The sequence below is a fragment of the Nonomuraea sp. NPDC047897 genome (genome assembly GCF_043204415.1).
In the GTDB taxonomy this organism is placed as follows: Bacteria; Actinomycetota; Actinomycetes; order Streptosporangiales; family Streptosporangiaceae; genus Nonomuraea.
Map to the genome: position 1 here is coordinate 113401 of NZ_JBIDCC010000010.1, position 113776 is coordinate 227176.

Below are 113776 nucleotides of genomic sequence, written 5' to 3' on the forward strand. Positions count from 1 at the left end.
GCTCGGCACCGAAGGCGTCGTCCACCTGGTCGACGACGCCGACATCGACGTGGACGCCCGGCCCGCCATCGAGTCGATGAGCGCCCACGAACTGCTGGCCCTCAGCGCGGAGCTGCCGGAGGAGGAGGCGGACGCCGAGTTCGCCGCCTGGATGCGGCTGCGCCAGCCGGGCCGGGCCGCCGAGGAGCTGCTGGAGGCGGCGGCCGAGGACGAGAGCGACGCCCTCATCCGGGTGCAGGCCGCCAGCGTGGTGGGCACCCTCGGCGAGGCGGCCGTGCCGGCCTGGCAGGAGGCGCTCAAACAGTCGTCGCTCCGGCCGTACGCGGCCACCCACCTGAGCCAGCTCGGCGTGGAGGGCGCCCCCGAGCCGACGCAGGACGACACGCACTGGCTCATCCTCGACATGTGGACCATCTCGGCCGGCCTGGGGCGTTCGGAGTTCGTGAGCAGCCTGCGCGACATCGGGCCGGAGCTGCTCAACGACCTTCTTGAGGTGATCTGGAAGATCCCGCACGCGCACGTGGAGGAGCTGCTGGACCTGATCTCACAGGTCCACCCGGACAAGCAGGTCGCCAAGGCCGCTCGCCGCGCCCTCTTCAAGGCCCGCTCCCAGTCCTGAGCCTCCCGCGCTCCGCCGGCTGTCGCCCGATGCGGGCCACGCCCCACCCTCACGAGGACCGTCCGGCCCTCACGGACGGGCGTGGCACGCACGGCGCGCTACACCCGGGGCTCAGACGAACAGGTCGTCGAGGGACGTGGCGGTGACCGCCCGGCGGATCCACTCCTCAACCTGGGCCAGATCGGTGCATGAGGTGATGCGAGCCCTGGCCTCCCCGCTCACGGTCAGCCCACGCGCGTCCAGCACGGTGAGCAGCGCCTCGATCTCCCCTTCGGCCAGGCCCTCCGCCTTGCCCTCCGCCTTGCCCTCCGCCTTGCCTTCGGCTATGCCTTCCGCCCTGCCCTTGCCGTAGTGCTCATGGGCGAAGGGGCTGTAGACCGGCCACGCTGTGGACGACATGATCTCCTCCAGGAACCGTTTGGCGGCTGTCGAGGCCAAGTGATACGTGACGTTAGCACTCGTGTGCGTATAGTGACGAAGGTATCGCAGAAGTTCTGGCGAGGTCCGCGCATGCGAAACGCCCCGGCGCGGGCGCTCGGGGCGTTGGTGTGAGGCTGGGTAGTCCCGACCGGATTCGAACCGGCGCTACCGCCTTGAGAGGGCGGCGTCCTGGGCCACTAGACGACGGGACCTTCGCGATGACTTGTGGTGACTGTGGTAGTCCCGACCGGATTCGAACCGGCGCTACCGCCTTGAGAGGGCGGCGTCCTGGGCCACTAGACGACGGGACCATGTCCCACAAGTGATCGTCGCCGGGCCTCCCCGGCGACGCGTGTAACTCTACCGCACCCCGTGGAGCACAACCAAACCGTCGCCGGCCGAGCGGATCGAACCGGTGGCGGAGGAGCTGCGCCGGGCGGCGAACGAGAACGTGAGGCGGCAGGGGAAGCTTCGCCGAATGCGGCATTCGGCCGTAAAAGCAAAAAACGGATGTCTCTGCGAGACATCCGTTACGTGCTGGGGTACCAGGACTCGAACCTAGACTAACTGAACCAGAATCAGTCGTGCTGCCAATTACACCATACCCCACCGGCCCGAGCCCCGGGGGGGCGCGTTCGGCGACGTCCGAAAGAATAGCTCAGCTTGGGCTCCATAGCCAAAACGATAGGACGGCAGCGCCCGGCACGGGTCCGATCGTGCCAAGCTGTGGGGGACAAAACACCACGTGGAGGAGCCCGAGCGTTGGCCGAGAACCCGTTGTTCGCCCCCAGCAGCCTGCCCTACCAACTGCCGCCCTTCGCGGAGATCCGTGAGGAGCACTACCTGCCCGCCTTCGAGAGGGGCATGGCCGAGCAGCTGGCCGAGGTCGAGGCGATCACGGGGAGCGCCGAGCCGCCCACCTTCGACAACACGATCGCCGCGTTGGAGCGGTCCGGGCGCATCCTGCAGCGCACGGCCACGGCGTTCTTCAGCGTCGTGGCGTCCGACTCGACGGACGGCGTCATGGAGATCGAGAAGCGGATCTCTCCCGAGCTGACCCGCCACAGCGACGCGATCCGGCTCGACCGGGCGCTGTGGGCGCGCATCAAGCAGGTGACCACGGAGGACCCTGAGGAGGCGTGGCTGCTGGAGAAGTACCGCGACGACTTCGTCCGGGCGGGCGCCGACCTGTCGGAGGAGGAGCAGGCCCGTCTGCGGGAGCTGAACGAGGAGCTGTCGCGGCTGTCCACCGAGTTCGCCCAGAACCTGCTCAAGGCGGCGAACGACTCCGCCCTGGTGGTGACCGACGCCAAGGAGCTCGACGGGTTCGACGAGGCCCGGATCGCCTCGCTGGAGCGCGACGGCCGCTACGTCCTGCCGCTGCTGAACTTCACCAACCAGCCCGGCCTGGCCCAGCTCACCGACCGTGACGTGCGCCGCAGGCTCTACACGCTGAGCGTGGAGCGCGCGCCGCGCAACTTCGGGCTGGCGATGCGGATGGCCAAGCTGCGCGCGGAGCGGGCGAGCCTGCTGGGCTTCCCCGACCACGCCGCCTACCGGGTCGCCGACCAGACCGCCAAGACCGTCGAGGCGGTCGAGGAGATGCTGGACCAGCTCGTCGGCCCGGCGGTGCGCAACGCCCGCAAGGAGGCCGAGGCGCTGGCCGAACAGGCCGGGTTCGCGATCGAGCCGTGGGACTGGTCGTTCTACGCCGAGAAGGTCCGGCAGGCCCGCTACGACTTCGACGCCTCGGCCATGCGCCCCTACTTCGAACTGGACCGGGTCTTCCGCGACGGCATCTTCCACGCCGCGACCCGGCTGTACGGCATCACGTTCACCGAGCGGCCGGACCTGCGCGGCTACCACGAGGACGTGCGGGTCTTCGAGGTGTTCAACGAGGACGGCGGCGCGCTCGGCCTGTTCGCGCTCGACCCGTACGCCCGGCCGGGCAAGCGCGGCGGCGCGTGGATGAACAACCTGGTGGACCAGTCGTTCCTGTTCGGCGAGAAGCCGGTGGTGCTGAACAACCTCAACATCACCAAACCGGCCACCGGCCCGACGCTGCTCACCTACGACGAGGTCACCACCGCCTTCCACGAGTTCGGGCACGCGCTGCACGGCCTGTTCTCCGAGGTGCGCTTCCCGCGTGTCTCGGGCACCAGCGTGCCGCGCGACTTCGTCGAGTACCCGTCGCAGGTCAACGAGATGTGGGCGACCTGGCCCGAGGTGCTGGCCAACTACGCCAGGCACCACGAGACGGGCGAGCCGATGCCGGCCGAGCTGGTCGAGAAGATGCAGGCGGCGGAGAAGTTCAACCAGGGCTTCATGACCGTCGAGTATCTGGCCGCCACCCTGCTCGACTGGGCCTGGCACCGGCTGGCTCCGGGCGAGGACGTGGCGGACGCCGAGGCGTTCGAGCAGAAGGCCCTGGAGGCGGCCGGGATCGCCTTCCCGCTCGTCCGGCCGCGCTACCGGACCAACTATTTCGCCCACATCTTCTCGGGCGGCTACAGCGCCGGCTACTACTCCTACATCTGGAGCGAGGTGCTCGACGCCGAGAGCGTGGAGTGGTTCAAGGAGAACGGCGGTCTGAAGCGGGAGAACGGCGACCACTTCCGGCGGACGCTGCTGTCGCGGGGCGGCAGCCTCGACCCGCTGGCCGCCTTCCGCGACTTCCGCGGGCGTGAGCCGTCGATCCAGCCGCTGCTGGAGCGCCGCGGCCTGGTCTAGCGGGGTTCGTCCGCGGCGGGGACGGGGCGGACGCGCCCCGCTCCGCCGCGGACGCCCGTCCCGCTGCGGGCACCGGCCCCTCCGCGGACATCCGCCCCGCCGCTGACGCCTGTCACAGGAACGCCCCGGCGTGCTCCTGCGCCCACTGCCGGAAGGTGCGCGGCGGGCAGCCGGTGACCTGCTCGATGGTCGGCGTCACCTGGTAGGCGTCCTCGGGCACCTCGCCGAACGCCGCCACGTGGAAATCGATCATCTCCTGGGGCACGCCCTGTGCCCGGTGTCGTTCGCGCAGTTGCTCGACGGTGAGCTCCACGTACGTGATCTCCCGGCCGATCGCCTGGGCGAGAATGCGCACCTTGGCGGGCATGTCGAGCAGTTCGGGCCCGGTCAGCCCGTAGGAGTTGCCGGCGTGGCCGTCCTCGGTGAGCGCGGCGGCGATGACGGCGCCGATGTCGGCCTCGTGCACCATCGCCGTCCGGGTCGCGCCGAACGCCTCCTCGACCACTCCCCCGGTCCGCACCGACTCCGCCCACGCCAGGGCGTTCGCCATGAACTCGGTGGGCTGGACGTACGTCCACTCCAGGTCGGAGCCCGTGACGGCGGGCTCCAGCGTGCCCGGCGCCCAGCTGCTGAGCAGCGTCACCCGGCGCACGCCGGCCCGGGCGAGCAGGTCGACGATCTCCTGGCCGTTGGGCAGCGGCGTGTAGTTCGGGCCGCCCACGTCGATGAGGTGGACGCCGGTGACGCCGTCGAGGGCGGGTGCGAGCGTCGTGGTCCGGGTGAGGTCGCCCCGCACCACCTGGACGCCTTCGGGCAGGGCCGCTCGGGCGGGGTCGCGGGTGAGCGCGCGCACCGGGTGGCCGGCTCGTAGCAGCTCGTCCACCACGTGCCTGCCGACGGAACCGGTCGCGCCTGTCACGAGATAGGTCATGGGGTGACGGTAGGGACTATCGCGGAAGACTGAGTTCCGCGATCTGCTCCTTGAGCCATTCCCGCTCGGCCCGGCTGGCAGCCCGGGCGATCACGAGCATGCCGCGCCGGTACGGGTCGGGCTCGTCGCGCGCCCTGACCGGTTCGCCGTCCTCGTAGAAGAAGCCGGCGGGGGCCTCCAGGAAGGCGAGGCGGCGGCGCAGGACCCGCGCCCGGTCCGCCGGGTCGGGCAGCGCCGACAGGAACGCGAGCAGCGCGAAGAACCTGCTCTGGTCGCTGATCTGCAGGTCGGCGGGCTCGCGCAGCCGCAGCAGCAGCTCCTCGCGGCCCTCGGGGGTGAGGGTCAGCACCTGTCTGCGTGCCGCCGCCGTGCCTGCCTCCTCGTGCCGCTGGACCAGCCCGGCGGCTTGGAGCCGGGAGATGGCGGGGTAGAGGGCGCCGTCGCTGACGGGGCGCAGGTGGCCGGACAGCCCTGCCAGGCGGGCCTTGAGCTCGTAGCCGTGCATCGGCCGTTCGTTGAGGAACCCCAGGATCGTGAGGGCGAGGTCACCGCCGCTTGCCATGGACGCATCGTAGCGCTATACCTCTATTCGATATACAACGAAACGAGGTTAACGATGATCCGGCTGGCCCTTCCCGTCTACGTGGAGCTGGTCACGGCGGTGGTCGCGGTCGGCCTGATCGACCTGCTGTGGGTGTCCGGCCTGGGCGAGGCCGCCATCGCGACGGTGACCGTGGCCACCACCGCCGAATACCTGGCCTACGGACTGTTCCTGGCCGTGCCGACCGGGATCACGGTGCTGGTGGGCCGCAGGGACGGCCGCGAGCCGCTGGGCCCCGTGGTGCGGGCCGGCTGGCTGCTGTGGGCCGTCCTGTCGGTGGCGATCACCGTGCCGGCGGTGCTGCTGCGCGAGCCGCTGGCCGCGCTGTTCACCGCGGAGTGGCGGCCGACGGCGGACTTCTTCCTGATCTCGCTGGGCGGCCTGCCGGTCTACTTCGCGCAGACCGTGGTGGACGGCGTGCTGAAGGGGCTGGGCGACACGAGGCGGCCCATGCGGCACGCGCTCGTCTGCAACGCCCTCGTGGTGGCCCTCGACCCGCTGTTCGTCTACGGGCTCGGCCTGGGTGTCCAGGGGGCGGCGGTGGCCACCGTGGCGGCGCGCACGGTCACGCTGGGGCTGTCGCTGGTCGCGCTGGCACGTGCCCTGCGGCGGGACGAGCCGCGGCAGCCGGGCGGCGCGAGCGCGGCCCGGCAGGTGGTGCGGACCGGGCTGCCCATGTCGGGGGACTTCCTGGCCCGCTCCGCCGTCGGCCTGGCGCTGGTGGACGTCGTGGCCGGGTTCGGCACGGCGGAGCTGGCCGGCTACGGCATCGGGCAGAAGGTCATGCTGGCCGGGGTCATGGTCTTCTACGCCCTGCGGCAGGCCGCGCTGATCCGCACCGCGCGCGGCGAGGCCACCGGCTCGCCCCTGTGGCTGGGCCTGGGCGCCGGGGCGGTGGTGGCGGCCGTGCTGAACGCCGTGGCCTGGCCCGTCACGGCGCTCTTCACCGCCGACCCGGCGGCCGCCGTCGGCTTCCTGCGCTGGATGGCGCTCTATCTGGTGCCGTTCGGCGGGCTGATCGCCGTGGGCGGGGTGCTGCAGGCGAGCGGGCGTGGCGGCCGGTTGCTCGCCGCCACGCTGGCCGGCTTCGCCGTGCAGCTTCCCCTGGCGTACGCGCTGAGCGGGTGGCTCGGTGTGACGGGGGTGTGGCTGTCGATGGCGGCCGGCGCGTGCGTCAGCCTCGCAGGCGCGCTAGCGCCGAGCGGATCCGGTCCTGGGTCCGCTCGCGGCCGAGCACCTCGATCGACTCGAACAGCGGCAGGCCCACCGTCCGGCCGGTGACCGCGACCCGCACCGGGGCCTGCGCCTTGCCCAGCTTGAGCCCGTGGGCGGCGCCGACCTCCTCCAGCGCCGTCTTCAGCGACTCAGGGTCCCAGCTCACGGTGTCGAGCCGCTCCAGGAAGCCGGTGAGGATCTCCACCGGGGAGTTCTTCATCGCCTTGTCCCAGGACGGCTGGTCGAACACCGGCTCGTCGAGGAACAGGAAGTCGACGTTCTGCCGGATCTCCGACAGCAGCCCGATGCGCGTCTGCGCCAGCCCGGCGACCTTGCTGAACGTCTCACGGTCCCAGTCGGGCTCCAGGTAGGGCGCGCAGCGCTCCTCGAAGGTGTCGACGGGCAGGGCGCGGATGTACTCGCCGTTGAACGCGCGCAGCTTCTTCTCGTCGAAGTACGCGCTGGAGCTGTTGACGTCCGCCAGCCGGAACAGCGGCATCATCTCCGACCACGGCATGATCTCGCGGTCGTCGCCGGGCCCCCAGCCCAGCAACATCAGGTAGTTGACCATGGCCTCGGCGAGGTAGCCCTCGGCGCGGTAGTCCTCCAGCGCCACCTTGTCGCGCCGCTTGGACAGCTTCTTGCGCTGCTCGTTGACGATGACCGGCAGGTGTGCCCACACCGGCGGGGTCGCGCCGAGCGCCGGCCACAGCAACTGCTGCTTGGCGGCGTTGCCCAGGTGCTCCTCGCCGCGCACCACGTGGGTGATGCCCTGGGTGATGTCGTCGACCGCGTTGGCCAGCACGTAGAGCGGCGAGCCGTCGGTGCGGGCGATGACGAAGTCCTCCTGGGCGTCGTTGGGGAACTCGACCCGGCCCCGGATCACGTCGTCGACCACGGTCACGCCCTCGTCGGGGGTGCGGAAGCGCACCGCCCCCCCGGTCAGGCCACGGCCGCGGCAGTGGCCGTCGTAGCCCTTGTGCTCGGAGCCGGTGCGGGCCTGCAGGGCCTCGCGCGTGCAGTCGCAGTGGTAGGCCATGCCGTCGGCGAGCAGCTTGGCGACCGCCTCGCGGTGCTGCGACTCGTACGCCGACTGGAAGTAGGGGCCCTCGAACGCCGGGTTGGACCCGTTGATGCCGATCCAGTCGAGCGCCGAGATGATGCCCTCGGTCCACTCCGGCCGGTTGCGGGTCGCGTCGGTGTCCTCGATGCGCAGCACGAACCTGCCGCCCGCCTGCTCGGCCAGCGCCCAGTTGAACAGCGCCGTGCGGGCGCCGCCGACGTGGAACATGCCGGTGGGGGACGGGGCGAAACGCACCCGTAGATCAGTCACGAGCGACCACCTTGTTCGTGAGAGTGCCGATGCCTTCGATGCCGACGCTGACCTCGTCACCGATCTCGATCGGGCCGACGCCGGCCGGGGTGCCGGTCAGGATAACGTCACCGGGGATCAGCGTCATGACCGCGCTGACGTAGGCCACGAGGGCCGGGATGTCGTGGACGAGCTGGCTGGTGCGGCCGCTCTGGCGCACCTCGCCGTTGACCGTCGTGGTGAGGGCCAGGTCGCCCGCGTCGAGGTCGGTCCGGATCCACGGGCCGAGCGGGCAGAAGGTGTCGAAACCCTTGGCCCGCGTGAACTGCACGTCACGCTTCTGCAGGTCACGCGCCGTCACGTCGTTGGCGCACGTGTAGCCGAAGACGACGTCCTTGACCCGCTCGACCGGCACCTCGCGGCACAGCCGGCCGATCACCACGGCCAGCTCGCCCTCGAAGTCGACCCGGTGCGACAGGGTGGTGGGGTAGGCGATGGCCTCGCCGTGGCCGATCACGCTGGTGGACGGCTTCATGAAGATGAGCGGCTCGCCGGGCACCTCGTTGCCCATCTCACGGGCGTGCTCGGCGTAGTTGCGCCCGATGGCCACGACCTTGCTGGGCAGCATGGGGGCGAGCAGCTTCACCTGGCTCAGCGGGTGGCGCTCACCGGTGAACTGCACCTGCCCGAACGGGTGACCGGAGATCGCGGAGACGAACTCCTCGCCCGGACCGCCCTCGACCACGCCGAACGACACGCCTTCGCCTGTGGAGAACCTCGCTATACGCACCCGACAAGGCTATCGCCGCCGCCGGGTCGCGAGTTCCGGCGACGCCCCCCGGCGATAGCCTGGAGCTCGCACCGGTTCGCGCAGGGGGGTGCGGTGAGACTGTCGCGAGAGGGGTCGCGTTGTCCGTCGTCAAGATCAATGTGCTGACGGTGCCCGCCGAGATGCGGGAGGAGCTGGAGCGCCGGTTCGCGGGCCGGGCCGGGATGGTGGAGTCGTCCGACGGGTTCGAGTGGTTCGAGCTGCTCAAGCCGGTGGAGGGCACCGACCGCTATCTCGTCTACACGCGCTGGCGCAGCGAGGACGACTTCCAGGCGTGGCAGCAGGGGCAGTCGTTCGCGCGCGGCCACGCCCAGGCCGCCGGTGAGGCCGGGCGCGGCGGGGCTCAGGGCGAGGGGCAGGGGCACGGCCACGGGCGCGGCCCGGCCGCCACGGGCTCGGAGGTGTGGTCGTTCGAGGTCGTCCAGAGCGCCGGTCCCAAGCAGCAGTGAGGCGCCGCGGCCCGGCGGGGCGGCAGTGAGGCGCGGCGGCCCGGCGGGCTAGGAGCGGTCGAGCGGGTTGGCGGCGATGCGGTCGGCGACGCCCGACCGGACGAAGTCGCCGGCCAGGCTCGACGGCTTGCGCTCGCCCTGGTCGGCGATGCACGCGGCGAACTCCTTGGCGAGGTCCAGCCGCGGATACCGGGCCAGCACCTCCTGGCGGAGGTCGGCGGGGATCTCGTCGGTGCGCCGGCCGGAGATGTCCATGCCGGTCGACAGCTCCAGCAGGTGCCCTTCGGGGTCCTCCTCGACCGGCACCTCGGCCCACATGTGGCGGACGATCACCTCGTAGGCGCGCTGCCTGCGCTCGGGCGACCAGCCGGCGCCGGCGCAGAAGGCCCAGGCCACGTGCCCGCCGGCCTCCTCGAAGGGCACGGTGCTGCTGTCGAACTCGGCGACCAGCCCGAGGTCGTGCAGCATGGCCGACACGTACAGCAGCTCCGCGTCGAAGCCGATGTCGTGCAGCCGGGCGTGGGCCGCTGCCCACACGTAGGCCCTGATCGAGTGGTTGAGCAGGGACGGCGACTGGTAGCGGGTTGCCACCTCGTGGGCGGCGCGGCAGGCGGCGGTGTCGGGGAGCACGAGGTCGTTCAGCTTCATGGCGCCATCATGTCGTCAGGCGTCCGCGCGCGGGAGCGGCCGTGCGGTCACCTATCGAAAAGATCCGGCCAACTAGCCGACAGCCAGGGTCGCCGGCTCGGGCTCCGGCCTCGGCGGCGCGGTCGTGCGGCGGGCGACGGCCAGCCCGGCGGCCAGGCACGCGAGCGGCACGGCCGGCAGCACGTAGCGGTGGTCGAAGGCGGCGATGAGCACCGGCAGCACGAGCAGCGTCATCGCCGACGCCCACGGCAGCAGCACCTCGCCGCCGAGCTGCCGCCATCGCAGGGCCACCCCGGCCAGCCCGAGCAGCAGCAGCGCGGCGAGGAACGGGCCGCGCAGGAAGCCGAACTCCTGGTAGCCGCGGATCAGGTCGGCGTACGGCCGCACCGTCACCGTCTCGCCGGAGTGTCCCTGGTAAGCGGTGGTGATCTCTTCGGCGGTCCGGTCGCGGGAGGCGATCGAGTCCTTGAACGGCGCCGGCCGCTCCGGGAAGACGTAGGCGCTCTGCGGCCCCTCGACCGGGTAGACCCGGCGTTCCCAGGAGAAGACGTGCGCGAGGTCGGTCAGCCCGGCGGCCAGGAAGTCGACGGGCTGGGCGAGGATCGCCTGGCGGGCGAAGGCGCCGGCCAGCTCGTCGCGCCGGGCGGAGCCGCCCTTGACGGAGGTGATGGGCGAGTCGGCCGACCAGATGTACTCCGGCGGGGCCTTGCGCTGTCCGAGCGGCTCGGCCGGGCACAGCTCGTGCGTGTCCGGGTCGATCCGCGCGCAGTCGGCGAACGTCATCGTCCGCGCCCACAGGAACGTGCCGCCGCGGCTCAGCGCGTACGTGCCGTGCTCGGAGTGGAACCACACCGCGTAACCGCCGAGCGGGATCGCGGCCGCCACGGCCAGCGCGACGAGGGGCCGCAGGCCGGCGCGGCGCAGCAGCAGCACGATCAGGACCACGGCGATGAGCGGCAGCCCGACGGTCCGCGTGACGGTCGCGGCGGCCAGCAGCAGGCCGGCCGCCGCGGCCGTCCGGGGCGTGGGGGGCCGCCGCGCGAGCAGCGCGACCGCCGCCATGACGAGGAACACGAACAGCAGGTCCGCCATGATCAGGTGTTCGAGCTGGATCTGGAAGGCGTCCAGCAGCACGGGCAGTGCGAACAGCGTGGCCGCCCAGCCGGGCAGGCGGCGGCGCAGCAGCGCGTAGACCAGCACGCCGACGGCCAGGCCGAGCAGGTGCTGGGCGATCACGACGAGGTCGATGCCGGACAGCGGCCGCAGCGCCCAGAGGAACAGCGAGTAGCCCGACGTGCGCGTCTCCAGCGGGCGCGGGTCCAGCGCGGCGTTGAGGTAGGCGAAGGAGTCGGCCCAGAACCAGATCGCCGGCTGGTAGCCGAGCACGGCGAGGGCGCGCAGGGCCACCCCGGCCAGCAGGGCGACGAGGAAGGCGCCGTGTGCGCGCACTCTGGACACCGTCCGCCTCCTCGGCCACTCAGGCTCAGCGTCGATACGGGCAAACCAGGATACAAAGGCCCGCAAGTCCCCTCCGGCCGCTAACGATCCGGCAGCCAACTTGACCGGTTGATCCAGATTCAGACAGCATGTTCGGCCCCTGCTCTTTTGCTCCGGAAGGACCCGGCGTGCGCCGCCTCGCGATCCCCCTTGCCCTCATGCTCACCACCGGCATGCTGGGGAGCCCCGCACAGGCCGCCGCACAGGCCACCGCGCACGCCACCGCGCACGCCGCCGCGCAGACCATGGGGGCGCCCAAGCGGACCAGCCAGTGCCAGGGTGACTGGATCCCCGCCACGCCGACCGTGGACGACGTCATGAAGGGCGAGATCTCGCTCGTCGGCCTGCCACCGGTCAAGCTGGGCAAGAAGATCGACTGGCACGCGAGCCCGTACCGCAACCGCTCGTGGGAGTTCGTCTTCCACTCGCTGCGCTGGATGGGCACGCTCGTGGTCGCCTACGAGAACACCGGCGAGGAGCGCTACCTCGACCGGGCCGAGGAGATCACCAAGGACTGGGTGAGCAGCAACCGGCGCACCGCCCCCGGCACCCCCGCGTACGTGTGGAAGGACCACCCCGTCTCCCTGCGCTCGCAGGCGCTCGTCTGCCTGAGCATGCACGTCAAGGACGGCTGGCTGAAGGACAGCCTGGCCGAGCACGCGCGGCTGCTCGCCGACCCGAGGCTCTACAAGAAGGGCCACAACCACGGCATCGACCAGGACATCGCGCTGATGAGCATCGGCTGCCGCCACAACCGCAAGGACTGGACGGGCCTGGCCGTCAAGCGGCTCACCGGCACCGTCAAGCTCGACGTCGACTCCCAGGGCGCGCTCATGGAGCAGGCGCCGCGCTACGCCGTCTACGTGTACGGCCGGCTCCAGGTCGCGATGACCAACATGAAGGACTGCGGGCGCAAGGTGCCCGGCGAGATCTCCCGGCGGGCCGAGGCGCTGAAGGAGTTCGTCGCCCACTCCACCCAGCCCAACGGCTACATGGTGCCCATCGGCGACGGCAGCGCCGAGACCGAGCCGAGGATGGACACCGGCACGCCCAAGCGGGAGGTCAAGGTCTACCGGGCCGGCTACGTCTACGGCCGCACCGCCTGGGGGAAGCCCGAGTCGGCGTACTACTCGATCAGGTTCGGCCCCGGCGCCAAGTTCCACGGCCACGAGGACCACCTGGGCGTCACCTACTACGCGCACGGCCGCGACATCCTCGTGGACACCGGCTTCCACTCCTACGAGAAGAGCGCCTACCGCTACTGGACGATGTCGCCCGAGGCGCACAACGTGCCGACCGTCGTCGGCCGGCGGTTCCGGCCGCGCACCGCGAGCGCGCTCACCGGCACCGCGTACGGCGACGACCGGCAGGCCTTCCGACTCACCGACAAGGCGTACGGGGTCAGCCGCACCCGGTCGGTGCTGGTCAACCACGGAGAGGACCTGATGGCCGTGCACGACACCGCCTCGGGCGGCGGCAAGGTGCGCAGCGTGTGGCGGTTCGCGCCGTCCTACCAGGTGGTCTCGAACGGCGGCGGCCGCGTCGTGCTGAGCGACGGCAAGCTCAAGGTGACGCTGCTCCAAATCTCCCCCGACTGCGAGCCGGTGGGCGGGCAGCGGGTGGAGCGGGGCGGCAGGCTCGGCTGGGTGTCACCGACCTACCTGTCGAAGACGCCCGCCGTCGTCGTCGTGTCGCCGGCGGCCGCGTCACTGCTGACCGTGATCGTGCCGGACACCGACGAGCCGAAGGTGTCGTGCTCGGGCGGGAAGGTCAAGGTGCAGGGCGTGACCTTCCCGGCCCGGCTGCTCTAGCGCGTGGTCGCGGACGGCCATGCCGTCAGGCGGCGTCGAGCGCTTCGGTGATCTTGCGGGCCATGTCGGCCGTGGTGGGGCTGGGCTGGTCCTGGGCGGCTGTCTCGACGGCGACGAGCACGGTGCCGCGGAAGTCGCCGGCCTCGGCCGGGGCCTGCTCCTTCAGCAGGCTCATGGCCGCCGTCAGGGCCGGCAGCACGTGGTCGGCCAGTTCGGCCACCGACTTGCCGTACAGGTTGATGTCCTTGCTCTTCGCGGCGAGCACGTGCCCGATCGGGCCGGTCGCCGAGGCCAGGGCGATGGAGCCGGCGGTGGCGGCCTTGTGCGGCGAGCCGGCGGCGGCGGCCATCAGCGAGACGGCGCCGTAGGCGGCGGTACGCAGGGTGGCCTTGTCCTGGTCGGTGAGGGCGAGGGTCATGGTGGTGCGCTCCTTCGGAGGTGTGACGGGTGGCTCGGGGGTTCGGCTCGGAGTCAGTCGTCGATCGCCTGGTAGAGGGTGGTCCAGAAGTCGTGGATGAGCTGTGCCGCATTCGGGACGGACATCCCGACCTGGGTGAGCAGGATGCCGGTGAGCCGGTTGGCCGGGTCGGCGTAGGTCGAGGTGCCGGCCCCGCCGTCCCAGCCGAACTGGCCGACGGGCGCGTAGTCGCCGCGGTAGGTGCGCACCGCCATCCCGAAGCCCCAGCCGCCGTGCTGGCCCTGACCGAACGACAGATGGACGTTGTCGGTGGCCAGGGCGGTGCGGGCGGCTGTCTGCTCGGGCGTGAGGCGGTTGGTGGTCATCAGCTCGACGGCGGGCCGTGACAGGATCCGCTCGTTGCCGTGCGTTCCGCCGTTGAGCAGCATCCGGAAGTAGGCGTGGTAGTCGTCGGCGGTGGAGACCAGCCCGCCGCCACTGCCCTGGAACGCCGGAGGGCTGCTCCAGCGTCCACCCTCGGCCTCGTCCCACACGTTGAACTGTCCGGTCTGCGGGTCGGGGGCGTACAGGACCGGCAGCCGGTCGATCTTGTCGGCGGGCACGTGGAAGCCGGTGTCCTTCATGCCCAGGGGGTCGAGGACGCGTTCGCGCAGGAACTCCTCGAACGACTGGCCGGCGACCCTGGCCACCAGCACGCTGAGCACGTCGTGGCTGATCTGGTACTGCCAGCGCTCTCCGGGCTGGTGCATCAGCGGTAGCGTGCCCAGGCGGCGCATCCACTCGTCCGGCCCGGGCATCGGCTCCGGCAGATCGGGCGTGAGCCCCTGCTCGAAGATCGCACCCATGATCGGGCTGCCCAGGGCCGTCAGGTCCATGCCGAGCCCGAACGTGGAGGACAGCAGGTCGCGCACGGTGATCGGCCGCCGGGCCGGCACGGTGTCGTCCAGCGGCCCGTCGATCCGCTTCAGCACCCGGCGGTCGGCCAGCTCCGGCAGCCACGGGTCCACCGGGTCGTCCAGCCGCAGCCGGCACTCGTCCAGCAACACCATCGCCGCCGCCATCGCGACCGGCTTGGACGTGGACGCCATCCGGAAGATCGTGTCCCGGCGCATCGGCGCGCCGCCGTCATGGCGCATCGTCCCGATCGCCTCGACATGGGTCTCCTCGCCCCGGCCGACCAGGGCGACGAGCCCGGGGATCTTCCCGGACTCGACATGCCGCGCCAGCACGTCACGCAGTCGGCGCAGCCCCGGTGCGGACAAGCCGTTCCTGCCGTTTTCCATGGAGAAGCTCCTTGCACAGTGGGGGTTGTTGTTCAGCAATCTCTGAACGTCTGAGACAGTACATTGCATTCAGATATGAGTCAACAAGCAAAGGAGCCGTATCTTGGCTGATAGATTCGATTTATAGTCCTTCTTTGCAATGAGCATGAGGGTGAACGCAATGGGTGTTCCGATCAAGCATTGCAATGGACTGCCGGTGAATGCATACTGTGCGGGGGCGCCGAACCTCGCGCATGTCGACAGATGGGAGCCGAGCACCGATGCCCGGACACAGGCTGACCGGCCAGGACCGAGAGCACATCGCCGCATGGCTGGCCGAGGGTCTCGGATACGCGGAGATCGGCCGGCGCCTGGGGCGGCCGGCCTCGACCATCATGCGCGAGGTCACCCGCAACGGCGGGCCCGACGGCTACGGGGCCGACCGGGCGCACGAGGCCACCCGACACCGCGCGCGCCGGCAGAAGCAGGCACAGCCTCCCGCGCCGCCGCCCCCCGACAGCGGCCATGGGCGCGACCCGCAGGCGGTCCAGGACTTCACGCAGTCCTACACCGATCTCCTCGTGCAGCAGGGGCTGCCCCGCATGGCGGCCAGGGTGATGGCCAGCCTGTACGTGACCGACTCCGGCAGCCTCACCGCCGCCGACCTGGTCCAGCGGCTCCGCGTCAGCCCGGCGTCCGTCTCACACGCCGTCACCTTCCTGGAGCAGCAGGGCATGCTCACGCGCGAACGGCCCCCGGGCGGGCGCCGCGAACTCTACGTCGTCGACGACGACATGTGGCTGCGGTCCATCCTCGCCTCCGTGCGGATGAACGAGGACCTGGTGGCAGCCTCGCAACGCGGCAGCGAGGTCCTCGGGGCCGCGACCCCGGCGGGCGCCCGTTTCGAGGCCACCGCCGAACTTCTCGTCCTCGTCAGCGAGTCGCTCCGGCAGGCCACGGAGCAGTACAAGCAGAGCCTGGCCGCCCGCGGCCCCGGGCGGCGACAATGATCCTTCCGCTGCGGCGGAACACGTGCGAGGACCGCAGGTGGTCCAAGGGCTGTCCCCGCCCGCCACGACCTGCGGTCCGCTGCCGACCTGCCGGCGGCGGCCGCTCGTCGGCGCGGCCGCCGCCGGCGCCTCAGGACGTCTCGCGGCCCGCTCGCAGCAGGCCGTACGTGACCGCCTGCTCCAGCGCCTGCCACGACGCGTCGATGATGTTCTCCGCGACGCCGACCGTGGCCCACTCGGCCGTGTCGTCGCTGGAGGTGATGAGGACCCGGGTGATGGCGCCCGTGCCGTGGGTGCCCTCCAGGATGCGCACCTTGTAGTCGACCAGCTCCAGCCGGGCCAGCTCCGGGTAGAGCTTCTCCAGCGCCAGCCGCACCGCGCGGTCCAGTGCGTTGACCGGGCCGTTGCCCTCGCCCGTGGCGACGATCCGCTCCCCCTTGGCGTGCAGCTTGACCGTCGCCTCGCTGACCAGCTCGCCGCCCTTCGTCCGCTCGACGATCACCCGCCACGACTCCACCTCGAAGTGGCGACGCCGCTCACCGTGCACGGTGTCGCGCAGCAACAGCTCGAACGAGGCGTCGGCGGCCTCGAAGGTGAACCCCTGGGCCTCCAGGTCCTTGACCCGCTCGACCAGCGTCTTCGTGCTCTCCGGGGTCAGCTCGTAGCCCAGCTCGCGCCCCTTCAGCTCCACCGAGGCCCGGCCCGCCATGTCGGAGACCAGCATGCGCATGTCGTTGCCGACCTGCGCCGGGTCGATGTGCTGGTAGAGGTTGGGGTCCACCTTGATGGCGCTGGCGTGCAGGCCGGCCTTGTGCGCGAAGGCGGAGGTGCCCACGTAGGGGGCGTGGGAGTTGGGCGTGACGTTGGTGACCTCGGTGATCGCGTGGGCGATGCGCGTCATGTCGGCCAGCGCCTCGCGGGGCACCAGGTCGAAGCCCCGCTTGAGCTGGAGGTTGGCGACCACGGTGAAGAGGTTGGCGTTGCCGGAGCGCTCGCCGTAGCCGTTGGCGCAGCCCTGCACGTGCGTCGCGCCCGCCTTGACGGCGGCCAGGGTGTTGGCGACCGCGCAGCCGGTGTCGTCGTGGCAGTGGATGCCGAGCCGGGTGCCGGTCTGGGCGGCGGCGTGCACGACGTCGGCCAGCTCGTCCGGCAGCATGCCGCCGTTGGTGTCGCACAGGGCGACGACGTCGGCGCCCACCTCGGCCGCCGTCCGCAGCACCTCCAGCGCGTACGCTGGGTTGGACCGGTAGCCGTCGAAGAAGTGCTCGGCGTCGAGGAAGACTCGCTGTCCCTCCGCACGAAGGTGGGAAACCGTGTCGCGGATCATCGCCAGGTTTTCCTGGAGACTCGTGCGGAGGGCCAGCTCCACGTGCCGGTCGTGGCTCTTGGCGACAAGAGTCACGACCGGCGCGCCGGATTCGCGCAGTGCGGCCACCAAAGGGTCGTCGGCGGCCTTCACACCTGCCCGGCGGGTCGCGCCGAACGCGGCAAGCTGCGCGTGCTTCAGGTCGAGCTCTGTTCGAGCGCGCCTGAAGAACTCCGTGTCCTTGGGGTTGGCGCCGGGCCAGCCCCCTTCGATGAAGCCGACGCCCAGCCCGTCCAGGTGGCGCGCGACGGCGAGCTTGTCAGCGACGGTGAGGTTGAGCCCCTCCTGCTGTGCGCCGTCACGCAGCGTCGTGTCATAGACGTGGAAGCGGTCGTCGGCCATGGTGTCGTCTCTCCCTGAAGGCCCTGGAAAACAAAAAGACCCCTCACGGACGTGAGAGGTCTGCGCGCTGGCGGTGTCCCTGCGTCAGCCAGCGCGCCTGCCGATAATGAGCAGACCGTAGAACATGGTGCCTGGCAGTCTGCCACACGCACTCACGATCCGGCACATCGGTCTCATCCTCTGGGACGAACGATCGACCCGGGGCCCGCTCACACCGTGACGCCCGGCTCCCCGACGATGGCCGCTTCCAGGGCTCTCGGGTCGAACGCCTCGCCGCCCAGCACCCGCCCGTCGAGCATCAGCGTGGGCGTGCCGTCGATGCGCGCCCTGGCGCTCTCCAGCAGGTGGGCCTCGGCGTACGCCTGCGAGGCCACGCACTCGTCCACGGCCGCACCCGCCTTCCTGGCCGCCGCGACCAGCTCCTCCACCGTGAAACCCGACGCCACGCCGTGCGGGGCGGGCTGCATGCCGTACAGCTCGTCGCGGAAGGCCAGCCAGTTGGCCTCCGGCACGCACCGGGCGGCGGCGGCCGCCCGGACGGAGTTGGAGCGCATCGGCTCGTCGCGGAAGATCGTGACCGGGTGGAAGACGACCTTGACCTTGCCCTCCCTGGCCAGCCGCTGGATCGTCGCGTCCACCAGGGTGTGCGACTCCTTGCAGACGGGGCAGTCGTAGTCCTCGTAGACGTCCAGCACGGGAGCGGTGCCGCCGGTGTCGGCCAGCACCATGCTGCCGTCGCTCTGCCGCACCAGCCGGACGCCCTGTGCCGACCCCGCGGGCCCGGTGAGCCCCAGTGCGGCGATCACGGCCAGCACCGCGCAGGCGGCCACCGCGGCCACCGCCAACCTCGTCTTCATTCCCCGACCTCACCTCGTTGATCGGCCGTGACACTACCCGAAACCGGTCGCAAAGGGTCGTCCGGCCGGTCCAGCGGCCGCGAGTGTCGCGGCGGCCCGGCACAATGGCCTGATGAAGGCCTCCGTGCTCCAGCCCGACGTCGCCCGCTACCTCCTCGACCACTCCACCCCGCCCGACGGGCTGCTGGAGGAGCTCACCGCCGAGACGCTCGCCGCGACCGGCGACCGCGCGGGCATGCAGATCTCCCCCGACCAGGGACGCTTCCTCACCATGATCACACAGCTCGTGGCGCCCGACGTGGCGGTGGAGGTGGGCACGTTCACCGGCTACTCGTCCGTCTGCATCGCCCGCGGGCTGTCCGGCGGGCGGCTGCACTGCTTCGACGTGAGCGAGGAATGGACGTCGATCGCCCGGCGCTACTGGGAACGCGCCGGGCTCACCGACCGGATCACGCTCACCCTCGGGCCTGCCGCCGACACGCTCGCCGCCTTCGACCGGCCGGTCGACCTCGCCTTCCTGGACGCCGACAAGCCCGGCTACCCGGCCTACTACGAGCTGCTCGTCGAACGGCTGCGGCCCGGCGGGCTGCTCATGGTGGACAACACCCTGTGGTCGGGCCGGGTCGCCGACCCGGCGGACGAGGCGGCGACGACGGTGCTGATGCGGGAGTTCAACGACCTGGTGGCGAACGACCCCCGGGTCACGACGGTGCTGCTGCCGCTGGCCGACGGCCTCACCATGATCCGAAAGAACTAGCGAACGGCTTTGCGAAAACTTGGGCGAACGTTGACACGCATCGTTACGGTGAGTACCCCACGAAACACGTTGCGCTTATCGCCCAGGAGGGGATGATGGAAGCATGGCCAAGGTTCTGGAACGCCCCAAGACCGAGCACACCCCGACGCTGCCACTCGACCGGCACTATCAGGCCGTCTGCGATCTGCTGCCCAGGCACCGGGTGGAGTTCATCCGCGACCGGATCGTGGTGAACGAAGTGCCTACGTGGAACCACAACAAGGCCGTCTCCAGGCTGCTCAAGCAGATCATCCACCGGGCCACCGAGCACGACTGGGACATCGGGACCCACATCACGCTCTTCCTCGGGGCCCAGGCTGACCGCTACATCCCCGACCTGACCGTCGCCTCGCCGGAGCCGCGCACGTGGGGCGACGACCAGCTCTACGCCGCCGACACCCTGCTGGTGGTGGAGGTGGTGTCGCCCAGCAGCGTCCACGACGACTACGACATCAAGCCCGACGGCTACGCGACGGCCGGGGTGCCCCTCTTCCTCCGGATCGACCCCCTCAAGGGCACCTGCAGCCTGATGAGCCATCCTTCCGACAGAGGCGTCTATGTGCACCACACCGACGTGGCCATCGGTGAGCCGCTCGATCTGCCCGGGCCGTGGAAGCTCACCCTCGACACCGGCAAGTTCGTCGACGAGTGAGCCCCCACGGCCGGGGGTGACGGTCAGCAGATCTTGTGGACCCAGCCGTGCGGGTCGGGGCGCGAGCCGTACTGGATGCCGACCAGTTCCTCGCGCACGCGCATGGTCACCGGGCCGGGCGTGCCGTCGCCGATCGTCCAGGCGCGGTCGGCGCCCTTGACGGAGCCCACCGGCGTGACCACCGCGGCCGTGCCGCAGGCGAAGACCTCGGTCAGTTCGCCCGACTCGCAGCCGGCCTGCCACTCCTCCACCGAGACCAGGCGCTCCTCCGTCTCCAGGCCCAGGTCGGCCGCCAGGGTGAGGATCGACTCGCGGGTGATGCCGGGCAGCAGCGTCCCGGTGAGCGACGGGGTGACGAGCTTGTCGCGGAAGACGAAGAACAGGTTCATCCCGCCCATCTCCTCGACGTACTCGTGCGCCCCGGCGTCCAGCCACACGACCTGGTCGCAGCCGTTCTCGACGGCCTGACGCTGGGCGACGAAGGCGGCGGCGTAGTTGCCGCCGCACTTGGCGAAGCCGGTGCCGCCGGGGGCGGCGCGGGTGTACTCGGTCGACAGCCACACCGAGACCGGCTTGATGCCGCCGCTGAAGTAGGAGGCGGCCGGGGAGGCGATGACGATGTAGGAGTAGGTGCGCGAGGGGTAGTTGACGCCGAGGCCCACCTGGGTGGCGATGAGGAAGGGCCGCAGGTAGAGGCTGTGCCCCTCGGTGGTCGGCACCCAGTCGCGGTCGGTCTGGACGAGCAGTTCCAGCGACTCGACGAACGTCTCCTCCGGCAGTTCGGGCATCGCCATGCGGACGGCCGAGCGGTTGAGACGGGCGGCGTTGGCGTACGGGCGGAAGGCCACGATGGAGCCGTTGACCTGCCGGTAGGCCTTGAGCCCCTCGAACAGCTCCTGCGCGTAGTGCAGGACCGACGTCGCCGGGTCGAGGCTGAGCGGCCCGTACGGCACGAGCCGGGCGTCGTGCCAGCCGCGGCCGTCGGTGTAGTCGATGACGACCATGTGGTCGGTGAAGGTCTGCCCGAAGCCGGGGTTCGTCAGTACCTGCTCCCGCTCGGCCGCGGTGCGAGCGTGGTCGGATAGCTGCACGTCGAAGCTGAGCTTCTGAGCGATGGTCATGACGGACGTCCTTCTCTCTGCTGTGGCGCGATGCCGGCCTGGACTGCTCGGCAGCGGTCAGTACTTCCTATTGTCTCGCCATTTGGGATGGCAAGGGGTGACGGGGCTGTTTTGCGCCCTTGGCATGCGAAAAGCGCCTGGCGGGTCCGGTGCGGACCGCCAGGCGCTTGGTCGAGCTGAGGCGGCCCTAGCTCGATACTCGCGCGGTGATGTCGTCGCCGATCTCATGGGTGGTGCGGCTCGCCCGTCCCGCCGACCGCGCGTCGATGTCGTCGGCGACGGCCTGCTCGACGCGGGCGGCCTCGGCCCGCAGGCCGAGGTGGTCGAGGAGCATGGCGGCCGACAGGATCGTGGCGGTCGGGTCGGCCTTGCCCTGCCCGGCGATGTCGGGGGCGCTGCCGTGCACCGGCTCGAACATGCTGGGCGCGGCACCCTCGGGGTTGATGTTGCCGCTGGCCGCCAGGCCGATGCCGCCGGCGATGGCGGCGCCGAGGTCGGTGATGATGTCGCCGAAGAGGTTGTCGGTGACGACCACGTCGAAACGCTCGGGCTGGGTGACGAAGTACATCGAGGCCGCGTCGATGTGGCAGTAGTCGGTGGCCACCTCGGGGAACTCCTCGGCGACCCGGTCGACCGTGCGCTGCCAGAGGTCGCCGGCGAAGGTGAGCACGTTGGTCTTGTGGACCAGCGTCAGCTTCTTGCGCGGCCGCGAGCGGGCCTTCTCGAACGCGTAGCGGACCACGCGCTCGACGCCGTGGGCGGTGTTGAGCGACTCCTGGGTGGCGATCTCGTGCGGCGTGCCGCGCCGCATCGTGCCGCCGGTGCCCGCGTAGAGGCCCTCGGTGCCCTCACGCACCACGATCATGTCGATGTCCTCGGGCGAGGTGTCGGCCAGCGGGGTCCGCACGCCAGGGAACAGCTTGACCGGGCGCAGGTTCACGTAGTGGTCGAAGGCGAAGCGCAGGCGGAGCAGGAGGTCGCGCTCCAGGATGCCCGGCGGCACGCTGGGGTCGCCGACGGCGCCGAGCAGGATCGCGTCGTAGCCGCGCAGCTCCTCAAGGACGGCGTCGGGCAGCGTCTCGCCGGTGCGGTGGTAGCGGGCGGCGCCGAGGTCGTAGTGGGTGGCCTCGAACTTGACGCCCACGGCCTCCAGCACCTTGAGCCCTTCGGCCACGACCTCGGTGCCGATGCCGTCTCCGGGGATCACTGCCAGGCGTGTGTTGCGCGACTCCATGGCCGGTACCTTACCGGGTCGTCTCGGCTGACGAACACCCGATCTCAACGCTCGGACATCCGTTTTACCCGTATTGCGGTGCTTTGACCGTTTCGTTAGAGTCCCTCAAGCCTAATCCGCGCAGCCGTTGCGCGGAGCCGGGGACCCACTCCCCCTTCGGGGCGAATCGGCACGTCCGCGTGCCGTAGGGCCACTTCCAGGCCCGAGCCCGTCAGCTAACCCGGCCGGCCGTGTGGAAGGACTCCTCGTGCCGCGCATCGCCATGCTCACGCCCGCCCTCGCCCTCGCCACGACCGCCGCCGGACTGGCGGTCGCCTCCCCCGCCGCCGCGGCGGCACCCACCCCCGTGACCGCCTCCCCCGTGACCGCCTCCCCCGTGGCCGCGGCGACACCGGACCCCGGTGGCGTCACCCTCACCGGAGCCGACATCAAGCGCGCCAGGACCCGCGACATCCAGCTCCCCGCCTGGAAGCTCGCCGTCAGGTACGCCCTGGACAAGCAGGGCACCCCCTACGTCTGGGGCGGGGCGAGCCGGAGCGGCTACGACTGCTCCGGCCTCATGCTCCGGGCCTACCAGTCCGCGGGCATCGAACTCCCCCGCGTCGCCGCCTCCCAGTACGGCGCCTACTCCAGGAAGATCGCCTGGAAGGACCTCAAGCCCGGAGACCTCGTCTTCTTCAACGGCCTCGGCCACGTGGGCATGATCTCCCGCCCCGGTCACATGGTCCACGCGCCACGCACCGGCGACGTGGTCAAGGAGGAACGCCTGGACGCCGGACGCCGCGCCTCCTTCGTGGGCGCCGTCCGGCCCGACCCGAAGGGGGTCAAGCGCTGGGCGCACATCCGTGAGCTGCGCCAGGCCCCGCCACCGGCCATGCCGGTCGCCACTGCCCTGTGAGGACGGGACGGGTGCGGTCGCGCGTACTACCGTGATGACGTGACAACCGAGAAGGTGCGGCTGACCGCCGAGAAGGCCACGCTCCTCGCCACGCTCCACGGCAGGGCGCTCGACGCCCGCGCGCCGTACCCGATCCTCGCCGACGCCCTCTCCCTGCAGATCGCCCGGCGGATCGACCACGACTTCCGCCGCACCGGGATGACGCGGGGCACCGCCGCCGCCGTGGCGCTGCGGGCCCGGCACCTCGACGGCTGGGCCCGGCAGTTCCTGGCCGGGCACCCGGAGGCGAGCGTGCTCCACCTGGGCTGCGGCCTCGACACGCGCGCCCACCGGCTCGATCCGCCGCCGGGCGTCGACTGGTACGACGTCGACTACCCCGACGTCATCGAGCTGCGCCGGCGGCTGTTCCCCGAGCGCCCCCGGTACACGATGATCGGCGCGTCGGTCACCGACGCCGGCTGGCTCGACCGCGTCCCCCGGGACAAGCCGGTGCTGGTCGTCGCCGAGGGCCTGCTCTACTACCTCGACCGGGACGGCGGCCGGGCGCTGCTGCGGCGGATCGCCGAGGGGTTCGCGAGCGGCCGGCTCATCTTCGACGCGCTCGCCCCCCGCGGCCTGCGGCTGCAGTGGCTTAACCCGCCGGTCCGCAAGGCTGGCGCCACGATGCGCTGGGGCATCGACGGGCCGGCCGACCTGCTGTCGATCAGCCCGAGGCTGCGCTGCGTGGACGCGCTGAGCGTCTTCGACCTCGACGGCTACGACCGGCTGCCGGGGCCGTACCGGATCCTGGTGCGGATGGCGGGAACGGTGCCGGCCGTGCGGCGGCTGGCCGCCTTCTACCGGCTGGAGTTCGGGGCCTAACGACCCAGGCTTTCGGGCGCTCCGCCGTTGTCACGGCGGTCCAGTGCGGTCTGCAGGGCCTCGGCGGCCTCGTCGTCGCGCTCGTCGGCACGGTTGTAGGGATACATCTCGTACATGTGGCTGCTCATCTCGTCTCGCGGAGCGTCGGGTGAGGAGAGTCGGACCCCGGTCACGGATCCGACCGGGCCTGAACTCGCGGTCCGGGTCACGGACCGGACGACAAGGGACTGACGGCCGACGCGACGCCGCTCACCGCGGCGGGTGGTCGACCTGCCCTAACAGGCCCCGCCGCGGCAGGTAATGAGTACGAGAACCTGGCGCATCACCCACGACAGTACCCGGCGGTCGAGGTGCTGTCTCGTTGGATGTCCTAATATCTCGCATCTTGAGACAGAAAAGCGGCTGCCGCCGGACCATGCCGGCGGCAGCCGCACCCACTCGTACGGGCTCAGTCCTCCAGGTCGACCGTGCGGCCGCTCTCGGCGCCGATCTCCGAGACGATCTGCTCGACGACCTCGGCGGGGATGGCCGAGTCGACGGTCAGCGCGATGAGCGCCCTGCCGCCCTTGACGTCACGCGCCACCTGCATCGAGGCGATGTTGACGCCGTGCTCGCCGAGGAGACGGCCGACGACGCCCACGATGCCGGGGCGGTCGGTGTAGGTCAGGAAGCACAGGTGCTCGGTCGGCTCGATCTCCATCTCGAAGCCGTTCACCTCGACGATCTTGGTGATCTGCCGGGGGCCGGAGAGCGTGCCGGACACCGAGACGTGGCGGCCGTCGGCGAGCACGCCGCGCACGGTCACCACGTTGCGCCAGAGGGGGCTGTCGGAGCTGGTCACCAGCTCGACGCTGACGCCGCGCTCCTTGGCCAGCAACGGGGCGTTGACGTAGGTGACGGAATCCTCGACCACGTCGTTGAAGACGCCCTTGAGCGCCGCCAGCTCGATCACCCGCACGTCGTGGGCGGCGATCTCGCCGCGCACCTCGACGTCGAGCTTGGTGGCGACCTCGCCGGCGAGCGCGGTGAACACCCGGCCCAGCTTCTCGGCGAGCGGCAGGCCCGGCTTGACCTCCTCGGCCACCGCGCCGCCCTGGACGTTGACCGCGTCCGGCACGAACTCGCCCGCCAGGGCCAGCTTCACGCTCCGCGCAACCTGGGTGCCGGCCTTCTCCTGGGCCTCGTGGGTGGAGGCGCCGAGGTGCGGCGTGGCCACGACCTGGTCCAGCTCGAACAGGGGGCTGTCGGTGCACGGCTCCTTGGCGAAGACGTCGAGGCCCGCGCCCGCCACGCGGCCCTCCTTGATCGCGGTGTAGAGGGCGGCCTCGTCCACGATGCCGCCGCGGGCCACGTTGATGATCCGGACCGACGGCTTGACCTCGTGCAGCTCCTTGTCGCCGATGAGGCCGACGGTCTCCTTGGACTTGGGCAGGTGCACGGTGATGAAGTCGCTCTGCTTGATGACCTCGTCGAGGGAGAGCAGCTTCACGCCCATCTGCGCGGCCCGGGCGGGCGGCAGGTAGGGGTCGTAGGCGATCAGCTCGACGCCGAACGGCTGCAGGCGCTGCGCCACGAGCTGGCCGATCTTTCCCAGGCCGAGGATGCCGACGACCTTGCCGTCGAGCTCGACGCCGGTGTACTTGGACCGCTTCCACTCGCCGTTCTTCAGCGCGGCGTGGGCCTGGGCCGTGTTGCGGGCGCTGGCCAGGATGAGCGCGAGGGTCTGCTCGGCGGCGCTGGTGATGTTGGACGTGGGCGCGTTGACGACCATCACGCCGGCCTTGGTGGCCGCCTCGACGTCGACGTTGTCGAGCCCGACACCGGCACGGGCGACCACGCGCAGCTTCGGCGCGGCGGCGATGGCCTCCGCGTCGACCTGCGTGGCGGAGCGGACGATCAGCGCGTCCACGTCGGCGAGCGCGGGCAGCAGCTGGGAACGGTCGGCGCCGTCGGTGTGGCGGACCTCGAAATCGGCGCCGAGGACGGCGAGGCCAGCCTCGGAGAGCTCCTCTGCGACCAGAACGACGGGCTTTGTCACGGGATGGATCCTTAAGGCGTGCGGCGGGCTGGGGGACGCGTCGGCGAGTCCCCCGGGATCCCTCGCAGTCTATCCGCGCTTGTGAACGCGTTCACGAGGGACCCGGAATGTGAGACAGGCCGACGTACCCTGGAGCCGGCAAAGTCATCCACCCAGCGTCCAACTTTGTCTTGATCGAGGGATTTATTGGCCATTAGCCTGATAAGCCGTGGCCGACTACCTAGGGTTCGTCCTATGAGCATCGGGAATCCTGCGCTTGCCGACGTGCTCGCACAGCATGGCGCCCCGCACCGCCTGCTTGCGGCCCTGGCCGAGGGTGGAGTCCTGGTGGCCGTGCGACCCGACCGCTCCGTCGTCCTGGGCACGACCCAGGCCGGTGACCGGGTCCTGCTCGGATACACCGGACCGGTGACCTACGCCAGGCACCGGGGCAGCCATTCGCTGTCGGCCTGCGACGCCGACACCATCCTCGACATCCGGCGCGTCACCGGGGTGCGCGAGATCGTGATCGACGCGGCCGGGCCCGCCGCGGCGGCCGTGCCCATCGACGACCTGCAACGCTTCCTCACCTCCACCCGCACCGGACCCACCCCGGTGCTGTCGGGGGCCACCCCCGCCGCGTACGCCACCGGCGCGATGGCCACGGTGTCACGCGGGGCCGCGCTCGCCCAGGTGGCGCCGCCCACCCCGGACGCGCCCGCGATGCCGTGGATCCCGGCGCCGCGGCCGCACCTGTCGGGCCCCATGCAGCAGGTCGATCCGGGCTACCGGCGCTGCACCCATCCGATCCTGCCGGCGCTGCGTCTCGCCATCGGGCACCTGCTGGCGGACTTCCCCCTGGTGCACCACGTGTGGATCTCCGAGGCCAGCACCGCCTCGGGCGTGCCGGGGATCATGCTGCACGTCAAGGTGCACATGTCGGCCGCCGAGGACGTGGTCCGCGACCTGCACCGCCTGGTGCGCGCCCGGCTGCCGCAGTTCGCGGCCAGCGAGGCGCCGATCCTCATGGCCCGGGTGGCGGACGCGCGCAGCGAGCGCCGGATGATCGAGATCGGCGCTCACGTGGTGTGCGCCGCGGTCTCCGACTAGCTGCTCAGGAGACGGCAGGAGGCCCGGGGTCGCAAACCGGGCCTACCGGACGAAGGCTCGCTGGGTTTAGATGAGGCATGATCACACCGGCCCTCGGCGTGCCCACGGTCTCACGCGGTGTGCGGCTCGGCTACGGCGTCGGGTCCTTCTGCACCGCGACCTTCGGCGCGGTGCCCGGCCTGCTGCTGCTCTACTACATGACGAACTTCCTGGCCGTGCCCGCCTGGCTGGCCGGGCTGGTGGTCGCCGCGCCCAAGGTCTGGGACCTGCTGATCAACCCGCTGGTCGGCCGCTGGTCGGACCGCACGAGGTCGCGGCTCGGCCCCCGCCGGCCGTGGCTGCTCGCGGGCGCGTGCACCCTGCCGGTCGCGTTCTTCCTCGTCTTCGCCGGACCGCCGCTCACGGGGGTGCCGGCCGCGCTGTACGTGGGGGCCTGCTTCATGGCCGCGGCCACCGCGTACGCGCTGTTCGAGGTGCCGTACAAGGCGATGCCCGCCGAGATGACCTCCGACTACCACGAGCGCACCTCGCTGCTGCAGTGGCGAATGATCTTCATCGGGGCGGCCACCGTGATCAGCGGCATCCTCGCGCCGGCCATCGTCAACAGCGAGGGCGACGGCGGCACCCTGGGCAGCTACCGGCTGATGGCCGTGACGATCGCCGGGGTGCTGCTCGCCTCGATGCTCGGCTCCTTCTTCGGCACGGCCCGCGCCCCCATGACCGGCGCCCCCGAGCCCGACGGAGGCCGGCTGCGCGACCAGATCGCGGCCGCCCGGGGCAACCCCGCGTTCATGTGGCTGCTGGCGCTGAGCTGTGCCCAAATGACGGCCGTCAGCATGATGCTCGCCGCCGCCCCCTACTTCGCCGCCTACACCCTGGGCGACCCCAAGGCCACGAGCACCCTCTTCGCCGCGCTGGTCGGGCCGATGCTGCTGACGATGCCGATCTGGGTCCGGCTGGCCAAGCGCCTCGACAAGCGCGGCGCGATGATCCTGGCCGCGACGATGTTCGGCGTGGGCACGCTGGCGGCGCTGGCCACCCCGGCGATCGGCGCCTGGTACGCCCACGTCATGCTGCTGCTGGTGGGCATGGGTTACGCCGGGGTCCAGCTCCTGCAGTTCTCGATGCTGGCGGACGTGATCGCGGTGGACGCCGAGGCGACGGGCAGGCGGCGCGCCGGGGTGTTCACCGGGTTGTGGACGGCGATCGAGAGCGGGGTCGCCTCGTTCGGCGCCCTCCTGTTCGGCGGCATCCTGTCGCTGGGCGGTTTCCTTGAGTCGGAGCCCAGCCGGCCGGTCGAGCAGCCGGGCAGCGCCCTGACCGCGGTCCTGGTCGGCCAGGCCGCGGTCCCGGCGCTCATCATCTTCCTGTCGGTGCTGATGACGCTGAAGTACCGGCTCAGGCCAGCCGCCGCGCCACCACCAGCCGCGTCCGCGTGACCAGACCCGCCACGAGGGCGGCCAGGATCGGCAGGCCCACGACGCCCACGGCGACGGGCAGCCACGGGACGGCGACCACGGTGGGACCCGGATCCAGGACGGAGCCACCGCCGGCGGCGCCGTGACGCGTCATGGGCCAGGTCAGGGCGATCCCGGTGACGAGGCCCGCGACCAGCCCCACCAGGGTGCCGGTGGCGGCGATGAACCCGGCCTGGGTGGCCACCACGAGCCTGCGCGTCCGCGGCGCGGCGCCGACGGCTGAGAGCGTGTCGAGGTCGCGCCGCATGTCCGCCGCCGCGAGCCCGGTGGCGGCGAAGGTGCCGCCGAGTGCCAGGACCGCCGCCAGCGCGAACGCCGCCATGTGCAGGGAGCGCGCGTCGTTGTGGTAGCCCTGCTCCAGCTCGGCCCAGACTCCGCGGTTCACCCCGCGGAGCTCGCTCCGGAACTGCATCAGGTCAGCCGGCCGGTGCATGACGTGCAGGCGCCGCTCCGCCGTCCTGACCCCCAGCCGGGTCAGGGCCGACAGCGGGACCACGGCGCCGCGCTGCCGGGGTTCGGCTCCCTGGGCCGGCACGGCCGGGATCCTGAGCTCCTGGTGCTGCTCCTTCTCGCCCTTGCCGTAGGTCACCAGGTCCAGCACGAGCGTCCCGCCGCAGAGCATGGCGGGGTCGAAGACCACCGCCTTGCCGGCCGACAGGGCGGCGGCCGCCGCGGGGTCCGTTCGTCCCTGCTGGAACGCGAGCAGATCGGCGCCGCCGATCAGCACGTTGGGCTCGCTTCCCCGGCCGCACACGGTGTCCCATACCCCGTGTGCGCCTTCGTCCTGCGCCGGGACGTGCGAGGCCACGACCGGCGCCCCGGGCAGGCGTTCCCGCACCGCCGCCCGGGCGGCGGCCCACTCCCGGTCGTCCAGTTCGGAGCCGGTGATCGTCGCGCTGCCGATGGGCCCCCTCGCCGAGTAGCGGGCCTCCTCCTCGGCGGCGTTGCTGGTGACGCCGACGCTCACCGCGACCGCCGCCATGGTGGCCGCCATGACGGCCGCGGCGGCCGACGCCGTGCGGCCGCGGTGGCGGCCGGCGTCCCGTACGGACAGGCGCATCGGGAGCGGCAGCGAGGGGGCGGCGCGCCCCAGGAACCGCACCAGCCAGGGCATCAGCGCCACCAGGCCGAACACCACGAGCACCGACGCCGCGACGATGGCCAGCTCGGTCCCGCGCAGGGCGTGGACCGTGGCGGCGAGGCCCGCCACCACCAGCACGAGTCCCAGCAGCGGGCGGCCGGCCCGGTCGCGCACCTGTCCGCCGCGCCCCGCCAGGATCTCGGCGGCGCTCTGCCGCGCGGCCTGCACGGCCGGCACGACGGCGGCGACCAGACCGCTGATCAGGCCCAGCGTCGCGATCGCCAGCGTCTGCCACCAGGCCACCTCCAGCGGGCCGAGCGAGCCGTACCACTGGTCGAGGACGGCGGCTCCGGCCCAGCCGGCGGCGACCCCCAGCGCGGCGCCGAGCAGCGCCGCGGCGCCGCCCAGGACCAGGCCGTCGGCGAGCACGATCGTTCTCAGGTGCCCGGCCGAGGCGCCGTGGGCGGCGATCACCGCGAGCTCCCGCCGTCGCCGGCGCAGGCCCACGGCGAACGCCGGCCCGGCCAGCAGGACCGTCTCCATGACGATGAGGACCACGGCGATGGCGATCCAGAGCGGGGCTTCCCTGTCGAGCGGGCGTTCCTCCGCCCAGAAGCGCTGCGGCGGGTCCTCGATCACGGCCCGGGAGACGACCAGGATGCCCGCCTCGTTGAGCCGCCGCACGTCGTTCCACAGCACCGGTGACGGGGTGTCGGCGAGCCAGCCCGGGGCGAGCTGGTCGCGCGCGTTCGCCAGGCCACCGGGGAAGGACACCACCTCCCTGGACGCGGGTTGCTGCGGGTGCTCGACCACGCCGACCACGCGGAAGGGCGCGTCCCGCTCGGTGAGCTTGATCGTGGTGCCCACTTTCGCACCGCGGTCGGCCATCGCCGGAGAGACGGCGACCTCTCCCGGGGCGGTGGGCAGGCGTCCCTCGCTCAGGGCCCGGACGCCTCGCGTCATGGGGTCCCGCAGGTCGAGCTCGATGGCCGGGACGTCGGAGTAGCCGTCGGGGAGCCGCACCTCCAGATATCCGGTGTGGTACGGGATCAGCCGGCCCCCGAGCAGGGCGCCGGCCTTCTCGGCCGTCCAGGTGACGTGCGGCTTCTCCTGCGCGCCCTCGGTCTGGTAGCCACGGCCGGAGGGGTCCTGCCGCACGACTCTTCCCGGCACGGTGACGAGGTGGGCGTCCGCCTGCCCCAGCGCGGCCGTGATCCCTTCCCGAGGGCTCACCTGCATGGTGGCGTAGCCGGTGAAGGCGGCCGTGAAGACCAGCACCGGCAGGCCGATCATCACCATGATGAGGGCGGTGCGGCCCCGGAAGCGGAGCGCGTCCCGGCGGGCGATGCGCAGGGCGGCGCGGAAGGCGCTCATCGCGCGGTCTCCAGGCGGACCGCCGCCGCGTCGACGATCTGCCCGTCGCGCAGGTAGACGACCCGGTCGGCCCAGCCGGCGTAGCGGGGCTCGTGGGTGACGAGCAGGACCGCGGCGCCCCTGTCGCAGCGGTCGCGCAGCAGTTCCAGGATCTCGTCGCCCGTCGCCGTGTCGAGCGCGCCCGTCGGCTCGTCGGCCAGCAGCAGCCGCCGCTCGCCCACCAGGGCGCGGGCGATCGCCACGCGCTGGCGCTGGCCGCCCGACAGTTCCTCGGGGAAGCGGTCGGCCATGTCGGCGGCGCCCACCTCGGCGAGGACCGACAGCGCCTCGGCGCGCGCCCGCGCGGCGCGGACGCCGTCGAGCTCGCGGGGCAGCATCACGTTCTCGGCGGCCGTGAGCGACGGGATGAGGTTGAGGTCCTGGAAGACGTAACCGACCTCGCGGCGGCGCAGCGCGGCCAGGTCCTTCACCGTGGCCAGGTCGGTGCCGCCGATCGTCACACTGCCCGAGGTCGGCCGGTCGAGCCCGCCGGCCACGTTGAGCAGCGTGGACTTGCCCGACCCCGACGGGCCCATCACCGCGACCAGCTCACCGGGCGAGACGTCGAGGCTCACCCCGTCGAGCGCGGACACGTCTCCGTGCGTACGGGTCACGCCCCGTAACGTCACCACAGTCATCAGTGTTTCTCCTTGAGAACGGCCTCGCAGTGGTCCAGCCAGCGCTGTTCCGCCTCGGCCTTGAAGATCATCGAATCGAGGACGAGGCGCTCGGCGACCCCGTCGGTCGCGGCCCTCTTCGCCCTGGTCAGCTCCTGCAGCGACCGCATCGTGGCGGTGCGCTGGGCGTGGATGACCGCGCGGACGTCCACGTCACCGGCGGCCACGGCCATGGCGAGCTTGATGGCCAGCTCGTCCCGAGGCCGGTCGGCGGGGGCGACGGGGGTGCCGAACCATCGCTCCACCTCCCGCCGGCCGGCCTCGGTGATCGTGTAGAGGGCGCGCCCCTGCTCGTCCTCACCGCCGGGGGCGACCAGGCCGTCGCGTTCCATCCGCGAGAGCGTCGTGTAGACCTGGCCGATGTTGAGCGGCCAGGTCGCCCCCGTCGACGCCTCGAACTCCACCCGGAGTTGGTAGCCGTACCGCGGTCCCTTGCTGAGAAGCGCGAGTAGCCCGTGCCTGATCGACATGGTTACTGAGTATGCATACTGAGTATGCTCGACGCAACAGCTTCGACTGAACCGCCGGTAGATTCGGGGTTTCTGGACAGAGAACGCGGAAAAGGCCGATACTCGGGGCATGAGCTCGACGCATCCACCGTTCCGCGCGTCCGACGGTGAGCGTGACCGCGCGATCGACGAGCTCCGCGACCGGGCCGCCGAAGGACGGATCTCCCACGACACGTTCGTCGGCCGCGTCGACCAGGCACTACGCGCCCGCAACCGTGACGAGCTCGATCGGCTGGTCGCCGACCTGCCGCGCCGCAAGTCGCTGCGGCAACGGCTGACCGACGTGGTGGCCTCCGCCTCCGACTTCACCACGGGCCTGCGCGCCGCCTGGCGCCGGCCGCGCCTGCCCCGCCTCGCCCTGCCCGACGACGACCGGGCCCGCTACGTGGTGGGGCGCGGGTCCGCGTGCGACCTCGTGCTGTCCGACCTGACGGTCTCGCGGGTGCACGCCGAGCTGCGGCGCGAGGACGACGGCGGCTGGATGCTCGTCGATCTGGGCTCGCTCAACGGCACGCGGATCAACGGGTGGCGGCTGGTCGGCCCGGCCCGGATCAAGTCGGGCGACGAGATCTCGTTCGGCGACTGCGGGTTCCTGGTCAGCTCGCCCCAGCCGTCCGGCTGACGGCTCGGCCCCTCGGCGCGCGGGCCGGCACACGCCGCGCCTTCCGCCCGCGCCACCCGGCCGCCAGGCCGCTCGCCCGGCCACCTGGCGCGAAAAATACGGATATTTGCGTATTACAGGCTGGCCGTGCTGCCCTCATGATCCAGGCGAGACCCCCAGTCCCTTGGAGAACCCATGCGGCGCACCTCAGCCTCCCTCCTCGCGGGCACGCTCGTCGCGGCCCTCGCGTGGGCGTCCGGCCCCTCCTCCCCCGCCATCGCCCTCGACCCCTCGCCCGGCGTGGCGGACCTGACCCAGGACATCAACCAGATCCTCAGCGACTCCCGGCTCACGATCGCCCGAGCCGGCGTGGTCGTCAGGAGCGCCACGGGCGGTGACGAGCTCTACAACACCGACGGCGGCAAGCTCATGATCCCCGCCTCCAACACCAAGCTGTTCACCGCCGCGGCCGCCGCCGAGACGCTCGGCCTCGACTACCGCTTCACCACCAGCGTGCTGTCGGCCGGGCGCAGGGCCGGGTCGGTGCTCGCCGGCGATCTGGTGCTGCGCGGCACCGGCGACCCGACCATGCTGGCCGAGGACTACGACGCGCTGGCCGCCGAGGTGGCCGGCGCCGGCGTCAAGACGGTCGCGGGCAGGCTGGTCGCCGACGACACCTGGTTCGACTCGGTACGGCTCGGCAACGACTGGGCCTGGGACGACGAGACCGCCTACTACGCGGCGCCCGTCTCCGCCCTGACCGCCTCCCCCGACCGCGACTACGACGCCGGCTCGGTGATCGTCTCCGTGGCCGCCGACGGCGGCAAGGTGAAGGTCTCCACCACCCCCGAGACCGACTACCTGAAGATCGTCAACAAGGCCACGGCCGGCACGTCCACCGACGTGCTCATCGAGCGGCAGCACGGCACCCGCACGGTCGTGATCACCGGCACGGTGGCGACGCCGTACCAGGAGTGGGTCGCCGTGGACGACGCCACCGCCTACGCCTCCGCGCTGTTCCGTCAGGCGCTGAAGAAGCGCGGCGTGCGGGTGCTCGGCCCGACCGTCACGGGCGCGGCCCCTGCCGGGGCGGCCAAACTGGCCGAGCGCGCGTCGATGCCGCTGAGCGAGCTGCTGGTGCCGTTCATGAAGCTGAGCAACAACATCCACGCCGAGATCCTCACCAAGGCGATGGGCCGCAAGGTCTCCGGCCAGGGCACCTGGGCCGCCGGGCTCAAGGTGAGCACCGACTTCGCCAGGGCGAACGGCGTCCAGGTGCTCAACATGCGCGACGGCTCGGGCCTGTCTCGCCGCGACGGGTTCTCGCCCGCCTCGATCGCCCAGTTGCTGACCGCCGTGCGTGGCAAGCCGTGGTTCCAGGCCTTCTACGACTCGCTGCCCGTCGCGGGCAACGCCGACCGCTTCGTCGGCGGCACGCTGCGCAGCCGGATGCGGGGCACGCCCGCCGCCGACAACGTGCGTGCCAAGACCGGCTCGCTGACCGGCGTCACGGCGCTGTCGGGGTACGTCACCAGCGCCGACGGCGAGCCGCTGGTCTTCTCCGTCATGCTCAACCAGTACCTGTCGGGCTCGCCCAAGGACATCGAGGACAAGATCGCCATCCGGCTCGCCCAGTTCAGGCGCGCCGGCACGGTAGACGCGCTGCCGCAGCTCCGCCAGGCGGCGCCCGACGCCCCCGAGCTGGAATGCTCCTGGCTCAAGCCCGCGCACTGCTGAGCGCCCTCTGGTGAACGGGCCCGGTCACCCCATGTGGCCGGGCCCGGCCCGTCCGAAGCCCTGGCCCGTCAGCTGGCTTCCAGAACGAAGAACAGGAAACACAGGAACCTCGTGCCGGTGATCTCGCGGAGCTCCTCGGGGAACAGTTCGCGGGCTTCCGGCACGAACGGCGGTTCGCTGATGACGCTGATGCGAAAGCCGGCCTCGGTGAAGGCCTCGGTCATCGCGTGCAGCGGCCGGCTCCAGAAGCTCATCTGGGCGCTCTGCCCACCCATGGTCCATTCTTCGGTCCGGTTACGGGTCTCGAAGTACTTGGGCTTCTTCCCGGCCATGTGCCGAAAGAGAGCGACGGAGAAAGGATGGTCGACCGAGACGAGGAGTCTGCCACCAGGCCTCAGCACGCGGCGCAGCTCGGCCAGTGTCGGTCCCCAGTCTTCCAGGTAGTGCAGCACCAGAGACGCGATGACGTCGTCGAAGGTGTCGTCGGGGAAGGGCAGCGGGCCGGCCAGGTCGGCGACCCGCAGGTCCGCTTCGATGCCCAGCCGCCGTCGGGCCATCTCCAGCATCCCGGCGCTCGCGTCGATGCCGGTGACGACGGCGCCTCGATCGCGCAGCTCGGCGAACAGGGGGCCTGAGCCGCAGCCGGCGTCGAGGATGCGCCGGCCGGTCACGTCGCCGGCGAGCTCCAGCATCGCGGGACGCTCGTAGTACGCGTTCAGGAGGCTGGTCTCGTTCTCGGTCGTGTACCCCTCGGCGAGGCTGTCGTAGTCGTTGAATCGGGACGGATGCGCAGTCTCAACGCGATCTTCGGGCATGGCAGGCATGCGGATCATTGTGACCCAGAAAGCCGACGGAGCTCCCGGATCGGCCCGGGTTCGGTCACGATTCGGCTACCTGGAGCTCCAGATATAGTCCGGATTCGCGTGACATGTCCGTTGTGTACCCGACAGAATGCGGATTCGACACGATGTCTTAAACCTCATGGAGCACATCTTGCGCAGGCGACTGCAGGTCCTGGCCTGTCTCGGCGGTCTGACGGCAGCGGGTCTGGTCAGCACCCCGGCATGGGTGCCCGCCGCCCTCGAAGCACCCGCCGACGAGGCCACCACCGGAGCCGCCGCGAAAGGAGCCCCCGTCCCCGCGCGGACCAGCGCCACCGGCCCCACGGACGTCCGCGCGGGCGCCGCCGGGGCCTCGGACGCCCGCGAGGACGCCCCGGCGAGCACCCGCCGGCCGTGCCGGGTCGCCGCGGCGCAGCCGGTCATCGACAAGGGCACGATCAGGGCGGCGGCCTCCAGGGCGGGCTGCGACGACCGCACCCGGCTCAGGGTGCGGCTCACCAAGGTCCTGCCCGGCGCCGACCGCACGCTGAAGAGCGGCTCCCGCCTCGTCACCAACGGCAGGGTCGTGGCCGGCGTGCGGTGCATCAGGACCCCGGCCCACTACTACGTCACCGCCATCGACGTCGACGGCGCCGTCACCGCCAAATCCCGCCCGGTGAAGCTCTTCTGCGAGCCCCCCGCCACGCCGAAGAGCACCGCCACCCGCTCCACCCCCACCCCCGCCACCGCGTCCACCGGCGCGTCGAGCGTCGAGGACGCGGTCGTCAAGCTGACCAACCAGGCGCGGGCCTCGAAGGGCTGCCGCCCCCTCGTCCACGACCCCAAGCTTCACACGGCGGCCGAACGGCACTCCGCCGACATGGCGGCACGCGGCTTCTTCGACCACTCCTCCCCCGACGGCCGCGACCCCGGTGACCGCGTCAAGGCGTCGGGCTTCGCGCCGATCAGCACGTGGGGCGAGAACATCGCCATGGGGCAGCGCACCGCCGCCCAGGTCGTCCAGGGCTGGCTCGACAGCCCCGGCCACCGGGCCAACATCATGAACTGCGCCTTCACCCACATCGGCGTCGGCCACGTCACCAAGGGCCCGTACTGGACCCAGGTCTTCGCCGCGCACTGACGACCGCCCCCGGCGCATCGCCGCCCTCCCGGGACAACGCCGGCCGATGGGGGAATGACCCCCTGTGCAGCCGTCCGTCTCAGGGGGTGGCCCGTGCACTGGCATGCCTACACCTGGATCGGCAGCGGTGAGGAGCTCGACCGGGAGGAGGAGCGCCGCCCCGGCTCACCGGAGTTCGCGACCTCGCCGCTGCCGCCCATGCTGACCGGCGACTGGCTGGCCAGGCCCGCCTCCCGGATCACCGCCACGTTCGACGAGGCCGCCCAGGCCGTGGAGTGGCTGGCGACCCGGTACGGCACGGTGCGCAAGGCGTTCCCGCACCCGGACCGGGTGGGCCTGCCCGCCCGGCTCGACGCCGCGGGGGACGCGTTGCCGCGCGGGGTGGACGTGCAGTGGGGCGAGTGGCTGACCGGCGGCCGGTTCGTCACGATAAGCGTCATCTGCGGCCCGAACCGGCACACCGCCCACCCGTGCCCCATCCGCCGCCCGGCCGGCACACGGTGATTCGTCGACCGACGCCGGTAATGCTGCGGTCCTTCCTTACATAGACGGGGATGTCCGTACCTCATCGGCAAAGGAAGACTGTCATGGGAAGCGCCCGTGGATGACGAGAGACCGGCCCGGTTCGAGGCCGTCTACAGACAGACCTACGGCCAGATCACCGCGTACGCCGCGCGCCGCTGCGCGTCGCCGCAGGACGCGGCGGACGTCGTCGCGGAGACGTTCGCCATCGCCTGGCGGCGGGCGGACGAGCTGCCGGAGGGCGAGCAGGTGACGCTGTGGCTGTACGGGGTGGCCCGCAAGGTGCTGGCCAACCACTTCCGGACGGACGGCCGCCGGCAGGCGCGCAACGCGGAGCTCGACGCCGAGCTGGCCGACCTCTACACGGCGGGTCCCGAGAGCGGGGTCGAGCTGACGGCGATCGCCCAGGTGTTCCGGAGCCTGCCCGACGACGACCGCGAGCTGCTGTCGCTGGTCGCCTGGGAGGGCCTGGACCGGCAGCAGATCGCCAGAGTGCTGGGCCTGACGCGTAACGCCGTCCGGGTCAGGCTCCACCGGGCGCGCAAGCGGTTCTCCCGCGCGCTCGCCGAGGCGGGAGTGCACCACACGTCGGAAAGCCGGTTCGTCCCGATGGAGAGGCCGCTGTGAAGAACCCTGCTGTGAACGACAACGACCTCGACGCCCTGACGCGCGCGCTGGCCCGGGTCGCACCGGGCGAAACGGGGGGCAGCCCGTCCGACGCGGGGGCGCGGGCGCTGCTGGCCTCGATCACGGCCGAGGAGCCCGGCACCGCGGCCCAGCCCACCGGACGCCCGGTGAGGTCAGGCCGTCCACGCCGCCCGGCGTGGGCCCGTCGCCCGGGGCGCCTGGCGCTGGGCCTCGCCGCCTCGGCCGTGCTGGCCGGCGGCGTGGTGGTCGGCCCGAGCCTGCTGCGGAGCGGCCCCGGCGTGAGCCCGTCCTACGCCGTCACCAAGAAGGCCGACGGGACGGTGTACATCGAGGTCCGCGACTTCCGCGACGCCGAGGGGCTGGCCGGCCGGCTGAAGGAGCTGAACGTCCCGGCGATCGTGGACTTCGTCCCGGAAGGGAAGAAATGCCGCGAGCCGCGCGGTGTGGTGGTGGACGACGAGCTGTCCGGACAGTACGGGCCGTCCGCGCGCTACGGGCTGCCGGAGAACATCCCAGGAGACAAGAAGGGGTGGCGGATGCGCGTCAACACCCGGCAGTTCAAGCCCGGCGAGACGTTCGTCTGGACGATCACGCCCCTTCTCGGTGGTGGCGGCAGCACCAGCACCATCGTCTACAAGGGCCCCGTGGCGCCGTGCGAACTGGTCCCGGACGACACGCCGACGATGAAGGAGCAGAAGGGCTACCGGCTGGCCACCACGAAGGACGGTTCGCTGGCCGGCTTCCGGGTGGACGAGAAGACGGTGGGCGAGGTGCTGCCGGAGATCAGGAGGCGGGGTCTGAAGCCCGTCTTCCTGATCATGCAGATCGCACCGGGCAACCCCGGCGGTTTCGGCGAGTTGCGCACCCAGAGCAAGCCCGTGGGGGACGACTGGGTCGTCTGGGAGGCGGAGGACGTGCGCAAGGGTGTGGTGCGCCTGCTGGTCACCGACCGCCGCTACGACCGCAACCCGGTCTACGGGGGGCCGCGCGACGCGTTGATCAAGGAGTAGCCGCCGCCCACCGTCCGGAGCGGGTCAGGCGGAGGCCGGGGCGGCCGTGGGTGCGGCGCGGTCGCCCTCCAGCAGCCAAGACAGCACAGCCGGGGTGGCGTCGAAGTGGCCGGCGTGCCCGGCGTCGGGCTGGACGGTGAGGGTCGCGGTGGGGATGCGGGCGGCCAGCCAGCGGGCGTGCGCCACCGGGACCACCGGGTCCAGCTCACCGTGCCACAGCAGCACGGGCACGGTGATGTCGGCCGGGTCGAACCCCCACGGCATGCCGAACAGGGCGAGGGCGTCGTCGACCCACCCGTCGATGCCGGGCCGCAGCGCATCGGCGAAGGCCGCGCCGAGCATGGCGGAGACCTCGGGCCGCGACAGCACGGCCGCCTCGGAGTCGGGCAGCCGCGGCGGGGTGGACGGCTGCGCGCCGAGGTGCTCGGCCATGGCCTCCCGGTCGCGCAGCGCGACCTCGGCGGTGCGGACGTTGCCCGCCATCATCCTGGCCGTCCAGTCGAGCCCGTCGGCGTCGCGCGGCGCGAGCGCGGCCAGCGAGGCCACTCGGGTGGTGCGGCCGGGATGGCGGGCGGCGAACGCCAGCGCGTGCGGGCCGCCGCCGGACACCCCGTAGACGGGGAAGCTGTCGAGGCCGAGCGCGTCGGCCACCGCGGCCACGTCGTCGGCGCCGTCGGCCACCCGCCGTCCGGGCCGTGGTGTGGACCCGCCGAGCCCCGGCCGGTCGAACGTGATCAGCCGGATGCCGAGCCCGGTGAACAGCGAGTCGTCGGGGTGGCGGGCCAGCCGTCCGACGGGGGTGCCGTGCAGGTAGAAGACCGGCGTGCCGTCGGGTGTGCCCCACTCCTCGACGGCGAGCACCCGGCCGTCCGCGGTGACCACTTCACGCATGCCCGGCAATCTATCCGGACGCGGACCGGTGTGGGCAGCGGTTTCGTTCCCGGCGAAGCTGACCGCATGATCCGTCCCCCGCGGGGAAAGCGATCATTATGTACCCGCGGGAGATCTGAGAGGGCATCCTCCCCGGCGGTGTGCGCAGCCGTTTCCCCAGACGACGGTTCGGTGGATCGCCGGCCGGTGAGGAGAGACACCCGATGAGGCCCATTCCCTTCGACCTGCACGTGACCATCACCGGTGCCACGCCCGACGAGATCCAGCGGGCCGCCTATCCCGTCGCCGCGCGCTTCTACGGCAGCCACGCGGAGATCGACGTGCTCAGCGCCAAGGCCGAGCCCGACCCCGACACGCCGGGCGCCTTCCGGGCGACGATCGTCTTCCGGCGGATCGCCACGGGCACCGACGGGCTCTGACCTCCGGCGAGGAGGCGGTGGGACGCGCCCGCGCACGTCCCACCGCACGGGAGCGTCAGGCCTTGAGCCAGCTCATCATCGGACGCAGCTTGGCGCCCGTCTTCTCGATCGGGTCCTCCGCCAGCTCCTCGCGGTAGCGGCTGAACTCCTTCTGGCCGCCGTCGAACTCCTCGACGAGCTGGCGGGCGAACGTGCCGTCCTGGATCTCGCCCAGGATGCGGCGCATCTCCTGCCGGGTCTCGTCGGTGATGACGCGCGGGCCGCGGGTGTAGCCGCCGTACTCGGCGGTGTCGGACACCGACCAGTACATCTTGGAGATGCCGCCCTCGTACATCAGGTCCACGATGAGCTTCATCTCGTGCAGGCACTCGAAGTAGGCGACCTCCGGCTGGTAGCCGGCCTCGATCAGCGTCTCGAAGCCCGCCTTGATCAGCTCGGACACGCCGCCGCACAGCACGGCCTGCTCGCCGAACAGGTCGGTCTCGGTCTCCTCGGTGAAGGTCGTCTTCAGCGCGCCGGCCCGGGTGCCGCCGATGCCCTTGGCGTACGAGAGCGCCAGGTCGAGGGCCTTGCCGGAGGCGTTCTTCTCGACGGCCACGAGACACGGCACGCCGCGGCCGGCCTCGAACTGGCGGCGCACGAGGTGGCCGGGGCCCTTGGGGGCCACCATGCAGACGTCGACGCCCTCGGGCGCCTCGATGAGGCCGTAGCGGATGTTCAGGCCGTGGCCGAAGAACAGCGCGTCGCCCTCGACCAGGTTGGGGGCCACGTGCTGGGAGTACAGGTCGCGCTGGATGTGGTCGGGCGCGAGGATCATCGTGAGGTCGGCCTCCTCGACCGCCTCCGACGGGGTGAGCACGCGCAGGCCGTCGTTCTCGGCCTTCTCGCGGCTCTTGGAGCCCTCGGGAAGCCCGACGCGCACGTCGACGCCGGAGTCACGCAGGGAGAGCGCGTGGGCGTGGCCCTGGCTGCCGTACCCCAGCACGGCCACGTGACGCCCCTGGATGATCGACAGGTCGGCCTGGTCGTCGTAGTAGATCTCGGTCACTTGCGTTAAACCTTTCAGGCGGTACGGTCCAGTGCCCTGAGGGACCGGTCGGTGATGGAACGGGCGCCGCGGCCGATGGCCACCATGCCCGATTGGACGAGCTCCTTGATCCCGAAGGGCTCCAGCACCTTGACGAAGGCCTCGAGCTTGTCGGGAGTGCCGGTGACCTCGATGGTCACGGCGTCGGCCGCCACGTCGACGCAGCGGGCGCGGAAGAGCTGGACGAGCTCCAGCACGTGGGAACGGCTGTCTGCGTCGGCCTTGACCTTGATCAGCATCAGCTCGCGCTGGACGGACTGCGACGGGTCGAGCTCGACGATCTTGAGCACGTTCACCAGTTTGTTGAGCTGCTTGGTGACCTGCTCCAGCGGCAGCTCCTCGACGCTCACCACGATCGTCATGCGGGAGATGTCGTCGTGCTCGGTCTGCCCGACGGCGAGCGAGTCGATGTTGAAGCCGCGCCTGCTGAACAGCGCGGAAACCCGGGCGAGGACGCCCGGCTTGTTCTCCACGAGCACGGACAGCGTGTGCCTACTCATCGTCGCTCTCCCACGTCGGCGCCATGTCACGGGCGATCTTGATCTCGTCGTTGCTGGTGCCCGCCGCGACCATGGGCCAGACCATCGCGTCCTGGTGGACCACGAAGTCGACCACCACGGGCACGTCGGTGATCTCCATGGCCTTGCGGATGGTCGCGTCGACGTCCTCCGGCCGCTCGCAACGCAGCCCCACACAACCATAGGCCTCCGCCAGCTTGACGAAGTCCGGGATGCGGCGTGTCGTCTGCAGGTCGGTGTTGGAGTAGCGCTGGTCGTAGAAGAGGGTCTGCCACTGGCGAACCATGCCGAGGTTGCCGTTGTTGATGACCGCGATCTTGATCGGCACGCCTTCGAGGGCGCAGGTGGCCAGCTCCTGGTTGGTCATCTGGAAGCACCCGTCGCCGTCGATGGCCCACACCGTGGACTCGGGCCGGCCCATCTTCGCGCCCATCGCCGCGGGGACGGCGAAGCCCATGGTGCCGAGCCCGCCGGAGTTGATGAACGTGCCGGGGTTCTCGTACTGGACGAACTGGGCCGCCCACATCTGGTGCTGGCCGACGCCCGCCACGTAGTAGGCGTCGGGGCCGACGATGGCGCTCAGCCGCTGCATGACGTACTGCGGGGCCAGCGAGCCGTCCTCGAACTCGTCGTAGCCGAGCGGGTAGGTCTCCTTGATGCCGTTGAGCAGCGCCCACCAGGCGGTGTAGTCGCCCTGCTTGCCGATGTTCGCGAGCGCGGTGATGAGGTCGCCGAGGACCTCCTTGCAGTCGCCCACGATCGGCACGTCGGCGTGGCGGTTCTTGGAGATCTCGGCCGGGTCGATGTCGGCGTGCACGACCTTGGCGTGCGGCGCGAACGTGGACAGCTGGCCGGTCACCCGGTCGTCGAAGCGCACGCCGAGGCCGATCAGCAGGTCGGACTTCTGCAGCGCGCCCACGGCGGCGACGCTGCCGTGCATGCCCGGCATGCCCAGGTGCTGCGGATGGCTGTCGGGGAACGTGCCGCGGGCCATCAGCGTGGTGACGACCGGGATGCCGGTCAGCTCGGCGAGCTGGAGCAGCTCGGGCGCCGCGCCCGCCTTGTGCACGCCGCCGCCCACGTAGAGGACCGGGCGCTGCGCCTCGGCGATGAGCTTGGCCGCCTCACGGATCTGCTTGGAGTGGGGGCGGGTCACCGGCCGGTAGCCGGGCAGCTGCATGACCGGCGGCCAGGAGAACGTGGTGTCGGCCTGCAGCGCGTCCTTGGAGATGTCGACCAGCACCGGGCCGGGCCGGCCGGTGGAGGCGATGTGGAAGGCCTCCATGATGGTGCGCGGGATGTCGAGCGGGTCGGTGATCAGGAAGTTGTGCTTGGTGATCGGCATGGTGATGCCGGAGATGTCGGCTTCCTGGAAGGCGTCGGTGCCGATCGAGGCGCTCGCCACCTGCCCGGTGATCGCCACGATCGGCACGGAGTCCATGTAGGCGTCGGCCAGCGGCGTCACCAGGTTGGTGGCGCCGGGGCCGCTGGTCGCCATGCACACCCCGACACGGCCGGTGGCCTGGGCGTATCCCTCGGCCGCGTGCCCCGCACCCTGTTCGTGCCGTACGAGCACGTGCCGGACCTTGGTCGAGTCGTAGAGGGGATCGTAGGCGGGGAGGATGGCGCCGCCCGGGATCCCGAAAACGGTGTCGACTCCCACGTGCTCCAGCGCCCTGACCAGGGCCTGTGCACCTGTCATCCGTTCGGTCATCGGCTCGTTCCTTGCGTGGCTGTCGCTTGGAGGACATAAAAAATGCCCCTCCCCACCATGTGGCGGGACCAGGGGCGGCGCGCAGGTCGAAGTGCTTCGCTATCGGCCCGCGCGCCGGCGAAGTACTACGAGAATCTCACTGCGAAGCATGGGCACACCTTAGCCGCTCCCCGGCCCCCGGTGTCAACTTGGTGGGACACCCGTCTCAGACCGTGAGACTTGTCCGCATCAGGGAGTCGACTCCGCGCGCCGCCATGGGCCGGGCCACCAGGAAGCCCTGGCCTCGGGTGCAGCCCATCTCGCGCAGCAGCTCCAGTTGTTCGGGCCGCTCGATGCCCTCGGCCACCACGATGAGGCCGAGGTCGTGGCCGAGCCGCACGATCGTGCGGGTGAGCAGGCTGAGCGTGTCGTCGCGGCCCAGCCCGGACACGAACGACGGGTCGATCTTGATCATGTCGACCGGGAGCTGCCGCAGGAACGCCAGCGAGGCGTAGCCCGTGCCGAAGTCGTCGATGGCCAGCCGCACGCCGAGCGCGCGCAGCTCGGACAGGCGTCTGATCGTCTCCTCGGCGTCCTCGACGAGCATCTCCTCGATGACTTCGAGGGTGAGCGCGGAGGCGGGCAGCCCGCTCTCGGCGAGCGCCTCCTCGACGGTCTCGACGAACCGGGGCGCGGTGATCTGGCGGGCCGACAGGTTGACCGACAGCCCGATGTCCCAGGAGGAGGCCCGCCAGGCCGCCACCTCCCGGCACGACTCGCGCAGGATCCACTCGCTGAGCGGCACGATGAGCCCGGTGTCCTCGGCGGGGCCGAGGAACTCCTCCGGCGGCACGTAGCCCGAGCCGCGGCACCACCGCACGAGGGCCTCGACCGCCGTCACCCGCGAGGTGGCGAGGTCGACGACCGGTTGGTACTCGATCGCGAACTGGTGCTCGATCAGCGCCCGTTGCAGGTCGGCGGCCAGCTCCAGCCGGCGCACCACGTCGGCGTGCATCTGCGCGGCGAACACCTCGACCCGGCGGCCGCCGAGCTCCTTGGCCCTGGCCATGGCGACGTCGGCGTTGCGGATGAGGTCGCCCGCCGGCATGTCGTCCTCGGCGAAGGCCACCCCGACGCTCGCGGTCAGCGCCACGTCGCGGTCGGCCACCCGGAACGGCTCCTGGGAGACGGCCCGCAGCAGCCGTTCGGCCAGGTCGACGGCGAGCTGCGCCTCACCGCCGGTCTCCACGAGCACGGCGAACTCGTCGCCGCCCCAGCGGGCGAGCGTGTCGTCGGGCCGGACGGCGCCACGGAGCCGCCGGGCCGCCTGGCCTAGGAGGTAGTCGCCGCTGGCGTGGCCGACCGAGTCGTTGACCGAGGTGAACCCGTCGAGGTCGAGGAAGATCACGGCTACGTGCCCGGTGCGGCCGGAGAGCACCTCGCGGGTGCGCTCCTCGAAGTAGGCGCGGTTGGGCAGGCCGGTCACACCGTCGTGGAACGTCAGGTGGGCCACCTGGTTGCGCAGCGCCTCCTCGTCGCTCACGTCGCGGGTGGTGACCAGCAGCAACTCCTCGCCGCCCACGTTGCAGGTGGCGACCGACTCGGTGGGCCGCCAGGTGCCGTCGGCCGCGCGGACCCGGCAGGCGATCATGCAGGCGCCGGGGTCGGCTCCCTCGTCGTCGAGGCTCATCGCGCCCAGCGCCGCCTGGATGCCGGGCACGTCCTCGGGGTGGATGTAGTCGAAGATCGTGCCGCCGACGATCTCCTCCGGGCAGTAGCCGTACGTCGCCTCGACACCGGGGCCGATCTCGCGCACCACGCCCTCGTAGTCGACCAGCATGACCACGTCGCCGGTGCTCTCCGCCAGCTCGCGAAGCTGCCGGTCGGCGAGCGCGACGAGCCGGCGCAGCCGGGAGTTGACGCCCGCCACCACGGTGAGCCGGACGAGCAGCAGCAGCACGGCGGAGCCGGCCAGCACGACGACGCCGGTGACCGGCGTGACCTGCCGCCCGCCCGCCAGATGGACGATCAGCGTGATCGTGCCCACCGCCACCAGGCCGAGCGGCACGAACGCCAGCAGGGCGCCGACGACGGGCGCGGCGGGCCGCGCGACGGCCTCGGGGTCGCGGGGGCGCTGCGCCCAGGGCGCCGCGGCCAGCAGCAGGAACGCCACCGGCGCGGGGACGGCGCTCCACACCGGCTGGCCCGTCTCGGTGAGCCGGGCGACCGCGTCGGCGGTGCCGGCCATGGTGGTCGTGAGCAGGACGCCCAGCCCGGCCGGGCCGAGCGGCCAGGCCGTGCCCCGGCTCCTGACCACCGACGGGATCGCGGCGCACGTCACCAGCAGCGAGATCATCGGCGGCAGCATGGTGAACGTGAAGGTCGCCGGGTCGGACTGGTGGTAGACGTGGCGCAGGGCCAGCACCCAGCCGATCAGGAAAAGCGAGGCCGCGCACAGGTAGGCGTCGGTGACGAGCCGTAAAACGACCCGGCCCGGCAGCGTGCGGCCGGAGGCGATGAGCGCCCCGCCGCCCATCAGGACGGTGCCCACCAGCAGCGCCAGGTCGGCGAAGCTGAGCGCGAAGCTCGCGCTCTCGGCGATCGGCCGCAGGACGACCCCCGCGGCCCACACCAGCGCGCCCCCGCCCATCCAGCGCGCGCCCGTCGCCAGCGCCCGGTCGTCGGCCAGCCGGGACAGGGCGGTCAGCAGCGAGACCGCCGCGAGGACGGCCGCCAGGACCCCGGCGATGGCACCCGCGACGCCCCGAGCCGGGCCGCCGGCCACGAGCACGGCCACGAACCCCGCGGCGCCGGCCGCCGCGGCGGCGGTCAGCGGTGCCCGAGGGTCACGCCAGCGGATCACAGTCGTTGCCCATCCCGTCTCGAACTCTGCCCGGGGGCCCGCCGGGGCTCGGCGGACCACATCGCCAGTGTGCGTGGTCGCGGGTGTCCGGGGGGTGACAACGCCGATGTCGTCACCGATCTGATAACCACACGGACCAATTGCTCCCAGGACTTACTTGACAGTGAGTCAGGAAGCACTTGGTACAAGGCAACCGTACGCACCGAAGGTCACGAGCCAGCCACGTTCCGGATTCCTCTCAGGTACGCGCGCTCAGTAGGCGTCCGTGATCACGTTCTTCAGCGGCTCACCGGCGAGGTGACGCAGCAACTGCGAGCGGACGAGGCGCAGCGTGCGGCGGACCGACGCGGGGGTGCTGCCGGCCACGTGCGGCGTGATGAACACCCCCGGCGCGGTCCAGAGGGGGTGCCCCGGCGGCAGCGGCTCGGGGTCGGTCACGTCGAGCGCGGCGCGCAACCGGCCGGTCCGCAGCTCGGCGACCAGCGCGTCGGTGTCGACCACCCCGCCGCGGGCGGCGTTGACGAGCACGGCGCCGTCCTTCATCCGGGCGAGGAAGGCCGCGTCGACCATCCCGGCGGTGTCGGGCGTCGCGGGCACGAGCAGCACCACCACGTCGGCGGCGGGCAGCAGGCCGGGCAGCTCCGCCATGGCGTGCACGCCCTCGCGGGCGCTCCTGGCCACCCGGACGACCTCCACCTCGAAGCCGTCGAGCCGGCGTTCGAGCGCGGCGCCGATGGAGCCGTGGCCGACGATGAGCACCGTCGCGTCGGCCAGCACGCCGGTGTGGTGGTAGGTCCACTCGCCCCTGCGCTGGGCGTCCACGAAGCCGGGGAACTCCCGCAGCACCGCGATCATCGCGCCGACCGCCCACTCGGCGGTGCCCGCGTCGTGCACGCCGCGGGCGTTGCACAGCACGACGCCCTCCGGCAGGTGCGGCCGGTACGGCTCCACGCCCGCGGTCACCGTCTGCAGCAGGCGCAACGAGCTCATCCTGGCCAGCAGGCCCGGCACGTCGGGCACGCCCTGCAGCGGCGGGATCCACACCTCGACCTGCTCGGCCCCGTCGGGCTCCGGGCCCTTGCCGTCGTAGACGACGCACTCCACACCGGGCAGGTCGGACAGGACGCCGGCGACGGCCTCGGAAGCAACCCAGATCTTCATGCCGGAAACTTTATGGCGCGGGAGTAAGTATGGAACACATGAGGAAGCTCTTGACGATCATGGCGGTGGCGGCTCTCACGTCCTGCTCCGGCGCGAGCGGGACGCCGTCGGGGGACGGCGGCGGGGTGACGCCGACGGCCGCGGTGTCCGCCGCCGCGCCGCCCGGCGAGCCGAGGACGGTTGCCCGCGACCTGGCGGTGCCGTGGGCGATCGAGTTCCTGCCCGGCGGCGACGCGCTGGTGACCGAGCGCGACACGGCCAGGCTGCTGCGGGTCGCCGCGAACGGGCGGGTGACCGAGCTGGGCGTCGTCGAGGGTGTGGAACCCGACGGCGAGGGCGGGCTGATGGGCGTGGCGGCCAGGGACGACCAGGTCTTCGTCTACCACACCGCCGCCGAGGACAACCGGATCGTCCGCTACCGCCTCGGCGACAGCGGCGTGAGCGAGCCGAAGGTGATCGTCAAGGGCATCCCCAAGGGGGCCATCCACAACGGCGGCCGGCTGGAGTTCGGCCCCGACGGTCACCTGTACGCCGGCACGGGCGAGGTCGGCGACCGCGAGCTGGCCCAGCGGCGCGACTCGCTGGCCGGCAAGATCCTGCGGATGACCGTGGACGGCGCCCCCGCCCCCGGCAACCCGTTCGGCACGCTCGTCTACAGCCTCGGCCATCGCAACGTGCAGGGTCTCGCCTGGGACTCCGCGGGCAGACTGTACGCCTCGGAGTTCGGCGCGAACCAGTGGGACGAGATCAACCGCATCGAGCCGGGCGCCAACTACGGCTGGCCGGAGGTCGAGGGCCGGGGAGACGACCCCGACTTCGTGAACCCGGTCGTCACCTGGGCCACCTCCGACGCCTCCCCGTCCGGGCTGGCCCACGCGGGCGGGTCGCTGTGGATGGGCGCGCTGCGCGGAGCGCGCCTGTGGCAGATCCCGCTGGGCGCGGACGGCTCGCCGGGCGAGCCGGTCGCCCACTTCACCGGGACCTACGGCCGGCTGCGCGGTGTGACGGCCGCACCGGACGGCACGGTGTGGGTGTCGACGAGCAACAAGGACGGCCGTGGCACACCGCGTGACGGCGACGACAAGATCCTGGCGGTCACCCCCGGACGCCCGTGAGCGGGCCGGCGGGTCAGCCCGGGTCGTTGGTGGAGGCGCAGATCACCTGGGCCTGCGGCCGGTACTTGGTGGTCTGCTTCGGGTCCCGCTTGACCTCCTCGCCGTCCTTGACGAACACCCGGGTCACGTCGATCGTGAAGCCGGGGGTCCCGACGGTGGGGATGCAGCCGGGCGCGCCGCTGGTCGTGCGGCGGAACGCGGTGGGGGCCCGCCGTTCGGACTCCACGGCCTGGATCTTGTCGTAGCGCCGGGTGCTCCAGAGCGTGACGGTGACCGACGTGCCCGTGGAGGCGGTTTTGATCAGCACGCCGTACTCGGAGTCGTTGCGCCACTTCAGGTCGCGGTCGGGATAGAGCAGCGCGGCGTCGCGGCCGGCCGGGTAGCGGGCGTCGTAGTAGTCCATCGGGGTGCGCTCGACCTCCTCGAACCCGCCGAAGTAGGCGGCGTTGTGGAGGGTGGTGGCGAACTGCGAGACGCCGCCGCCGATGATGCCGACCATCCGGCCGCCGACGATCTGGTCGGCCTCGACGTAGCCGGCCTCGCGGGTGCGCGCGCCCACGGTGTCGTTCAGGGAGAACGTCTCGCCCGGCTTGACCACGTGGCCGTCGAGCTGGGCGGCCATCCGCTGGATGTTCGTGGCGCGGGGCCGGCAGCATTCGAAGGTGGTGGTGAACTCGGCGACGTTCTCCTTGATGCCGAGGTTGCTCACCTCGGCGGTGGCGACCTCGGGACGGACGACCGACAGCCGCACGGGCACGATCCGGTCGCCCTGCCGTCCGATCACCCTGGTCACGTCGCGGGCCAGCCGCTCGCCGTCCACTCCCCTGCCGGTCCGGGCGGTGACCAGCTCGGGCTTGCCGTCGACGATCCGGTAGGTGGCGTCGCGGGGCGCCTGGCTCTCGTCGACGAGGTTACGTTCGACGGCGGCGAGGGCCGCCTCGGCGTCGAACCGGGGCGTGAGCCCGCCCTTGCCGTCGGCGACGTAGCTGAGGTGCGCGGCGATGGTGGCGGGCGGCAGCGTGGCCCGCTTGGCTCCGATGGCGAGCGTGATGGGCGCGGCGACGGCCCGCCCGGCCTCGGCCCTGGCCTCGGCGACGACTTCGGGGGTGGTCTCGGCCTTGGCGGGCCGCAGGGTGAGCACCGCGCTGGGTCGGGAGTTGAGGAAGGCGTCGGCGATGCGGCGGACGGCGTCCTCCCGGTCGAGCAGCACGCCGTCCGCGGGCTCGGTCGCCACCGGGCGCAGCCCCTCGAAGGTCACCCGGCCCTCGCGCGGCTCCTTGTCGTGGCTCTTGGCGAGCCCTTCGACGGTCCGGGTGAGCTGGGAGGTGTCGATGGTGAGCTTCGGCTGCAGCTCGGTCGTGCCGGTGAGGCCCCGCCACACGTCGACAGGGCTGGGGAAGCCGCTGCGCGCCTCGCCGATGGTGGCGACGACGTCGAGTTCGAGGCCTGCCTCGTCGGCCTGGACGGTCTCCTTGCGGCCGGAGACCTCGATGGTGACGGGCTTGCTGACCTTGGCGGCCAGTTCGGTGCGGAGCTTGTCGGCCGCCTGCGTCACGGTCAGGCCGCCGATGTCGACGCCCGCCACGCTGGTGCCGCGCAGCACCGCGCCCGACATCATCACGGCCGGCACCAGGTAGGCAAGCAGCACCAGCACCAGCAGCAGGATGAGCGCGCCGGGCAGCACGCGGCGACGCCGGGGCGGCTCGGGCTCGTCGAGCGCGGACGGCCGTTCCGGGTCACCGACCGTGCCGAACGCCGCCGAGCGGGACGTGGCGGGCCCGGGCTTGCCGTGGCTGACCGGCCACGGCTGGGCGGGCGGTGTGACGGGCGGCAGGGCTCCGCCGCCCTGCCCTCCGGTCGGGGCCGGCGCGGGGCCCGCCGGGGCGGGCCGCGGTGGCTGCTGGGCGGAACCGTCAGGTCCGCCGAAGATGTCGCGGGAGACTCCGGGTGGCAGGCCCTCGATGCGCGGCCGTCTGCTGGTGGTGCCCGAGGAGGGTAACGGCACCGACGCGAAGGGATCGGTCGGTGATTGGATCGGCTTGGGGTTACCCACGCCTCAATCTCCTCCCGTTCCGCTGCCTGATTCTCAGGCAACAGTAAGGCACGCGCATCCGTCTATGTCACGGAATCCGGCTACGGAACTGTGTCAACCTGTCCACCGGTAACGGTGCTCCGGGCGGCCGGCGGTGCCGTAGCGCGGCCGCAGCTCAGCCCGCCCCGCGACGCAGAGATACTCCAGGTAGCGGCGGGCGCTGACCCGCGACAGGCCGGCCAGTTCGGCGGCCTCGGCGGCCGACAGGTCACGGCCCGCCTCGCGCAGCGTGTCGGCGACCAGCGAGCAGGTGGCCGGCGACAAGCCCTTGGGCAGCGCGGCCGTCGAGCTGGGCGTGCCGAAAAGGCGGTCGACGTCGTCCTGGCGCGCCTCGGGGCCGATCGCGGTGAGCTGCCTGCGGGTCTCGGCGTACTGCTGGAGCCGCTCGGCCAGCGCGGTCACGGTGAACGGCTTGATCAGGTAGTTGACGGCGCCGCGGCGCATCGCCTCCTGGACGGTGGGCACGTCGCGGGCGGCGCTGATCACGAGGACGTCCACGTCGTCCAGCGCCTTGAGCACCTCCAGGCCCGACATGTCGGGCAGGTAGATGTCGAGCAGCACGAGGTCGGGACGGTGCCGGGCGACCCCGGCGAGCGCGTCGGCCCCGCTGTGGGCGGTGGCGACCACCTCGAACCCGGGCACGCGGGCGACGTAGCCGCCGTGGATGCGCGCCACCATGAAGTCGTCGTCCACGACGAGGACGCGGATCGCCGTCATCGGGCGGCCGTCCCGAACGGCGGCGGGAGCAGCGCCGTGAAGACCGCGCCGTTGTCGTTGCGCACCTTCACCCAGCCGCCCCGGCGCAGGCAGGCCTGCCGGGTCAGGGCCAGCCCCAGTCCGCGGGGCCCCGACTGGGCCGCCTTGGTCGTGAAGCCCTCCCTGAAGACCTCCTCCACCAGGCCGGGGGTGATGCCCGGCCCGGAGTCGCCCACGCGCACGCGCAGGCCGTCGCTGCCGGCCCGTACGGACACCTCGATCGTGCCGGCGGCGCCGTCGAGCGCGTCGATCGCGTTGGCCACCAGGTTGCCGACGACCAGCACGGCGTCCTGCGGGTCGCCGAGCGCCCCCTCGGGCACGTCGGAGTCGTCGGCGAGCACCAGCCGGGCGCCACGCTCGGCCGCCTCGGCGGACTTGGCCAGCAGCAGGGCGGCCAGCGTCGGGTCCTGCACCCGCTCGCGCAGGTCGGCGGCGTAGGCGCCGACGGTGCCCCGGGTGATGAAGCCGACGGCCGCCTCGTGCTCGCCGAGCTCCAGCAGGCCGACGACCGTGTGCATGCGGTTGGCGAACTCGTGCGCCTGGGCGCGCAGCGCCTCGGTGGCGCTGCTGGTGTCGTCCAGCTCGCGCGCCAGCCGTACCAGCTCGGTGCGGTCGCGCAGCGTCACCACCCAGCCGCGGTGCTGGCCGCGCACGGAGACCGGCGTGCGGTTGAGCACGAGCACCCGGTCGCCGTGCAGGACGATCCGGTCCGCGCCCGGGTCGGCGCCACCGAGCACGTCGCGCATCCGCTCCGACACCGGCATCCGCGTGAGGTCCTCGCCGACCTCGCCGAGCAGTTCGCGTGCCGCGTCGTTGACCAGCGTCACCCTGCCGGTGAGGTCGAGGGCGAGCACTCCTTCCTTGACGCCGTGCAGCACGCCCTCGCGCTGCTCCAGGAGCGCGGCGATCTCGCTCGGCTCCAGGCCGAAGGTCTGCCTGCGCACCCGCGCGGTGATCAGCGCCGCCGCCGCGAACCCGGCGAGCAGCACCGCCAGGGCGGTCCACAGCAGCGGCGGCAGCGCGCCCGCGAGCTGGCCGAGGACGGTGGCCTCCAGCACGCCCACCGAGACCAGGCCGATGACGTCGCCGTACTCGTCGAAGACGGGCGCCTTGCCGCGGACCGTGGTGCCGATCGTGCCGGTCTCGGTGCCGACCCAGCTCCTGCCGGTGGTCAGGACCGACGTGCCGTCGGTGGACAGCTTCCGGCCGATCAGCGCGGCGTTGGGGTGGGCGTAGCGGGTCTGCTCGCGGTTGGCGATGACGACGTAGTCGGCGCCGGTGGACTGCTGCACGCTGAGCGCGAGCGGCTGCAGCACCGACTCCGGGTCGGGCATGTCGAAGGCGGCGCGCACCTGCGGGAGCCCCGCGATCGACTGGGCGATGGCCAGCGCCCGCTGCTGGTGCAGCGAGTCGAGCTGGTCGCGGGTGCGGGTGGCCCACACGCCGGCGGTGCCGCCGACGGCGAGCAGCACGATCACCATCTGCAGCACGAACAACTGGGTGCCGAGGGAGGCGTCACGAACCCGTCTCATCTGACCCATGGAAACAGTCGCAGGTCACAGCGGGATCGCGACCAAAACGAACTAAAAGACTACTATCAGAGAAAGCTCGACTCTGCCGGGGACGGACTTCACCATCCAGATTCCATAACGTGAAATCCCCCCTTGGAGTACACATGCGTCTGCGCATCCTCGCCGCGCTCGCGGCGATCTCACTGGCCGCGCTGACCGGCTGCGGCGAAAACACGACCGGCGGAGGCGGCGGCGGCACCGGCACGCTCCGCATCATGGCGCCCGCCTCGCCCGGCGGCGGCTGGGACCAGACGTCCCGCGTGGCCGAGCAGGCGCTCAAGGCCGCCGAACCGAGCCGCAAGTACGAGGTCTACAACGTGCCCGGCGCCGGCGGCACCATCGGCCTCGCCCAGCTCGCGGGCGAGAAGGGCAACGGCAACCTGCTGATGACCATGGGCCTGGTCATGGTGGGCGCGATCGAGCAGAACAAGTCGAAGGTCACGCTCAGCGACACCACGCCCATCGCCAAGCTGACCGAGGAGTACGAGATCGTCGTGGTCCCGGCCGCGTCGCCGCTCAAGTCACTGTCCGACCTGGTGACTGCCTGGAAGGCCGACCCGGCGAAGGTGTCGGTCGCGGGCGGTTCGGCCGGCGGCACCGACCACATCGTGGCGGGCCTGATGGCCAAGGCCGCGGGCGTGGACCCCAAGCAGGTCAACTACATCGCCCACTCCGGCGGCGGTGAGGCGCTCAACGCGCTGCTCGGCAACAAGGTCACCATCGGCATCTCCGGCGTCGGCGAGTTCGCCGAGCACATCAAGTCCGGCAAGCTGCGCGCCCTGGGCGTCACCTCCGGCGAGCGGCTGGCCGACCTCGACGCGCCCACCCTCAAGGAGGGCGGCCTCGACGTCGAGCTGGCCAACTGGCGCGGCTTCGTGGCGCCCGGCGGGCTCGACGACGCCGCCAAGAAGACGCTGACCGACCTGGTCACCAAGATGCACGACTCGCAGGTGTGGAAGGACGCGGTGGCCAAGAACGGCTGGATCGACTCCTTCCAGACCGGTCAGCAGTTCGCCGACTACCTCAACGCCGAGCAGGCGCGGGTCAAGGGCATCATCGCCGAGATGGGCCTCGTGTCCTGATGTCGCCTGACACACCCGTACCGGAGGCTCCCGCCGCCGGCGCCGCGCCCGACGGGCCGCGGCGCGGGTGGTGGCGGCCCGAGCTGCCCCTGGCCCTCGTGGTGCTGGGGCTGGGCGTGTTCGTCATCGTGGGCACCCTCGACGTGTCGGCCGCCGCCTCGCAGCTCGGCCTCGGGCCGCGGTTCTTCCCGATCCTGGTGGGCGGCGCGATGATCGTCGTGGGCGTGTGCTACGTGGTGGACGTGCTGCGCGGCGGGCGGGGCGACCCCGAGGAGAGCGAGGACATCGACGCCGACGCGCCCGCCGACTGGCGCAGCGTCGCGCTGGTGAGCGGGATCTTCCTGGCGTTCACCGCGGTGCTGAACACGGTCGGCTGGATCATCGGCGCGTCCCTGCTGTTCTTCGGCATGTCCGTGGTGCTGGGCGCCGAGCACAAGCTGCGGGCCGCGGCGGTCGGCGTGGTCGTCGGGATCGTCACCTACCTGCTGTTCGTCAAGGGGTTGGGCGTCACCCTGCCGGGCGGTCCGCTGCAGGGGGTGATCTGAGGTGAGTTCGTTCCAGCTCCTGATGGAGGGCTTCGCCGCGGCGCTGACGCCGGTCAACCTCCTGTACGCGCTGGTCGGCGTCACCCTCGGCACCCTCGTCGGCGTGCTGCCGGGGATCGGGCCCGCGATGACGGTGGCGCTGCTGCTGCCGATCACGTTCACCGTGCCGCCCGCGAGCGCGTTCATCATGTTCGCCGGCATCTACTACGGCGGCATGTACGGCGGGTCGACGACGTCGATCCTGCTCAACACGCCCGGCGAGTCCGCCTCGATGATCACCGCGTTGGAGGGCAACAAGATGGCCCGGCGCGGGCGGGCGGCGCAGGCGCTGGCCACGGCGGCCATCGGCTCGTTCGTGGCCGGCACGATCGCCACCGGGCTGCTCGTCGTGGCCGCGCCTCTGGTGGTGGACTTCGCGATCGGTTTCGGTCCCGAGGACTACTTCGCGCTGGCGATCCTGGCGTTCGTCGGCGTGTCGGCGGTGCTGTCGCGCTCGCTGGTGCGCGGGCTGGCCGCGCTGGGGCTGGGCCTGGTCATCGGGCTGATCGGGATCGACCAGCAGACCGGGCAGGCGCGGCTGACGCTGGGCGTCCCGCAGTTGCTCGACGGCATCGACGTGGTGATCGTCGCGGTCGGTCTGTTCGCGCTGGGCGAGGCGCTGTACGTGGCGTCGCGGCTGCGGCACGCGACGCCCGAGGTGGTGCCCGTGGGCCGGGCCTGGATGGGCCGTTCCGACTGGGCGCGCTCGTGGAAGCCGTGGCTGCGCGGGACCGCTTTCGGATTCCCGTTCGGCGCGCTGCCCGGCGGCGGCGCGGAGATCCCGACCTTCCTGTCGTACGCGACGGAGAAGAAGCTGGCGCGCGGCGTCGCCCGCGAGGAGTACGGCAAGGGCGCCATCGAGGGCGTCGCCGGCCCCGAGGCCGCGAACAACGCCTCGGCGGCGGGCACCCTCGTCCCGCTGCTCACGCTGGGCCTGCCCACCTCGGCGACGGCCGCGATCCTGCTGGCCGCCTTCCAGCAGTACGGGCTGCAGCCCGGCCCCCAGTTGTTCGACCACAACCCGGCGCTGGTCTGGGGCATGATCGCGTCGCTGTTCGTCGGCAACACGATGCTGCTGGTGCTGAACCTGCCGCTGGCCCCGCTCTGGGCCCGGGTGCTGCGCGTGCCCCGGCCCTACCTGTACGCCGGGATCATCGTGTTCGCCGCGCTGGGCGTCTACGCGCTCAACGGCACGGTGGTGGACCTGGTGGTGCTGTTCGTGCTGGGCCTGCTCGGGTTCGCGATGCGCCGCTTCGGGCTGCCCATCGCGCCGGCGGTGATCGGCATGATCCTGGGCCCGATGGCGGAGATCCAGCTACGCCGGGCGCTCGCCATCGGGGCGGGCGACGTCACCGTGCTGGTGCAGAGCCCCATCGCCGTCGTGCTGCTCCTGCTGTCCCTCGGCGCGCTGCTCACCCCCCTGGTGCGCAGGCTGGCCGAACGGCGCGAACTCGCGCCCACCCCCACCCGCGGAAATCAACCCGCGCGCAAGGATTAACCCGTCCCCTGCCGGGCACCTGGATGTCACTGCGCCAGGGGAGGCTGCTGGGATGCGCGAAGGCCCCGCCGGTCGACGAGACCGGGCGGGGCCTTCTCGTGCGTGTCGCCAAGCTACGTCGCCGGGCTACTCGGAGACGCCCAGCTTCTCCAGGATCATGGCGCGGGCGCGGGCGGCGTCGGCCTTGCCACGGCTGGCCTTCATCACGCCGCCGACCAGGGCGCCGGCCGCCGCGATCTTGCCGGAGCGGACCTTGTCGGCCGCGTCGGCGTTGTCGGCGAGGACCTGGTCGACGATCGCCGACAGCTCACCCTCGTCGTTGACGATCTTGAGGCCGCGCTGTTCGACCACCTCGTCCGGCGAGCCCTCGCCGGCCAGCACGCCTTCGAGCACCTCGCGGGCCAGCTTGTCGTTGAGCGAGCCGGCGGCCACCAGCTCGGCCACCCGGGCGATCTGGGCGGGCGTGATCGGCAGGCCGGCCAGCGCGACGCCGCTCTCGTTGGCGCGGCGGGCCAGCTCCCCCATCCACCACTTGCGCGCGTCGGCCGGCTTGGCGCCCGCCGCGACCGTCGCCTCGACCAGGTCGATGGCGTCGGCGTTGTGCATCGCCTCCATGTCCAGGTCGGACAGGCCCCACTCGGCCTGCAGCCGCTTGCGCTTGACCGACGGCAGCTCGGGCAGGGCCGCCTTGAGCTCGGCCACCCACGCCGGGTCGGGCGCGATCGGCACCAGGTCGGGCTCGGGGAAGTAGCGGTAGTCCTGCGCCTCCTCCTTGGACCGGCCGGACGTGGTGGTGCCGGTGTCCTCGTGGAAGTGGCGGGTCTCCTGCACGATGCGGCCGCCGTCGGCGAGGATCGCCGCCTGCCGCTCGATCTCGCTGCGCACCGCACGCTCGACGCTGCGCAGCGAGTTGACGTTCTTGGTCTCGGTGCGGGTGCCCCACTCCGACGAGCCGCGCGGCATCAGCGACACGTTGACGTCGCAGCGCAGCGAGCCCTCCTCCATGCGCACGTCGGAGACGCCCAGCGAGCGCATGATCTCGCGCAGCTCGGTGACATACGCCTTGGCCACCTCCGGCGCCAGCCGGTCGGCGCCCGGGATGGGCTTGGTGACGATCTCGACCAGCGGGATGCCGGCCCGGTTGTAGTCGACGATCGAGTAGTCGGCGCCGTGGATGCGGCCGGTCGCGCCGCCCATGTGGGTGGACTTGCCGGTGTCCTCCTCCAGGTGCACCCGTTCGATCTCGATGCGCACGCTCCTGCCGTCGACCTCGATGTCGATGTAGCCGTCGAAGCAGAGCGGCTCGTCGTACTGGGAGATCTGGTAGTTCTTCGGCATGTCCGGATAGAAATAGTTCTTCCGGGCGAAACGGCACCATTCGGCGATGGAGCAGTTGAGCGCCAGGCCGATGCGGATCGTCGACTCGATCGCCTGCGCGTTGGCCACCGGCAGCGAACCGGGCAGCGCCAGACAGGTGGGGCAGACATGGGTGTTCGGCGGCGCGCCGAACGTCGTCGGACAGCCGCAGAACATCTTGGACGCGGTGCCCAGCTCGACGTGCGTCTCCAGGCCCAGGACCGGCTCGAACCGGCCGAGCGCCTCGTCGTAGCGCATGACGACTGTGCTGTCAGTCACGGATCAACCTCAATTCTCTCAGCGCCTCCAAAGTCTCGGCCTGCCACAGCCGGAATGAGGGCACACGTTCCAGGTGCTCGAGTCTCATCGTTTCGGCGATGAGCGCAAGGTAGTCAGCAGCTTCACGACCTGCCCGCCGACGCCGCTTGCCGCACGTGACGATGTCGGACAGTGTCCTTTTCGGGTCTGCGAGTGTTTCGACGCGCGCGAGGCGGTCGGCTTGATGGACGGTGCTCTCATCCCACGATGAGCCGGCGATCCGACGAAGAACATCGACGTCGGTCAGAGCCCAGCTCTCCATCTCGCGAACAGGCACCACCCGCACCACTGGACGTGCCAAGGCAGCGGTCTGCCAGTGTCGTAACAGCGGGGTCCAGTATTTCCTCTCCTCCCGGGAGGAATCCGCAGAGCCGTCGTAGTGGTAGAAGAGGAGCGTCATCCCGGACGAGGCGGCCTCGGCCGCCCTGCACACGGCCTGATGCTTCGACTCCCCAGCCTGCACCGATATGCGCAGGACCTGAACGGGCGCCACTCGAAGGTGGTACGGCAGGCACATCCGATTGAGCGCCCGTTCAAGCAGGACCGGCAGGAAGTCGTAGTCGGAGTTGCCTTCGGCGGCCAGGCAGGCGTTCACCTCGATCACGAGGCCGCCTCCAGCAGTTGTCGCGCCTCTTCTTCCGAGATGGCGGCGAAAGCCCGCCGTTCCGGTTCCGAGACCACCAGCCCCACTTCGTCGAGAGGTGGTGTGCCACCTGGTGACAGCGGGGCAAGTTGACGAGCACGCGACACCCTGCTCGCCACCCCTGGTTCAGCTGCCTCGGGAACCGTGATCCAGTCCATGACCAGCAGATCTTCGCGGTCGACGGTGAGCAGCATCAGCGGGGAGTGACTGCTCATGATGAGTTGCGCCAAGGGCGCCCCCTCGACCACGGCCTCTCCCGGATCCGTGACGAGTCTTCGCAGGTGACGCACGAGCTCTCGAAGCCGTTGCGGATAGATCCCGTTCTCGGGCTCCTCGAAACAGATGAGGCCGCGATGCCCAGGATCGTACAGAGCGGCCAACAGGGCCAGTACCCGCAGCGTGCCGTCCGATGCGACCCGGGCACTGACGCGCCCCTCGTCACGCGTCCGGAGATAGACCTCCCACTGCTCCTTGGCCGGATTCTCCTCAACCTCTATGCCGGCGAAACCCCGGACGACGCGCGCCATGTCGGTGGCGATCTCGTCGAGTGAGCTCCCGAACTCGTCCGAAGTCGTCTGCTCGATCCGCCGCAGCACCTTGGCGAGGTTGGCTCCGTTCGGATCGAGTTGCTCGCCACGCTGGTGACGCGAACTCGGCATCCGCAGGGAAGCCGGATCGAGCTGGAGGAACCGCCAGGAGGCTATCTCCTTCCGCAACGCGTACAGCAGAGGAAACTCTCCAGCCGAGGTGATGCTCGACAGGACCGTCGCCTCCGCGGCGTGCGCGGCCAGCTCACGCTTGCGGCCCTGCCTGCCTTCCTGCGCGATGCGGAACACCGGTCGACCGGCATCGTCCGCGGTCGTCTCCAGGAGGGGAGATTGCCTCTTGTACCTGAGGAAGGCGGAGCGAAACTCCCGCCCTACGGGACGACGACGCAGCCAGGAGTCGTCCGCGGAGCGAATGGGCCGTGCTTCCTCACGCGCCACGTAGGGCCGGATGAAACCATCCTCACTGCGACGCTGCACGATGTCGAGCTCGTATCGGATGCGGGTATGCGTGACCTGGAGCTCCGCGCCGAACTGATCCGCCACGGACGGATCCAGCAGCACCTCGACGACGAACGACATGCGGTCCACGACGCGACCGTCACCTCGGCGCCTGAACAGCTCTCCGAGATCCCCTCGCGCGGCGGCGAAGGCGTCGTACAGCGACGGGGTGTCCACCAACTGACGAAGCAGTTGGATGCCGTCGAACAGGTTGGACTTCCCGCTGGCGTTGGGCCCCAGGACCACGAGGAATGGCGGCACGTCCAGCCTGAAATCTGCGAACGACTTGAAGCCGTCAATCTCAATGTGTGTGAGCATGCCGCCACCCCTTCTACAGCTCGGGAGCCCGGGCCAGCAGCGGGCCGCCCCAGCGGCTGTCCAGGGCCTTCTCGACGGCGGCGCCCACCCGGTAGCAGCGGTCGTCGCCCAGCACCGGCGCCATGACCTGCAGGCCGACCGGCAGCCCGTCCTCGTCGGCCAGGCCGCACGGCACCGAGATGGCCGCGTTGCCCGCCAGGTTGGTCGGGATCGTGCACAGGTCGGCGAGGTACATTGCCATCGGGTCGTCGGCCCGCTCGCCGATCGGGAACGCCGTCGTCGGCGTCGTCGGCGAGACCAGCACGTCCACCTGGTGGAAAGCGGCCTCGAACTCGCGGGAGATGACCGTGCGCACCTTCTGCGCCTGGCCGTAGTAGGCGTCGTAGTAGCCGCTCGACAGCGCGTACGTGCCCAGCATGATGCGCCGCTTGACCTCGGGGCCGAACCCCGCCGCCCGGGTCAGCGCCATGACCTCCTCGGCGCTGCGGGTGCCGTCGTCGCCGACGCGCAGGCCGTAGCGCATGGCGTCGAAGCGCGCCAGGTTGGACGAGCACTCCGACGGCGCGATCAGGTAGTAGGCGGGCAGCGCCGTCGCGAACGACGGGCACGACACCTCGACCACCTTGGCCCCGAGCGACTCCAGCAGCGCCACGGCCTCGTTGAAGCGGGCCAGCACGCCGGGCTGGTAGCCGTCGCCGCCGAACTCCTTGACCACGCCGATCCGCATGCCCGCCACGTCGCCCTGCCGGGCGGCCTCGACCACGGACGGCACCGGCGCGTCGATCGACGTGGAGTCGAGCGGGTCGTGCCCGGAGAACGCCTCGTGCAGCAGCGCCGCGTCGAGCACGGTGCGGGCGAACGGGCCCGGCGTGTCGAGCGAGCTGGCGAACGCGATCAGCCCGTAGCGGGACGAACCGCCGTAGGTCGGCTTCATGCCGACGATGCCGGTGACGGCGGCCGGCTGGCGGATCGAACCGCCCGTGTCGGTGCCGGTGGACAGCGGCGCCTCGTAGGCGGCCACGGCGGCGCTCGACCCGCCCGACGAGCCGCCCGGCACCCGGTCGAGGTCCCACGGGTTGCGGGTCGGGCCGTAGGCGGAGTTCTCGGTGGAGGAGCCCATGGCGAACTCGTCCAGGTTGGTCTTGCCGAGGATCACCAGCCCGGCCTCGCGCAGCCTGCGCGTGACGGTCGCGTCGTACGGCGGGCGCCAGCCTTCGAGAATCTTGGACGCGGCCGTGGTCGGCATGTCGTGGGTGGTGAAGATGTCCTTGTGCGCGACCGGCACCCCCGCCAGCGGCCCGAGCCGCTCGCCGGCCCGCAGCCGCTCGTCGACGGACCTGGCCTGCGCCAGCGTCACCTCGCGGTCGACGTGCAGGAACGCGTTGACCTTCGGCTCGACCTCGGCCATGCGGTCGAGGTGCGCCTCGGCCACCTCCACGGCCGACGCCTCGCCGCCGGCGATCAGCGCGCCGAGCTCCGCGGCGGTCTTGTGGATCAGGCTCATGCCTCCTCCCCCAGGATGCGCGGCACCCGGAAGCGGTCGTCCTCGACGGCGGGAGCGCCGGAGAGGGCCTGCTCGGGGGTGAGAGACTGTCGCACCTCGTCGGCACGGAAGACATTGGTCAGCGGAAGCGCGTGCGACGACGGCGGCACGTCCTCGGCGGCGACCTCGGCTACTTTCGCGACCGACTCGATGATGGCATCGAGCTGCGTGGCGTAGTGGTCGAGCTCGTCGTCCGTGAGCGCCAGCCTGGACAACCGGGCCAGGTGTGCGACCTCGTCGCGGGTTATGGCGGACATGAGTCGTTGAACCCGTTTCGTGGATGGAGTTGGGACACTCACATCCTAGGGGCGTCGACGGAACGCCTCCGAACCCTTAACCACCTGGAAACACACCCCGGGAAACACACCCTGGCCCGCCGTCACCCGTACAGCTCCCCCAACCCCACGGGCCGCACGTCCGCCTCCGAGGCCAGAGCGCCGTCGAAGCCCGCCCCGCTGTAGCACGCCAGCACGGTGTCACGCACGTCGTAACCCTTCGCGGCGAGCACCTCCCTGGCCCGCCTGAGCCGCGCGCTGTGCCGCGGGCCCATCCTCCTGCCCCACTTCACCTCGCCCAGTGAGAGCACCCGCCGGGGCTCGCCGGGCATCGCGGGCACGAAGACCACGACGTCCACCTCGATCTGCTCGCGACGCTCGGCGTCGGTGACCACTCCGGCCCTGACCTCTCCCGGCAGTTCGCCGAAGACGTCCTCGATCCGGGCGAACTGGCGGCACAACTCCTCGAAGTGCGGCCCACCACCTGGTCCTGGAAACGTCCCTGCGAGTCCGTCCAGACGGGCGCCGCCCGCCCGCTCTCCAGCAGCCCCCAACGAGGGCGCATCACGACCTGGTAGAACGTCACCAGCGGTTCGCACACGCGGTAGACCGAACGGGACGGGCGAAAGACGTCGGGCTCCCGCCGCAGCAGGTGGTCCTCCGAGGTCCTCCAGCACGTTGAGGTGGTGACTCCTCCGCTCCCTGAAGGGAGCGGCTTCTCGCTAAGCCGCTTGGGCGGCCTGGCGAAGGGCAAGCCCTGCCCTGAGGATGTTGGTCGCCGCGTTCACGTCGGCGTGCGCGGTGTGCCCGCACGCCGTGCAGGTGAACGCGGCTTGGGTGAGGCGGTTGTTCTTCGCGCAGTGCCCGCAGCGGGCGCAGGTGCGGGAGGTGTTGCGGGGATCGACTGCGATCAGCTCTCGACCGGCGCTTTCAGCCTTGTGCGCGAGGATCGTCAGGAACACCCTCCAACCCGCGTCGAGAATCGAACGGTTGAGGCCGGTTTTCTGCGCGACGTTGCGGCCGGGGGCGTCGATCGTGCCGGACGCCGAGCGCATCATGTGGGTGATCCGCAGGTCCTCGTGCACGATCACGTCGCAGCCGCGCACCAGCGCCAAGGCGGCCTTGTGCGCGCCGTCCACCCGCTGCCGCCGCACCTTGGCGTGCAACGCCGCCACCCGGGCGACCGCCTTACGGCGGCGCTTGGATCCCCGCTTCTTACGGGCCAGTTCTCGCTGGGCCGATGCCAGGCGGCCGGCGCAGGCGGCCAGGTGCCGCCGGTTGTCGATGTGGTGGCCGTCGCTGGTCGTGACCAGCGAGGCGAGGCCCAGGTCGATCCCGGCGACCACGCCCGTGGCGGGCAGGGGCTGCGCGGGCACGTCGTCGCACGACAGCACGACGTACCAGCGGCGGCCTTCACGCTTGACGCTGATCGTCTTGACCCGGCCCTTCACGGCCCGGTGCTGGTGCACCCGGACGTGTCCGACGCCCTGAAGGCGCACGAATGTGGCGGCCGGATGCTCGGGTTGGGAGTCCCACCGGCAGCCGTCGCCGTCCTTCGGCCACTGCACCGTGTCGAACCAGCCCCGGCCCTTGAAACGCGGGAACCCGGGCGTGCGCCCGGCTTTGACGCGGTCGAAGAACGCCCGGAGCGCCTTGTCCAGGCGGCGCAGCGTGGCCTGCTGGGAGGAGAACGACCACCGGCCCTGACCCTCTGGATCGTCGGCGCGGATGTGCTTCAGTTCCGCCGACTGATCGCCGTAGCGGACACTCACCCCGGCCCTGGCGTAGGCGGTGCGCCGGTGCTCCAGAGCGGCGTTGTACAGGGTTCGGTGGTCGTCCAGGCATGCTGTCAGGGCGGCGGCCTGCCTGCTGGTGGGACGCAGCAGGAACTTGAACGACCTGCGCACACCCACCTCCCACACTCGGTAACGACGCGACCACGGTACCGACAGGCACCGACCAAAACCCGGAAGGAGACCCGTGATGCGCAGACCTGGCGGGTCAGGGCACGCTCGGGCCTTGACGGCCCTCCCGCTCCCGATTCCCCCGGCGGCTGAAGCCGCCGGTCCCCTCGGGAGGCTCTGATGGCCGATGTCGGCGGCTCTGCGTCCGATGTATCCGGCGATCCCGCCCCGGGTGCCGTTGCCGGAGGCGACGGCGGCCAGCACGGAGTGGTAGAGAGCCGAGTCCCGTACGTCCGACTCCTCCACCAGGAGGTAGCGGGCCTCACGGAACAGCGGCGTCCCCGGGTCGAGGACGGTCCGCTGGACCCATGCGTCGAAGTCGTCGAGCCCCTGCGGCGTGTCACCACCGACGAACCGCAGGTAGGCGGGCGTGCCACCGACCACCGCGTGGGTGCGCACCGCCAGCCGGGGGTCCGTGATCCGCCAGTGGTCCGCCGCCGTACGGTGGTCGAACGGGCGCACCACCAGCTCCAGCGACGCCCGCCCACGCAGCGGCGCGCTTCCTGCCAGGAGGCGCCCCATCACCGACATCGCCGATCCGCACAGCAGCAGGGAGACGTGGGCGTCCCGGGCGATCGCCCGGTCGATCTCCCGCTGGATGATCGACGGAAGCGCGGGCGGCACCTCCCGGCGGCGAACCTGGCCAGATGGCGCCACTCGAAGTCACGGGCGAAGAAGCGGTCCGGCTTGGGGATCACGGGCCGTCCCAGATATCGAAGTGCACTTCGACGAAGTGCACTTCGATCGTCAGGCCGTCTGGGTGACCTCGGGGCGGTAGCCGTACTCGATGTCGGCGCCGGCGTGGCGCTCCTGCAGCCAGGCCGTGGCATCGCCGGGAGGCATGGGGCGGCCGAACAGCCATCCCTGCCCCAGGTCGCAGCCCATCTCGGCGAGCCGCAGAGCGACCTCGTCGGACTCGACCCCCTCGGCGACCGAGCGCAGGCCGAGAGAGCGGACCAGGTCGACGATGGAACGCACGATCCGGGCGTCGTCCTCCGACTCGGCCATCCGCCGGACGAACGACGCGTCGATCTTGACTTCCGAGACGGCCAGGCGCTGCAGCCGGATCAGCGACGAGTAGCCGGTGCCGAAGTCGTCGAGGGCGAGCGGCACCCCGAGCGCCGCCAGCGCCTTGACCGTCTCGTGCAGGTAGGTCTGGTCACCCATGAGGATGCGCTCGGTGACCTCCAACTGGATCGCCGCCGGTGGCAGGTCGTACTTGGCCAGGCCCCGTTCGAGTTGCTCCGGCAGGGCGGAGCCGAGCAGGTCACGGGCCGAGACGTTCACCGAGACCCGCACCCGCAGGCCCGCGCGCCACCAGCGGGCGGCCTGCTGCAGCGCGGCGTCGATGACGTACGCGGTGAGCTGGCGCATCAGATAGGACTGCTCGGCCAGCGGGATGAACTCCGCCGGGGCGATCGGCCCGTACGCCGGGTGCCGCCAGCGCAGCAGGGCCTCCACCCCGTGCACCGTGCCGCTGGTGAGGCAGACCTTGGGCTGGTAGTGCAACGCCAGTTCGCCGTTGTCCACGGCGCGGCGCAGGTCGCCCAGCAGGTTGAGGCGTTCGGGAGAGTTGCGGTCCTTGTCGGGCTGGTAGAGCTCGACGCCGGTGCGCCCCTCCTTGGCCAGGTACATGGCCACGTCGGCGCGCTGGAGCAGCAGCTCGAAGTCGGGCGCGTGGTCGGGGTAGAGCGCGATGCCGACCGAGCCGTCGAGGTCGAACGTCATGCCCTCCAGGCGTACGGGCTCGGTGAGGGCGGCCCGGAGTCTGGCCGCCACCTCGCGGGCCGCGTGGGCGTCCCTGATGGACGGCAGCAGGACGGCGAACTCGTCACCGCCGAGCCGCGCCACGACGTCGCCGGGCCGCACGGAGTGGGTGAGCCGGTGCGCCACCATCTGCAGCAGCCGGTCGCCCACCGGGTGGCCGAGCGTGTCGTTGACCTCCTTGAACCGGTCGAGGTCGAGCAGGAACAGGCCGACCCGCTCCTCCTGGCGGGCCTCGGCCAGCGCCTCCTCGGTGCTGACGATCAACATCTTGCGGTTGGGCAGGCCGGTCAGCTCGTCGTGCATCGCCTGGTGGTCGCGACGCATGGACAGCGTCGCCGTGAAGTAGACGGCCGCCAACGGCGCCACGAACAGCGGCACCAGCTCGGGCGCGCGGCTCATCACGACCACGACCAGCGGCGCGAGGCCGAGCAGCCCGGCGTAGACGAGGCTCTGCGGGCCCAGCGACGCCCTCAGCACCCGGGTGATCGAACGCCGCTCGTGCAGCGCCACCGCCCCGCTCACCAGCGCGGCGCGCACGGCGAAGTAGGCGACACCGGCCAGCCCCATCGCCGGAAGGTCGCCGCCGGACGGCACCCACGGCACTTCGGGGGCGGGCACGATCCCGAACACGCCGAGCACGGCCGCGGCGGAGGTCAGCGCAAGCGTCGACTGGGCGGTGTTGAACAGCACCCGATGCCACGCCTTGCGGGTCACCACCCCGTTCAGAACGACGGCGACCGTCTGCATGAGCACCGCCACGGGCAGCCCGAAGTGCAGCAGCACGGCGAAGGTGAACATCGTCGAAGGGTAGGTGCCGCCCACCTGCGTCGCCGACGACACCATGACGGGGCGCAGCTCACCCAGGATGACCAGCACGGCCAGCACCCAGAACAGCGGCGTGCGGGCGAGCTCGGCCAGCGGACCCGGATCGAGCCCGAGCATGGCCGCCACCAGCGCGGTGAAGCCGATCACGGAGACTCCCGCGAGGTAGGCCCACAGCGGCGTGCCGACACGTGGCCCTGTGTCGCGGGTGTCGGTTGGGTCAGTCATCGGTAAACAGAACCCCCATCAGGTCACTATGGGAGGGTACGACCTTTACCCCACTTCGCGAAACCGAGCGCGTACGTTCTGTCACTTCTCCTTTCGGACATATGCCCAGAAACAACACTGCGTAGACAGCATATCGACGCTCTGTACCTGAGGGGCGGGTTTTCACCCCTTTTGCTGCCCTGGCGGGAAAAGTCGGCGGACAGTCCCGTCCGGAGTCCGCTCCTGAGTACCCGCCCCGAGGGGTCAGGGATTCCCGGTCACCGCGCCGGCGCCCGCCCTCGCACACGCCGACAAACCATCGCGAACCCCACCACCGCCTCGGACCCCCGACCGTTGAACCTCACGAAACCCGTGGACGTGCGTGGCGTCGGACGTCACAAGCTCTGCGAGCATCGGACGTCGCGGGTCCCATCAGGGCCCCGGGCATACCGGGACGCCCGGCCCGCCCCCGCGCCGCCCGACCCGTTCGCGGGCGACACCCTGTCCGGGCATGGTGGAGTGCCTGGTGGGAACGAGAACCCGGGCGTGACCGAGGGCCCAGGCGTGACCGAGCGCCCAGGCGTGACCGAGCGCCCGGGCGGCGGCTTCGTCACACCTCGGCGTGGCTGACCGGAGAGACGTCACGACGCCGAGCAGGAACGGTCGGCTCTGCCTGATGCCGCTGACTGTGGCGAGGGGAGGCCACGATCTCGGCGCGGCTGTCGTGGCCGAAGCCGTGCCCGGCGTCGGAGCCGTGCCCGGCGTCGAAGCCGTGGCCGCGGCAGTAGCCGTTGGTGACGATCAGCCGGGCGCGAGCGGGCGTGTAGGCGCTGGCATGCAGGGCGATGGTCACGCCCTGGCACCTTGAGCAGATGGTCGGCTGTTCGACTGTCATGAAAGGCCTTCCGGAGAGACGCGAGCCCTGGCTGGATGGGGCCTGCCCGCGAAACGCGATCACACACCCGTCGGCGGCCCTTCAGGCCGGGGGTGAAGCGGGCCCTCCCGTGCAGCGGGGCGAGATCCCCGATGTCATCCCGGGTCGTCGTCGGGGGTGAGGGCTACCGCTGCGGCCGCCTCCGGACCGTCCTTGAGGAGGACCTCGAAGCCCTGCTCGTCGAGGATCGAGACTCCCAGGCTGACCGCCTTGTCGTACTTGGATCCGGCGTTCTCCCCCACGACCACGAACGACGTCTTCTTCGACACCGAGCCCGCGACCTTGCCGCCCCGGCTGGTGAGGGCCTCGGCCGCGCTGTCGCGGGTGTAGCCGTCGAGGGTGCCGGTCACGACGAAGGTGAGGCCCTGGAGGGTCTGCGGCCCCTTCTCCGGAGCGGGCTCGTCCTCCATGCGCACCCCGGCCGCCCGCCAGCGCTCGATGATCTCGCGGTGCCAGTCGACCGCGAACCATTCGCGGATGGTGGCGGCGACGCGGGGGCCGATGCCCTCCACGGCGGCCAGCTCTTCCTCCGAGGCGTTCATGATGGCGTCCATCGAGCGCATCTGGTCGGCGAGGACGCGGGCGGTGGGCGGCCCGATGTGGCGGATCGACAGGGCGACGAGCACCTGTGCGAGGGGCCGCTGTTTGGCCTCCTCCAGCTCCTGCATGAGCGTGAGCGCGTTCTGGCTCGGCTGGCCGTTGATGTTGGAGAAGAACGAGACGACCTTCTCCTCGCCCGTCTTCGGGTCGATCTTGGGCAGCCCGGTGTCCTTGTCGCGCACCACCGACTTGATGGGGATGAGCTGGTCGAGCGTGAGGTCGAACAGGTCGGCCTCGGTGCGCACGGCCGGCTGCTGCGGCGGGAGCGGCTGGGTGAGGGCGGTGGCCGCGACGTAACCGAGGCCGGTGATGTCGAGGGCGGTGCGCCGGGCGGCGAAGAAGATGCGCTCGCGGATCTGCGCCGGGCAGCCGCGGGCGTTGGGGCAGCGCAGGTCGGCGTCGCCCTCCTTCTCGTAGGCCAGCTCGGTGCCGCACTCGGGGCAGTGGGTGGGCATGACGAACTCCCGCTCGGAGCCGTCGCGCAGCGCCGTGACCGGGCCGACGATCTCGGGGATGACGTCGCCCGCCTTGCGCAGCACCACCATGTCGCCGATGAGCACGCCCTTCTTGACCACGACGGCGGCGTTGTGCAGCGTGGCCCGCTCGACCGTGGAGCCGGCCACGACGACGGGCTCCATCACCGCGAACGGGGTGACCCGGCCGGTGCGCCCCACACCCACCTGGATGTCGAGCAGCTTGGTGTTGACCTCTTCGGGCGGGTATTTGTAGGCGATCGCCCAGCGCGGCGCCCGCGAGGTGGAGCCCAGCTCGCGCTGGGTGCGGAAGTCGTCGACCTTGACGACCACGCCGTCGATCTCGTAGGGCGGGTCGTGCCGGTGCACGCGGTAGTGCTCGATGAACTCGTTGACCTCGTCGAGGCCGCGCACCACCTGGTAGAGGTCGCTGACCGGCAGCCCGAACGAGCGCAGCCGTTCGTAGACCTCCGACTGGGCGCGCGGCGCCGTCGCGCCCTCCCACACGCCGACCCCATGGACGATCATGCGCAGTGGGCGCTGGGCGGTGATGCGCGGGTCCTTCTGGCGCAGGGTGCCGGCGGCGGAGTTGCGCGGGTTGGCGAACGGGGGCTTGCCCTGCTCGATGAGCTGCTCGTTGAGCTTGGTGAAGTCGTCGACCGGGATGTAGACCTCGCCGCGCACCTCGACCAGGCTGGGCACGTCGTCGCCCGTCAGCCGGTGCGGCACGCCCTTGATCGTGCGGACGTTGGCGGTGACGTCGTCGCCCGTGCGGCCGTCGCCCCGGGTGGCGCCGCGCTCCAGCTTGCCGTCACGGTAGACGAGGGCCACCGCCAGCCCGTCGATCTTGAGCTCGACCAGGTAGGGGCCGGGGTCGCCCTCGGCCAGCCGCTCGGCCCTGCCCTGCCAGGCGGCCATGTCGGCCGCGTCGAAGGCGTTGTCGAGGCTCTCCATGCGGGCGAGATGCCGGACCTTGGCGAAGTCGCCCGAGACCGGCGCGCCCACCTTCTGGGTCGGCGAGTCTGGCGTCTGGAGCGACGGGTGCGCCTCCTCCAGGGCGAGCAGCTCCTGGAACCAGCCGTCGAACTCGGCGTCGCTGACCGTCGGCTGGTCGAGCACGTAGTAACGCCAGCGCGCCTCCTCGACCAGCTCCGTCAGCTCGGCGTGCCGCTTCAGCGCGACCACCGGCACGCCCCCGGCGCTTGGCTCGCTCACGCGAGTCCTCCTTCACTCTCGCCGCGTCCCCGACCTGAGGAAACGTTATCGCCCGGCACCGACAAGAACGGCCCAGGGAACCCTCATGGAAGCGCCCGCGAAGCGCCACGGGTCCACCACGTGACCGCCGGCCGGGCGGCCCCGGCCGCCCCCTCGCCACCCGGGGCGGCGTCCGGGCGGAGCGGTCAGCGCTCCCGTGACTCGCCGTCCGGGTCGTCCCTGAGCACCTGCGCCGCCTTGCGGCAGACGGCCAGCGCCGCCCTGGCGTACGCCGGCGACGCCCCCGCGAGCCCGCAGGCCGGGGTGAGCGTGACCTGCCCGGCCAGCCGGTCGGGCGAGAAGCCGAGCCGCCGCCACAGCTCCAGCGCCGGCTTGGCGACCACGTCAGGACCGGGCAACCGGGTGTCGGTGCCAGGGACGACGCCGAGCAGCAGCGCCATGCCGGCCTCGACCGCCTCGCCCAGGGCGTCCTCGTCGCGCCGCCTGACCAGCGAGGCGTCCACGGACACGCCACGCACGCCGGCCCTGCGCAGCACCCCGTACGGCACGGCGGGCGCGCAGCAGTGGACGACGGGGTCGGGGAAGGCGCGCAGCGACTCCTCCACCCGCCACTCCTCGACGGCGGCCAGCCGCCCGAACCCGGACGCGGTCGGCACCGTGCCGGCCAGCGCGCCCGGCAGGCCCGGCTCGTCGAGCTGGAGGACGACCTCGGTGACGCCGGGCAGCCGCCGCCGCACCTCCGCGACGTGGTCGGCGACGCCCTGCGCCAGCGAGGCGGTCAGGTCGCGCACCGCGCCGTGGTCGGACAGCATCTTGTCGCCGTGGCGCAGCTCGACCGCGCCTGCCAGCGTCCACGGCCCGCACACCTGCACCTTGAGCGGCCCCTCGTGGGCGTGCCCCGCCTCCTCCAGCCCGTCGAGGTCGCGCCGGAGGTGGTCGACGGCCCTGCGGTGGTCGCGGCCGGGGCGGTCGGTGAGCCGCCAGCCCGACGGCTGCACCTCCACCGGCAGGTCCACCAGCAGCGCGGCCGTCCGGCCGACCAGGTCGGCGCCCACGCCGCGGGCCGGCAGCTCCGGCAGGTAGGGCAGGCCGGGCACCTCGCCGAAGACGACGCGCGCCGCCTCCAGATGATCTCGTCCGGGATGTGACCCGACGCCAGTGGCTTCCCACGTCAACATGGGACAAGCGTAGGCTCTCCGGAATGAGACTCACGAAGTACGGCCACGCGTGCGTGCGAGTGGAGAAGGACGGCAAGGTCCTCGTCGTGGACCCGGGCACGCTGAGCGAGGCGGAGGCGCTCGACGGCGCCGACGCGGTGCTCGTCACCCACCAGCATTTCGACCACCTCGACGTGGAGCGCCTGAGGTCCGCCTCGCCCGAGCTGGAGGTGTGGACCTGCGAGGGCGTCGCCGGGGAGCTGTCCGGCGTCCCGGCCAAGGTGCGGGTGGTGCGGCATGGCGACGACTTCACGGCGGCGGGTTTCGCGATCCGGGTGTTCGGCGAGTGGCACGCGAAAAACCACCCCGACATGCCGATCGTCCAGAACGTCGGGTTCCTGCTCGATGACGAGGTGTTCTATCCGGGTGACGCGCTGACGGTGCCGGACGTGGAGGTGCCGACGCTGCTGGTGCCGACGCACGCGCCGTGGCTGAAGGGCTCGGAGATGGTCGAGTATCTGCGCACCGTGCGCCCGGCGCGGGCGTACTCGACGCATGACGGGCTGCTCAACGACGTCGGTCTGTCGCTCGTGGACAACTGGCTGAAGCTGGAGTCCGACAAGCAGGGCGCCGACATGCGCAGGCTGGCCGTGGGCGAGTCGATCGACCTGCCGTAGCGGGGTGGTCAGGCGGCGGAGCGGTCAGGCGGCGTGGGCGATCGTGGCGGATCCGATCACGGTCGAACCCGTGTAGAGGACGGCCGCCTGGCCCGGGGCCACTCCGGTCGCCGGCCGGTCGAGGTCGATGCGCAGCCGGCCGCCCGACTCCTCGATGCGGCACCCGTAGACCTCGCCGTGGGCGCGGAGCTGAACGGTCAGGTCGTCGAGGACGGACGGCCCGTTCCAGAGGGGTGGTCCGCAGGTGATGGACGTGACCTCCAGCGCGGAGCGCGGCCCGACGGTCACCGTGTTGGACACCGGCTCGATCGACAGCACGTAGCGCGGCCTGCCGTCGGCGGCGGGCCGGTCGATGTGCAGACCCTTGCGCTGCCCGACGGTGAACCCGTGGGCCCCCCGGTGGCTGCCGACCACCTCGCCCTCCTGGTCGACGATGGGGCCCTCGGCGGAGCCGAGCCGCCCGGCCAGGAAGCCCCGCGTGTCGCCGTCGGCGATGAAGCAGATGTCGTGGCTGTCGGGCTTGTCGGCCACGGTCAGCCCGCGCCTGGCCGCCTCCTCGCGCACCTGCGCCTTGGTGGAGTCGCCCAGCGGGAACATGGCGTGGCCGAGCTGCTCGCGGGTGAGCACGCCCAGCACGTAGGACTGGTCCTTGCCCGGGTCGACGCTGCGTGACAGCACGCCGTCGACGAGCCGGGCGTGGTGGCCCGTCGCCACGGCGTCGAACCCGAGCGCGAGCGCCCGGTCGAGGACCGCCGCGAACTTGATCTTCTCGTTGCAGCGCAGGCACGGGTTGGGCGTGCGGCCCGCGGCGTATTCGGCGACGAAGTCCTCGACCACGTCGCGCTGGAAGCGCTCGGCCATGTCCCAGATGTAGAACGGGATGCCGATCACGTCGGCGGCGCGGCGGGCGTCGCGCGAGTCCTCGACCGTGCAGCAGCCCCGGGCTCCCGTGCGGTGGGATTGGGGGTTGGCCGACAGGGCGAGGTGCACACCTGTGACGTCGTGACCGGCCTCGGCGATCCGAGCGGCGGCCACGGCTGAATCGACGCCGCCCGACATGGCGGCAAGCACACGCAGTCCCATGACCGTTCCAGAGTACTGTCCGATGGAGGGTGCGCTTCGCGCGGCGCCCAGGCGCGCTCCCCCGCGCCCTTTCTGGAAGGATGCACGGCTATGCGACTGTTCGGCCGCAAGGGCGACGTGGAAGATGACGGCATCGCCGCGTTCTGGGCGTGGTGGGAGGGTGCGAGGCCCCGGATCGACGCTCTGTTGGCGGCGGGCGACACCGCGGGGCTGGCGGCCGAGCTGGGCCCGGCCGTGCGGGCCGTCCACCCCGACCTGGTCTGGGAGCTGGCTCCGGGCCGGGAGGCGGCGCACGCGCTGGTCGTGACGGCGGCGGGCGACGCGGAGCTGCGCCCGCTGGCGCACCGCTGGGTCAGGGCCGCGCCCACGGGCGACCTGCTGTGGGAGTTCCATCCGTCCCGTCAGGCCAACGCGCGGGCGCAGGAGCTGACGGTCGAGGTGGGCGGCGTCGAGGTGCCGGTGGGCAAGCTCGTGCTCGGGCTGCGCGCCCCGCTGGGCGCCTCCCGGGTGGACGTGGCCGCCTACCATCCGATCTTCGGCGAGCTGGACGAGGACGACCGCATGGAGGCGGCGCTGCTCGCGCTCGACCGGGTCCTGGGCGAGGACGAGGTGGCCCGCTGGGTGGGCGAGATCACGGCGGTGACGCACCAGCCGATCGACGCCGTGGCGGCCGTGCACCTGCCGGCGGTGGTCGCCGATCTGGCCTCCGGCTACGCGGAGGAGCAGTGGGCGTTGCTGGAGGGGCAGACGGCCTCGGGCGCCGCGCTGGTGGCCACGGCCAGGCATCCGCTGCGGCCGGTGGACTTCCCGCTGTACGACCAGCACGTCATGGTCACGTTGCCGTACGCGCACCGCGACGACGACGGCCTGCCCGCCGGGGAGTCGGTGGAGGCGCTGCGCGCGTTCGACGAGCGGCTGACGGCGCTGCTGGCCGAGCCGGCTGCCGCGGCCGTGCTCGCCGTGCACCTGAACGCGGAGGGGCACCGGATCGTGCACGTGTACGCCGACCCGGACGGTGACACCGCCGGGCGGCTGCACGAGCTGGCGGCGGGCTGGCCGGAGGGCCGGGCGCGCGTGGACGTGGCGGGCGACCCGGCGTGGAGCGCGGTCGTCCCGTTCGTCAGCTGACCTGTCGGGCGGGCCCGGTCAGCTGACCTGTCGGGCGGGTCCGGTCAGCTCAGGCCGGCGCGGCGGGCCCGCTCGACGGCGGCGGGCAGCACCTCGATCAGGCGGTCGATGTCGTCACGGGTCGAGGTGTGGCCCAGCGTGAACCGCAGCGACCCCCTGGCCGCCGCCGGCTCGGCGCCCATGGCCAGCAGCACGTGGGACGGCTGCGCCACGCCCGCCGAGCAGGCCGATCCGGTCGAGCACTCCACGCCCTTGGCGTCGAGCAGCATGAGCAGCGCGTCGCCCTCGCAGCCGGGGAAGGAGAAGTGGGCGTTGCCGGGCAGCCGGTGCCGGGGGTCGCCGTTGAGCACCACGTCGGGCACCGCCTGGCGGACGCGTTCGATGAGCTCGTCGCGCAGCTCGGTCAGGCGGCGGTGCTGCTCCCGTTGTTCCTTGACCGCGACGCGGACCGCGGCGGCGAACCCGGCGATGGCGGGCGCGTCGAGCGTGCCCGAGCGCACGTCGCGTTCCTGCCCGCCGCCGTGCAGCACCGAGACGGGGGTGACGCCCCTGGCCAGCAGCAGCGCGCCGACGCCCATCGGACCGCCGATCTTGTGTCCGGTGAGGGCGAGCGCGTCGGCTGCGGAGTCGGCGAACGACACCGGGAGCTGTCCGACGGCCTGCACGGCGTCGGTGTGGAAGGGGATGCCGTGGTCGTGCGCGATCGCGGCGAGCACGTGGACGGGCTGGACGGTGCCGACCTCGTTGTTGGCCCACATGACGCTGACCAGGGCGACGTCGTCGGGGCCGGCGGCGATGGCGGCGCGCAGCGTGTCGGGGTGGACCCGGCCGGCCTCGTCGACCGGCAGGAGCTCCACCTTCGCGCCCTGGCTGTCGGCCAGCCACTGGGCGGGGTCGAGGGCGGCGTGGTGCTCGGCGGCGCTCATCAGGATGCGCGTGCGCGGGGCACGCGCCCAGTAGAGTCCTTTGACGGCGAGGTTGTCGGCCTCGGTGCCGCCGGAGGTGAAGACCACCTCGCTGGGCCGCGCGCCGAGCGCGTCGGCGATGGTCTCGCGCGCCTCCTCCACGACCCTGCGCACCCGCCGGCCGGCCGCGTGCAGCGACGAGGCGTTGCCGACCCGGCCCAGTTGCTCCGTCACGGCCTCGATCGCCTCGGGCAGCATGGGCGTGGTCGCCGCGTGGTCGAGATAGGCGGGCGGTCTGCTCACCCGGCAAGGGTATCTCGTTTGCCGGTGTACCGTCCGGACGGTATAGTAGGCGGCATGAGAAGGGACGAGTTGCTGGACGCCGCGGAGGAGCTGCTCTGCGACCAGGGCTCCACCGCGCTCACCCTCTCCGCCGTCGCCGACCGGGCGGGCGTGAGCAAGGGCGGCCTTCTCTACCATTTCAGCAGCAAGGAAGCCCTGATCAAGGGGATGGTGGAGCGGCTCATCGCCGACTTCGACCAGCTCCTCATCGACCAGCCGGGCGACACCTACACCGAGCGCTACCTCAGAGCCACGCTGGCCGCGGTCCGCTCGGGCCGGCTGCGACGCTGGGCCGTGGTCACCGGCGCCTCGGGAAACCTCTATCTGCTGGCCCCGCTGCGCGAGGCCATGACCCGCTGGCACCGCGAGGAGCTGGCCGGCGAGCCCGACCCGACGGCGTCGCAGATCGTCCGCCTCGCCTGTGAGGGCCTGTGGGACGTGGCGAGCCACGACCCCGGGCTCAACACCGAGGACGACCTGGTGGTCCTGGAAGCCCGGCTGATGGCGCTGCTGAAACCGGAGGCCATGCCGTAGCACGGCGGGCGGGCCGACACGTCCCGCCCCCGCGCGCGGCCTGCCGACAGGCCCGCCTCCGGTCACCGGCCGCGGCCCTCCCTGCCGAGGGGAGCCTCCCCGCGACGCCGGGGCCGCCTTCACCCAGCCCTCACGAGGGGCTTCCCACCTTCGGGACGTCCGTCCCCCGCGCCCTGCCCCCGCCGCCGAGCCCGCGCCCACGCGCGAGTCGCCGCCCCATCCCCCACCGCCCGGGGCCGCCCGGCGGGCGCGCGCCCCACACCCCTGATCCGAGATTGTGAGAGGTACGAACGATGACGCAGGACCTGCGGACCGCCCGCTACGGCGCTGTCCTCACCTTTGTCGTGGCCGGACTGATGGTGGGCACGATGACGGTGCGCATCCCGGCCCTGACCGACAAGCTCGGCCTGTCGGAGTCGGCCGTCGGGACCATCCTGCTGGTGTGGGGCCTCGGCGCGCTGGTCACCATGCAGTCCATGCGCCGCGTCATGGCCCGTACGGGCAGCAAGACCCTGCTGCGCGTCGGCGGCCCGGCGACGGCGCTCGGCCTGGTCGGCGTGGCCTTCGCCCCCAACCTGCCGCTGCTGCTGGTGGCGGCGGCGTTCTTCGGCATGGCGTTCGGCGTGGTGGACATCGCCATGAACGCCCAGGGCTCCACGGTGGAGCGCGCCTACGGCCGGCCGCTGCTCAACGGCATGCACGCGGGCTGGTGCGTCGGCGCCATCGCCGCCGGCGGGCTGGGCAGCCTGTCCATCGCCTTCGGTCTGTCGTTCACCGCGAACGTCGCGCTCGTCGGCCTCGTCTCGCTGCCGCTCATGGTCGTCATCGGCCGGGCCTACCTGCCGGAGGCGCCCTCCACCGGGCAGGCCGGGACGGCGGCCCGCCGGCGCATGCCGCCGATCGTCTACCTGCTGGGCGCGCTGATGTTCTTCGCGTTCATGGTCGAGGGGACGGTCGCCGACTGGAACGGGCTGTTCATGCGCGACTCCCTGGGCGCGCCGGAGGCGCTGGCGGCGCTCGGCTACCCGGTGTTCGAGGCGGGCATGCTGATCGCCAGGCTGACCGGTGACCGGCTGCGCTCCCGGTTCGGCGTGCGGGGCATGCTGACCGTGTCCGGGGTGGCCACGGCCGGGTTCTTCGCCGTCGTGCTGGCGGCTCCGGCGCCGATGGTGGCGCTGTTCGCGATGTTCTTCGTCGGGCTCGGCGTCGCGACGATCTCGCCGATGACGCTGTCGCTCGCCGGCACCGCCACCGACAACCCCGGCCCGGCGATCGCGCAGGCCGGCGCCATGGGCTACGCCGGGCTGCTGCTGGGTCCCGTGGTGATCGGCTTCCTGTCCGACGTCACGTCGCTGCGCACCGCCCTCGGCATCGCCGTCCTCCTCGGCGTGCTGATCGCCGTGGCGGCCCGGTTCCTGCCGCGCGAGGAGCCCGCCCGGATCACCGTCCTGCCGCCCGCCGAGCGCGAGCCCGCCCGCGCGGCGGCCTGACGGTCGCCCGCACAGGGCCGCCCGCACAGGGCCGCTCAGAGAAAGGGCCGCTCGGAAGGGGCCGCTCGGAGAGGCCGGGGCCTGACAAATGTCATGGCCCGGCTCCGCACAAGTCCCGGCCGGCTGCTGAGATGGGCGACTGCCGGACAGGGGGCACGCACCGGCACAGTGAGGGCGTGAACACGACAGCGATCGAGGTGCGGGACCTGCACCAGCGCTACGACGACTTCGAGGCGGTCCGCGGGATCAGCTTCGAAGTCGCCCGCGGCGAGTTGTACGCCCTGCTCGGCACGAACGGCGCGGGCAAGACCACCACGCTCGACGTCCTGGAGGGCTTCCACGCGCCGACCGAGGGACAGGTGCGCGTGCTCGGCCACGACCCGCTGGCCGAACGGGCCGCAGTCCGCCGGCGGGTGGGCCTGGTCCTGCAGGAGGCCGGCTTCTACAAGGACCTGACCGTCGCCGAGACCGTGGACGCCTGGCGCCGCTGGACCCCGCGGGCCATGGAGCGCCGCGCCGTCCTCGACCGGGTCGGGCTGGCGCACCGGGAGCACGTCCGCGTCGCCCAGCTGTCCGGCGGCGAGAAGCACCGCCTGGACCTGGCTCTGGCCGTCCTCGGCCGGCCGGAGGTGCTCTTCCTCGACGAGCCGACCACCGGCCTCGACCCGGAGGCGCGGCGCAACGTGTGGGCGCTGGTGCGCGAGATGGTCGCCGAGGGCGTCACCGTCCTGCTCACCACCCACTACCTCGACGAGGCCGAGCAGCTCGCGCAGCGCCTGGCCATCATGCACGCCGGGCGGATCGTCACCGAGGGCACCCTGGGCGACGTGCTGGCCACCCGCGGCACCCGCATCGCGTTCCGGCTGCCGGGCGTGCGGCCGAGCGAGCTGCCCTACGTCCCCGGGCTGACGCGGCGCTCGGTCCGGGTGGACGGCGAGGCGTACATGATCGAGACGGACGAGCCGCAGGAGGACCTGCGGGTGCTGCTGACGTGGGCACACCAGCGAGGGTTGGGGCTGACCGGCCTGGAGGTGCGCCGGCCGTCGCTGGAGGAGGTCTTCCTGGAGGTCGCGGAGACGGAGAGGGTGGCGGCATGAGCGGGTTCGCGAGCTGGACGTCGATGGTGTGGGCGCAGGCGCGGCTCAACCAGACGGTGCTGCTGCGCCAGCGCGGACTCGCCTTCAGCGTGCTGCTGCTGCCCCTGTTCATGGCGTTCGCGTACACGAGCGGCGACGGGGGTGCCGGCGCCACGGTGAGCGGGGTGCCGGTGGCGGTGTTCGCCGCCGTGGGAGCCATCGCGGTGGTCTTCCCGTTCTCGTACATGACGATCAGCACGGGCATCGTGGTGCGGCGGGAGGAGCGCGTCTACAAGCGGCTGCGCGGCAGCGCGCTGCCCACCAGCGCCATCTTCGCGGGCGACATCCTGCACGCGACGCTCGTCGGAGCGGTACAGGGCGGGGTGATCCTGGCCTACGTCATCGCGGTGGTGGGGGCTCCCGTGCCGCGCAACATCCCCCTCATGCTGCTGGCCTTCGTGCTGGGGGCGGCGGTGTTCGCCGCGCTGGCGATCGGCACGTCCGGGCTGATCCCCAACTACGAGGTGGCCCAGCTCGTGGCGCTGCCGGTGCTGCTGGTCTGCATGTTCGGCTCGGGCATGCTGGTGCCGCTGTCGGAGCTGCCCGAGTGGGGGCAGCGCGTGGCCGAGCGGTTGCCGCTGACGCCCGTCGTGAGCATGATGCGCACCGCCTTCCTGGGCCGCGACTTCGGCCGGGAGGGCGCCCCGGAGGTCGGCTTCCTGGAGGCGTTCCAGGTGTCGGCCGCGGGACTCGGCGTCGCCCTGCTGTGGATCGGCGTGAGCCTGTGGTGCACCCGCCGCTACTTCCGGTGGGACCCACGCCGCGCATGACCGTAACCTTGGGGCCGATGAAGGCGCGCGTGGTCAGCACCAGGGTCATCGCCGGGGTGGCGGTGACCCTGTTCGCCGGGTCCATGGTGGCGATGCTCGCCGTGCCCGCCGCCGGCATGGCGATGGAGACGGGGTCCGGGTGGATCGTCCCGGTGGCCGCCGGCTTCGGCACCCTCCTGACCGTCTGCTACGCGCGGGTCCTGTGGGCCGCGTTCCTGCGCAGGCTGACCTGGCGGCACTGTCTCGACGTGGGCGTGGTGGCCGTCATCTCCTACGGCGTTCCGCTGTTCGCCGGGGTGAGCTGGATCGCGTTGCCGATGGCCTTCATCTCGGCGGCCTCGGTCGTCTTCACCCGCGCCGCCGTCACCTGGGCCGTCACGCTCGCGGCGACCGTCGCCGCGATCCTCGTGATGCTCGTCTCGGGGATGCCGCTGCCGCTCGCCCTGCCGATCGGGGCCGTGGCGATGCCCTTCATGGCTCCCACGACGTACGGCGTGGCCTGGCTGTGCCACGTGGTGGACGACCTGCGTGAGGCCCGGGCGGAGCTGGCCCGCCGCGCCGTGGACGAGGAGCGGCTGCGCTTCGCCCGCGACCTGCACGACACCCTCGGCCACACCCTGCACGCCATCGCGCTGCGGGCCGAGCTGGGAGAGCGGCTGGTCCGTACGAGCCCCGGCGAGGCGTGCGCCGAGCTGGCCGAGATCCAGCGGATCTCCCGCGCGGCCGTCCACGACGTGCGGGAGGTCGTGCGCGGCTACCGGGCGATGTCGCTCGACACCGAGCTGGCCGGCGTGGTCGCCGTGCTGGGCGCGGCCGGCATCCGCTGCGACCGGCCCGAGCTGCCCGCGGACCTGCCCCGCCACGTGCACGTGCCGCTCGGCTGGGTCGCCCGTGAGGCCGTCACGAACGTCCTGCGCCACAGCGCCGCGAGCTGGTGCGAGGTCACCGTGCACATCGAGGAGGACCAGGTGATCCTGGAGATGGTCAACGACGGCGGGCCGGCCGGCGCCAAAGTGGCGCGCGGCAACGGCCTGACCGGTCTGGCCGAACGGCTGTCGGCGGCGGGCGGCTCGCTGACCACGGAGGCGGGCGGCGGAGCGTTCCGCGTCAGCGCCGCCGTGCCGCTGGCCGGGGGGACCGCGTGATCAGGCTGCTGCTCGCCGAGGACCACCACCTGGTGCGCGGCGCGTTCGCGGCGCTGCTCGGCACCGAGCCGGGCATCGAGGTCGTGGCCGAGACCGGCCGCGGCGACGAGGCGGTCCGCCTCGTCGGCGAGCTGCGGCCGGACGTGGCCATGCTCGACATCGACATGCCGGGCCTCGACGGGCTCACCGCCGCCGAGCGGATCGCCGAGGTGGCGCCGACCTGCCGGGTGGTGATCGTGACCGGGTACGGCCGCCCCGGTTACCTGCGCCGGGCGATGGCGGCGGGCGTGCGCGGCTTCGTCGGCAAGGACAACCCGGCGGCCACCCTGGCCCGGGTGATCAGGCAGGTGCACGAGGGCGGCCGCTACATCGACCCGGAACTGGCCGCCGACGCCCTCTCCATGCGGGAGTGCCCGCTGACCCCGCGTGAGCTCGACACCCTCCGCGTGGCCGCCTCCGGCGCGCCGGTGTCGCGGATCGCCCGCGAGCTGCACCTGTCGGAGGGCACCGTGCGCAACTACCTGTCGTCGGCGGTGACGAAGCTCGCGGTGGAGAACCGCCACACCGCCGTCCGCCGCGCCCGCGACATGGGCTGGCTCTGACCCGGGCGGCGTCAGCCTTTTATGACACGTGGAATCCTCACATGACAGAGGACGCCGCACGATGTGCGGCGCCCTCTGTCTTCGTTCCGACCGGCTACTTGCGCTTGTTGATCTCCTCGGTGAGCTGCGGGACGACCTGGTTGAGGTCGCCCACGACGCCGTAGTCGGCGAGCTCGAAGATCGGCGCCTCCGGGTCCTTGTTGATCGCGACGATGTTCTTCGCGGTCTGCATGCCGGCCCGGTGCTGGATGGCGCCGGAGATGCCGGCCGCGATGTAGAGCTGCGGCGACACCGTCTTGCCCGTCTGGCCCACCTGGAACTGGTGCGGGTACCACTGGGCGTCGGTCGCGGCCCGGGAGGCGCCCACGGCGCCGCCCAGCGAGTCGGCCAGCGCCTCGATGACGGCGAAGTTCTCGGCCGAGCCGACGCCGCGGCCGCCGGAGACCACGATCGCGGCCTCGGTCAGCTCGGGGCGGGCGCCCTTCTCCTGCTTGACGCGCTCGACGATCCTGGCCGCCCGGGCGCCGTCACTCAGGGAGACGGTCACCTCCTCCTCGGCGCCGGCCCCGGCGGCGGCCTCGGGGGCCGTCGAGTTGGGGCGTACGGCGACGATCGGCGTGCCGCGCCGCACCCGCGACTGGACGTTGACGCCGCCACCGAAGATCGACTGGTCGGCCACGAAGCCCTCCCGCAGACCGACGGCGTCGGTGATGACGCCGGAGTCGGTCTTGACCGCGAGGCGGCCGGCGACCTCCTTGCCCTCGGCCGTGGCGGCCACGAGCACCGCGGCCGGCGACCTGTCGGCGACGAGCTGGGCGAGCAGCTCCGCCTTGGGGGCGACCACGTGGTCGACCACGTCACCGGAGCCGGCGACGTAGATCTTGTCGGCGCCGTACTCGGCCAGCTTGGCCTTGGCGTCGGCGGTGATGCCCGGGCCGGCCCAGACGGCGGCGGGCGTGCCGAGGGAGCGGGCCAGGGTCAGCAGCTCCAGCGTGACCTTCTTGACCTCACCGTCGACGTGCTCGACGAGAACGAGAATCTCCGACATATCAGTAAAACCCCCGTTCTCAGATGAACTTCTTGGAGGCGAGGAACTCGGCGACCTTCGCGCCGCCGTCGCCCTCGTCCTTGACGATGGTGCCGGCCGCGCGCGGCGGGGCCGGGGCGAACTCGACGACCTCGGACCAGGCCGCGCCGAGGCCCACCTGGTCGGCCGCGATCTCGGCGTCGGCGATGCCGAGCGTCTCGACCGGCTTCTTCTTGGCCGCCATGATGCCCTTGAAGGACGGGTAGCGCGGCTCGTTGATCTTCTCGACCACGGAGACGACGGCGGGCAGCGTGGCCTCGACCCGGTCGAAACCGTAGTCGGTGAGCCGCTCGATGGTGATCGAGGAGCCGCTGACGTCGACCTTGCGGGCGAGGGTGAGCTGCGGGGCGCCGAGCCGCTCGGCCAGCATCGCGGGCAGCACGCCGGTGCGCGCGTCGGTGGACTCCGAGCCGAGGATGACCAGGTCGAAGCCGATCTTCTTCAGCGTCTGCGCCATCGCGTAGGAGGTGGACAGCGCGTCGGAGCCGTGCAGCGCGTCGTCGCTGAGGTGGACCGCCTTGTCGGCGCCCATGGCCAGCGCCTTGCGGATGGTCTCGGTGGCCTTGCCCGGGCCCATGGTGAGGACGGTCACCTCACCGCCGTGGGCCTCCTTGAGCTTCAGGGCCTCCTCGACCGCGTACTCGTCAAGCTCGTTGACCACGCCGTCCACGGCGTCGCGGTCGAGCGTCTTGTCATCGGACCGCAGCTTGCGCTCGGTCGCCGTGTCAGGGACCTGCTTCACGCAGACGACGATGTTCATGGCCGGTGGCCGACCTCCCGTGTTCGCGTGCGCCGCCGCGACGGTGCGACGGGCGCTGGTTGCATGCTGTCCAGAGTGCCAGGTGACCTGTGGGCCTCCGACAGCGGGTGCGCGGGGTTCGCCCCGGCCTCCGCCGTCATGTTACCCACGGGTAGCTTCACCGCAAATCGTAACCCATCCCACCCTACCGAACTTTGTTCCGGTCCTGGATCCGCGACCGGCCGTCACGCCGAGAGCAGGAAGACAATGCCCGCCACCAGCGCGGTTCCCGCGAACAGCGCCAGCGTGAACGTGCTGAAGGCCGCGTTGAGCCCTAAGCAGAGCCCGGCGGCGCCGGCGATCCCCGCGAGATCGACCACGATCCGGCCACGCAGGTACGGGGCGCGGGCGAACAGCGCCACGCCCGCGTCGGCCACGACCGCCAGCGCGTACCCCGCCAGCAGGAACAGCGCCACCTCGGGCAGCGGCTCCCAGGCCGCGGCCGACAGCAGCGAGACGAACAGCCCCGAACCGATCACCCAGCGCCTGCGCACCTTCTCCCGGTGCCGCCCCCTGGTCTCCTCGGGGGAGCCCGGTCGCGCCCGGTCGCCGGGCCGCCACTGCCGCGTGTCCAGCTCGTGCACGTCGCCACCACGTGACCGCGCGACGCGCCGCCGAGGCGGCGGGACGGCCGCGGCCGGATCCACGCCCAGCCGTTCGCAGATCTGCGCGGCCGTGGGCCGCGCGGCCGGGTCGGCGGCCAGGCAGTCGCGCAGCAGCGGCTCCAGCCAGCCGGGGACGCCGTCGAGGTCGGGCTCGTGGTGCACGACCCGGTAGGCGACCGCCGAGGCCGGCCCCTGCCCGTACGGCCGGCGACCCGTCGCCGCGTAGGCCATCGTGGCGCCGAACGAGAACACGTCGGCCGCCGGGCCCGCCTCGCGCCCTTCGAGCACCTCGGGGGCCAGGTAGCCGGGTGTGCCCACCACCGCGCCCGAGGCGGTCACGGACAGCGAGTCGAACGCGCTGGCGATGCCGAAGTCGATGACCACCGGCAGCCCGTCGGCCATCATCACGTTGGCCGGCTTGAGGTCGCGGTGCACCACCCCGGCCTCGTGGATGGCCAGCAACGCGCCGGCCAGCCCGGCGGCCAGCTCGCGCAGGCCCGTCACGGGCACCGGCACGGCGCTGAGCGGCCTGCCCTGGACGTAGCGGGTCACCAGGTAGGGCCGAACCCCGTCAGCCGAGGCGTCGGATGAGGCGTCGAGTGAGGCGTCGAGCACCTCGGCCACGTGCGGCCCGCCCACCCGGCGCATGGTCTCGACCTCGCGCGCCAGCCGGGCCAGCGCCCCGGCGTCGGCCACCACGTGCGGGTGCAGCACCTTCACCGCGACCGTGCGGCCCTCGGGGTCGAGCGCCAGGTGCACCTCGCCGAACCCGCCGGATCCGAGCCTGGACAGGAGCTGGTACGGGCCGAGACGATCGCTCATACCCCATCCTTCCCCCCGAAGGCGCTCCGGGACTCCCCTCCGATCAAGGTCGCCCGCCCGACAACCCGCTCAGGGGCGGGCCGCCCGCCCGCCACCGGTTCAGGCCCAGGGAGCGAGGAAGCCCAGCCCCAGCGAGTCGAGCAGGGAGCCGATCAACCCGCTGATCAGCCCGACCACGCTGTCCTGAGCGCTCCTCGTCAAGTCCTTGATCGCGTCGTCGGGCGGCTGCCACGGCGCCCACACCGTGTTCTGGCCCAGCGCGAACATCACCGCGAGCAGCGCGGCCGTGCCCACGACGAGCAGGGCCACCGTGGCGGCGCCTGGGCTGCGCAGCACACCGGTCAGCGTGCGGGTGACGGCCTGGCGCGGCGCACCCCCGCCCGGCAGCAGGAACAGGCCGGCCGAGAACGCGCCCGCCGCCCAGGCGGCCGCCTCGTTGACGCTCATGCCGCCGCCCCAGCGCAACAGCCCCCAGGCGCACACCCCGAACAGCATCGCCAGCGGCACGTGCACCAGCGTCACCAGCGACGCCTTCACCAGTGCCCAGGGCGTGCCGACGAGGACGAGCAGCGGGTCGGCCGCGCTGGAGCCGCGCACCTGACGCCGTTTGACGAGGTCGCCGAAGAGGTATTCGCCCACCCGCAGCACCAGCGCGACGGCCACGGCCACCGCGCCGACGGTGACGGGCATCATGACGGTCAGGGCGACCAGCGTGACCAGCAGCAGCGCGCCGGTGAGCCCGCTGCCGACCGGGTAGCGCTTGCGCTCGCCGGGCGGCGTGTAGGGCGGAGGAGAGGGGCGCTGCCGGGCGGCGGCCTGCCGCCGCGACTCGCGCGTGGGCTGCGGCGCGGGCGGGGCCGTGACCGGGCGGTGGGCCGCCGGGGCGGGATAGCCCGCCACCCGCTGGTCGGGGCGCGGCGCCGGCCGGGCCGGCATCGGCGCGGGCACGTAGGGGGGTGGCCGCTCCTCGCGGCGCTCCTCCCTGCGCTCCTCGCGGCGCGGCTTGGGCCGGTCGTACTCGACCGGCGGCAGCAGGTCGGAGAAGGAGTCCATCACCCGCGTGCGGGTCGACAGCTTCTTCGTCGTGCCCTTGGCGGGCGGCGCCTCCGGCGGCGTCTCGTTGAAGGTGGTCACCGCCGGGTCGAGCGCCCGCGCCATCCGCAGCAGCTCCTGCGCGCTCGGCCGGGCCGACGGCTCGACGTCGAGCGCCCGCGCGAGCCAGCCGCGCAGCCAGGCCGGCGCCTTGTCGAGCTGGGCGCGGCCCTCCATGATGTTGAAGCAGACCGCCTCGAACGTGCCCGTGCCGAACGGCGGCCCGCCCGTCGCGGCGAAGAACACCGTCGAGGCCAGCGCGTGCACGTCGGCCGCCTGGGTGATCTCCGTGTCGCGGATGATCTCCGGCGCGAGGTAGCCGGGCGTGCCGACGAACATCCCGGTCTGGGTCAGCCGGGTGGCGTTGACCAGATGGGCGATGCCGAAGTCGATGACCAGCGGCTCGCCGTCCACCAGCATGACGTTGGACGGCTTGAAGTCGCGGTGGATCACGTCGGCGGCGTGGATGGCCACCAGCGCCTGGCACAGCCCCTGGGCGAGCTTGATGACCTCGCGCGCCGGGAGCGTGCCGTCGGTCAGCACCGTGTCCTCCAGCGTGCGCCCGGGCGCGAACCGGGTCACCACGTACGGCTGGCCCCCGACCAGCTCGGCGTCGAGCACCTCGGCCACGTGCGGGCTGCGTACCCGGCGCATCGTCTCGACCTCGCGGGTCAGCCGGTCGCGCGCCTTGAGATCGGCGGCCACGTGCGGGTGGAGCACCTTGATGGCCACCTCGCGGCCCTCCGCGTCGACGCCGAGGTGGACGACGCCCATGCCGCCCTCGCCGATCTTCCGCACCACCCGGTAAGGACCGATCCGCTCCGGCGCCTGGGTGTCGCCCCCGCTCATCGCCACCGTCCCCGCGTCATCCCCCCGAGTCCCCTTTCAGTCCGTTGAGCTGCTCGACCACCGGCCCGACGTCCAGCGGAGCCCATACGGCCCGCCATGCCTCGGCCCCGATCGTGTAGTAGGCGAGGAGCAGCGAGAGCGCGGCACTCACCGCGAGGACTCCCGCCAGCACCATCGCCGCTGTTGTCGAGGGTACGAGGGATGAGAGCGTTCTGCGCATCTGGCGGCCAGGTCCCTCCACCCCCGGGCCCGCGCAGACGGTCACCAGGGCCACCGCCGCGCCGCAGGCCAGCGCGTCGTGCGCGTCGGCGCCGAGCACCACGGTGAGCAGCAACGTCACGGGCAGGCCGAGGATGAGCGCGTAGAGGGTCAGCGCCAGCGTGATGCCCGCCGACTTGGCCAGCGCCCGCGGGTGGGCGAACACCCGGACCACGTCGAGCGCCGCCGCCCCGGTGGAGCGGCGGGCGGTGAGGTCGCGCTGGGCCAGGTCGGCCGCGCGCAGCAGCACCGCGGCCGGGACCGCGACCACGGCCACCAGGACGGGGGCCACGACCGCCGCGGCGGCCATGACGACGAGCAGCATCGCGGCGGCCACGCCGTACGCCTTGGAGCGCTGGAGCGCCTGGCCCGGCCGGGCGCCGGGGATGAACGGCTCTCGCTTGGTCTGGGGGTCGGGGGGGTACTGGGGCTGGGCCGGGATGTAGGGGGGCGGCTGCTGCTGGAGGGGGCGCTGCTGTGCGGGGTGCGGGCCGGAGGCGGGCGGGTAGCCGGACGAGTGCGGTCCGGAGGCGAAGCCCTGACCGCTCGGGCGGCCGTAGTCGGGCGTGTCGGGACGGACGCGCCGGGTGGGCACGTCTCCCTCGTACGCGGGCGCCTGGGGCGGACCGGCCGCCTGGGACTGCTGCCACGGCTGCGGCGGCGCGCCCTCCTCCTGGATGCGCCGCAGCTCCTCGGGCGTGACGCGCCGGGTCGGCCACGGGTCGCCCTGGTCGGGCAGCAGCGAGACGTACGGCTGGTCCGGCGCCGGTCCGCCCTGGGCGTGCGGTCCGGCGCCGTACGGCGGGGCGCCTGGACCCGTCACGGGACGGCCGGACGGCTCGCCGGGGCCGGGGTGCGGCTGCGGCGGGAGGCCGTGGTGGGGCCCGCTCTGGTGTGCCGGGCTCTGGTGGGGGCCGCTCTGGTGTGGCGGGCTCTGGTGGGGGCCGCCGTGGTGCGGGGCGCTCTGGTGTGCCGGGCTCTGGTGCGGGGCCATGGGCGCCGACCGGCCGTCGAGCAGCCGCCGGGGCGTGACGGGCGGCGTGGAGATCTCGTACGCCGGCCTGCTGTCGAGCCTGCTGTCGCTCGGCGTGGGCGGCGGCAGGTCGGGACGCGGCACGGTGGAGATCTCGTCCGGCACGCCGCTGAACGACCTGGGCAGCATCCGGGCGGTCTGCTCGGCCAGCTCGGCCGCCTTGGGCCGCTTGGCCGGGTTGCGCTGGAACGCGGCCTTGAGCAGCGGCTGCAGGGGCGCGGGCGCCGCGCCGATCTCCGCCTTGCCCGCGGTGATGTTGTAGAAGATCATCTCCAGCGTGCCCTTGCCGAACGGCGGCTGGCCGGTGGCGGCGTAGAGCAGCGTGCCGGCCCAGGCGTGGACGTCGACCTCCGGCCCGGCCTCCTGGCCCTCGATGATCTCCGGGGCGAGGAAGCCCGGCGTGCCGATGAACATGCCCGTCTGGGTCAGCCGCGTCGCGTCGACCGCCTGCGCGATGCCGAAGTCGATGAGGATCGGGTCGCCGTCGACGACCAGCACGTTGCCGGGCTTGAGGTCACGGTGGATCACGCCGCCCGCGTGGACGGCGGTCAGCGCGGAGGCCACGCCGTGCGCGATCCGGAGCAGCGCGGGCAGCTCCAGCGGGCCCTCGTCCTTGACGATCTCGTCGAGGGCGCGCCCGGCGACGTAGCGGGTCACGATGTAGGGGCGATGACCGGTGACGTCGGCGTCGAGCACCTCCGCGATGTACTTGCCACGGACCCGGCGCATGGTCTCGACCTCGCGCGACAGGCGCCGCCTGGCGACCTCGTCACCGGCGACCTCGGAGCGCAGGACCTTGACGGCCACCTGCCGCCCCTGCGGGTCGACGGCGAGGTGGACCACGCCCATTCCGCCCTCACCCAGCCGCCTGAGCAGCCGGTAAGGGCCAAGTCGGTCATCGTTCATGGCATGAAGCACCATACCGGCTTAATCCCCGCCCACGAGATGAACCACGAGGCCACATTCCCACTCGTACAACGTCCGGCTGAGCCCCATCGGTTTCCCATCCCACGGTCTCGAATTGGCTACGTTCACGGGGGTGCCGGCCGCCCGCGGACGTCGCGACGCGGGGCCGCCGGCTCAGGTCGACAGGGCGAGCACCTCCGCGCCCTTCAGGCCGGCGAGCGTGGCTCCGGGCACGGCGAGCTTCGAGCGGCGCACACCGCTGCCGATCACCACCCTGGGGTGCTCGGCGACGTGCGTGTCCACCAGGATCGGCCAGTCGGCCGGCAGGCCGAGCGGGGTGATGCCGCCGTACTCCATGCCGGTCAGCTCGACCGCCTGCGCCATCGGCGCGAAGCTGGCCTTGCGCGCGTCGAGGTGCCTGCGCACCACCCCGTTGACGTCGACGCGCATCGTCGCGAGGACCATGCACGCGGCGTAGCGGGTCTCGCCGCCCCGCCTGGCGGCGACGACCACGCAGTTGGCCGACGCGTCGAGGGCGACGCCGTAGCGCTCGCAGAACGCCGCCGTGTCGGCCAGCTCGGGGTCGATCTCGGCCACCTCGGACGGCCCGGCCGCGCCGGCGCCCAACGCCGTCACGGCCCGCGCCACCGGGTCGGCGAGCAGGTCGGTCCGCTCGGTCGCCGGTGTCCAGTGCAACGTCATCCCATCTCCTCGGTCGCTCCCGAAGGACCCTACGCCGGTCCCGCGGGCAGCGCGCGCGACGTCACGACGACTGCAGCACCCGTTGGTGCAGGCGCGTGACGACGTCGCGGGCGGACTCCATCGCCCCCGCCTGCCAGGCGATGAGACGGGTGAGCCAGTCGCCCGCGAAGTAGACCCTTCCGGCGGGGCGTTGCAGAAGAGTGAACGACGAATCAACGGAGGGCCAGCGCACCCAGCCGCCCTGGATGTGCTCCTGGCGCTCCCAGGCGATCGAGACGGCCGACAGCAGCCCCTCGCCGTACCTGTCGCCGTGGATCTTGCGGCCCTGGGTGACGGCGCGGCGCCTGCGGTCATCGGGGGTGAGCGCGCCGTACAGCTCGGCGTGCTCGTCGGTGTTGTAGTAGCCGACGAGCACGCCGCGTTCGGCGTGGTAGTCGTGGGAGGGGTACCAGATGTGGGTGATGTCGAGGTCGGTCTCGGTGACGCCGCCGTAGATCCGGTCCTCCAGCTCCCACCAGCGTCTGCCGTACTCCAGGCCGATCTTGCCGGTGGCGACGGGCACGGGCGTGCGCAGCGCCGCGGTCACCTGGGCCCCCAGGTTGTGCGGGATCTTGGCGAGCAGGTGGGGCGGGAGGGTGGCGACGCAGTAGTCGGCCTTGACGGCGCCGCCGTTCCAGGTCACCTCGACGCCGTCGGCCAGGTCGGTGATCCGGGTGACGCGGGCGCCCGTCCTGATGCGGTCGGCGCCTACCGCCTCGGCGAGCCGCGTCACGATCGCGTCCATGCCGCCGACCGGCTGGAACATGGGCGTGGCCTGTTCGTACCCGAAGTCGTTGGTGATCGCCCGGCCGGTGGCGGCGGCGAGGACCTCGTGCAGCGAGCCGGGGCCCGCGACGGGGACGCCGCCGTCCAGGGCCGGGAACCTGTCGAAACCGCGTCGCGGCGAGCCCTCGTAGCCGAAGCGCGGTCCGAGGTCGCCGAACCGGCGCAGGAACTCCAGCAGCCGCTCGCGGTCGTCCTTGGTGAGCGTGCGGTTGAGCGCGCCCACGTTCGTCGCCTTGGCCAATAATTCCGCGACATATCCATACATGTCGGCTCGGGCGGTGCGGGCCCGGACGGTCCTGCCGTTCGTGTGGACGTACGCGCTCGCGTTGCTGTTCACGAATGTCTCGATGGGGATGCCCAGCTCGCGGCAGTAGTCGAGAGTGACCATCCAGGGGGCGATGCGGCCGGGCCCGGCGTTGAAGTACACCCCCTCGCCGAACCGCACGTCCTGCGCCGGGCCGTTCAGCTCGGTCAGCCGGTCACCGCGGCGCAGCGTGAGACTGCGGCCACCGGCCCTGGTCCTGGCCTCCAGGACCGTGCAGTCGTAGCCCGCCTTGCCCAGCTCGTAGGCCGCGGTCAGGCCGGCCACCCCGGCGCCGAGGACGACCACCTTGGCGGCGGCCCGGCCCCGCAGCGCGAAGTCGCCGGGCCGGGGCGGGGTGAAGCTCTTGTCCTGCTCGTCGGGGGCCAGGCCGAGCGCGCCCATGGCGGCGTACATCGCTCCCGCACCACCGGCCGCCCCGATCCCGACGAGCAGCCCCCGCCGCGTCAGCGCCGCCCCGTCCACGCCCACCTCCCACGAGCACACCGGAGTCCGGCCGGCGTTCCGGCCCACGCTCCTCGGCCACGACGACCAGAGGGCACCGTATACCCGCGCCCCCGTCGCCCCCTACCGGGCGTCCGGTGCCGGCGACGACGTACGATCGGACATCGCAGCACCCCCGCCTAACGATCACCAACAAATCCTCGCTCTGTCACGTCCCGTTCGCCCAGATCCGCATCGGAATCGTTGTAGGAAACCTCCATGCTCGATCAGGGCGTCCTGGTGTGGGATCGGACGCATGATGCAGACACGGCCCCACCGCCGCGGCTTCCGCACGGCGGATCTCGCCCGGATCAGCGTCTTCGCCGCGCTGATCGCCGTCCTCGGCCTGCCCGGGGCGCTGAACGTCTTCGGCAACGCCGTCCCCATCACGCTGCAGACGTTCGGCGTGATGCTGGCCGGCGCCATCCTCGGCTCCTGGCGTGGCGCGCTCGCCGTCGCCGTCCTGATCCTGCTGGTCGCCGCGGGCCTGCCGCTCCTCGCCGGCGGACGCGGCGGCCTCGGGGTGTTCACCGGGCCCTCGGTGGGCTTCCTCCTCGGCTGGATCCCCGGAGCGGCCCTGACCGGCTGGATCGTCGAGCGCGGCGGCGCCTCACCCGGCAGCGTCCGCCTGCTCGTGGCGTGCCTCGCGGGCGGCGTCGGCGTGATCTACCTGATCGGCATCCCGGTCCAGGCCGCCGTCATGGGGCTGCCGCTCGCCCAGGCCGCACTCCTCAGCATGGCGTTCGTGCCCGGCGACGTCGCCAAGGCGGTGATCGCGTCGATCGTGGCGCGCGGCACGCAGCGGGCCTACCCCGCCGCCGTCCCCGCCGTCCATCGCGAGCGGGTGAAGGCCGGCTGAGCCAGCCCATGCCCGTCGCTCTCCTGGTCCGGCGCCATGCCGCCGAACGCCCTCACCATCCGGCGCTGCACGGTCCCGCCGGCTCCCTCACCTACGCCGAGCTGTGGCACGAGGTGAGCACCAGGCCCCTCGGCGGCGCAGGCCTGGTGGCGATCACCCTGTCCGACCCGGTCGACCAGCTCGTGGCCGTGCTCGCCGCCGACCTGGCCGGCGCCACGCCGCTGCTGTGCGACGCGGACCAGCGCGCGCGGGTGATCCCCGCGCTCCCCGTCGACCGGCACATCGACGCGCCCCTCCCGTCAGCCGCGAGCGCGCGGCCGGCGGGCGAGCCCGTCGGCGACGACCCGGCGTGGGCGTGCCTCACCTCGGGCAGCACCGGACGGCCACGAGCCGTGGTGCGCACCCGCGCGTCGTGGACGGGCTCCTTCCCGCACCTGAGCGCGCTGGCCGGCATCGGCCCCGACGACGTCGTGCTGGTGCCGGGCCCGCTGGTCTCCTCCCTGTACGCCTTCGCGGCCGTCCACGCGCTGGCCGTCGGCGCGACGGTCGTCCTTCCGGGACGCCGGACGACGGGCGTGCCGACCTCCCTGCTCCACCGGGCGACGGTCGTCCACGTGGTGCCGCACCTGCTGCCCGCCGTCCTCGACGTCCTGGCGGACGGCGGCGGTCGGCTGCGCACCGCCGTCGTCGGCGGCGCCGCGCTGCCTCCTCAGGCACGGGACGCCGCCGCGCGGGCCGGTGTCAGGGTCGTGTCGTACTACGGGGCGACCGAGCTGTCGTTCGTCGCCGTCGACGCCGACGGCACGGGCCTGCGGCCCTTTCCCGAGGTCGAGATCCAGGTACGCGACGGCGAGGTGTGGGCCCGGTCGCCGTGGCTGGCCCAGGGCTACCTGGCGGGAGCCGCCGGCCCGCTGAAGACCGACGGGGCCGGCTGGATGAGCGTCGGTGACCGTGCCGAGCCGTACCTGCCGGGAGAGCCGTTGCGGCTGCGCGGGCGCGGTGACGGCGCCATCCAGACCGGGGGCGCGACCGTGGTGCCCGAGGACGTCGAGGCGGTGCTGCGCGGCGTGCCCGGCGTCACCGACGTCGTCGTCGTCGGCTCGCCGCACCCCCTGCTCGGCTCGGTCGTGACCGCCGTCCTGGAAGGTTCGCCGCCCGCGCGCGCGACGCTGGAGGTGGTGGCCCGCGAGGGACTCGACCCGGCGCAGCGGCCGAGACGCTGGTACGCCATCGGCGACCTGCCGCGCACCCCCACGGGCAAGCCCGCCCGAGGAGAGGTGGCCGGTCGGCTCGTCGGCGACGGCGCCGGGCTGAGGCGGCTGGTCTGAACGTGAACCGGCAGCCTGTCGTCGTCGCGGCGCTGCGCACCCCCATCGGCACCGCGGGCCATGCGTACAGGTCCCTGACGGCCGACCGGCTCGCCGCGCCGGTGATCGCGGCGGTCGCGCGGGAGGTGCCGCACCTCACGGCCGACGACGTCGTGCTCGGCAACTGCATGGGCCCCGGCGGCAACCTCGCCCGCGTCTCGGCGCTCGCCGCCGGCCTCGGGCACGACGTGCCCGGCGTCACCGTGGACCGCCAGTGCGGCAGCGGCCTGGCCGCGATCCTGCAGGCCGGGCAGGCCGTCCGCGCGGGAGACGCCGACCTCGTCATCGCGGGCGGTGTGGAGAGCGCGTCCACCGCGCCGCTGCGGACCATGCGCGGCGCCGCCGAGCCGTACCAGCGGGCGCCCTTCGCGCCCGCGGGCCACGCCGACCCCGACATGGGTCCCGCCGCGGAGGCCCTCGCGGCCGCGCGCGGCGTGTCGAGGGAACGCCAGGACGACTACGCCCTGCGCAGCCACGCCAGAGCGCTCGCGGCCGGCTTCGGCCCGGAGCTGGTCGAGATCGACGGCAGGGGCGCCGACCAGCGGCCCCGCATCCTGCGCCGGCAGACGTTCGCGCGCCTGCCCGCCGCCTTCGTGCCCGGCGGCACGGTCACCGCGGGCAACTCCTCGCCCATCAGCGACGGCGCGGCCGCCGTCGCCGTGGTGCCCGAGCGGCTGCGCGCGGGAATGCCGGGGCTCCGGCTGCTGGCGGGCGCCGTCGCCGGATGCGACCCCGCCCTGCCCGGCTGGGGTCCGGTGCCCGCCGTGCGGCGGGTGCTGGCCCGTACGGGGACGACCATGGAGGACCTCGCCGCGGTGGAGATCGTGGAGGCGTTCGCCGCGCAGGTCCTCGCGGTGACGGACGCGCTGGAGGCCGACCTCGGCCGCGTCTGCGCCGACGGCGGCGCGATCGCCCTCGGCCATCCGTGGGGCGCGACCGGCGCGGTCGTGGTGGTCAGGCTGTTCAGCAGGCTCGTCCGTTCCGGCGCTCCCCCCGGCAGCCTCGGGCTGGCGACCGCGGCGGTCGGCGGCGGCATGGGCGTCGCGGCCCTGTTCGAGGTGGTGTGAATGATCGAGTTCGCCGGTGTCGGCGTCCGGCTCGCCGGGCGCGACGTGCTGTCCGACGTGACGCTGTCCCTGTCGGAGCACAGGATCGGCGTCGTCGGCGCGAACGGCTCCGGCAAGAGCACGCTCGCCCGCCTCGTCAACGGGCTGGCCCTGCCCACCTCGGGCGACGTGACCGTGTTCGGCCACGACACCCGCAGGCACGCGGCGCGCATCCGGCGGGACGTGGGGTTCCTGTTCACCGATCCGGACGCGCAGATCGTCATGCCGACCGTCGCGGAGGACGTCGCGCTCTCGCTGCGGCGAAAAGGGCTGTCCCCGGCCGAGGTGGCCGAGCGGGTGCGCGAGGTGCTGGCCCGGTACGGTCTCGACCGGCACGCCGACCACCCCGCCCACCTGCTGTCGGGCGGGCAGAAGCAGCTCCTGGCGCTGTGTGCCGTGCTGGTGCTCGAACCACGGCTCCTCGTCATGGACGAGCCGACGACGCTGCTCGATCTGCGCCATTCCCGCCTCGTCGCCGAGCTGCTGCGGGAACTGCCGCAGCCGGTCATCGTGGTCACCCACGATCTCGGCCTGCTCGACTCCTTCGACCGCGTCGTCGTGCTCGACCAGGGGCGCGTCGCCGCCGACGGCACTCCCGGGCAGGCGATCGGCCACTACCGCAAGCTCATGTCGTGACCGGCATCTACGTGCCCGGCGACTCGCCGCTGCACCGGCTGCCCGCGGGCGCGAAGCTGCTCGGCCTCGCCCTGCTGTGCACCACGCTGCTCCTGCTCCGCTCGCCCCTGTGGCTCGGCGGTTCCACCGTGCTCGTGGTGCTGCTGTACGCGGTGTCGGGGGTGGGGGCGGCCGCCGCGTGGGCGCAGGTCAAGCCGCTGCGCTGGTTCGCCGCCGCGCTGTTCGTGATGCAGTTCGTGCTGGTGGACCTGCACGGGGCGGTCTCCTCCACGCTCCGCGTCGTGCTGGCGGTCGCGCTGGCCGGGCTGGTCACGCTGACCACGCGGTTCACCGACATGATGGCCTGCTTCGAGCGCTGCCTCGCCCCGCTGCGCCTGCTCGGTGTCGACCCGTTCCGGGTCTCCCTGGTGCTGTCCCTGGCCGTCCGCAGCGTGCCCGTCATCTCGGCGCTCGCCGTCAGGGTGCGCGAGGCCCAGCAGGCGCGCGGCCTCTCCTGGAGCGTACGGGCGTTCGCGGTGCCCCTGGTGGTCAGCGTCCTCCGCCACGCGGACGCGATGGGCGAGGCCATGAGCGCCCGCGGCCTGGACGACCACTAGCCACGAGCACCCGCGCCAGGGCCATCAACCGTAGGGGCCGCTGCCGCAGGCGATCTGGCCGCCGATCGTGGCGAAGATCCCGAACAGGGCCATGATCTGCGCGAAGTCGTCCGTCGTGAACTCGGTGTGACGGGGCCCTACCGACTTCACGCCGGGGACCAGCGCCACGGCGGCGGCGATGGCGGTCGAGTTCCACTCCACACCCAGCGTGTACGGAGGAGCCAGCCGGTACGGTGTGAAGTCGGTCAACCGGGAGAGGGCTCTGGCCATCGCCTCACGAATGCGTTCCTGGGCGACGCTCGGCGGCAGCAGTTCGGCCGAGAACTTGTCGATCCCCCTCTTGACCGCCACGGTCTCGACGTCGCCGAGCAGTTCGCGTGCCTCCGCACCCACGGCCTCGTCGCCGGTCACCAGCACAACCGGCACGCCGTGGAACCCCGCGCACGCCGCGACCAGCCGCGTCTCGCCGCACAACTCGCCGTTGAGGTAGACGTTCTGGATCTCCTTGCCCATCCACGTGTGGTTGAGCACGCCGTCCTGGACGCCCGCACGGGCGTGGTAGCCCACGAACCCCGCCGCCTGGAACGACCCGTCCAGCCCCTGCGCCATCCGCTGGGCCTTGCCGGGGCCGCGGATGAGGGTGGCGCGCGGGTCGAGCAGGTCGATCCGGAGGTTCTTGGTGGACCCGTGGGCGTCGTTCACCAGCACGGCGGCGGCGCCCGCGTCGTAGGCGCCCCGCACGGCGGCGTTGGCGTCGGCGGTCATCAGCTCGCACCCGCGCTCGTAGCCGCGCTTGCCGGCGTGCATCTCCTCGGGGTCCGTGAGCCCCGTCACGCCCTCCATGTCGACCGACAGGTACACCTTCACGCGTCCGCTCCTCTCCGCACGGCGGAGCCCCACGTCTCCACCCGGCGTGTCTCGGCTTCGGTCATGTAGCCCACGTGTTCGGCCATGAACGTCGCCGCCTGCTCCCGCCACCGCTCGGGGATCTCGTCGATCGCCGGCGGGTAGCAGCGGTCGAGCCAGCTCGTGGACTCCTCGGTGGGGCGCAGGTGCGACAGGGCCGTGGCGAACAGCGTGTTCTCGATGCCGGGTACGCGGGCGAGGCCGTACTCGATCATCTCCTGCCCGCCGTAGGGCGGGGGCTTGAGCCACTTGCGGGCGACGGGCCGGTCGGCGGTGATGGGCGTGTCGAGGGGGCGCCGTTCGACGGCGGCCAGGATGAGCTCCTTGTACAGGCACTTGCCGCAGGTACGGCACGGCCCGTCCGTGCCGCGCAGGCACCAGCGGACCTGGGCCCTGAGATCCGAGTTCATGGCCAGCCGCATGGTGACCGCCTCGCTCACCCCGCCGACGGGCAGCACGATGTGCACGCCCGCGGCGGCGAACAGCCGCCCCCACGCGCCGTGCGGCGCCCACAGGAAGTTGTCGGGGGTGTACCGGAGCAGGTAGCGGCCGCCGCCGAGCCACCGTGACCCCATCTCGTAGCCGAACCCGAGGCCGCCCAGCCGGAGCCGGTCGGCCATCAGCAGCGCCCCCGCTGCGACGGCCTGGTGCTCCGGGTAGCCGGGGCGGGGCTCGGCGAGCGTGTATTCGAGGTCGGACTGGACGACGGTGACGTCCCGGCCGGTCTGGCGGGCGAGCCGGGCCAGGACGTCCGCGCGGTAGTGCGGCCACCGGTTGGGGATGCGGGGGTGCGGCACGCGCTGGAAGTGGACGAACGGCGCGTCCGGGTGGACGGTGGCGGCCGCCACGGAGTCGGCGCCGCCGCTGTAGGAGATCGCCAGGACGGGTCCGGCCGGGCGCGGCTCGGCGCCCACGGGGCCGGCCTCCACGCCCCACCCGTCGTGGAGCGCCGCGGCGACCTGGGCCGACACGGCCCGGTCGAAGGTGATCCGCCTGCGTGTCCAGGGCGCCACCACGGTCCAGGCGGCCACGGCGTACAGGTCGGGATGGGCGTCATCGGGCACGCCTGACAGGTGGCAGGTGTTGGTCGCCAGTTTGACGGGATGCCCGTCGGAGGCCTTGCCGGTGATCTCGTCCTCGGGGTCGAGCCGGAACAGCAGCTCGCCCCCGGTCCAGGTCACGCGCACGGGCGTTCTCCCGCTGGGGCGGCGAGGCGGGAGCGCAGGTCGTCGATGGCCTGCCAGACGAGGACCTCGTTCTGCAGCACGCCGTCGAGGGCCTTGGCGGTCTCCTGGGCCAGCCGGTGGGCGTCGTCCAGCTTGGCGGTGTCAGTTCGGCCGGTGTCGGCCCGTGGGGCGGCGGGCTGCCGGGCGGCGGCCTTCCTGAGGCGTTCGACCTCGGCCTGCAGGGTCGCCATCTCCCGGCGCAGGGTCTGGACCTCCCAGAGCGCGTCCCTGATGTCTTGGCGGTGGTCGGCGATGGAGATGTAGCGGGCATCGAACCACGTGCGCACGGCTCGACGCAGCCGCGCGGGGACCAGGACGCGCATCATGTAACGCCACGATAGTGCCAAATCCATGGCTATAAGGCGGTGCTCCGCCTAACCGCGACAAGATCTCTGACATCAGTCATCTCGCCCAGTCGGCCGCGGGTCAGCGGCCGGTGAAGGTGGGCTTGGTCTTCTCGGCGAAGGCGGTCATGCCGGTCCGGGCGTCCTGCGTGGCGAACATCCCGGCGAACTGCAGCCGCTCGATCTCCAGCCCTGTGTCGAGGTCGGTCTCCAGGCCGTGGTCCACCGCCTGCTTGGCGGCCCGCAGGGCGAGGGCCGGGCCGCCGGTGAAGGTGGCGGCCCACTCCAGGGCGGCGGTGTAGACGTCGGCGTCCGGCACGACCCGGTCCACCAGGCCGAGGGCGAAGGCCTCCTCGGCGCCGACGTGGCGGCCGCTGAAGATGAGGTCCTTGGCACGGGACGGGCCGATCAGACGGGGCAGGCGCTGGGTGCCACCCGCTCCGGGGATGAGGCCGAGCTGGATCTCGGGCTGGCCGAGCTTGGCGGACGCGCCCGCGACGCGGAAGTCGGCGCACAGGGCGAGCTCGCACCCGCCGCCCAGCGCGTAACCGGTGACGGCGGCGATCACGGGCTTGCCGATGCGGGCCACGGCGGTGAAGCAGTCCTGCAGAGGGCCGGAGTGGCGCGACATCTCGGCGTAGGACATGGCGGCCATCTCCTTGATGTCCACGCCCGCCGCGAAGACGCGCTCGCCGCCGTAGACGACGACGGCGTGCACGCCGGGGTCGGCGTCGACCTCGCGGGCCGCCTCGCCGATCTCCTGCTGCATCCGGCCGTTGAGGGCGTTCATCTTCGGACGATCAAGCCTGATCGTGGCGATCTGGTCGGCCACCTCTACGCGTACGAACTCACCCATGCCCGGAACCCTACAAGAGCCCTCCGATCATGCTCCGGGTCCACTCGTGAAAAATTCCTTCTCTAGCCTCTCGCCCAGGAAAGAAAATATTGAGACGCTGTGGACTGCCCCACGCACCCCCGTACCCCCGGAGCGTCCAGATGCGCAGAGCGTTGGCGATCACCGCGGTCGCCCTCCTTCCGTTAGCGAACGTCACAGCGGCGCAGGCCGCGCAGGAGCCCACCGACCGGCAGCAGGCGTTCGCCGCAGCGGCCCGTGAGTTCGGCGTCCCCGAGAGCGTCCTGCTGGGCGTCTCCTACCTGGAGTCGCGCTGGGACGCGCACGCCGGGCAGCCCAGCAACGACGCGGGGTTCGGCCCCATGCACCTCACCGACGCCGCCGCCTACACCGGGTCCAACCACCACGGCGAGGGCGAGGAGGACCCCCGGGGCGACGAGAGCAGGCCCCTCGACCCCCGCGTCGAGCCGCCCGCGCCCGCCGAGATACCCGCCTCGCTGCGCACCATGGAGGCGGCGGCCCGGCTCACCGGCGAGACGCACGAGAAGCTGCGGACCGACCCGGCCGCCAACATCCGGGGCGGCGCCGCGCTGCTCGCCGACCACCAGAAGTCGCTCGGCGCGCCGCTGAGCGACGACCCCGGCGAGTGGTACGGCGCGGTCGCCAAGTACTCCGGAGCCGAGGAGGCGCAGGCGGCCAAGGTCTTCGCCGACGAGGTGTTCGCCACGATCGAGGACGGCGCGGCCCGGGTCACCGACGACGGCCACCGGGTCAGCCTGCGCCCGGTGCCCGGCCTGAAGCGGATCGAGAGGTGGCTGGAGAAGCTCGGCCTGCGCCCGGCTCGCCGCGACGGCGTCGAGTGCCCGCCGACCATCTCCTGCGAGTGGATCCCGGCCGCCTACCAGGAGCTCCCGCCGGACGACTACGGCCACTACGACCTGGCCGACCGCCCCGCGAGCCAGAAGATCGACTACATCGTCATCCACGACATGGAGGGCTACTGGGGCCCGTCGGTCAAGCTGAACCAGGACCCGAAGTGGCCCGGTAGCTGGCACTACTCCGTACGCTCCAGCGACGGCCACATCGCCCAGCAGATCAAGACCAAGGACGTCGGCTGGCACGCCGGCAACTGGTACGTCAACGCCAAGTCCGTCGGCATCGAGCACGAGGGCTTCCTCGCCGAGGGCGGCACCTGGTACACCGAGGCGATGTACCGCACCTCGGCCCGGCTGGTGCGCTACCTCGCCCTGCGGCACGGCGTGCCGCTGGACCGGGCGCACATCATCGGCCACGACAACGTGCCGGGCACGCTGCCGACCACGGTCAGGGGCATGCACGAGGACCCCGGCCCGTTCTGGGACTGGGCCCGCTACTTCGAGCTGATGGGCGCCCCGCTGCACCGGCTCGGCGGCCCCCGGTCCGGCTCGATCATGATCAAGCCTGACTTCGCCACGAACAAGCCGTACTTCTACGGCTGCGACCGCAAGAACCCGGAACGTGCCTGCCCGCCGCTGCCCGCCTCCACGGTGTGGCTGCGCACCGAGCCACGCGCCGACGCGCCGCTGGTCAAGGACATCGGCAAGCACCCCACCGGCGAGTCGCTCTACAGCGTGTACGACCACAGCGCCCGGGCCACCACCGGCCAGCGGTTCGCCGTCGCCGACCGGCGGGGCGACTGGACGGCCATCTGGTACCTCGGCCAGAAGGCGTGGTTCCACAACCCGGCCGCCGCGCCGACCGCCGTGCCGTCCATGGGCCTGGTGGTGACGCCCAAGCCGGGCCTCGCCACGGTCCCCGTCTACGGCCGGGCCTACCCGGAGCAGGAGGCCTACCCGGCGGGCATCCCGTACCAGGCGGTCACCCCGCTGCAGTACACGTTCTCGGCCGGGGAGAAGTACACCCTGTCCGGACCGGCCGCCACGGAGTACTACCGGGCCGTCACCTTCGACCCGGCCGGCCACCGGGTGGTCAGGGGCAAGACGAAGTACCTGCGGATCCAGTTCGGGCACCGGGTGATGTTCGTCAAGGCCGACGACGTGCGGATCAGCTTCTCCGGCTGACGGGCGGCGTCCGCCGGATGAAGTCCTCGACGGCGCGCCTGGTGCTCTGCAGCGCCTCCTGCGAGGTGTCGAACGTGCGCTGGGCGACGCCGACGAACAGGCAGTCGACGACCAGGAGCTGGCTGATGCGGCTGGCCAAGGCGCCGGGACGGAACTCCGTCTCGCGCCCGGCCGAGATCAGCACGTGCTCGGCCAGCCCGGCGATGGTGGAGCGCGGATTGTTGGTGATCGCGACGGTCGTCGCGCCCGCCTCCTTGGCCCTGGCCAGCGGCTCCAGCACGTCGGGAGTCTCGCCCGAGGTGCTGATGCCGACCGCGACGTCGCCGCGCCGGAGCAGCACGGCGCTGGTCAGCGCCAGGTGGGCGTCCTGGAAGGCGTGGCTGGACAACCCGATGCGCAGCAGCTTCTGGGCGAGGTCGCCGGCCACGAGGCCGGAGGCGCCCACCCCGTAGGCGTCGACCCGCCGGGCCGCGGTGACGGCCGTGACCACCAGGCCGAGCCGCTCGGAGGTGAGCTGGGCGACCGTGTCGTTGATCGCCTCGGACTCGGCCCGCGCCACCTTGAGTATCACCTCCGACAGCGGGTCGTCGGGGGCGAGGTCGCCGGGCACCAGGCGATCGGGCTGCGCCGCCGCGGCGGCCAGGGCCAGCCGTAGCTGGGGGTAGCCGGCGAAGCCGAGCAGCCTGGCCGTGCGCACGATCGTGGCCTCGCTGGTGCCGGAGGCGGCCGACAGCTCGGTGATGGTGCTGCGCGCGACCGTCGCCGGGTCCTCCAGGATGAGGCGGGCGACGGTCTGGGCGGCCGGTGTCAGTGACGGCAGCACACCCCGGACCGTGGCCACCAGAGTGTCGGCTCTCAGAGCGTTCCCGCTGTCGTCCACAGTCCCGATTATGCCGGTCCGTCAAGCGACCTGGCGCGGGCCGGGAACCGCGGGGGCGCGGCCGCGGCCCGCGCGGGCTCAGCGCAGGGTGCCGTTGGTCATCCCGACCGGCTCCTCGGGCACGGTGATCAGCCCCAGCTCGGCCGGTGAGGCGGCGAGCGCGTGGTGCGGCACCACGCGGACGGTGTAGCCGAACGGCCCGGTGCGGTCGAGCGGCACCACGCCCGTGTAGTGGGCGCGCCCGTCGTCGTCCACGTCGGCGGGTGTCAGCGCCAGGTAGGCCGGGTGCTCCAGCTCGTCGTGCGGCCCGACCCGGCCGTAGGCGGCCTGGACCAGCACGTCGTCGGGCGTCAGGTCACCCAGCGCGATGGTGGCGCGCAGCTCCAGCGCGGCGCCCACCTCGGGGGTGTCGCCGACGCCGGACCCCTCGACGTGCTCCACCCGCACGCCGGGCCACGCCTTGGCCACGCGCAGCCGCCAGGCGGCGAACGCCTTGGCCCCGGCGTGGGAGTCGGCCGACAGGGCGCGGGCGGCCCGCGCGGCCGGCGTGTAGAGGTCCACGACGTAGTCGCGCAGCATCCGGCCGGCCAGCACCTTGGGGCCGAGCGAGGCCAGCGTGTGCTTGACCATCTCCAGCCAGCGGCGCGGCAGCCCGTCACCGGCCCGGTCGTAGAAGCGGTCGGACACCTCGTGCTCGATCAGGTCGTACAGCGCGCCGGCCTCCAGCTCGTCGCGCCGGTCGGTGTCGAGCACGCCGTCGGCCGTGGGGATCGCCCAGCCGTTGGTGCCGTCGTACCACTCGTCCCACCAGCCGTCGCGGATCGACAGGTTGAGCCCGCCGTTCAGCGCCGACTTCATGCCCGAGGTGCCGGAGGCCTCCAGCGGCCGCAGCGGGTTGTTCAGCCAGACGTCGCAGCCCTGCGTCATGAGCCGGCCGAGCGCCATGTCGTAGTCGGGCAGGAACACGATGCGGTGCCGCACGTCGGCCTGGTCGGCGAACTTCACGATCTGCTGGATGAGCTTCTTGCCGCCCTCGTCGGCGGGGTGCGCCTTGCCGGCGATGACGATCTGCACCGGCTTGACGGGGTCCAGCAGCAGGCTGCGGAGCCGGTCGGGGTCGCGCAGCATGAGCGTGAGCCGCTTGTAGGAGGGCACCCGCCGGGCGAAGCCGATGGTCAGCACCTCGGGGTCGAGGGCCTCGTCGATCCAGCCCAGCTCGGCGTCGGAGGCGCCGCGGTCGCGCCACGACCGGCGCAGCCTGGCCCGGGCGCCCTCGACGAGGCGGCGCCGCAGGACGCCCCTGATCTCCCAGATCTCCTCGTCGGAGATCTTCTGCACGCCGTCCCAGCCGCGTCCCCGCTCGACCACAGTCGGCAGCTCGCGCCCGGCCAGCTCCATCAGCTCGCGGCCGACCCAGGTGGGGGCGTGCACGCCGTTGGTGATGGAGCCGATCGGCACCTCGTCGACGTCGAACCCGGGCCACAGGGCCTTGAACATGTCCCGGCTGACCTCGCCGTGCAGCTTCGACACGCCGTTGACGCGCTGGGCGAGCCGCATGCCCATGACCGCCATGTTGAAGCGGCCCGGGTCGTCCTCGGCGCCGAGGGCGAGGATGCGCTCGACCTCCACGGTGGGCCAGGCGTTGTCACCGCCGAAGTGCCGCTCGATCATGTCCTTGGGGAAGCGGTCGATGCCGGCGGGCACGGGCGTGTGCGTGGTGAAGACGGTGCCGGCCCTGACCGCTTCGAGCGCCTCGTCGAACGACAGGCGGGCCTCGGTCAGCTCGCGGATGCGTTCGAGGCCGAGGAAGCCGGCGTGGCCCTCGTTGGTGTGGAACACCTCCGGCTCGGGGTGGCCGGTGATGCGGCAGTAGGCGCGGATGGCCCGCACGCCGCCGACGCCAAGCAGCAGTTCCTGCATGAGGCGGTGGTCGGTGCCACCGCCGTAGAGGCGGTCGGTGACGTCGCGGGCGGCGGTGTCGTTGTCGGCCACGTCGGAGTCGAGCAGCAGCAGCGGCACGCGGCCGACCTGCGCCACCCAGATGTGGGCATGCAGCGTGCGGCCCTCGGGCAGGCCGACCCGGATCTTGACGGGGGTGCCGTCCTGCTCCTTCAGCAGGGCCAGCGGCAGCCCGCCCGCGTCGAGCGACGGGTAGTGCTCAAGCTGCCAGCCCTCCGGGGACAGCGACTGGGTGAAGTAGCCGTGGCGGTAGAGCAGGCCCACCGCGAGGATCGGCACGCCGAGGTCGCTGGCGGCCTTGAGGTGGTCGCCCGCCAGGATGCCGAGGCCGCCGGAGTACTGCGGCAGCGGGGCGGCGATCCCGTACTCGGGGGAGAAGTAGGCGATGGCCCGGGCGGCGTCCGGCAGGGTCTGGTACCACCTGGGCGCGGTCATGTACTCGCGCAGGTCGTCGGCCGCGTCGGCGAGCCGGCGCAGGAAGCGGCGGTCGGCGGCCAGTTCGCCCAGCCTGGCCGGGTCGACGGCGCCGAGCAGCGCCACCGGGTCGTGCCCCACCTGTTCCCACAGGCGGGGATCGACCTCGGCGAAGAGGTCGGTGGTCTCGGGGTGCCAAGACCAGCGCAGGTTGTGGACCAGCTCGCCGAGTGCGCTCAGCTCCCGGGGCAAGACGGTGCGTACGGTAAACCGGCGGATAGCTCTCACGTTCGTGCACCCTACGGGCTAGGAGGGACCTGTCAGACCCTCACCCTCAGCAGCGGCTTTCAAACCCCTTCCGGGAAGAAGCATGAAGAGAGACTATTGGGGCAACTTCCACCATTGTCAGTTCTCCCGGGGACACGGGAGGTCTATCCACTGCTGCCCACAATTTACATGCAAGGATCGTTCTTGCCACGGAAGCCTCCGGCGGTACCGAGTGTGCCGTCGCAACCCTGAGATGCGATGATCGGAAGAATTCCCATCACGGACATCCACCCTGTCGTCGACTGCGGGCAGTGGCCCGCCAAGGCCGTCGCGGGCGAGACCTTCGAGGTCTCGGCGACGGTGTTCCGAGAAGGTCACGACGCCGTGGCCGCCGGCGTGGTGCTCACCTCGCCCGACGGGCAGCGCGGCCGCCTGAGACCGATGCGCGAGCTGGCTCCCGGCACCGACCGCTGGGCCGTCGACGTCTGCCTGCCGGCGGAGGGCGACTGGCTGTTCCGGGTGGAGGCGTGGAGCGACCCCATCGCCACGTGGCTGCACGACGCCGAGATCAAGATCCCGCGCGGCATGGACGTGGACCTCATGTGCGAGGAGGGCGCGCGGCTGTTCGAGCGGGCCGCCCGCGCCGTACGGCAGGCCGACTGCCCCGCGTCGAACGGCGGCACGACGCCGCAGGCGAGGAACGGGCACATCCCGGCGCAGCCACGGTCCGCGAAGCCGGCCGCGAAGGTGGCGGCGAAGCCGGCGGCCAGGCACGCGGACGGCTCGGCCGAGAGCGCCTGCGGGCACCGGGCCGCGCTGCTGACGATCGCCGCGACGCTGCGTGACGGCGACCGCGACCCGCGGGCCAGGCTCTCGGTGGTGCAACTGCCCGAGACCGCGGCCCTGCTGGCGGCCCATCCGCTGCGCGACCTGGTGACCAGGTCACGGCCGCGGAAGATCAGGGTCAGCCGGCGCCGGGCCCTGTACGGCTCGTGGTACGAGTTCTTCCCCCGGTCGGAGGGGGCGATCGTCGACGGTGCCGGCGTGTCGAAGTCGGGCACCTTCCAGACGGCTGCCAAGCGGTTGCCGGCCGTGGCCAAGATGGGCTTCGACGTCGTCTACCTGCCGCCGATCCATCCGATCGGGCACACCTTCCGCAAGGGGCGCAACAACACGCTCAGCCCGGAGGCCGACGACCCCGGCTCGCCGTGGGCGATCGGCTCGGAGGACGGCGGGCACGACGCGATCCACCCCGATCTGGGCACGATCGACGACTTCGACGCGTTCGTCGGCCGCACCCGGGAGCTGGGCATGGAGGTCGCGCTCGACCTGGCCCTACAGTGCTCCCCCGACCATCCGTGGGTGCGGGAGCATCCGGAGTGGTTCACGGTCCGGGCCGACGGCTCGATCGCGTACGCCGAGAACCCGCCGAAGAAGTACCAGGACATCTACCCGGTCAACTTCGACCGGGACCCGGAGGGCATCTACGCCGAGGTCAAGCGGGTGGTCCGGCACTGGATGGACCACGGGGTGCGGATCTTCCGGGTGGACAACCCGCACACCAAGCCGGTGGCCTTCTGGGAGCGGCTGCTGGCCGACATCCACGCCACCGACCCGGATGTGATCTTCCTGGCGGAGGCGTTCACCCGGCCCGCGATGCTGCAGACGCTGGCCAAGATCGGCTATCACCAGTCGTACACGTACTACACGTGGAAGAACTCCAAGTCCGACGTGGAGAGCTACCTGTCGGAGCTGGCCCACGAGACGTCGCACTTCCTGCGGCCCAACCTGTTCGTCAACACGCCCGACATCCTGCACGAGTACCTGCAGCACGGCGGGATACCGGCGTTCAAGATCCGGGCCGTGCTCGCCGCGATCGCGTCGCCGACGTGGGGGGTGTATTCCGGCTACGAACTCGGGGAAAATATTCCGGTTCGCCCGGGAAGCGAGGAGTATCTCGATAGTGAGAAATATCAGTACAGACCTCGCGATTGGGAAACCGCAGAGCGGGAAGGGCGGAGCCTCGCGCCGTTCATCACCCAGCTGAATTTGTTCCGAAGAGCCCATCCGGCCCTCCAGGAATTGCGTAATCTACGGTTCCACCGGGTGGACCAACCGGACATGGTCTGCGTCTCCAAGCGGCTCCCGGGCGCCTATGACACGGCCACACGACGGCACGCCATGGGTGACGTGGTCCTGGCGGTCATCAACCTCGACCCGCACCATACCCACGAGGCCATGGTCGACCTCGACCTGCCCGCGCTGGGACTCGACTGGAACGCGGAGTTCGCGGTGGACGACGAACTGTCCGGAGAGTCGTATCGTTGGCGACAGCGGAATTATGTACGCCTCGATCCCCATATCCAGCCTGCCCACATCTTCACCGTCCGAGCCGCGCCACGGTAGATCAGAATTCAGCGGGGAGTCTTCGACGTGTGTGTTAGCGCCTCCCTCATGAGCCACGCCAAGGAGGGCTCATGAGCTCCACACCCATACCCAACTCCTTCGACGAGGAAAAGCCTCGCGACCCCTACTGGTACAAGCGTGCCGTCTTCTACGAGGTCCTGATCAGGGGTTTCAGCGACTCCAACGGCGACGGGACCGGCGACATCAAGGGCCTGATCGACAAGCTCGACTACCTGCAGTGGCTCGGCGTCGACTGCCTGTGGCTGCTGCCGCTGTACGAGTCGCCGTTGCGTGACGGCGGGTACGACATCGCCGACTTCATGAAGATCCTGCCCGAGTTCGGCGACCTGGGCGACTTCGTGAAGCTCGTCGACGAGGCGCACAAGCGCGGCATGCGCGTCATCGCCGACCTGGTGATGAACCACACCAGCGACGCCCATCCCTGGTTCCAGGCCTCGCGCCACGACCCGGAGGGCCCGTTCGGCGACTTCTACGTCTGGGCCGACGACGACTCCGGCTACTCCGACGCGCGGATCATCTTCATCGACACCGAGACGTCCAACTGGACCTACGACCCGGTGCGCGGCCAGTACTACTGGCACCGGTTCTTCCACCACCAGCCCGACCTCAACTACGAGAACCCCGACGTCCAGAACGCGATGCTGGAGGTCCTGCGCTTCTGGCTCGACCTGGGCATCGACGGGTTCCGGCTGGACGCGGTGCCCTACCTGTTCGAGGAGGAGGGCACCAACTGCGAGAACCTGCCGAGGACCCACGAGTACCTCAAGCGCGTCCGGGCCGAGGTGGACCGGCTCTTCCCCGACCGGGTGCTGCTGGCCGAGGCCAACCAGTGGCCCTCGGACGTGGTGGAGTACTTCGGCGACCCGGTGGGCGGCGGCGACGAGTGCCACATGGCCTTCCACTTCCCGCTGATGCCGCGCATCTTCATGGCGGTGCGCCGCGAGTCGCGCTACCCCATCTCCGAGATCCTGGCCCAGACGCCGAAGATCCCGGAGCACTGCCAGTGGGGCATCTTCCTCCGCAACCACGACGAGCTGACGCTTGAGATGGTGACGGACGAGGAACGCGACTACATGTACGCCGAGTACGCCAAGGACCCGCGGATGCGGGCCAACGTCGGCATCCGCCGGCGGCTGGCCCCGCTGCTGGAGAACGACCGCAACCAGATCGAGCTGTTCACCGCGCTGCTGCTGTCGCTGCCGGGTTCGCCGGTGCTCTACTACGGCGACGAGATCGGCATGGGCGACAACATCTGGCTCGGTGACCGCGACGGCGTGCGCACCCCCATGCAGTGGGACCCCGACCGCAACGCCGGCTTCTCCGACTGCGACCCCGGCCGGCTCTACCTGCCGGTGATCATGGACCCGATCTACGGCTACCAGGGCCTCAACGTCGAGGCGCAGCAGAAGAACGCCGGCTCGCTGCTCCACTGGACCCGCCGCATGATCGAGATCCGCAAGCGGCACCCGGTGTTCGGGCTGGGCGAGTTCGCCGAGCTCAACTCCTCCAACCCGAGTGTGCTCGCCTTCGTCCGGGAGCTGGGCGACGACCGCATGCTGTGCGTGAACAACCTGTCGCGCTTCCCGCAACCGGTCGAGCTTGATCTGCGGAGATTCGTCGGCGTCTCACCTGTCGAGACGATGGGCGGGGTCCCATTCCCGCCAATTGGCGAACTTCCGTATCTTTTGACGCTTCCTGGGCATGGGTTCTACTGGTTCACCCTGCCGCCACCACGCACCCAGGAGGAGTAAGACGTGCTCGACGAGCTCCTTGCCGCATGGATCGCCCGCCAGCGCTGGTTCGGCGGCAAGGGGCGCCCGATCGACGCGCTGTCGATCGAGTCGGACGTCATCCTCGACGCCGGCGACCCCGGCCTGCGCCACCTCGTCGTGTCGGTGCGGCAGGCCGGCTCGCACGATCGCTACCAGCTCCTGCTGGGGATGCGGGGCGAGCTGCCCGACCATCTCAAGCACGCGCTGATCGGCCCGCACGGCCCGTACGCCTTCGACGGCGGCCCCTCACGTGCGGAGTGGGACGTCTACGACGCGGTCCACGACCCCGAGCTGACGGGCCGGCTGCTCGACTGCATGGCCGAGGACTGCGGCTGGGGCGAGGTGCGCTTCCGGCACCTGCCCGGCGTGACCATCGACACCTCGCCGCGCAGCATGGTGCTCGGCGCCGAGCAGTCCAACACCTCACTCGTGTACGGCGACGCCTACATCTGCAAGCTGTTCCGCCGCCTCATCCCCGGGGTGAACCCCGAGCTGGAGATCGTCACCGCGTTGGCCGAGCGGGGCGCGCCGCACATCGCCCAGCCGTACGGCTGGATGGAGACCGACCTCGACGGCACGCCCACCACGTTGGCGATCATGCAGGAGTTCCTGTCCAACTCCACCGACGGCTGGGACCTCGCGCTGACCAGCGTGCGCGACTTCTACAACCAGATGCCCGGCATCGCGGCGGCCGACGCCGGAGGCGACTTCGCCGCCGAGGCGCACCGGCTGGGCGCCGCCACCGCCCGCGTGCACCAGGAGCTGGCCGCCGCCTTCCCCACCGACGTCGTCGAGATGCACGAGGTCAAGCGGATGGCGGAGGGTTTCCGGCGCAAGCTCGACGGGGCCGTGGCCGAGGTGCCCGAGCTGCGCGAGCACGTCGGCGCCCTGGAGGCCGCCTACCACCGGGTGGAGGAGCTGGCCGGCGAGGTGGCCGTGCAGCGGGTGCACGGCGACTACCACCTCGGCCAGGTGATGCGCACGACCAACGACTGGGTGATCCTCGACTTCGAGGGCGAGCCCGGCCAGCCGCTGGCCGAGCGCCGCGCCCTGTCGTCGCCGCTGCGCGACGTGGCGGGGATGCTGCGCTCCTTCGACTACGCGGCCCGCCACCTGCTGGCCGACCATCCGGACCCGGCCTCGCTGGAGCGCCGCGCCGAGGAGTGGGCGAACCGCAACCGGGCCGCGTTCCTCGACGGGTACGTGACGGGCGGCGGCACCATCTCGGCCGGCGACGCGGCCCTGCTGCGCGCGTTCGAGCTGGCCAAGGCGGTGTACGAGGTCGTCTACGAGGCCCGCAACCGGCCGACGTGGATCCGCATCCCCCTGGCCGCCTTCCGCCGCGACGACCTCTGACGGGTCAGCCGCCCGGCCGGCCGCCGGTCAGCCGAACGGCTCAGCGCAACTCCTCGACCAGGGCGGACAGGTCCTCGTCACCGTGCCCGCCGGCTACCCGCCGGTCGATGATGGCCTTCAACGGCAGCAGCAGGTCCGGCCTGACGCCCTGCTCCCGGAAGGTGGTCTCCAGGTTGGCCAGGGCCACCCGGTTCACCTCCAGGTTGGCGACGTCGGTGGCGTGGTCCCCCGCGTCGATCTGCGTGCCCATGGGCGGCGTGATGGCGGCCATCGCGTGCAGCCATGGCACCAGCAGCGACTCAGTGAACTCGGCCACGGACCGCCGCTCCGAGGCGATCAGGGCCGCCGCGCTGAAAAAGCCGGCGAACTGGCCGTACATGCCGCTGAGCATGGCCAGGTCGTACAGCGGGGCCAGACCGGGGTCCTCACCCAGGTAACGGGGCTCGGCCAGGGCGGTCAGGGCGGGCTCGTACCGGTCGAAGGCCGCCGGCGAGCCGCTGTAGAGGATGAGCGCGCCCGGCGCGCCCACCATCTGCGGCACGGCCATGATGCCGCCGTCCAGGTAGTCGCCGCCCAGCCCGGTCACCCACGCGGCCGTCTCGCGCGCCTCGGCGGGTCGGCCGTTGGTGAGGTTCAGCACGGTGCGGCCCGCGAGGTCGGCGCCGTCGAGGAGCTGCCGGGTGGCGGCGTAGTCGAGCACGCAGACGATCACCAGCGGGCTAGCCAGCACGGCCTCGGCCGCCGTGGCGGCGACGGCGGCGCCCTGGGCGGCCAGCGGCTCGGCCTTCGCGGCCGAACGGTTCCACACGGTGACCCGGTGACCCGCCTTGAGCAGGGTGCCGGCCAGCGCGCTGCCCATCAGGCCGAGTCCGAGGATCGAGATGTCTGTCGCCACTGCGGTGTTCCTTACGTGTTCGGGATTGCCAGGAGCTGTTCCGGGTCGCCGGACGGCGTTCCGGGTCGCCGGAGTCCACTGTCGGAGGCGCCGGTTATGGTTCCGTTCGGAGAGGGTTATGGGGGGCTGATGCGATTCGGGGTGCTGGGCCCGTTGACGGTGTGGGGCCAGGGGGGCGAGCCGGTCCAGGTGCCCGAGGCGAAGGTCCGCGCGCTGCTGGCCGACCTGCTCGTCCACGTGCTCGTCCACCGGGGCGCGCCCGTATCGGCCGACCGGCTGATCGCCGACCTGTGGGGCGGGCGTCCGCCGGGTGACGCGCCCGCCGCGCTTCGGGTGAAGGTGTCGCAGCTGCGCAGGGCGCTCGGCGACCGCGAGCTGGTCGCCTTCCGCGCGCCCGGCTACCTGCTGCGCGCCGCGGCCGAGGACGTCGACGCTGGCCGGTTCCGCGCCCTGCTCGACCGGGCCCGGCGCGACGACGACCTCCGCGCCCGGCGCGCGCTGCTCACCGAGGCGCTGGAGCTGTGGCGCGGACCGGCGTACGCCGACTTCGCCGACGAGGAGTTCGCCCGCACCGAGATCGCGCGGCTGGACGAGCAGCGGCTGGCCGCCCTGGAGGAGCTGGCCGAGACCCGCCTCGCGCTGGGCGAGCACGGGCCGCTCGCCGCCGAGCTGGCCGGCCCGGTGACCGAGCATCCGCTACGCGAGCGGCTGCGTGCCGTGCACCTGCGGGCCCTGTACCAGGCGGGCAGGCAGAGCGAGGCGCTGGCGAGCTACGCCGACCTGCGCGAGCGGCTGGCCACCGAGCTGGGCGTGGACCCCGGCCCCGAGCTGGCCGCGCTGCACCAGGCGATCCTGGAGCAGGACCCCGCGCTGGAACCACCCAGCCGGCCGCCCACCCCGCCCGCCACCAACCTGCCCGCGCCGCTCACCCCCCTGATCGGCCGGGACGCAGCGGTGGCCGAGGTCCGGGCGCTGCTGTCGGCCAACCGCCTCGTCACGCTCTCGGGCCCGGGCGGGGTCGGCAAGACCCGGCTGGCGCTGGAGGTCGCCGCCGACCCGGGCCGGGCGTTCCCCGGCGGCGTGTGGCTGGTCGAGCTGGCCGAGCTGACGTCGGCCTCCCCCGCCGAGGTACAGGAGGCCGTGGCCACGGTGCTGGGGCTGCGTGACGACGTGCCCGCCCCGATGGCCGACCGGCTCGCCGCCGCGTTGCGCGCCGGCGACACGCTGCTCGTGCTGGACAACTGCGAACACGTGGTCGAGGAGGTCGCCGCGCTGGCCGAGCGGCTGCTGCGGGCGGCACCCGGTTTGCGGATCCTGGCGACCGGCCGGGAGCCGCTGCGGATCGCGGGCGAGACCCTGTGGACGGTGCCGCCGCTCGGCGGCGAGGCGGCCGCGGAGCTGCTGCGGGCCCGTGCGGGGGTCGGGCTGGACGACGAGGAGGCCGTCGCGGAGGTCTGCGCGCGGCTGGACGGGCTGCCGCTCGCCCTGGAGCTCGCCGCCACCCGCATGCGGGCGCTGACGCCGCGCGGGCTCGCCGACCGCCTGGACGACCGGTTCCGGGTGCTCGCCGTGGGGCGGCGCGGCGGGCCGGCCCGGCAGCAGACGCTCCGCGCCGTGATCGACTGGAGCTGGGAGCCGCTCACCGAGGAGGAACGGCTCGTGCTGCGGCGGCTCGCCGTGCACGCCGGCGGCTGCACGCTGGAGGCGGCCGCGGCCGTGTGCGCCCAGCCCGGCCTGGACGTCATCGACACGCTGACCCGGCTCGTGGACCGCTCGCTGGTGGTGCCGACGGCCGACGGCAGATACCGGTTGCTGGAGTCCGTGGCCGCCTACTGCGTCGAGCGGCTGGCCGAGGCCGGCGAGCTGGCCGAGCTGAGGCTGCGGCACGCCCGCCACTACGCCGGGCTGGCCGAGCGGGCCGAGCCGCACCTGCGCGGCCACGGGCAGCGTCACCACCTCGCGCTGCTCGACGCCGAGAGCGCCAACGTGCGGGCCGCCATCGAGCACGCCGTCCGGCTGGGCGCCGCGGACGAGGCGGTGCGGCTGGTCAACGCGATGGCCTGGTACTGGGTGCTGCGCGGCAGGTTCGGCGAGGGCCGGCGGGCGCTGGAGAAGGCGCTGTCCGTCTCCGGCGACCCCCAGGCCCGGCTCTGGCTCGACGGACTGACCCTGCTGTCCGGACGGCTGCGCCCGGTCGACCCGGATCTGTTCGAGGCCGTGGCCGACCCGGTGCGACGGGCGCGGGCGCGGTGGTTCATCGGCTACGCGAGCTTCGGTTTCGACGACCTGTCGGTGAGCGTGGGCCTGGTCGAGTCGGCGCTGGCGGCGTGCGAGTCTCTGGGCGACCGGTGGGGCACGGCCGCCGCGCTGAGCGTACGGGCGAGCTGGGCCGGCATGCGCGGCGACCTCGCCGCGCTGCGCCGCGACGGCGAGCGCGGCCTGGCCCTCTTCCGCGAGGCCGGTGACCGGTGGGGTGAGATGCGCTCCGCCGAGAACCTCGGCACGCTCGCCGAGATCACCGGCGACTACGAGCGGGCCGCCGAGCTGCGCCGCGACGGGCTGCGGATGGCCGAGGAGCTCGGGCTGCTGACCGCCGTCTGCGACGCGCTCTCGCGGCTGGGCCGGACCGCCATGCTGACCGGCGACCACGCGCTGGCGGACGACTACCACGAGCGGGCCAGGGCGCTGGCCGTGTCACAGTCCAACCGGCCCGCCGAGGAGTTCGCCGAGGTGGGGCTGGCGCTCAGCGCCCGCAGGCAGGGGCGGCTCGACGAGGCCGAGCGCCTGCTGCGCAAGTGGATCGACTGGGTGCGGGAGGTGTCGGGGGCGCCGGGGGCGGCGCTGATCCTGGCCGAGCTGGGCTTCGTCGCCGAGCAGCGCGGCGACGCGGCCGCCGCCCTGTCCGCGCAGCTCGACGCGCTGGAGGCGGCGCGCGAGGTCGGCGACCCGAGGGCCGTCGCGCTGGCCCTGGAGGGCCTGGCGGGGGCCCGCGCGCTGGGCGGGGCCCACGAGGAGGCGGGACGGCTGCTCGGCAAGGCCGCCGCGCTCCGCGGCTCGGCGGGCGCGCCGCTGCCGCCCGCGGAGCGGGGTGACGTGGACCGGATCATCGCCGGGGTGCGTGCCGCGCTGGGCGACGCGGCCCTCGCCGTGGCTCTGACCGACGGTGCGGACGCCCCCCTTGACACCCTCCTCCCCACCCCGGCCTGACCACCCCGGCCTGACCACGCCGCCCCTCTCGACGCCTCCCCACCCCGGTCCGATCGCGTCGCCCCCTCCCACGACGGCCTGATCGCGTCGGGTCATGTGGGGATGGTTTCCCTCTCGGCCGCCGGGTCGGGGGTGGTGGGCGGGTGGCCGGTGGGCGGGACCTGGCGCAGGGTCACGGCGGACAGGATCGCCGCCACCAGGAGCACCACGGCGCCGGCGGCGGCGGTCACGGCGAGGCCGTCCGTGAAGGCGGCCCTGGCACCGTCCAGCAGCTCGGCCGCGACGGGCGCCGGCTGGCGTGCCGCGACGGTCGCGGCGCCGCCGAGCGTGTCGCGGGCCGCCTGGGCCGCCTCGGCGGGCACTTCCTCCGGTACGGTGAGCCGCGCCCGGTAGACGGCGGCGGCCAGGCTGCCGAAGAGCGCCAGCCCGAGCGCCCCGC

97 protein-coding genes, 3 tRNA genes and 1 riboswitch (2 of these 101 running past the window's edge) are annotated in these 113776 nt (G+C 72.2%); of the genes, 41 read left to right on the top strand and 59 right to left on the bottom strand.

Going from position 1 to position 113776, the window contains the following annotated elements:
* Positions 1-619, top strand: partial view of a hypothetical protein gene (locus tag ACGF0J_RS23185; RefSeq protein WP_393149027.1) — the end only. Its footprint begins 1124 nt before the window's first position; only the last 619 of its 1743 coding nucleotides appear in the window; its start codon lies beyond the left edge, outside the window; its stop codon occupies positions 617-619.
* A gap of 111 nt (positions 620-730) precedes the next feature.
* On the opposite strand, the gene ACGF0J_RS23190 is transcribed toward ACGF0J_RS23185, so the two are convergent.
* The 4 genes from ACGF0J_RS23190 to ACGF0J_RS23205 all read right to left on the bottom strand — a co-directional run bounded on the left by ACGF0J_RS23190 (position 731) and on the right by ACGF0J_RS23205 (position 1648).
* Positions 731-1057 (bottom strand): hypothetical protein, encoded by a 327-nt coding sequence (locus ACGF0J_RS23190; RefSeq protein ID WP_393149029.1) that lies wholly within the window; start codon positions 1055-1057, stop codon positions 731-733.
* Positions 1058-1178: 121 nt separating this feature from the next.
* A tRNA-Glu gene (locus ACGF0J_RS23195) sits at positions 1179-1251 on the bottom strand.
* Between the two features lie 23 nt (positions 1252-1274).
* A tRNA-Glu gene (locus tag ACGF0J_RS23200) sits at positions 1275-1350 on the bottom strand.
* 226 nt (positions 1351-1576) lie between these two features.
* Positions 1577-1648, bottom strand: a tRNA-Gln gene (locus ACGF0J_RS23205).
* A 153-nt stretch (positions 1649-1801) separates the two neighbouring features.
* Here ACGF0J_RS23205 and ACGF0J_RS23210 point away from each other — a divergent pair.
* Positions 1802-3769, top strand: a complete 1968-nt coding sequence (locus ACGF0J_RS23210; protein ID WP_393149031.1) for a M3 family metallopeptidase — start codon at positions 1802-1804, stop codon at positions 3767-3769.
* 112 nt (positions 3770-3881) lie between these two features.
* On the opposite strand, the gene ACGF0J_RS23215 is transcribed toward ACGF0J_RS23210, so the two are convergent.
* Both ACGF0J_RS23215 and ACGF0J_RS23220 read right to left on the bottom strand, forming a co-directional pair.
* Complete coding sequence (locus ACGF0J_RS23215; protein WP_393149033.1) at positions 3882-4700, bottom strand: NAD(P)H-binding protein; 819 nt, start codon at positions 4698-4700, stop codon at positions 3882-3884.
* Positions 4701-4716: 16 nt separating this feature from the next.
* A complete protein-coding gene (locus ACGF0J_RS23220; protein ID WP_393149035.1) occupies positions 4717-5262 on the bottom strand; it encodes a PadR family transcriptional regulator in 546 nt (181 codons plus the stop codon).
* Between the two features lie 54 nt (positions 5263-5316).
* On the opposite strand from ACGF0J_RS23220, the gene ACGF0J_RS23225 reads away from it, so the two are divergent.
* Positions 5317-6582 (top strand): MATE family efflux transporter, encoded by a 1266-nt coding sequence (locus ACGF0J_RS23225; RefSeq protein ID WP_393149037.1) that lies wholly within the window; start codon positions 5317-5319, stop codon positions 6580-6582.
* Here the strand turns inward: ACGF0J_RS23225 and gltX are convergent.
* Both gltX and ACGF0J_RS23235 read right to left on the bottom strand, forming a co-directional pair.
* Positions 6476-7849, bottom strand: a complete 1374-nt coding sequence (gltX, locus tag ACGF0J_RS23230; RefSeq protein ID WP_393149039.1) for a glutamate--tRNA ligase — start codon at positions 7847-7849, stop codon at positions 6476-6478. The two genes, ACGF0J_RS23225 and gltX, sit on opposite strands and share 107 nt — an antisense overlap.
* Positions 7842-8618, bottom strand: coding sequence for a fumarylacetoacetate hydrolase family protein (locus tag ACGF0J_RS23235; protein WP_393149041.1), 777 nt, complete (start codon positions 8616-8618; stop codon positions 7842-7844). Before ACGF0J_RS23235 ends, gltX begins: the two co-directional genes overlap by 8 nt.
* Before the next feature lie 119 nt (positions 8619-8737).
* Here ACGF0J_RS23235 and ACGF0J_RS23240 point away from each other — a divergent pair, with 119 nt between their 5' ends.
* Positions 8738-9106 (top strand): antibiotic biosynthesis monooxygenase family protein, encoded by a 369-nt coding sequence (locus tag ACGF0J_RS23240; protein ID WP_393149043.1) that lies wholly within the window; start codon positions 8738-8740, stop codon positions 9104-9106.
* A 48-nt stretch (positions 9107-9154) separates the two neighbouring features.
* Here ACGF0J_RS23240 and ACGF0J_RS23245 read toward each other — a convergent pair whose 3' ends face one another.
* Both ACGF0J_RS23245 and ACGF0J_RS23250 read right to left on the bottom strand, forming a co-directional pair.
* Positions 9155-9754, bottom strand: a complete 600-nt coding sequence (locus ACGF0J_RS23245; RefSeq protein WP_393149044.1) for an HD domain-containing protein — start codon at positions 9752-9754, stop codon at positions 9155-9157.
* Between the two features lie 72 nt (positions 9755-9826).
* Complete coding sequence (locus ACGF0J_RS23250) at positions 9827-11212, bottom strand: hypothetical protein (RefSeq protein WP_393149045.1); 1386 nt, start codon at positions 11210-11212, stop codon at positions 9827-9829.
* A gap of 167 nt (positions 11213-11379) precedes the next feature.
* Between ACGF0J_RS23250 and ACGF0J_RS23255 the strand changes: the two genes are divergently transcribed.
* Positions 11380-13062 (top strand): heparinase II/III family protein, encoded by a 1683-nt coding sequence (locus ACGF0J_RS23255; RefSeq protein WP_393149046.1) that lies wholly within the window; start codon positions 11380-11382, stop codon positions 13060-13062.
* Positions 13063-13087: 25 nt separating this feature from the next.
* Here the strand turns inward: ACGF0J_RS23255 and ACGF0J_RS23260 are convergent, their stop codons facing one another.
* Both ACGF0J_RS23260 and ACGF0J_RS23265 read right to left on the bottom strand, forming a co-directional pair.
* Positions 13088-13480 carry a hypothetical protein gene (locus ACGF0J_RS23260; protein WP_393149047.1) on the bottom strand — a complete coding sequence of 131 codons (393 nt, stop codon included), beginning with the start codon at positions 13478-13480 and terminating at the stop codon, positions 13088-13090.
* A gap of 53 nt (positions 13481-13533) precedes the next feature.
* Positions 13534-14763, bottom strand: coding sequence for a serine hydrolase domain-containing protein (locus tag ACGF0J_RS23265; RefSeq protein ID WP_393149048.1), 1230 nt, complete (start codon positions 14761-14763; stop codon positions 13534-13536).
* 260 nt (positions 14764-15023) lie between these two features.
* Here ACGF0J_RS23265 and ACGF0J_RS23270 point away from each other — a divergent pair, with 260 nt between their 5' ends.
* The gene (locus tag ACGF0J_RS23270) at positions 15024-15752 is read left to right on the top strand and encodes a helix-turn-helix domain-containing protein (RefSeq protein WP_393149049.1); all 729 of its coding nucleotides are present in this window, start codon (positions 15024-15026) and stop codon (positions 15750-15752) included.
* Between the two features lie 130 nt (positions 15753-15882).
* Here the strand turns inward: ACGF0J_RS23270 and cimA are convergent, their stop codons facing one another.
* Together cimA and ACGF0J_RS23280 are read right to left on the bottom strand one after the other, a co-directional pair.
* On the bottom strand, positions 15883-17460 hold the full coding sequence (cimA, locus tag ACGF0J_RS23275) for a citramalate synthase (protein WP_393149050.1): 1578 nt from the start codon (positions 17458-17460) through the stop codon (positions 15883-15885).
* 209 nt (positions 17461-17669) lie between these two features.
* Complete coding sequence (locus ACGF0J_RS23280; RefSeq protein WP_393149051.1) at positions 17670-18317, bottom strand: DsbA family protein; 648 nt, start codon at positions 18315-18317, stop codon at positions 17670-17672.
* Positions 18318-18429: 112 nt separating this feature from the next.
* Between ACGF0J_RS23280 and ACGF0J_RS23285 the strand changes: the two genes are divergently transcribed.
* Together ACGF0J_RS23285 and ACGF0J_RS23290 are read left to right on the top strand one after the other, a co-directional pair.
* Positions 18430-19074: an O-methyltransferase gene (locus ACGF0J_RS23285; RefSeq protein ID WP_393149052.1), complete on the top strand. Its 645-nt coding sequence runs from the start codon at positions 18430-18432 to the stop codon at positions 19072-19074.
* Between the two features lie 103 nt (positions 19075-19177).
* A complete protein-coding gene (locus ACGF0J_RS23290) occupies positions 19178-19765 on the top strand; it encodes a Uma2 family endonuclease (protein WP_393149053.1) in 588 nt (195 codons plus the stop codon).
* A 23-nt stretch (positions 19766-19788) separates the two neighbouring features.
* Here ACGF0J_RS23290 and ACGF0J_RS23295 read toward each other — a convergent pair whose 3' ends face one another.
* Complete coding sequence (locus ACGF0J_RS23295; protein ID WP_393149054.1) at positions 19789-20886, bottom strand: branched-chain amino acid aminotransferase; 1098 nt, start codon at positions 20884-20886, stop codon at positions 19789-19791.
* Between the two features lie 187 nt (positions 20887-21073).
* Positions 21074-22120, bottom strand: coding sequence for a 3-isopropylmalate dehydrogenase (locus ACGF0J_RS23300; protein ID WP_393149055.1), 1047 nt, complete (start codon positions 22118-22120; stop codon positions 21074-21076).
* A 98-nt stretch (positions 22121-22218) separates the two neighbouring features.
* Positions 22219-22364, top strand: a riboswitch (cyclic di-AMP (ydaO/yuaA leader).
* A 3-nt stretch (positions 22365-22367) separates the two neighbouring features.
* On the opposite strand from ACGF0J_RS23300, the gene ACGF0J_RS23305 reads away from it, so the two are divergent.
* Together ACGF0J_RS23305 and ACGF0J_RS23310 are read left to right on the top strand one after the other, a co-directional pair.
* Complete coding sequence (locus tag ACGF0J_RS23305; RefSeq protein WP_393149056.1) at positions 22368-23018, top strand: C40 family peptidase; 651 nt, start codon at positions 22368-22370, stop codon at positions 23016-23018.
* Between the two features lie 39 nt (positions 23019-23057).
* The gene (locus ACGF0J_RS23310; RefSeq protein WP_393149057.1) at positions 23058-23879 is read left to right on the top strand and encodes a class I SAM-dependent methyltransferase; all 822 of its coding nucleotides are present in this window, start codon (positions 23058-23060) and stop codon (positions 23877-23879) included.
* Here the strand turns inward: ACGF0J_RS23310 and ACGF0J_RS23315 are convergent.
* Together ACGF0J_RS23315 and serA are read right to left on the bottom strand one after the other, a co-directional pair.
* Positions 23876-24007, bottom strand: a complete 132-nt coding sequence (locus ACGF0J_RS23315) for a hypothetical protein (RefSeq protein ID WP_393149058.1) — start codon at positions 24005-24007, stop codon at positions 23876-23878. The genes ACGF0J_RS23310 and ACGF0J_RS23315 overlap by 4 nt on opposite strands.
* A gap of 320 nt (positions 24008-24327) precedes the next feature.
* The gene (gene serA, locus ACGF0J_RS23320; RefSeq protein ID WP_393149059.1) at positions 24328-25917 is read right to left on the bottom strand and encodes a phosphoglycerate dehydrogenase; all 1590 of its coding nucleotides are present in this window, start codon (positions 25915-25917) and stop codon (positions 24328-24330) included.
* 234 nt (positions 25918-26151) lie between these two features.
* Between serA and ACGF0J_RS23325 the strand changes: the two genes are divergently transcribed.
* Together ACGF0J_RS23325 and ACGF0J_RS23330 are read left to right on the top strand one after the other, a co-directional pair.
* Positions 26152-27006, top strand: a complete 855-nt coding sequence (locus ACGF0J_RS23325; RefSeq protein ID WP_393149060.1) for a hypothetical protein — start codon at positions 26152-26154, stop codon at positions 27004-27006.
* A 77-nt stretch (positions 27007-27083) separates the two neighbouring features.
* Entirely contained in the window at positions 27084-28445 is a 1362-nt protein-coding gene (locus ACGF0J_RS23330; protein ID WP_393149061.1) for an MFS transporter, read from the top strand.
* Here ACGF0J_RS23330 and ACGF0J_RS23335 read toward each other — a convergent pair.
* From ACGF0J_RS23335 to ACGF0J_RS23345, 3 genes are read right to left on the bottom strand one after another with little or no spacing between them, the layout of a single operon-like run.
* Positions 28405-30939: an FtsX-like permease family protein gene (locus tag ACGF0J_RS23335; protein WP_393149062.1), complete on the bottom strand. Its 2535-nt coding sequence runs from the start codon at positions 30937-30939 to the stop codon at positions 28405-28407. The genes ACGF0J_RS23330 and ACGF0J_RS23335 overlap by 41 nt on opposite strands.
* Complete coding sequence (locus ACGF0J_RS23340) at positions 30936-31616, bottom strand: ABC transporter ATP-binding protein (RefSeq protein ID WP_393149063.1); 681 nt, start codon at positions 31614-31616, stop codon at positions 30936-30938. The genes ACGF0J_RS23335 and ACGF0J_RS23340 overlap by 4 nt, the downstream gene beginning before the upstream one ends.
* A complete protein-coding gene (locus tag ACGF0J_RS23345; protein WP_393149064.1) occupies positions 31616-32125 on the bottom strand; it encodes a PadR family transcriptional regulator in 510 nt (169 codons plus the stop codon). The genes ACGF0J_RS23340 and ACGF0J_RS23345 overlap by 1 nt, the downstream gene beginning before the upstream one ends.
* A 109-nt stretch (positions 32126-32234) precedes the next feature.
* On the opposite strand from ACGF0J_RS23345, the gene ACGF0J_RS23350 reads away from it, so the two are divergent.
* Positions 32235-32786 (top strand): FHA domain-containing protein, encoded by a 552-nt coding sequence (locus ACGF0J_RS23350; RefSeq protein ID WP_393149065.1) that lies wholly within the window; start codon positions 32235-32237, stop codon positions 32784-32786.
* 174 nt (positions 32787-32960) lie between these two features.
* On the top strand, positions 32961-34502 hold the full coding sequence (gene dacB, locus ACGF0J_RS23355) for a D-alanyl-D-alanine carboxypeptidase/D-alanyl-D-alanine-endopeptidase (protein WP_393149066.1): 1542 nt from the start codon (positions 32961-32963) through the stop codon (positions 34500-34502).
* A gap of 68 nt (positions 34503-34570) precedes the next feature.
* On the opposite strand, the gene ACGF0J_RS23360 is transcribed toward dacB, so the two are convergent.
* Entirely contained in the window at positions 34571-35335 is a 765-nt protein-coding gene (locus ACGF0J_RS23360; RefSeq protein WP_393149067.1) for a class I SAM-dependent methyltransferase, read from the bottom strand.
* A 160-nt stretch (positions 35336-35495) separates the two neighbouring features.
* Here ACGF0J_RS23360 and ACGF0J_RS23365 point away from each other — a divergent pair, with 160 nt between their 5' ends.
* From ACGF0J_RS23365 to ACGF0J_RS23380, 4 genes are all read left to right on the top strand, one after another.
* Positions 35496-36464 carry a CAP domain-containing protein gene (locus ACGF0J_RS23365; protein WP_393149068.1) on the top strand — a complete coding sequence of 323 codons (969 nt, stop codon included), beginning with the start codon at positions 35496-35498 and terminating at the stop codon, positions 36462-36464.
* Between the two features lie 93 nt (positions 36465-36557).
* On the top strand, positions 36558-36968 hold the full coding sequence (locus ACGF0J_RS23370) for a hypothetical protein (protein ID WP_393149069.1): 411 nt from the start codon (positions 36558-36560) through the stop codon (positions 36966-36968).
* Positions 36969-37064: 96 nt separating this feature from the next.
* On the top strand, positions 37065-37613 hold the full coding sequence (locus tag ACGF0J_RS23375) for an RNA polymerase sigma factor (RefSeq protein WP_393149070.1): 549 nt from the start codon (positions 37065-37067) through the stop codon (positions 37611-37613).
* Entirely contained in the window at positions 37610-38644 is a 1035-nt protein-coding gene (locus ACGF0J_RS23380; RefSeq protein WP_393149071.1) for a hypothetical protein, read from the top strand. Before ACGF0J_RS23375 ends, ACGF0J_RS23380 begins: the two co-directional genes overlap by 4 nt.
* 24 nt (positions 38645-38668) lie before the next feature.
* On the opposite strand, the gene ACGF0J_RS23385 is transcribed toward ACGF0J_RS23380, so the two are convergent.
* Positions 38669-39535 carry an alpha/beta fold hydrolase gene (locus tag ACGF0J_RS23385; RefSeq protein WP_393149072.1) on the bottom strand — a complete coding sequence of 289 codons (867 nt, stop codon included), beginning with the start codon at positions 39533-39535 and terminating at the stop codon, positions 38669-38671.
* A 203-nt stretch (positions 39536-39738) separates the two neighbouring features.
* On the opposite strand from ACGF0J_RS23385, the gene ACGF0J_RS23390 reads away from it, so the two are divergent.
* The gene (locus ACGF0J_RS23390) at positions 39739-39954 is read left to right on the top strand and encodes a hypothetical protein (RefSeq protein ID WP_393149073.1); all 216 of its coding nucleotides are present in this window, start codon (positions 39739-39741) and stop codon (positions 39952-39954) included.
* 55 nt (positions 39955-40009) lie between these two features.
* Here ACGF0J_RS23390 and ilvC read toward each other — a convergent pair whose 3' ends face one another.
* From ilvC to ACGF0J_RS23415, 5 genes are all read right to left on the bottom strand, one after another.
* Positions 40010-40993 carry a ketol-acid reductoisomerase gene (ilvC, locus tag ACGF0J_RS23395; RefSeq protein ID WP_393149225.1) on the bottom strand — a complete coding sequence of 328 codons (984 nt, stop codon included), beginning with the start codon at positions 40991-40993 and terminating at the stop codon, positions 40010-40012.
* Positions 40994-41016: 23 nt separating this feature from the next.
* Complete coding sequence (gene ilvN / locus ACGF0J_RS23400; RefSeq protein WP_101787893.1) at positions 41017-41541, bottom strand: acetolactate synthase small subunit; 525 nt, start codon at positions 41539-41541, stop codon at positions 41017-41019.
* Positions 41534-43273, bottom strand: coding sequence for an acetolactate synthase large subunit (locus ACGF0J_RS23405; RefSeq protein WP_393149074.1), 1740 nt, complete (start codon positions 43271-43273; stop codon positions 41534-41536). The genes ilvN and ACGF0J_RS23405 overlap by 8 nt, the downstream gene beginning before the upstream one ends.
* A 205-nt stretch (positions 43274-43478) precedes the next feature.
* A complete protein-coding gene (locus tag ACGF0J_RS23410; RefSeq protein WP_393149075.1) occupies positions 43479-46115 on the bottom strand; it encodes a putative bifunctional diguanylate cyclase/phosphodiesterase in 2637 nt (878 codons plus the stop codon).
* A 252-nt stretch (positions 46116-46367) separates the two neighbouring features.
* Positions 46368-47276, bottom strand: coding sequence for a 2-hydroxyacid dehydrogenase (locus ACGF0J_RS23415; protein ID WP_393149076.1), 909 nt, complete (start codon positions 47274-47276; stop codon positions 46368-46370).
* A gap of 38 nt (positions 47277-47314) precedes the next feature.
* Here ACGF0J_RS23415 and ACGF0J_RS23420 point away from each other — a divergent pair, with 38 nt between their 5' ends.
* A complete protein-coding gene (locus tag ACGF0J_RS23420) occupies positions 47315-48391 on the top strand; it encodes a PQQ-dependent sugar dehydrogenase (protein WP_393149077.1) in 1077 nt (358 codons plus the stop codon).
* A gap of 13 nt (positions 48392-48404) precedes the next feature.
* Here the strand turns inward: ACGF0J_RS23420 and ACGF0J_RS23425 are convergent, their stop codons facing one another.
* The 3 genes from ACGF0J_RS23425 to ACGF0J_RS23435 form a co-directional block, all read right to left on the bottom strand.
* On the bottom strand, positions 48405-50444 hold the full coding sequence (locus tag ACGF0J_RS23425) for a VanW family protein (RefSeq protein WP_393149078.1): 2040 nt from the start codon (positions 50442-50444) through the stop codon (positions 48405-48407).
* Positions 50445-50537: 93 nt separating this feature from the next.
* Positions 50538-51200 (bottom strand): response regulator, encoded by a 663-nt coding sequence (locus ACGF0J_RS23430; protein WP_393149079.1) that lies wholly within the window; start codon positions 51198-51200, stop codon positions 50538-50540.
* Positions 51197-52771 carry an ATP-binding protein gene (locus ACGF0J_RS23435; protein WP_393149080.1) on the bottom strand — a complete coding sequence of 525 codons (1575 nt, stop codon included), beginning with the start codon at positions 52769-52771 and terminating at the stop codon, positions 51197-51199. Before ACGF0J_RS23435 ends, ACGF0J_RS23430 begins: the two co-directional genes overlap by 4 nt.
* Positions 52772-52914: 143 nt before the next feature.
* On the opposite strand from ACGF0J_RS23435, the gene ACGF0J_RS23440 reads away from it, so the two are divergent.
* Genes ACGF0J_RS23440 through ACGF0J_RS23450 form a run of 3 tightly spaced genes read left to right on the top strand, consistent with a single transcriptional unit; the run spans position 52915 to position 55974 of the window.
* Positions 52915-53892, top strand: coding sequence for a tripartite tricarboxylate transporter substrate binding protein (locus ACGF0J_RS23440; RefSeq protein WP_393149081.1), 978 nt, complete (start codon positions 52915-52917; stop codon positions 53890-53892).
* Positions 53892-54437, top strand: coding sequence for a tripartite tricarboxylate transporter TctB family protein (locus tag ACGF0J_RS23445; protein ID WP_393149082.1), 546 nt, complete (start codon positions 53892-53894; stop codon positions 54435-54437). The genes ACGF0J_RS23440 and ACGF0J_RS23445 overlap by 1 nt, the downstream gene beginning before the upstream one ends.
* A gap of 1 nt (position 54438) precedes the next feature.
* Entirely contained in the window at positions 54439-55974 is a 1536-nt protein-coding gene (locus ACGF0J_RS23450; RefSeq protein WP_393149083.1) for a tripartite tricarboxylate transporter permease, read from the top strand.
* A gap of 126 nt (positions 55975-56100) precedes the next feature.
* Here ACGF0J_RS23450 and gatB read toward each other — a convergent pair whose 3' ends face one another.
* The 11 genes from gatB to ACGF0J_RS23505 form a co-directional block, all read right to left on the bottom strand.
* Positions 56101-57588: an Asp-tRNA(Asn)/Glu-tRNA(Gln) amidotransferase subunit GatB gene (gene gatB / locus ACGF0J_RS23455; protein WP_393149226.1), complete on the bottom strand. Its 1488-nt coding sequence runs from the start codon at positions 57586-57588 to the stop codon at positions 56101-56103.
* A 13-nt stretch (positions 57589-57601) separates the two neighbouring features.
* Complete coding sequence (locus ACGF0J_RS23460; protein WP_393149084.1) at positions 57602-58252, bottom strand: DUF4276 family protein; 651 nt, start codon at positions 58250-58252, stop codon at positions 57602-57604.
* Positions 58249-59655 carry an AAA family ATPase gene (locus tag ACGF0J_RS23465; protein WP_393149085.1) on the bottom strand — a complete coding sequence of 469 codons (1407 nt, stop codon included), beginning with the start codon at positions 59653-59655 and terminating at the stop codon, positions 58249-58251. The genes ACGF0J_RS23460 and ACGF0J_RS23465 overlap by 4 nt, the downstream gene beginning before the upstream one ends.
* Positions 59656-59668: 13 nt before the next feature.
* Positions 59669-61159 carry an Asp-tRNA(Asn)/Glu-tRNA(Gln) amidotransferase subunit GatA gene (gene gatA / locus ACGF0J_RS23470; protein WP_393149086.1) on the bottom strand — a complete coding sequence of 497 codons (1491 nt, stop codon included), beginning with the start codon at positions 61157-61159 and terminating at the stop codon, positions 59669-59671.
* Entirely contained in the window at positions 61156-61455 is a 300-nt protein-coding gene (gene gatC / locus ACGF0J_RS23475) for an Asp-tRNA(Asn)/Glu-tRNA(Gln) amidotransferase subunit GatC (RefSeq protein ID WP_101787882.1), read from the bottom strand. The genes gatA and gatC overlap by 4 nt, the downstream gene beginning before the upstream one ends.
* A gap of 122 nt (positions 61456-61577) precedes the next feature.
* Positions 61578-61934 (bottom strand): hypothetical protein, encoded by a 357-nt coding sequence (locus ACGF0J_RS23480; protein ID WP_393149087.1) that lies wholly within the window; start codon positions 61932-61934, stop codon positions 61578-61580.
* Positions 61935-62195: 261 nt separating this feature from the next.
* Positions 62196-64061, bottom strand: coding sequence for an RNA-guided endonuclease TnpB family protein (locus tag ACGF0J_RS23485; protein ID WP_393149088.1), 1866 nt, complete (start codon positions 64059-64061; stop codon positions 62196-62198).
* Positions 64062-64184: 123 nt separating this feature from the next.
* Complete coding sequence (locus ACGF0J_RS23490; RefSeq protein ID WP_393149089.1) at positions 64185-66254, bottom strand: putative bifunctional diguanylate cyclase/phosphodiesterase; 2070 nt, start codon at positions 66252-66254, stop codon at positions 64185-64187.
* 589 nt (positions 66255-66843) lie between these two features.
* Positions 66844-67086 (bottom strand): hypothetical protein, encoded by a 243-nt coding sequence (locus tag ACGF0J_RS23495; RefSeq protein ID WP_393149090.1) that lies wholly within the window; start codon positions 67084-67086, stop codon positions 66844-66846.
* 176 nt (positions 67087-67262) lie between these two features.
* Positions 67263-69455: an NAD-dependent DNA ligase LigA gene (gene ligA, locus ACGF0J_RS23500; protein ID WP_393149091.1), complete on the bottom strand. Its 2193-nt coding sequence runs from the start codon at positions 69453-69455 to the stop codon at positions 67263-67265.
* A 185-nt stretch (positions 69456-69640) separates the two neighbouring features.
* Positions 69641-70633: a methionine synthase gene (locus ACGF0J_RS23505; RefSeq protein WP_393149092.1), complete on the bottom strand. Its 993-nt coding sequence runs from the start codon at positions 70631-70633 to the stop codon at positions 69641-69643.
* A 23-nt stretch (positions 70634-70656) separates the two neighbouring features.
* On the opposite strand from ACGF0J_RS23505, the gene ACGF0J_RS23510 reads away from it, so the two are divergent.
* Positions 70657-71289, top strand: coding sequence for an MBL fold metallo-hydrolase (locus tag ACGF0J_RS23510; protein ID WP_393149093.1), 633 nt, complete (start codon positions 70657-70659; stop codon positions 71287-71289).
* 24 nt (positions 71290-71313) lie between these two features.
* On the opposite strand, the gene mnmA is transcribed toward ACGF0J_RS23510, so the two are convergent.
* On the bottom strand, positions 71314-72372 hold the full coding sequence (gene mnmA, locus ACGF0J_RS23515; RefSeq protein WP_393149094.1) for a tRNA 2-thiouridine(34) synthase MnmA: 1059 nt from the start codon (positions 72370-72372) through the stop codon (positions 71314-71316).
* A gap of 90 nt (positions 72373-72462) precedes the next feature.
* Here mnmA and ACGF0J_RS23520 point away from each other — a divergent pair, with 90 nt between their 5' ends.
* Positions 72463-73500 carry a DUF695 domain-containing protein gene (locus ACGF0J_RS23520; RefSeq protein WP_393149095.1) on the top strand — a complete coding sequence of 346 codons (1038 nt, stop codon included), beginning with the start codon at positions 72463-72465 and terminating at the stop codon, positions 73498-73500.
* Between the two features lie 44 nt (positions 73501-73544).
* Here the strand turns inward: ACGF0J_RS23520 and ACGF0J_RS23525 are convergent, their stop codons facing one another.
* A complete protein-coding gene (locus ACGF0J_RS23525; RefSeq protein WP_393149096.1) occupies positions 73545-74708 on the bottom strand; it encodes a cysteine desulfurase family protein in 1164 nt (387 codons plus the stop codon).
* Between the two features lie 54 nt (positions 74709-74762).
* Between ACGF0J_RS23525 and ACGF0J_RS23530 the strand changes: the two genes are divergently transcribed.
* The 6 genes from ACGF0J_RS23530 to ACGF0J_RS23555 all read left to right on the top strand — a co-directional run bounded on the left by ACGF0J_RS23530 (position 74763) and on the right by ACGF0J_RS23555 (position 80424).
* On the top strand, positions 74763-75281 hold the full coding sequence (locus tag ACGF0J_RS23530; RefSeq protein ID WP_393149097.1) for a TetR/AcrR family transcriptional regulator: 519 nt from the start codon (positions 74763-74765) through the stop codon (positions 75279-75281).
* Between the two features lie 293 nt (positions 75282-75574).
* Entirely contained in the window at positions 75575-76771 is a 1197-nt protein-coding gene (locus ACGF0J_RS23535) for an MFS transporter (protein WP_393149098.1), read from the top strand.
* Between the two features lie 176 nt (positions 76772-76947).
* Positions 76948-77868 (top strand): ATP-binding cassette domain-containing protein, encoded by a 921-nt coding sequence (locus ACGF0J_RS23540; protein WP_393149099.1) that lies wholly within the window; start codon positions 76948-76950, stop codon positions 77866-77868.
* Complete coding sequence (locus ACGF0J_RS23545) at positions 77865-78677, top strand: ABC transporter permease (protein ID WP_393149100.1); 813 nt, start codon at positions 77865-77867, stop codon at positions 78675-78677. Before ACGF0J_RS23540 ends, ACGF0J_RS23545 begins: the two co-directional genes overlap by 4 nt.
* A 17-nt stretch (positions 78678-78694) precedes the next feature.
* A complete protein-coding gene (locus ACGF0J_RS23550; protein ID WP_393149101.1) occupies positions 78695-79822 on the top strand; it encodes a sensor histidine kinase in 1128 nt (375 codons plus the stop codon).
* Complete coding sequence (locus ACGF0J_RS23555; RefSeq protein ID WP_393149102.1) at positions 79819-80424, top strand: response regulator transcription factor; 606 nt, start codon at positions 79819-79821, stop codon at positions 80422-80424. Before ACGF0J_RS23550 ends, ACGF0J_RS23555 begins: the two co-directional genes overlap by 4 nt.
* Positions 80425-80518: 94 nt before the next feature.
* On the opposite strand, the gene ACGF0J_RS23560 is transcribed toward ACGF0J_RS23555, so the two are convergent.
* The 7 genes from ACGF0J_RS23560 to ACGF0J_RS23590 all read right to left on the bottom strand — a co-directional run bounded on the left by ACGF0J_RS23560 (position 80519) and on the right by ACGF0J_RS23590 (position 90237).
* On the bottom strand, positions 80519-81472 hold the full coding sequence (locus ACGF0J_RS23560; RefSeq protein WP_393149103.1) for an electron transfer flavoprotein subunit alpha/FixB family protein: 954 nt from the start codon (positions 81470-81472) through the stop codon (positions 80519-80521).
* A 19-nt stretch (positions 81473-81491) separates the two neighbouring features.
* The gene (locus ACGF0J_RS23565; protein ID WP_393149104.1) at positions 81492-82271 is read right to left on the bottom strand and encodes an electron transfer flavoprotein subunit beta/FixA family protein; all 780 of its coding nucleotides are present in this window, start codon (positions 82269-82271) and stop codon (positions 81492-81494) included.
* 224 nt (positions 82272-82495) lie between these two features.
* Complete coding sequence (locus ACGF0J_RS23570; protein ID WP_393149105.1) at positions 82496-83737, bottom strand: serine/threonine-protein kinase; 1242 nt, start codon at positions 83735-83737, stop codon at positions 82496-82498.
* A gap of 99 nt (positions 83738-83836) precedes the next feature.
* Positions 83837-85678: a serine/threonine-protein kinase gene (locus tag ACGF0J_RS23575; protein WP_393149106.1), complete on the bottom strand. Its 1842-nt coding sequence runs from the start codon at positions 85676-85678 to the stop codon at positions 83837-83839.
* Between the two features lie 16 nt (positions 85679-85694).
* Complete coding sequence (locus tag ACGF0J_RS23580) at positions 85695-87875, bottom strand: protein kinase (protein WP_393149107.1); 2181 nt, start codon at positions 87873-87875, stop codon at positions 85695-85697.
* Positions 87876-88049: 174 nt separating this feature from the next.
* Positions 88050-88577, bottom strand: coding sequence for a YbaK/EbsC family protein (locus tag ACGF0J_RS23585; RefSeq protein WP_393149108.1), 528 nt, complete (start codon positions 88575-88577; stop codon positions 88050-88052).
* 61 nt (positions 88578-88638) lie between these two features.
* A complete protein-coding gene (locus ACGF0J_RS23590) occupies positions 88639-90237 on the bottom strand; it encodes a flavin monoamine oxidase family protein (protein ID WP_393149109.1) in 1599 nt (532 codons plus the stop codon).
* Between the two features lie 226 nt (positions 90238-90463).
* On the opposite strand from ACGF0J_RS23590, the gene ACGF0J_RS23595 reads away from it, so the two are divergent.
* The 5 genes from ACGF0J_RS23595 to ACGF0J_RS23615 are packed head-to-tail and all read left to right on the top strand — an operon-like array spanning position 90464 to position 94771.
* A complete protein-coding gene (locus tag ACGF0J_RS23595) occupies positions 90464-91066 on the top strand; it encodes a biotin transporter BioY (protein WP_393149110.1) in 603 nt (200 codons plus the stop codon).
* Between the two features lie 8 nt (positions 91067-91074).
* A complete protein-coding gene (locus ACGF0J_RS23600) occupies positions 91075-92394 on the top strand; it encodes a class I adenylate-forming enzyme family protein (RefSeq protein ID WP_393149111.1) in 1320 nt (439 codons plus the stop codon).
* A gap of 2 nt (positions 92395-92396) precedes the next feature.
* On the top strand, positions 92397-93500 hold the full coding sequence (locus ACGF0J_RS23605; RefSeq protein WP_393149112.1) for a thiolase family protein: 1104 nt from the start codon (positions 92397-92399) through the stop codon (positions 93498-93500).
* Positions 93501-94175, top strand: a complete 675-nt coding sequence (locus tag ACGF0J_RS23610; protein WP_393149113.1) for an energy-coupling factor ABC transporter ATP-binding protein — start codon at positions 93501-93503, stop codon at positions 94173-94175.
* The gene (locus ACGF0J_RS23615; RefSeq protein WP_393149114.1) at positions 94172-94771 is read left to right on the top strand and encodes an energy-coupling factor transporter transmembrane component T family protein; all 600 of its coding nucleotides are present in this window, start codon (positions 94172-94174) and stop codon (positions 94769-94771) included. Before ACGF0J_RS23610 ends, ACGF0J_RS23615 begins: the two co-directional genes overlap by 4 nt.
* Positions 94772-94795: 24 nt before the next feature.
* On the opposite strand, the gene ACGF0J_RS23620 is transcribed toward ACGF0J_RS23615, so the two are convergent.
* From ACGF0J_RS23620 to ACGF0J_RS23635, 4 genes are all read right to left on the bottom strand, one after another.
* Positions 94796-95638, bottom strand: coding sequence for a M55 family metallopeptidase (locus ACGF0J_RS23620; protein ID WP_393149115.1), 843 nt, complete (start codon positions 95636-95638; stop codon positions 94796-94798).
* Positions 95635-96864, bottom strand: coding sequence for a DUF6395 domain-containing protein (locus tag ACGF0J_RS23625; RefSeq protein WP_393149116.1), 1230 nt, complete (start codon positions 96862-96864; stop codon positions 95635-95637). Before ACGF0J_RS23625 ends, ACGF0J_RS23620 begins: the two co-directional genes overlap by 4 nt.
* Positions 96855-97229 carry a hypothetical protein gene (locus ACGF0J_RS23630; RefSeq protein WP_393149117.1) on the bottom strand — a complete coding sequence of 125 codons (375 nt, stop codon included), beginning with the start codon at positions 97227-97229 and terminating at the stop codon, positions 96855-96857. The genes ACGF0J_RS23625 and ACGF0J_RS23630 overlap by 10 nt, the downstream gene beginning before the upstream one ends.
* A gap of 100 nt (positions 97230-97329) precedes the next feature.
* On the bottom strand, positions 97330-98103 hold the full coding sequence (locus tag ACGF0J_RS23635; RefSeq protein ID WP_393149118.1) for an enoyl-CoA hydratase/isomerase family protein: 774 nt from the start codon (positions 98101-98103) through the stop codon (positions 97330-97332).
* A gap of 140 nt (positions 98104-98243) precedes the next feature.
* Between ACGF0J_RS23635 and ACGF0J_RS23640 the strand changes: the two genes are divergently transcribed.
* On the top strand, positions 98244-100160 hold the full coding sequence (locus ACGF0J_RS23640) for an N-acetylmuramoyl-L-alanine amidase (RefSeq protein WP_393149119.1): 1917 nt from the start codon (positions 98244-98246) through the stop codon (positions 100158-100160).
* On the opposite strand, the gene ACGF0J_RS23645 is transcribed toward ACGF0J_RS23640, so the two are convergent.
* Both ACGF0J_RS23645 and glgP read right to left on the bottom strand, forming a co-directional pair.
* Entirely contained in the window at positions 100144-101040 is an 897-nt protein-coding gene (locus ACGF0J_RS23645) for a MurR/RpiR family transcriptional regulator (protein ID WP_393149120.1), read from the bottom strand. The two genes, ACGF0J_RS23640 and ACGF0J_RS23645, sit on opposite strands and share 17 nt — an antisense overlap.
* Before the next feature lie 78 nt (positions 101041-101118).
* Entirely contained in the window at positions 101119-103701 is a 2583-nt protein-coding gene (glgP, locus tag ACGF0J_RS23650; RefSeq protein WP_393149121.1) for an alpha-glucan family phosphorylase, read from the bottom strand.
* Positions 103702-103938: 237 nt separating this feature from the next.
* On the opposite strand from glgP, the gene ACGF0J_RS23655 reads away from it, so the two are divergent.
* From ACGF0J_RS23655 to ACGF0J_RS23665, 3 genes are all read left to right on the top strand, one after another.
* Complete coding sequence (locus tag ACGF0J_RS23655; protein WP_393149122.1) at positions 103939-106086, top strand: alpha-1,4-glucan--maltose-1-phosphate maltosyltransferase; 2148 nt, start codon at positions 103939-103941, stop codon at positions 106084-106086.
* Between the two features lie 71 nt (positions 106087-106157).
* Complete coding sequence (gene treS, locus ACGF0J_RS23660) at positions 106158-107858, top strand: maltose alpha-D-glucosyltransferase (protein ID WP_393149123.1); 1701 nt, start codon at positions 106158-106160, stop codon at positions 107856-107858.
* Positions 107859-107861: 3 nt separating this feature from the next.
* Positions 107862-109235: a phosphotransferase gene (locus tag ACGF0J_RS23665; RefSeq protein ID WP_393149124.1), complete on the top strand. Its 1374-nt coding sequence runs from the start codon at positions 107862-107864 to the stop codon at positions 109233-109235.
* 40 nt (positions 109236-109275) lie between these two features.
* Here the strand turns inward: ACGF0J_RS23665 and ACGF0J_RS23670 are convergent, their stop codons facing one another.
* On the bottom strand, positions 109276-110130 hold the full coding sequence (locus tag ACGF0J_RS23670) for an NAD(P)-dependent oxidoreductase (protein ID WP_393149125.1): 855 nt from the start codon (positions 110128-110130) through the stop codon (positions 109276-109278).
* Between the two features lie 129 nt (positions 110131-110259).
* Between ACGF0J_RS23670 and ACGF0J_RS23675 the strand changes: the two genes are divergently transcribed.
* Positions 110260-113337: a BTAD domain-containing putative transcriptional regulator gene (locus ACGF0J_RS23675; protein ID WP_393149126.1), complete on the top strand. Its 3078-nt coding sequence runs from the start codon at positions 110260-110262 to the stop codon at positions 113335-113337.
* A gap of 92 nt (positions 113338-113429) precedes the next feature.
* Here ACGF0J_RS23675 and ACGF0J_RS23680 read toward each other — a convergent pair whose 3' ends face one another.
* Positions 113430-113776: the 3' end of an MFS transporter gene (locus ACGF0J_RS23680; protein ID WP_393149127.1), read on the bottom strand. It continues 1210 nt past the right edge of the window; 347 of the gene's 1557 nt are visible here — the last part of the coding sequence; its start codon lies off the right edge, out of view — the gene reads right to left on this strand; the stop codon is at positions 113430-113432.

Coding starts and splice junctions, on each gene's coding strand:
- ACGF0J_RS23335 (WP_393149062.1), bottom strand. CDS start 30,939: ATGAGCGCCTTCCGCGCCGCCCTGCGCATCGCCCGCCGGGACGCGCTC.
- ACGF0J_RS23315 (WP_393149058.1), bottom strand. CDS start 24,007: ATGAGCAGCCACATGTACGAGATGTATCCCTACAACCGTGCCGACGAG.
- ACGF0J_RS23570 (WP_393149105.1), bottom strand. CDS start 83,737: ATGAGCGATCGTCTCGGCCCGTACCAGCTCCTGTCCAGGCTCGGATCC.
- ACGF0J_RS23290 (WP_393149053.1), top strand. CDS start 19,178: ATGGCCAAGGTTCTGGAACGCCCCAAGACCGAGCACACCCCGACGCTG.
- ACGF0J_RS23595 (WP_393149110.1), top strand. CDS start 90,464: ATGATGCAGACACGGCCCCACCGCCGCGGCTTCCGCACGGCGGATCTC.
- ACGF0J_RS23270 (WP_393149049.1), top strand. CDS start 15,024: ATGCCCGGACACAGGCTGACCGGCCAGGACCGAGAGCACATCGCCGCA.
- gatA (WP_393149086.1), bottom strand. CDS start 61,159: ATGAGCCTGATCCACAAGACCGCCGCGGAGCTCGGCGCGCTGATCGCC.
- ACGF0J_RS23445 (WP_393149082.1), top strand. CDS start 53,892: ATGTCGCCTGACACACCCGTACCGGAGGCTCCCGCCGCCGGCGCCGCG.
- ACGF0J_RS23225 (WP_393149037.1), top strand. CDS start 5,317: ATGATCCGGCTGGCCCTTCCCGTCTACGTGGAGCTGGTCACGGCGGTG.
- ACGF0J_RS23285 (WP_393149052.1), top strand. CDS start 18,430: ATGAAGGCCTCCGTGCTCCAGCCCGACGTCGCCCGCTACCTCCTCGAC.
- ACGF0J_RS23505 (WP_393149092.1), bottom strand. CDS start 70,633: ATGTTGACGTGGGAAGCCACTGGCGTCGGGTCACATCCCGGACGAGAT.
- ACGF0J_RS23655 (WP_393149122.1), top strand. CDS start 103,939: ATGATCGGAAGAATTCCCATCACGGACATCCACCCTGTCGTCGACTGC.
- ACGF0J_RS23300 (WP_393149055.1), bottom strand. CDS start 22,120: ATGGAGTCGCGCAACACACGCCTGGCAGTGATCCCCGGAGACGGCATC.
- ACGF0J_RS23440 (WP_393149081.1), top strand. CDS start 52,915: ATGCGTCTGCGCATCCTCGCCGCGCTCGCGGCGATCTCACTGGCCGCG.
- ACGF0J_RS23360 (WP_393149067.1), bottom strand. CDS start 35,335: ATGATCCGCATGCCTGCCATGCCCGAAGATCGCGTTGAGACTGCGCAT.
- ACGF0J_RS23565 (WP_393149104.1), bottom strand. CDS start 82,271: ATGAACATCGTCGTCTGCGTGAAGCAGGTCCCTGACACGGCGACCGAG.
- ACGF0J_RS23530 (WP_393149097.1), top strand. CDS start 74,763: ATGAGAAGGGACGAGTTGCTGGACGCCGCGGAGGAGCTGCTCTGCGAC.
- ilvN (WP_101787893.1), bottom strand. CDS start 41,541: ATGAGTAGGCACACGCTGTCCGTGCTCGTGGAGAACAAGCCGGGCGTC.
- ACGF0J_RS23560 (WP_393149103.1), bottom strand. CDS start 81,472: ATGTCGGAGATTCTCGTTCTCGTCGAGCACGTCGACGGTGAGGTCAAG.
- treS (WP_393149123.1), top strand. CDS start 106,158: ATGAGCTCCACACCCATACCCAACTCCTTCGACGAGGAAAAGCCTCGC.
- ACGF0J_RS23630 (WP_393149117.1), bottom strand. CDS start 97,229: ATGATGCGCGTCCTGGTCCCCGCGCGGCTGCGTCGAGCCGTGCGCACG.
- ACGF0J_RS23405 (WP_393149074.1), bottom strand. CDS start 43,273: ATGACCGAACGGATGACAGGTGCACAGGCCCTGGTCAGGGCGCTGGAG.
- ACGF0J_RS23215 (WP_393149033.1), bottom strand. CDS start 4,700: ATGACCTATCTCGTGACAGGCGCGACCGGTTCCGTCGGCAGGCACGTG.
- ACGF0J_RS23535 (WP_393149098.1), top strand. CDS start 75,575: ATGACGCAGGACCTGCGGACCGCCCGCTACGGCGCTGTCCTCACCTTT.
- ACGF0J_RS23600 (WP_393149111.1), top strand. CDS start 91,075: ATGCCCGTCGCTCTCCTGGTCCGGCGCCATGCCGCCGAACGCCCTCAC.
- ACGF0J_RS23280 (WP_393149051.1), bottom strand. CDS start 18,317: ATGAAGACGAGGTTGGCGGTGGCCGCGGTGGCCGCCTGCGCGGTGCTG.
- ACGF0J_RS23220 (WP_393149035.1), bottom strand. CDS start 5,262: ATGGCAAGCGGCGGTGACCTCGCCCTCACGATCCTGGGGTTCCTCAAC.
- ACGF0J_RS23420 (WP_393149077.1), top strand. CDS start 47,315: ATGAGGAAGCTCTTGACGATCATGGCGGTGGCGGCTCTCACGTCCTGC.
- ACGF0J_RS23295 (WP_393149054.1), bottom strand. CDS start 20,886: ATGACCATCGCTCAGAAGCTCAGCTTCGACGTGCAGCTATCCGACCAC.
- ACGF0J_RS23465 (WP_393149085.1), bottom strand. CDS start 59,655: ATGCTCACACACATTGAGATTGACGGCTTCAAGTCGTTCGCAGATTTC.
- ACGF0J_RS23580 (WP_393149107.1), bottom strand. CDS start 87,875: ATGAACGATGACCGACTTGGCCCTTACCGGCTGCTCAGGCGGCTGGGT.
- ACGF0J_RS23520 (WP_393149095.1), top strand. CDS start 72,463: ATGCGACTGTTCGGCCGCAAGGGCGACGTGGAAGATGACGGCATCGCC.
- ACGF0J_RS23635 (WP_393149118.1), bottom strand. CDS start 98,103: ATGGGTGAGTTCGTACGCGTAGAGGTGGCCGACCAGATCGCCACGATC.
- dacB (WP_393149066.1), top strand. CDS start 32,961: ATGCGGCGCACCTCAGCCTCCCTCCTCGCGGGCACGCTCGTCGCGGCC.
- ACGF0J_RS23340 (WP_393149063.1), bottom strand. CDS start 31,616: ATGACTGTGGTGACGTTACGGGGCGTGACCCGTACGCACGGAGACGTG.
- ACGF0J_RS23385 (WP_393149072.1), bottom strand. CDS start 39,535: ATGCGTGAAGTGGTCACCGCGGACGGCCGGGTGCTCGCCGTCGAGGAG.
- ACGF0J_RS23435 (WP_393149080.1), bottom strand. CDS start 52,771: ATGAGACGGGTTCGTGACGCCTCCCTCGGCACCCAGTTGTTCGTGCTG.
- gatB (WP_393149226.1), bottom strand. CDS start 57,588: ATGCGCTACGACGAGGCGCTCGGCCGGTTCGAGCCGGTCCTGGGCCTG.
- ACGF0J_RS23610 (WP_393149113.1), top strand. CDS start 93,501: ATGATCGAGTTCGCCGGTGTCGGCGTCCGGCTCGCCGGGCGCGACGTG.
- ACGF0J_RS23490 (WP_393149089.1), bottom strand. CDS start 66,254: ATGACTGACCCAACCGACACCCGCGACACAGGGCCACGTGTCGGCACG.
- ACGF0J_RS23585 (WP_393149108.1), bottom strand. CDS start 88,577: ATGACGTTGCACTGGACACCGGCGACCGAGCGGACCGACCTGCTCGCC.
- ACGF0J_RS23330 (WP_393149061.1), top strand. CDS start 27,084: ATGATCACACCGGCCCTCGGCGTGCCCACGGTCTCACGCGGTGTGCGG.
- ACGF0J_RS23510 (WP_393149093.1), top strand. CDS start 70,657: ATGAGACTCACGAAGTACGGCCACGCGTGCGTGCGAGTGGAGAAGGAC.
- ACGF0J_RS23325 (WP_393149060.1), top strand. CDS start 26,152: ATGAGCATCGGGAATCCTGCGCTTGCCGACGTGCTCGCACAGCATGGC.
- ACGF0J_RS23260 (WP_393149047.1), bottom strand. CDS start 13,480: ATGACCCTCGCCCTCACCGACCAGGACAAGGCCACCCTGCGTACCGCC.
- ACGF0J_RS23640 (WP_393149119.1), top strand. CDS start 98,244: ATGCGCAGAGCGTTGGCGATCACCGCGGTCGCCCTCCTTCCGTTAGCG.
- ACGF0J_RS23265 (WP_393149048.1), bottom strand. CDS start 14,763: ATGGAAAACGGCAGGAACGGCTTGTCCGCACCGGGGCTGCGCCGACTG.
- ACGF0J_RS23390 (WP_393149073.1), top strand. CDS start 39,739: ATGAGGCCCATTCCCTTCGACCTGCACGTGACCATCACCGGTGCCACG.
- ACGF0J_RS23415 (WP_393149076.1), bottom strand. CDS start 47,276: ATGAAGATCTGGGTTGCTTCCGAGGCCGTCGCCGGCGTCCTGTCCGAC.
- ACGF0J_RS23345 (WP_393149064.1), bottom strand. CDS start 32,125: ATGTCGATCAGGCACGGGCTACTCGCGCTTCTCAGCAAGGGACCGCGG.
- gatC (WP_101787882.1), bottom strand. CDS start 61,455: ATGTCCGCCATAACCCGCGACGAGGTCGCACACCTGGCCCGGTTGTCC.
- ACGF0J_RS23675 (WP_393149126.1), top strand. CDS start 110,260: ATGCGATTCGGGGTGCTGGGCCCGTTGACGGTGTGGGGCCAGGGGGGC.
- ACGF0J_RS23245 (WP_393149044.1), bottom strand. CDS start 9,754: ATGAAGCTGAACGACCTCGTGCTCCCCGACACCGCCGCCTGCCGCGCC.
- cimA (WP_393149050.1), bottom strand. CDS start 17,460: ATGGCCGACGACCGCTTCCACGTCTATGACACGACGCTGCGTGACGGC.
- ACGF0J_RS23350 (WP_393149065.1), top strand. CDS start 32,235: ATGAGCTCGACGCATCCACCGTTCCGCGCGTCCGACGGTGAGCGTGAC.
- ACGF0J_RS23545 (WP_393149100.1), top strand. CDS start 77,865: ATGAGCGGGTTCGCGAGCTGGACGTCGATGGTGTGGGCGCAGGCGCGG.
- ACGF0J_RS23550 (WP_393149101.1), top strand. CDS start 78,695: ATGAAGGCGCGCGTGGTCAGCACCAGGGTCATCGCCGGGGTGGCGGTG.
- ACGF0J_RS23575 (WP_393149106.1), bottom strand. CDS start 85,678: ATGAGCGGGGGCGACACCCAGGCGCCGGAGCGGATCGGTCCTTACCGG.
- mnmA (WP_393149094.1), bottom strand. CDS start 72,372: ATGGGACTGCGTGTGCTTGCCGCCATGTCGGGCGGCGTCGATTCAGCC.
- ACGF0J_RS23430 (WP_393149079.1), bottom strand. CDS start 51,200: ATGACGGCGATCCGCGTCCTCGTCGTGGACGACGACTTCATGGTGGCG.